Below are 115,343 nucleotides of genomic sequence, written 5' to 3' on the forward strand. Positions count from 1 at the left end.
ACCCAGTAAAAATATTCCCTCCTGATGTTTCAGTTCCTGTTGACATCGTTGCTACGTAATTTTTAAAAGCCTGTTGTGCTTCGGATAATGGTTGAATATCATTTCCATCCGGATCAATCACCATCACAGGATTATTAATAGCATAGTTATAAGGACTCCAGGAACTGTATTTCTCAGACATGGCATCCATTGCTCCCCATCTTCCCAGATCAGGCATCATCATTCTTGCTCCATACATCCCTGTTTCCTGAAAAAACAGGGAAGTTTACCTATTCTTGTAGCCAATTCCTGATAAGTTTGTAACACTTTTTTACTAACAACTTCTTTTCCTCCAGATTTGAAAAAATATTCACCTCAGCAGAATGATAGAATTTACAGAGTGAATTACACTATTTCTTACTTTCGCTTAAATAAAAATGTCTCATTATTATTTATAGAGTTATTTATATACCAATTTTCAAAATCTTTTAATTTTAACTGAGTGACTTTTTCGAATGTATTAATATTCTTAGTAGTTTCTTGAACAAAAATGAAAGTTTTTTTATAACTTTTACTAATATTTATTAACTCTTGAATCATTAATTTTATACTGTCGAAATCTAGTCCCATTGTTCCTATTACCAAAACATCATAATTTTCAATCTCATTAATAATAGCGTAAATTAATTTATTAAATATATCTATAATCTGTCTAGGCTTAATTAATTCTAAATTATATTTATCTATTAATTTTTTATAAACATTAACAGATAAATCCTTGTTATTTGTATAGTTTGATAGATTAATAGAATTTTCGTTAGGTAAATTAATATAAAATACTTTTTCCGAAACATCTAATTTGCTATTTGATAAATTATTATTGAAAACAACATATACGCCTGAAGTTTCTAAATTTATATTTTTGTTTAAAATTATTACTTGTTTATGCATAGTTATCTATTTTGTGGGTAACTTGTATATACGATGGTTATCTATAACAGGATTTCGTCTTATAAAGTTCCCTTTATTAATAATTTGTTCAACATATTGAAAATCACCTGTTTCAATCCCATATTTAATTGCAGCATTCATTCTGTGATTTCCATCTAGTAAAATATATTTTCCTTCATGTATGTATCCGGCTCCGCCAGTCGATTTATAAGTACCATTTGACATTTGCTCAAAATATTTACCTATAATTTCTGGATTAATACCTTTCTGAGCACTTTTAATGCCATTAGCTTCTGCTTCTGCAGATATTTCTGCAGCCAAGGAAATTTCTTCAGCTATACTTGCAGCACCAGCAGCTTTCGCAACTCTCCCATATCCTCCAAACATATTGTAGCCACCTCCCCCAAAGTCCTGCATGATTTCTATATGAGAACTATTCATTAATCTAAAAGATCGGTCTAAACTAGTTTCTCCATCATTATAAAAAGAATTATCACGGCGTGCTCTGTATTCAGCCATTGGGTTATAATTGGCCCCTTGTATTAAACCAAATAATCTGCTTCCACTCGCACTATAATCTTCAGCGATTCTTTCCACAGGACCAACTTCTAAAGTTCCTTTTTTACCATTCCCAAACAAATTTCTAAAGAAGTTCCCTATACTTCCCCAGAAGCCTGGTTTTGGATTTTCTTTAGGATTATTATCCAATCCTGTAAAGATATTCCCTCCTGATGTTCCTGTTCCTGTTGACATAGTAGCAACATACATTTTAAAAGCAAATTGTGCTGCTTCTCCAGAAGCGAACATTGCATCATTTCCATCCGGATCAATGACCATAACAGGGTTATTGATCGCATAGCTGTAAGGACTCAAAGAGCTGTATTTCTCAGACATGGCATCCATTGCTCCCCATCTTCCCAGATCAGGCATCATCATCCTTGCACCGTAATCATACATTCCCGTCTCTTGTAATTCCTTTCCGTTGTATTTGTAACTGTAGAAACTACCAAAGTTAGAAGTACCAAACGACCCTGAGATATGGTTTAAACCAAAAGGATAGTAATTGTTGGTGTCAATAATTTCAGGAGCGCCTGCGCTGTTTTTGGCAAAGGTGACCATTACTTAACTTCATTAGCAGTTTTCATAAAAGCTTCTCTTTTATTTTTCCGTCAAGTTGGTCTTATACTGATAAATATACATATTGTTTTCAAAATTAAATTAGCCTTCTAAAATGGGAACAAATTTTAAACTTTCTTTTGTCTATTGAAAGCCATCCAGATAGTCTGTAAGTTTTGTTGCTTTGTTTTCATATAAACAACAGAACCCTTTTTATAACACAAAACCAATGCTATTTTTGCACTAGTTTTGTTATTATTAGTTAACCACACGATACAATCGTGCGGCAGCGAGGGGCTATTTTTTTTTCTTTCTATTATTCTTAAATCTAAAATAATAGATTACAAGTTTATATAGAATTAACCAAAATGTCAAAAAAATTATTGCCTGCAATATAAATATTGATAAAAATGAAACATCAACCATAACCAAACCAAATAACAAAATATTAGTAGGATAAGTGAAAATTACTAATGGATACCACAAAGGACTATCATAATCAAATCCCATAAAGGAATATTGGGGGAAGCTAACTAAAACAACTAAAGTACCTAAGAGTACATACAGTAGGCTCAGCAACATTGTGCTAAATAAAATTTTATTTCTTTTCATGTGGTTTATCTTAATTTAGGAAATGTAATAGCTTGTTTAAAAACACTTTCTATAGTTTGTCTTTTGGGCTGAGAAGCTGCGTTTAAACCTCTACCAAGTGTTCGTGCCTGAAACATTAGTTTATAATTCCCTTCTTCTCTATATTTATTTTCTAGATTTCGCATACTTTCTACAAATTGATCATCAGCATTTATTGTCACTGTATTTCTAAATAAGCCTCCTGCTCCAACTGCACCAAGTTTATCATATTCTTTATCATGTATATATGCAGGAACTTCTATCTCAGTGGGAGGAATAGAATAGTCAGCCTTTCCATTATATTTTCTTGGATTTTTAGCACCTGGATAGTTATAACCGAATAAATTCTGATTCAATGTTTCCGGATTTAGTTGATCTAAGTCAATTATACCATTTTTTAAAGTGCTAAATAATTTTTTAGCAGCAGATTCACTGAGCTTAGCATCCTTGTATCTACTATTGATATATTCCAATAATGTACTGACGTTGTCACCTTTATCTTTCAATAGCTTACCATTTTTATCTTCATGCCAATCAGGAGAATTAAGTCCAGTAAATATATTCCCTTCTGATGTTCCAGTACTGAATGACATCATCGAAACAAACATTCTAAAATTAGAACCTGCATCAGCACCGTTAGCCATCATTCCTCCACCGCTTAAATTTACAACATCATTTCCATCCGGATCAATCATCATAACAAGATTGTTAATCGCGTAATTATAGGAACTCCAAGAACCGTAGTTCTCAGACATGGCATCCATTGCTCCCCATCTTCCCAGATCAGGCATCAGCATTCTTGCTCCATAATCATACATCCCAGTTTCCTGAAGCTCTTTTCCGTTATATTTATAAGAGTAGAAACTCCCAAAGTTAGAAGAACTAAAGGTACTTGAGATATGGTTTAGCCCGAAAGGATAGTAGTTGTTGGTGTCAATAATTTCAGGAGCACCTACGCTGTTTTTGGCAAAGCTTACCCTGGTATTTCCAAGGTGATCTCTGTATTGGTAAATATAGCGGTTTTATATGCAACTTTACCCCTTTCTGAACATACCTTCCAAGCATATTTTTATGAGTCTAAAAAGCAAAAATCAGAATAGGAAAATTCCTACCCTGATTTAACTATATTTGATTTATTAAAATAGTAAACCTTTTTCAGAACTAGAACTAGTCAATCTGAAAACGAACGAGACGCTCGTACTAGCGGGGACTTTGCTCAGTGTTTTTTTATTCTATAATCTTTTTATAACAATTCTCCCCATCATGGTAGCCAAAGCAAAGTACAATATTCTTATCTTTTTTCTCAAAAAAAGTAGTATAGGTCATATCAGTATCATTCACATCTTCTGGAAAGGTAATTAAATCTTTATCTAAATTTAAATAAAAATCAGAAAACTTTATTGAAGAACCCTCTAATTTATATTTCGAATTGTAATTCAACACTTTCTTCCCTTTTATATTGTAAATTACCCTGTTATAACCCCCATCCTTGCTAATCGTTAGAGTGTCATATGTATTCTTGTATGATATGGGTGAATATTTTCCATATATATCTTCATTACTAATATTTTGGCAAGAAAATAAAAAAGGTAATAAAATTAAACTTATACTTTTTTTCATATTCATTAAATTTAAGTTGTTCGATTTAAAATCTAGGTCTTGTTAATATAGATGGTGGTGTTACAGCTTGTTCAAAAACGTTCTTTAAGGTTGGGTTAATTACTTTTTTTTTGAATTTCGGAGTTTCTTTCAGTCCATATATAAGTCTGATATGTATTTCCAAAACTATTTACCTTTCCATCGGTTCTTTCAAAATTATTTACTGGTAATCTATAAAACAATGACTCCTGTGACTTAGAATCAGTCATTAAAAAAGTGTTTCATCTCCTAATTTATACCAAGATACATTTGATCTTCCCCACATCTGCTCATACCAATCAAAATTTGCTGTGATGGGGTTAGCTTGAAGATAATCCATTTTAACAACCCCAAGCTGGTGCGAGCATCTTGCTCGTACCAACAATAACAATCTTAAAATTACACCTATTTTCTATATTTTAAAACATAGATTCGTACTTAAGCTTTAAATAAAAGTAATCAACCCCTTACTATTTGTAAAGGGTTGATGCTATTTTATCAGATACGAGCGTGACGCTCGCCACCAGCAGGAGCACTCAATTGAGTGCCAATTTTTGTTATTTTACCTTTTTATAACAATTTTCTCCATAATGGCCAAAGCAGAGAAAAATGTTTTTATCTTTTTTTTTGAAAGAAGTTATATAAGTTGTATTAGTGTCTTCTACATCCTCTGGAAAAGCAATTAAATCTTTGTCTAAATTTAGATAAAATTTTGAAAGTGTTATAGATTGATTATCTATTTTATATTTTGAATCGTAATCCAATAACTTTTTCCCTTCCCTATTATAAATAACCCTATTGTACACTCCATCTCTGTAAATTGTCAGGGTATCATATGTATTTTTATATGATAAAGGCGAATATTTTCCATACATATCTTCACTACTAATATTTTGACATGAAAATAGAAGTGGTAATAAAATTAAACTTATACTTTTTTTCATATTTATCAAATTTAAAATGTTCGATTTAAAATCTAGGTCTTGTTAATATAGATGGTGGTGTTACAGCTTGTTTAAAAACGTTCTTTAAGGTTGGGTTAACTACTTTTTTTTGAACTTCGGAATTGCTTTCAGTCCACATATAAGTCTGATATGTATTTCCAAAGCTATTTACTTTTCCTTCGGTTCTTTCAAAATTATTTACTGGTAATCTATAAAATAATGACTCCTGAGATTTTGAATCTAACATTAAAAAAAGTGTTTCGCCTCCTAATTTGTACCAAGATACAGTGGATCTTCCCCACATCTGCTCATATCCATCAAAATTTGCTCTTAGAGGATTAGCCTGAAGATATGTCATCTCTATAAACCCTTTTGGATCTTCTGAGTTTAATGATGCTTGTCTTGCTAAAGAAGAATACGGAGATGATGCTTTGTCTAGAGAAGCAAAAGGTCCATCATTAGAATCATTAAAATCACTAAATAGACTGCGAGTAGGCCCACTTCCTCCAAAATATTCACTTGTTATAGTTCCCCATCCAACATCTTTTCCTCTATGAATATAACCTCTAATAATAGATTCTCCTCCTTTAATAATATTTGAAGCCCCACTTTGTCGACTAATCACTTTAGTATCTCCATTTCTTTGATGATAAAAATCTATCTTATTTCCACCTAAATTACTAATCATCTTGCCATCCTTATCATACTCATTATCCAACCCCGTAAAAATATTCTCTCCTGATGTTCCAGTTCCTGTTGACATCGTAGCAACATACATTTTAAAAGCAAATTGTGCTGCTTCTCCAGAAGCGAACATTGCATCATTTCCATCCGGATCAATGACCATAACAGGGTTATTGATCGCATAGCTGTAAGGACTCAAAGAGCTGTATTTCTCAGACATCACATCCATTACTCCCCATCTTCCCAGATCAGGCATCATCATCCTTGCTCCGTAATCATACATTCCCGTCTCTTGTAATTCCTTTCCGTTGTATTTGTAACTGTAGAAACTACCAAAGTTAGAAGTACCAAACGACCCTGAGATATGATTCAGTCCAAAAGGATAGTAATTGTTGGTGTCAATAATTTCAGGAGCGCCTGCGCTGTTTTTGGCAAAGGTGACTCTGGTATTTCCAAGGTGGTCTCTGTACTGGTAAATATAGCGGTTTTCGGTGAAACTGTAAAAACCTTCTGCGGTGGCTACAAAATCAAGTTTCCATTCCGGAATAACACCGGGATCCAGAATACCTCTATAAGCTTCTGCTTCGTAAGCATTTTCGGTTCTGCAGGTAATACAGTTTCCTCCGCCTTCAAAGTAGCTGTACTGAAAACCGTCCAGATAGTCTGTGATGCGGGTTGAGGTTGATCCTCTTGGGGGAGTAGAGGAAAACGTTTTACGAAGCTTGGTTCCGTCAGCACGGTAAAGGTAATTGATAGTACTATCGGTTGGCTTTCCAAAGCTATTCTGGTGGATCACATACTGATCAGAAAGATTCAGGTAGTTATATTGTACAGATTGAATGCTTTTGTCCAGCATATTTGTCATATTTCCGTTCACATCATAGGAAATAGGATTGTTTCCGCCTTCATATCCGGTGTCGTTCAGTGCATTTTCAATCACTTTTGTCAAACGGTTTCCGGTATATTCGTACACAAGGTCATCTACCTGAACAGATGTGGCTCCTCCGGTTGCAGGAAAAGCATTCCTCTTCAGGGTTTTAATATTTCCGTTCAGGTCATAGGTAAGATGCTCATTATAGTTATTGTTAAACGGAACAGAGGCATTGGGTTCAGAATATACGGCATCCTGAAGCCTGCCGAGTCCGTCATAAGTATAATTGTATCGTTTCAGGACATCTTCTGAGGCGTTCTTCCAGTCGATCTCTGTGATCATTCCGGCGAATTTTCCGGGGGCTACATTGGCATTCACAGGATTGATATATCTCATCTCATATCCGAACATTTTTCCGTTCAGGCTTGAAGGGTCATTGATTTTAGTCAGCCAGCCTTTGATATTATAAGTATAGTCAATACTTTGCAGTGGCTGGGCAATATTGGTTCCGCCCAGTTTTTTGTTTTTAAGCTGGGAAAGCTCATTGTACTCATTCTGCACCAGGATTTCTTCCGGATTGGTATCTACCTGATGCTTATGAACCAACAGCCTGTTTTGGGCATCGTAAGTGAACCTCTGGGTGATTACTTTTTCAGGATCTGTTGACAATCTTTTATGATAGGCCTTGCTTTGTTGGGTAACGCCTGCAAAGTCTATATCTGATTCTGTTCTGGTAGATCCGCCAAGATGATTTTGGGCATAAGACCCTATGGTCCTTCCTTTTTCGTCATAATAGGTGAAGGTTTTGGTCCAGGCATTGTCTTCTACATTTCTTATATAAGAAGCCAGTGGAAGGCTTTTTGTATTTTTAGAGGCCCCATTTTGTCCAGGCTGTTTCAGTACTGTTTTCCCCATAATAGTGGCCGGAATTTCTGCTCCCTGAGGAAGAGGCGGATAGGTGTCGTAATAATTGACACTTAAAATGGTCATACTTCCGGTAGGAAAAGCATTTTTGGTATAGTAAATATTTTCACCGTTTTGTACAATAGGAGTAGTATCCCGTTTTTCGTTATTCCCTGCATTGGATGACATATTGCTGAGGGCAGTCTGCATAGCGGTTCTGGTAGAGGTATTGGCAAAAAATCCTGTATAGACCACTCTTCCAAAAGCGTCATATTTGGAGAACATCCAGCCTTTGGCCACAAAGTTATTGTTGAGGCTTCCCAGCACGGCATCCTGAGACAGCACCAATCTGTTCTGATTATCATACACAAAATATTCCCATCCTTTTCCCGGCAGCTTTTTCTCTGCCAGGCGGTTTTTGCTGTCATACACATACTGGTAGCAAAGGTTATCTATGGCTGCCGGATCCATAGCTCCTGCTGCGGCCAATGGAGGAATGACATAGGCAAGCTGTTTATACTCATTGTATACGTAATAGGTATCGGCATTTTTTCCGGCATTGATTACTTTTCTGGAAAGGACAGTCTGACCGGAAGCATCTTTAAATTCTATGCTTTTATTGCCGTCTTCATCGGTCACCGTATTTTTTACAAGCTGGCCGGCTGCATATTCTGCCGGAGTATACTGTAATTCATTTTTATAAATTTTTTCCACCTGATTCCAATGGGTAACTACCTGAAAGTTTTTGACGTGGTCTGCAGGAATATTTAGATCATACCCAAAATCGGTAGATTTATTATTCCAGTCTTTTCCGATTGATTTTTGTTGCAAAATCCTTTGTAACGGAGAGTTTTCAATAACCTTTTCGGTATAAATTTTTTCATCCCCATAAACCAAAGGATATACTCCAAGAGGTCCTGAGTAATAACTCCCTCCTCCTGTCGAAAGTTGGGGAACAGGCAGGTATTCTTTAATCTGTCTTCCATATTCATCATATTCGATATGGGTAACGACATCCCTTTTTAATGGGGAAGCCTGAACATTTACAACCTGTTTGGGTCTTCCCAAAAGGTCAAAATACTGTACGGTGTATGTTTTTTTGGTACAGTCTTCATTCAGACAGTCTGTAGTGGATATATAGTTTTCAGATGCTGTCTGGGCCTCGGATAAGGTTACCGACAGAAAACTGAATAATAGCAATAGTTTTTTCATCTTAATTTAGAGATTAGAAATTAAAAATTCGAGAGACCTGATTTTCTACAGGCTGCTCATGGCTTACCATTAATGACCGTAGTTATACTGGTATTTCTTTAAAGGTTTTCCGCTTTCATCTTCTACTTTGTCCAGTCTTCCGGCGGTATCGTATTGATAAACAGCACGCACTCCGGTAGGAGGCGTCATAGTTTTCATCCTTGTTAAAGAATCATACACATAAGTTGTAATCTGAAAATCCACCAGATTGGCATTGGTTCTAAAGGCATCCAAAGCATTCTGAAGATCCGATTCCGAAATCACTGCGGCATCTGACTTGGCTATGATATCAGACAGATATGGTAGGATCTGCTCATAGGAAGCTCCTTCCACTTTCGCAATAGGCTGGGTCTTTTTGTAGCCCCAAACAATAGAAACAGGAATTCCGTTTTTAGGAGTATACTGCTCCGGATTTCCTTTGCTGTCATATCGGTTGAAGACCACTTCGGAAGCTAAAGTATTCTGAGAGTCATAAGAAACGGCTGAAGACGGATATTTGTTTCCGGCATTGTCGTACTTAGTTTCTGCTCTTGAGACTAATTTTCCGGGATCGGAACCATTTTTCTTAATCACAGAAGTTGTTTCTAAAGGAAAGCCTACCATATTGGCGTCTTTTAATTTCTGATTGTTCTTCTCCTGTGCATATTGATAAGTGGTCTCCTGAATGCTGCCATCAAATGCTGTAGCTCTTTCTAAATTAGGCTTTTGGTTATGGTTATTTCTGAACACTTCATTTTTAATCTCTGTAACTCCGGAATCAAAGTAACTTTTGGTGATTACTTTATTGTTCTTAATCCAGGAGGTTTTCAGATAAAAATTCCCCCAAGAACCACTTGGAGCAACTAAATATTTAGGACTGTCAAATTCTTCAAAAGTATAATCAAAAAGTTCTTCAGATAGCTTTTGGTTCGAAGCGTTATAAACTTCCCTTTTATCAATAAGTCCACTACGGGTAATATTATAATTGGGCCAAAAATCATTATCACTCTGATAAGGATAAACATCCGGAGCTTTGTAATAATACTTGGTGTACCCCATATTATTACCCTGAGATACTTTTACATTTTTATAGATAAAAGCAGGGTTAGCCATTTCAGCATTCAAAGTACCTCCTGTAACTAAGTATCCACTTGAATTTCCAGGCTGATCAAAGAAACTGTAATCGTATTCTTCAATTTTTGTAGGGGGTACATTAAAAATATTATCAGACGAAGTATTAAAATATTTAATATTTTTAATTCTTGGAAGCCCAGATCTTGGAACCAACTCAACAGCTTCAGAAGGTTCTCCGGTTATTTCTGATAATGAGATCACAGAAGGCCTATTGAATGTTAAATTATTACAATTTAAATCATTACAATATAATTCAGCATAATATTCACCCGGTCCAAAGGTTCTTGTCTGTACATACTCAAAATCAGGATTCGGATCTATAGGTACTCCCATACTATTTGAAACTTCATATGAGTTTCCAGTTTTCTTAAAAAACTGAACTGCCCATAAGCGAGAAGCTAACTTTCCAATTCCCATCGCATTAATTTCAATATTCTTGCCTTCTGTAAGGGTAAAAGCATATTTTTTCACACCATCATTGACACTTGTAAAAGATAAATCTGTCAGAAATGTCTTCGGGGCTGGTATATGGATGGTTTTCCCACTATAGGAGTGAGTGATCATATCAAAGTTATATTTTATAATCCCTCCGGTAGGCAATTTAACCGTATTCAACAGAAGATATTCATCGCCATTTTCATACTCACCATTTTCAAACACTCCTCCTGCATAATCAAAGGCATATTTTTCAATTATTTTCCCATTCTGATCAACCTGGCTGAAGGATGCCAGCGTTCTATAATACACCATATTGCTGCTGACAGAAGTGTTGGAATAATTAAATATATATTTTTTTATAAAAGCATTATTGGCTGTTTTAAGAACAATATTATTGATGGAGAATATATCATGGTTTTTATTCTCATTTTCATTTCTATCATAATTTATTTCTATAATGCCGTGGTCTTTTGCCTCTATCCTGATCAGTTTATTAGTTTCTGTATCTACAATCGGCGTACCTAGAGCATATTTTAGATCTCTTAAGTAAGTGTATTTTACCAGTTCCCGTCCGTTTTCATCAAGAATAGAAGATAGATAGAAGGCACTTTTATATCTTGCATCTGTAAATTTAACACCTTGTGTAGGGTGCGTCCACACATGTACATTCATTAAGCTAATATCATAATCCTTAAAAACATATTGTATTCCAGATTCACTTGTTATGGTAAGAGAATCCAGAACAAGAGTAGCCTGATTAGCAGACCGATGTTCTTTAACTATAGAATTATAAGGACTGAGTTTTATCAATTCAAAAGTATTGGCCTCTATGTTTCTGATGAATCGAAATTTTCCTGATTCCGCCGGAATATTAAAATTATAAATATCATTAAAGCTATTCTTTCTATAACTGTGAAAATTGACATCATCAAATAATTCATCAAAGTCCTTCAGAATCTCTCTTGAAATAACTCCCCCTCCTAAAAATGACCAGCCTTTACCTACATCACCTACAGGGTTTCTACTGGAAGTATTGCCTGCATGATAATTAAGCCCTAAGCTGATATTCACCGATTTATTTCCCGTTTCAAGATTGATTAACGGATAAGAAATATCCGGAATTCCAGTTTGTACAGAAACAGGAATGGTACTGTAAGTTGACAATCCTGCAGCAGATGGGGTTGGTCTTACAATCCCCATATTCTTACTTTCTTCCTGACCACTATATAAGGTGTATCCGAATATAAAGATCAGTAATAAAAATATATTCTTCATAATTCTTAGTTTATTTTTTAATCAGCTTTGCATTCGCTGTTTTATTAGTATCCGTTTTTATCGTCACCAGATAAGCGCCCTGAACAAGAGCCTGCGTGTTAATCTTGGTTACTTTATTCTTTGTTTTCAAGCTCTGAAGCTGTCTTCCGCTCATATCATACAGCATAATATCAGCCTCTTTAAAATCAAAACCGATTTCTACATAAGCATAATCAGATACCGGATTCGGATAGATCTTGATGTCAAATTTCTCCATTAACTGATCAACCTGTTTGTCTCCCAGCTTCACAATCTTCCAGTTTTCTTTGCCCAGTTCTGTGGCACTGGTTCCTGCCAGAATAATAGAGCCGTCTCTGTTCAGTTTCAGATCTGAAAGTCTCTCTTCTTTCTGTCTGGATTCTCCGGTTACATATTTTCTCCACTGTTCATTTCCATTTTGGTCTAAATATAGTATCCAAAAAGTCTCGTCATTTTCTTCTATTCTTCCTTCAGACTGAGTATATCCCCCTATAAGCAATCCTTTAGTTAGGTCCTGGTTCCTGGCTCTTGAATCTTGACTCTGAATGACACTCATTCCCATTAAGAGATCACGGTTCCCAAAATTGTAAGATTTCTGTGACTGTTCTTCTCCTCTCTCGTTTAAGAAAATCAACCATAAATCCGTACCCTCTTCAATGCCTACCGTTTTATTGCCGGATATTTCTGATCTGGATTCACCTCCGATAATGTATCCTGTGGAAGTTAAAGCAAGCGTTCTGATGTGATCATCACCTTTGCCACCAAAGTTTTTTTCCCACTCAATTTTTCCGTTTTTATCTATTTTAAGGACGGTATAATCTCCTTCACCGAAATTGTCACTTTGTTTTTGTACAATAGTCAGGTGTCGGGTGTCGGATGTATTTTGGGCATCTTTTATGGGAGATGTCTTACCTTGTACCGCTGAACTTCTGGAATAAATTCCGAGTAAGGCTCCGCCATCTTTTGTTGGAATCATTTTTTCAACTTCATCAAGTCCTTTTCCGCCCCAGATTAATTGGGACAGTTCTTTTCCGTCTTTGTCCAGCCTGATGATCAGGACATCTTTAGAACCGTAGCCTTTGGAAGAATTCTGAACATTTCCGGCCACAAAAAATCCTAAATCTGTGGTTTGAATAACCGCTCTGGCTTCTTCGTCAGCGGCAGTACCTAATGTTTTCTGCCAAATCTCGTCTCCAAATTCATTGATTCTGATCAGCCAAATGTCTGAATTCCCTTTAGAATCTTCTTTTTTGTCAAGACCTTTTCCTGAATGCGAAGTCCCTGTGACAACGAATCCTCCTTCCTGCGTAGCAACTGTTGCAGACAGATAATCATGATTGGTTCCGGAGAAATATTTCTCCCACACCTCTTCTCCATTCTGATTTAATTTGACTAATCTAAAATCGTAACCGTTATTGTATTTGCTGCCTGAAGCCTGAAGCTTATTGCTTTGAATAGAACTTCCGCTGATCAGATACTGACCATCAATGGTAGTAGTCACCTGACTCAGAAAGTCCTGTGTTGAAGATTTCAGATCCTTCTGCCATAAAATTTCCTGGGCTGATCCCAGAATGGTACATAAGGTAAATGCACCAAGGTAGATTTTTTTCATATGTATTTGATTTTTTTCAAATATAGTAGTAAACATTTCAAATAACAGGGATATAATGTGCATTTAATTATACAATATTGTACACATTGTATAAATTCCTATCCCTTGCGGAAATCCCGGAAAATTATTCAACGTCGAAAAGTTTTAATGATAACATCGATCTAAGTATAAGACCGCAGTATATCCTGCACAGATATTCTAAAAAGTATTTTCATTCCCGTGTTATTTTCAAGTTGGTATTAGTTTATTATTTTTACAAATTTAACCATTTTTAACATATATTAAAATAGGTAAACAAAGTTTATTATGCCCTATTAATCTACTGTTATGCACATTTTTGCATTATTCTGAAGCAAATGTAGGCCAGTAAAGCGACAGAACGTGACGTATAATAGTAAAAAATTATTAGAAAGGAGGTGAATAAAATCGATAGATAGCTCTTTAAAATGACTCCAATTGATAAGATGACCATATCTGTCCGATATCTTTCTACTGCAAGAGCCGACACTGTATTTATAAAACAGTACACCCATCAACATCCGTATATGAAGCAAAATAAAGGCTGTCGAAACAATGGGACACATCTATCTATTTTATAAATTATGAACCTTTTATCAGATGAAAAACTTCTCTTTTAATTACCAATTGTTTAAAATTCAATACAGTCAAAAAGACGAAACAACTACAAATACAGGATTATATCAAATAAAACACAATATTATTATCTAATTTTCAATTAATTAAATAAATCTATATATAATATTTAATCATTTCAACCTTCACTCTTGCCACGCTTTGTTTTTATTGATAAGTTTACCTTATGATGAGAAAAAACTATTACCAAAAACTGGCTTTTATGGTCATGATATTGACTATTCTTTTAGCCTATCAGAAATATACGAGTAAGGACAAGGAATCTTTTCCTGCTGTAAAGTTTATTGCAGGGCCTTCTTTAACTGCTAAAGTCTCAGACTTTGACCCTAATGGCTTAGATCAGGAAAAGTGGCAGAAGCTTGGTTTCTCGGAAAAGCAAGCTTCTACTATACTGAAGTATAAAGATATGATCGGAGGAAAATTTATTTCCAAAGAACAGCTAAAGAAATGTTTCGCTATTTCTGAAGAGAAATTCGGTGATCTGGAAGCCTTTATATTACTTCCCGAAACCACTGAAAAAAGCAATTCAAAGAAGTATAATTTTATTGAAAAGAGAAGTATTACCATTACAAATTCATTCAATCCTGACCATCTTTCTGCTCATGACTGGGCAAAAATGGGTTTCACTGAAAGACAGAGTGAGGCCATTCTGAAATACAAAAAGTATCTGGGTGGAAGTTTTACCAGCAAAGAGAAGTTTAAAGAATGTTTTATAATTTCTTCAGAAAATTACCATAAGCTTGAGCCTTATTTGCTATTACCGAACAAAACACCTGAAAATTTCAACAGTTTTAAAACAAATAATGTGGACAAAACAAAAATCAGGTACTATTCTTTTGATCCTAATCAATTGGATATTGACGGCTGGAAAGCACTGGGATTTTCAGAAAAGCAGGCTATGACTATTGTTAACTACCGCGATCGGAATTTGCGGGGAAGTTTTAGAAGCCCTGAAGAACTGCAAAAGTGCTTTGTCATTTCGTCTGAAAAATTTCAGGAACTAAAGCCTTACATAAAATTCACCTCTGTTCCTGTAAAAAAGGAGGAAATTCAACAGGAGAAAACCGATTTTTCAAAAATTGATCTTAATACCATTACTTTTAAACAGCTCCTGGAGTTCGGGCTGGACGAGAGAAGTGCGGGTTCTATGATCGGTTTTCGGAAAAAGCTGGGAGGTTTCGTCAATAAACAGCAGATTTCAGACACTTACAATATTGATAAGGAATTAGTTCAGAAACTTATTTCCATAGCGCCTCTGGACGCCTCCGGGGTCTCCAAATACACATTGACAGATGCCCCTGAAGAATGGCTGAAAAATCATCCTTATTTTAAATATTCAGCAGACAAAATTATCTTCTACCGGATCAGCTATCCCGATGACAGAAAAATATGGAAGCTTTTAAAACTGAAACCGGAATATGAGGCGAGGATGAGATTATATTTAAAATAAAAAGATTCTAAAACATCTATCTAAATATTACAAAACAGCCCCAAAATAGCATTTGAGGCTGTTTAAAATTCTGACTAGCAGTTTTAATAAAAAAATTGATCAGAAATAGTATCTTAAATTTTAATGATGCATATAACTGCTAGGGCCATTAGTTCCTTCAATGGATTCCGGCAGCATTCCATATCGAGCGCGCAGATCAACTGTGCCTAAATTTTTCCCTGTCCGAATCTCAATTACATTAATAGTCCCGGAGTTTAAGTTAGGAATATCCAGCAAGTTATTTTGTACGGCAACCACTTCTTTTCCTGATTTGGTGGTGAAGAAAGCCATATGGTGAGCTCCCCTGTCTGCCTTAAAGGTTTTTAAAAGTTTTAGCTGGGGAAGATTGCTTATATCAAAAACAAGTACTCTTCCCGGATCTGCAAAGCTTACATATAATTTGTTGGTATTATCAATATACATTTCGAGTGCCCAGCCCAGCCCTTGTGTACTTCCGTCAAATATTTTGCTAAAAGCATCGTATTTTTTGGTGGCAGCATTGTATGGAGCGATCCAGATATCTCCCCCCAGCATCGTTGTAGCAAGTGCATATTGAGGAAATTTTCCACGCAGCAATAAAACTTCAACAGGGCTTGACAGATCCGTATCCGAGTCTGCTACCTGGTAGGTTTCTTTTAATTCGTAGGTATTCAGATCCAATAATGTACAGGTATTCCCCATTCCGGTAGTAAGATCCGGGTGAATGGTAGAGGTTACCATCATGAGTCCTTTTTCTTCATTTACAGAAATACCGTGGGGATACATTATAAATTTGTTTGGGTTAGTTTGAATAGGTGCTTTAATTGTTTTGATAAGTTGATTATTAGCAGCATTAAAAACACCGATACTACCATCTTTTGGCCCTCCTGCCCCTCCCATAAAGGTCATAAAATACCTTCCGTCATTGGTAAAAAAGATATTTTCGCCAACTGTATTCTCTCCTGTATCAATGGGGGTTGCACTTACTAATTTTGGAGGTTCATTTTGATTTTTTTCTACCTTTATCTGATAAAGATAGCTGCCTCCCAAAGCAGTTGTGAATAATCTTTTTGCATCGTTATCGTAATAAATATGATGCGGTAATACTCCAATGCCCAATTCGAGTTTGCTGCTAATATTTCCGAAGTTTGCAGATTCAGGATCGAGCTCTATGACAGCTATTCCATCTGGTGATCCTTTCAGGCTTCTATAGTCAATATAAAAAGAAGATTCGCTTGGGTGATCGGAATCGTGATTATCATCCTGATGCTGGCAATTATTAAGTACAATTAAAATAAGGGGGAACAATAGAACTGATCTAAATTTAAATTTCATGATTTTTGGGTTTTAATGGTTATTATAAATATAATATATTTTTTATACACAAGAAAACATATTATGTATATAAACCATTACTCCTTAAATAATTAAAAAATAAAATAGAAATATTACAATTATCCTTCATCCTTTTTTCAGTAAAGGAAGGAGCATAACGGTATAAAATTTTCCAAACAGGGTAAGAAAGCTCATAAATAAAAGAAGATAGAGCCCCTAAGGTTTTGTCTGACATTGTATTCAGGAAAACAATGCTGCGTTTCCCAAAGCTAGATCAGGAATTGATTATGGAATTAAAACAACAAAGGAGCTAAGCAAAAATAAATTTTCCTGCCTGCTCCATTATTAATTATTCGTATTCTTAGTTGATTGTCTTGCTGGAATCTGCCAGCAGAGCGTTCAGAACATTAAATTCTTCTTCTGTCAGGTCTCTCCACTTCCCTACAGGAAGGTCCAGTTTGATATTCATGATACGAATTCTCTTCAGCTTTTTCACATCATACCCAAGATATTCGCACATTCTTCTGATCTGTCTGTTGAGTCCTTGTGTAAGCACAATTCTGAAGGTCATATCATCAATCTTCTCAACCTCACATTTTTTGGTCACCGTATCCAAAATAGGGACTCCATTTCTCATTTTCTCCAGAAATCTTGGATTGATGGGTTTGTCTACCCTTACCAGATATTCTTTCTCATGATTATTTCTCGCTCTCAGAATTTTATTAACGATATCACCATCACTTGTTAAAAGGATCAGCCCTTCACTCGGTTTATCCAATCGTCCGATTGGAAAAATTCTTTTTGGATGGTTAATGTAGTCTACTATATTATTTTTTTCACGTTTTGTATCTGTAGTACAAACAATTCCTACGGGCTTATTGAAAGCTATATAAACAGGTTTTTCCTGTGGTTCTCTTACAGGTTTTCCATCTACTTCTACCACATCTTCATCAGAAACTTTAGTTCCCAGCTCAGGAATCTTTCCGTTAATTGTTATTCTGCCTTCCTCCAACAGTTTATCGGCTGCTCTTCTAGAACAGTAGCCTACTTCTGATAAATATTTATTGATACGTGTCTTTTCCATTAGTCTTTTCCGTAACCGGTATAATTTTTATTACTGAATATGGTAATTCCATAACTCAGTCCTATAAAGAAGCCATCGGCTCCATTTTTCAATTGGTGTGATTCAAAAACAATTCCTCCTTCCTGGCTCAGTCTTTTTGAATAAGAAACCTGCATTCCTATTCTACCGCCCCAAAACTCAGTGTCTGAAATTACAGAACGGTTAAGCTGTTTTCCATAATTAAGATCGATGTAGAACGGGCGCTCTCCCGGAGAAAATATAATTTTTGGCTGAATAACCCAGTATATAAGATGATCGTTATCCTGTATAAAGCTATATTTGAATCCGGTTCCCAATGCAAAGTTAGGAAGAAAATTATATCCACCTATCGCAGTAGCTCCATAAGTGAAATTTCCCAATACTGATTTTGGTTCTATATATTGAGAATTGGCACTTTCAGATCTCTTATTAATATTAAAACCTATGTTGAGAGAAGGATTAAAGTAAAAATCCATTTTGCTCTTTTTATCATCTTCATTTTGTGAGAAAACTGCAATAAAAGCGAATACCATAAAAAACAAAGATAATTTTATTTTCATAAGCCTTCGAATCTGAAATCGTTATTTAGAAACTCCTCTGTAGCATTTTCAATAGCATAATCTCCGATTTTTGTACGCCTCAATTGTGTCAGGTAAGCACCTACGCCCAATTCCTGCCCAATATCATGAGCCAGACTTCGGATGTAGGTTCCTTTTGAACAGCCTACAGTAAAACTTACCAGAGGGAAGTCTATTTTAATATCTTTGATATAGTGAATTGTTGTTTTTCTGGACTTCATTTCCACCTCTTCCCCTGCTCTTGCAAGATTGTATGCTCTTTCTCCATCCACTTTTATAGCAGAATAAATGGGTGGCTTCTGTTCAATTTCTCCAACAAATTTTTCCAGAACTTCTCTTACCTTTTCTTCCGAAATATGGGAAATATCCTGATGAAGGATTTCCGGTTTTTCAGTATCGTAGGATTCTGTCTGTACTCCTATTTTGATCTCGGTCCAGTACTCTTTGGGAGCATCCTGGATTTCAGAAATTTTCTTGGTGAATTTTCCGCAGCAAACGATCAAAAGCCCTGTAGCTCTTGGATCAAGGGTTCCTGCGTGTCCGATTTTAAATTTTTTAGGAAGATCAAACTCCCTTTTAAGTTTATATTTCATTTTATTGACAGCCTGAAAGGAAGTCCAGTCCAAAGGCTTATCCAATAAAAAAATGTATCCTGATTTCAGTTCTTCAGCGGTCATGGGTAGGTATAATGAATATTCTTTTATTTAAAGAAATAAAAATAGATCAATAAAGCAACTCCTACAAAAATACGGTACCATCCCCAGGGCTTGAAACCATACTTGTTAAGTACTCCGATGAATGCTTTGATCGCAATAAGTGCTACAATAAACGCTACAACGTTTCCTACTACAAAGATCATAATATGATCCTGTGAAGCCATAATCATTTCGTATCCCTTCTGTGGATTTGCCGTTTCTTTTCCCCATGTTTTAACAAACACAGAGTATACCGTTACAGCCAGCATAGTAGGCACAGCAAGGAAGAAAGAGAATTCTGCAGCTGCTTTTCTTGTAAGCCCCTGTGTCATCCCTCCAATGATAGATGCCGCACTACGGCTAGTTCCCGGCATCATTGCAAGGCACTGCCAAAATCCAATAGTGACTGCCTTTTTTATGGTAATTCCTTTTTCGTCATCAATTACAGGATTTTTAAACCATTTATCGGCAAACAGCAAAACAACCCCTCCCAATACCAATACTGAAGAAATAGCAATCTGATTTCCAAGAATGGCCTCAATTTTATCATCAAATAAATATCCTAAAATCAATGCAGGAACTACTGCAAAAGCCAGTTTAAAGTAAAACTGAATATTATTTAAATCAAAAAACTTTTTCCAATAAGCCACTACAACTGATAAGATAGCACCAAACTGAATAGAAACCTGAAACATTTTTAAAAATTCAGTTTCTTCCAGCCCCATAAGGTTTGCAGTGAATCCCATGTGTGCGGTAGAGGAAATTGGAAGGTATTCTGTAAGCCCCTCTATAATGGCAATAATAATTGCTTTGATTAAATCCATATTCTTTAAAAAAATTAAAAGATTAAGAGATCCTGAAGTCCAGCAGATCTACCACACTTCATTATCTCTTAATCTCTAAATGTAAAATTTATTTATTTTCTTTTTAAAATAGCATATACTTCTATTGCAAAACCGATTACAACAAAAAGAGGTGCTATTCTGATCCTTCTGATAGAGAAGATGTCATCATTCCATGAGTTGGGATCCAGTTTACCATCTACCGTATTGGCATCCGGGCCCATCATCAGGAGAAAACCAACCACAATAAATGCTAATCCGATCAGCATCCATTTGAAATTCTGCTGTCCGAAATAGAACGTGTTTTCCTGTGGTACTTCTGCTTCATTTCCAAAATTTGAAGCGGAAAATTTATTTGTTTTTTTGCTCATTGTTAAGAGTAATATAAATCGTCAACGTTTGATTTTAAGAATCTCCATGTTGCAATAATGGTACTTAGAACGGTGATAAAAATCCCTATTCCAATCACCAGCAGCATCAGCCAGAAATACTGCTGATTATCCTGTGCGAATGCCTGCCCGATCTGGTTGGTGAAGTAATACCACACCCCAAATAAAGCCAAAAGACCTATGAATGCTCCGATAGCACCTAAAACAACAGCTTCAATGATGAAGGGCTTAAGAATAAATCTTCTTTTAGCTCCCACCAGCTGCATGGTTTTAATAATAAATCTCTTTGAAAATATTTTAAGACGAATAGAGTTATTGATCAACACAACCGCCAATACTAAAAACAGTAGGGAAAATCCGAGAATCCATTTTAATATTCTGCTTAGGTTATTATAAACATCTACCATCAAAGTACTGTCATTCTTAACATCCATAATACCGGGAACAGATTTGATGACTTTTATTGCCTCATCAATCTTTGCAGGATCTACATATTCCGGCTTTAAAGCAATTTCAATGGATGAAGGGAAGATATTCTCTTCAAACAAGGCATCACTATCAATCCCCATACTTTTTTTGGCTTCCTTAGCAGCCATAGCTCTTGAAATATAGGTTGCTTTTTTTACAGGAGCTAACATCTGTACTTTTTTAAAAGTTTCGTCCTCTAGTTTTGCAATTTTGATAGAGTCTTTAGCGTCATAGTTATCGTCAAAGTAGGCGTTCACCACCAATTGTTCTTTGATATAGTCGGAATACTTTTGGGCATTAATTAAAATAAGCCCCATTAATCCCAACAAAAATAGCACTAAAGCAATACTTATTACTACTGTAATATTGCTGGATCGAAGCCTTTTCTTATTAAATTCATCTACAGATTTAGCCATTAATATTAAAATTTTTGGCTAAAATAGAAAAAAACTTCCGAAATTTGGGACGAAAATGAGAAAATCATTGTTAATAAAATCATAAAAAACTTTGAGTGTAAAAGCAAAAAAACATCTTGGTCAGCACTTCCTGACAGATGAAAATATCGCAAGAAAAATCGTAGAAGGTCTTAGTTTTGAGAACTATAATAATATTATGGAAGTAGGCCCCGGAATGGGAGTCCTTACCAAATATCTTCTTGAAAAAGATCAGAACATCTATCTTGCAGAGATCGATACGGAATCTATTGAATACTTGAAAAACAACTATTCTACGGTTACAGAAAATACTTTTGTAGGAGATTTTCTGAAACAGGATTTTAATTTTATCAAAGATGAGCAGATCGCGATCATAGGAAACTTTCCTTATAATATTTCGTCACAGATATTATTCAAGATTATAGATTACTATGAGCTGGTTCCTGAAATGGTGGGAATGTTCCAGAAAGAAGTTGCTGAAAGAACAGCTGCCGTTCCGAGAACTAAGGATTACGGTATCTTATCTGTCCTGATACAGGCGTATTATGATGTATCCTATATGTTTACAGTTCATGAGAACGTCTTTAATCCGCCTCCAAAAGTAAAATCGGGGGTTATCAGAATTACAAGAAATCCGAAGGAAGGATTGGCCGGCAATGAGGTTCTGTTTAAACAGATTGTAAAAGCAGGGTTCAACCAAAGAAGGAAGAAACTTTCGAATGCTTTGAAAGTATTAAATATTCCTGAAGCTTTAAAAGGTCATGAGTTTTTAGACAAAAGAGCGGAAGAGCTGAGTGTAATGGATTTTATACATTTTGCTGATCTTTGGAAAAATAACCAATAAGTAATTTATAAACACAAAACTCTCTATAGGAGTATTTTTGTTTGTAATAAAGAAAAATAGACTGTCTGTTATATGGCAGTCTATTTTTGTACATTATTAATGCATTGGCTTAAAACAAAACCGGCTGTCTCAAAAAAAGAAACAGCCGGTTTATTATTATACATTATCAATTTTAATTTCTGTTCTTCAACATAATCCATCCTGACCAGTTCATCTGGGCTTTTGATCTTGGGTATTCAAAATTAAATTTATACCAATATGTTGCTGTAGGTAATCTCTTGCCTCCTACTGTTCCGTCCCAAATTGGAGTTTCTTTTGAGAATCTGAACATCTCTACTCCATATCTGTCATAGATAGAGCCTGTAAAGTTTTTAAAATCTCCAAGCGCTTTAAGGTCCAGCACATCATTTACTCCGTCATCATTTGGAGTAATAATATTATTGATCTGAAGGGTAAAGAAGTCAAGACTTCCCACACAATGAGTTCCTACTCTTCTTACTAAAGCAGTATAGTTTGTATTATCCAAAAGATTGGTAAATACGTTCGAGGCCTGCCATGAAATTCCGTTATCAATTGAATATTCCAAAGTACTTGGCAAATTATTCATCGGAGGGTTTTCTACAGTAAAAGTTACTGTTTTCTTTATACTTTCATAGTTCAATGCAGTAAAAAATGGAGTAGCTGCTCCCATTACTTTAGCCTCAAAGATTTTTTTACAAATCCCGTTATCTATTTCTACTGAGTAAATTCCCCATTGGTCTACCTCTATTTTTTGTGTAGTTGCGCCCGTGCTCCAAAGGTATTTATAGCCGGTTCCTGCCCCTGCATCAAGAGTTACTTTATCTCCCACGCACATCTCAACATCTTTTAAAGGTGAAGTGATTTCAGGAGTGACTTCTATTCTGATCGTTGCCGGGTTCAAAGATTTGCATCCTTTTGCTCCAATTGCATATACTGTAAATACAGTAGTCTGATAGAGCGTAACCGTCTGCATATTGCCCGTTCCCATGAAATTGCTCCACAGATAGGTGTCTCCACCGTCCGCTGTCAGGGTAACAGATTCTCCCGGACATATTTTTATTCTGGAAGATTTCACAGTAGCCGTTGGCGTTGTTTCCTTCAGCAGCTTCAGTTCAACCATTTTGCTGCAGAAACCTCCATTTGAAACCACAACATATAGAATCTGTCCATCGTTACCATTATAGTTTAATGGAGTCTGGATATAATTATTGTTCTGTGCAATAGCATCAGCCTGATCGACATAGAATTTAAAGATAGCTCCCGGAGTTGGGCTTATAGAAGATGTTATTGTACTTAAGTCAAAAGTGGTAATATCAGGTGTAGTACACAATAACAATGTGGCATCCTGTGCCTGTGGCGTTGTTCCCCCATGAATCTGTATGGAAGCTTTACCCGGACATGGATTTCCAGGAACACTTACTTCAATAGTATAGGTTCCCGGCTGTAATGCTGTAATTGTATTCGTTGTAGCATTAGGTACCGGAGCTCCGTTATAAAACCATTGGTAAACTAAATTCGGATCATTCACTGAAGCTGTGATCACCTGAGGTACATTGTCACATACATTGATATCTGTGGGTAATTTAGCTCCTGCAGGATCTAAAAGATCTACTCCAATATTGAAAGATCCTCCTTCCAAGAATACTGCTGAATCATAACTATGGTCACTATAATCTGCGATAACCATTTTAAAGTGGTATTGCTGTCCTGCCACTACCGTTGCAGTAGCGGTAAGCGGAACTGTTCTTCCGTTAAAATTTGTTTCAACATTGGCTGTATTATATCCTCCAAAATACTGTTCATTCACAGCACCACAAGATGATCCTATCGCCGGGTGAATATTGGTAATACTTACCGGTCCTGCTCCATTGGGAAGCACCGCCATATTTATATAGGGTCCACCCGAAGTAGGTCTAAGTAATATCGCAAAAGCATCTGCAAAGGTACAAGGGAATGATCCTGTGTATTCTTCGGATGCAATTAAATAATTAAATTTAATCTGAGAAGTAGTAGGAACGAAATCAAATTCCAAAAGTACGGCATCATTCAATCTGTTTTCTACAACACCGATTACCTGTGCTAAGTCAGGATCAGATCCTCCCCCGTTGACATCTCCCAAAGTACCGCTTTCAAAGGCATTACCTGCTCTTCTGGCAAATCCTGTAGAAAGTATAAGCCCATCTTTAAAGGGGAAATTGGTGGCTGCTTTATTAAAGTACCCCCATGCTCTGTCTGCTTCCGTAGGAGCATGATTAGGCGTAATTTTCACATTAGTCACATTCGGGGTCAGACAGGTATTGGTTCCAGAGGAGATCAATACGTCTTTTACCATCTTTTCTATACTGTAAGTGGTTTCCACATATGCGGGAGCATTCACGTCAATAAAAGCACCTGCTCTTCGCGACAGTACAGAAGCTTTTTCCTTTACAGGTTTTCTGGATGGCAGGGGTTGGTTTTGTGAAAATAGAAAAGTAGAGAACACGGTAAATAATAAACAAAGCGGTAGATATCTTGTCATAATATTTTTGTTTCAACAAATTTAATTTTTTTTTAAATATACCACACACATATTCATTATTTTTATAATAAAAAAACAAAAATACAAAACTCTTGCGACAAATCCCCATTACCCGGCACTAACCCCAACAAAATACAGATGACACAATATACTCTAAAACGTTCAACATTTGATAAAAAAAGAGAATATTTAGTAATAACTCATATTTTTCAATACAGCCATTTTTAAGTTGAAAATATCACAAAATTGAAATATCTAAACGTAAAAAATAAATAAAATCTCAATTTATAAAAAAAAGAACTCAACATCCTATCTTCTAATTTCTGATCACTCATAAAAGTATAATACTGGTAAAAACAAAAAAAATCTTTCAGGTGATGAAAGATTTTTTTTTGGTTTATTGTTCATTATTTAATTTCTATTTTTCAAAAGGATCCAGCCTGAACGCTGTTCCATTTTTTTACTGGCCGGATTCTCCCACTGTACTCTATACCAATAAGTACCTGTAGGCAGGTTTAAGCCTTTTAAAGATCCTCTCCATATGGCATCACCTTTTGAAGCCTTAAACACTTCTGCACCGTATCTGTCAAAAATGGAAGCTGCAAAATCTTTATATCCGCTGATTCCCGTAAAGTCTATGGTGTCATTTACCCCATCCATATTCGGAGTAATCGCATTACTGATGACAAATGTAAAATAGTCCAATGTGGTTCCACACTTCGCTCCTTTCACCCTTACCATCAGGCTGTACATTGTATTATTTAAAAGACCATAAAATATATTAGACGGCTGCCAGGTCAAACCTCCATCTATTGAATATTCTAAAATACCACCTGTAGGATTACTTGCTGTAACGGTAAGAACATGATTATCATAAACAACATTCGTAAATTGCGGCAGGTCCGGATTGATCAGCTGGGCTGAGAAAACTTTTGAACAAACCCCATTACTGATGGTCACAGAATACGTTCCCGGCAGGTTGGTGGTAATTGTCTGAGTAGTTGCTCCTGTATTCCATAAGTAAGTATAATTAGGTCCAGCTCCGGCATCCAGAGTTCCATTATCTCCGGAACAAACATAAACGTCTTTTATAGTAGAAACAATTGCGGGAACTACTTCAATGGTAATTGTAGCTGGATCCAGAGAACTACATCCGTTTCCTCCCAACGCGTATACAGAATAAGTTGTATTTACTGTAGGGCTCACAAGCTGAGTATTTCCATTTCCGGTAAGACCAATCCAATTGTACGTAATTCCTCCCGAAGCGGTAAGAGTTACTGATTCTCCTGCGCAGATTTTTGATTTCGAAGCTGCAATTCCGGCTACAGGCGGACCTACCTGAACGGTAACTGTTGCAGGCGTTGCCGATATACATCCATTAGCACCTACTGCATACACTGTGTATACTGTTGTATTCGTAGGTGAAACTACCTGGGTATTTCCATTTCCTGTAAGACCACCACCCCAATTATAAGTAGCTCCTCCCGAAGCAGTAAGAGTAACAGACTCCCCTACACATATACGAGGCTGTGATGATACCAATGCAGCAATTGGCGCTACTTTATCTTCCTGTACTGTTACTGTTGAAGTATAGGTACAGCTTAAGTTACCTGGTTGAGATATATTGGTTACCGTCAGTGTATAAGTTCCCCCGGCACTTACTACAGGGGTAAGCATATTAGCTCCAGAAATGATATTTCCTCCGGTAGTGGTCCACAAAATGGTAGAACCGGTTGGTATTACAGATGCAGAAGCATTGATTGTCACCTGAGGTGTTGTACAGGTAACCGTTTGCGGAGCTGCTACTGTGAGTGTAGTTTCAGCAGTTCTCAACAATTGTAAGGAAACCACATAGCTACAGCCTCCGTTGCTTACCAATACATATATCGTCTGATTTCCCGGTGGCGAATATGCTGTAGGATTGGCAATAGAGTTACCATTGGCAGCATTGGCATCTGCCTGATTAATATAATAAGTAAATGTTACTCCCGCAGCAGAAGTGATCTGAGTCTGTGCCTCTGTAAGATTATAAGCCAATCCCGGCTGATAACATTTATGTAATATTGCATTTTGTGCTGTAAAAGGCTCCGATACCTCGATCGTTATTGTACCGGGATTCTGAGACACGCATCCGTTAGCTCCTACAGCAGTTACGGTATAAGTAGTGGTGACAGTAGGTGATACAGTCTGTGTATTTCCAGTTCCCGGAAGCGCTGTCCAGGTATAGGTAACACCCCCTGAGGCAGTAAGTATCACCGAATCTCCTTTACATATCTTGATTTTGCTTGCTGTAAGCCCTGTAACCGGTGGAGCACTATCTCCTGTAACGATTACATTTCCCGCAGTGGTACAGCTAATGTTTCCTGGCTGATAGGTTTGGGTTATTGTTAAAGTATATGTTCCCGGCGCATTGATAACAGGATTTAAGGTAGTTCCTCCAGAAACAATATTCCCTCCTGCTGTAGTCCAGTTGAATGCAGCGCCTGCCGGATAAACCGAGGCCGAAGCATTCAGGGTGATCTGAGAATTAGCACAGGTTAACGCCACCGGGGGTACAATAGAAGCTGTCATCTGCGGTGCTTTTACAAGCTGCAGCTCTGCTACTTTTGAACAAAAACCGTTTCTGACTCTTACATATACTGTCTGGCCTCCCGCACTTGAATAGGCTGTAGGATTAGGAATTGTATTTGCATTTCCTGCCGTAGCATCTGCTAGTGTTGTATAATAAGAAAACACGGCACCTCCAGTAGTACTTATTGAGGTCTGTGCCAGTGGTAAATTAAAAATTGTATTTCCTGCTGTATAGCAAGCCGTCAGGGTCGCATTCTGTACAGTTGGCGATGTTCCACCAACTACTGTAACAGTAGCTTCTCCGGGACAGCTGTTTCCCGGAATATATACCTTAACTGTATAAACTCCCGGCTGTGTAGCGGTGTAGCTGGCATTGGTAGCTCCAGGAATAGGGTTAGTGCCTAAAAACCACTGATAAGTCACATTAGGTGCCTGAACAGAAGCAGTGAAAGTCTGCGGGGTATTATCACACATATTCACAGATGTAGGCAGCTGTACTCCGGAAGGGTCCAGAATCTTTACTCCAATATCAAATGATCCCGCTTCTAAGAATACTGCTGAGTCAAAATTGGGATCCTGATAATCAGCCAGTACAATCTTAAAATGATAGGTTTCTCCCGGGATAACAGCAGCCTTTGCTGTTAAAGGAATGGTACGCCCATTGAAATTGGTTTCAATCTGAGCGGTATTTGTTCCTCCATAATAGGCCTCATTCTTGGGTCCGCAGTTGTTGTAGGCAGGGTGAATATTGGTAACACTCACCGGGCCTGCCCCTCCGGGAAGCACCGCTAAATTGGTATAAGTAGGATCAGTTGATTTTTTTAATAATAAAGCAAATCCATCTGTGATCGTACATGGAAAGTTTTGCTGGTATTCTTTAGAGGCAAATAAATATCGAAACGTAACTTCTGTAGAAGCTGCAACAAAATCAAATTCTATAGAGGTAGCATTGGTCAGGTTAGAGTTAGCAATTCCCAACGCATTAGCCAGGTCTGTATCTCCTCCTGTGCCCAGGTCATCACTTAAAGCACTCTGGAAAACATTTCCTGCTTTGTTGGCATATCCGGTGGAAAGTATGATCCCTTTACTGAAAGGGAAATTGGTATTTGACTTATTAAAATATCCCCAGCTTCTGTTTTGATTACTGGCTGCCAGATTAGGAGACACCGTCACATTACTTACATTGGATGTAGCACAGCCTCCTCCTGATATAAGAACATCCTTTATCAGCTGAGTAATAGGATAACTGGATTCAGGATAGCTGAGTGCATTGACGTCTATAAAAGCTCCTGCTCTCAGAGAGGCAGCACCAGGCCTTTTAGCAACCTCTACTCTTTCTCTGTTCTGGGCAAAGAAAAAATTACTAATAAGAGCAAAAAATAACACTAAAAATAAACTTCCTATCCTCCTATTTAACATTTTATATTATTTTAAACAAAAATAGTATTTTTTTTGATTAAAATTCAACTTAACAGAATTTACATTATTACTAACGCAAATTTATTTATCGTAGAATATCAACTCTATTTATTCCTAAACAATAAAAAAAGACTGACAAAAATGCCAGTCTTTCAATTATAGTTTAAAATCACTCTATATTTTTAAGCAATATCCAGCCTGTTTTCACAGTAAGTTGTTTGCTGGCGGGATCTTCAAAGGTTACCTGATACCAATATGATGAGGTAGGAAGCTTTTTCCCCTGGAAATATCCATCCCAATAAGGCCTGATCTTCTCAGCTTTAAATACTTCTTTCCCATATCGGTCATAAACATTTCCGCTGAAATCTTTGTAATCTACAATCCCCCTGAAATCAATGATATCATTAATATTATCTCCATTTGGTGTAATTACATTTTTCATCACGAAGGTAAAGTATTCAAGGAAGCCTACACAACTTGTATATTTCACTCTTACTCTAATGGTAATGATCTTATTTTTAGGAACATTATTAAACACATTTGAAGACTGCCAGGTAACTCCATTATCCACAGAATATTCTAGTATCCCATTACTTGGATTACTAGCTGTAAGGATCATGGTTCCTTTATCATTATAATCAACTTTTGTCACTTCAGGGATAACAGCCTGAATGACCTGCGTTTTAAAGGCTTGTGAACAGACTCCGTTGCTTATTGTCACTGTATATTCTCCAGGTGTAGCTGCTGTAACAGTCTGTGTAGTTTCTCCTGTATTCCAGATATAAGTATAGTTCGGACCTGATCCTGCATCCAGAATGATCTTATCACCCAGACAGATATGGCCCCCTTTCAATGTAGAGACTATAGCCGGTACAACTTCAATTGTAATACGAACCGGTTGCAATGATTTACATCCCTGCGCTCCGATAGCATATACAGTATACGTTGTTGTTTTCGTTGGGCTTACTGTTCTTATCCCTCCGGTACTGGAGGTATCATTCCACTGATACGTTACTCCGCCCGAAGCGGTCAGTAGCGTTGATTCCCCAACACAAATTTTCAGTTTTGCGGCTGTAAGCTGCGCAACAGGGGTCTCTTCTTTTCTTAAAGTCAATGTTGCTATTTTACTACAAAATGCACCATTCGAAACAAGGACATACAGTATCTGACCGTCTGTTCCGTTATAAGTTGTAAGGTTGGTAATATTACTGTTATTTTGAGCCTGAGCATCCGCCTGGTTAGCATAAAAACGGAATACCGCTCCCTGGGTTGTACTGATCAGAGGTTTCGCGTCTTCTAAATTGAATGTACCCAGCGTAGGTGTGGTACAAAGCTTTAGTACAGCATCCTGTACAGTAGGACTTGTTCCTCCTACTACGGTAATAGTAGCCTCACTCGGGCACTGATTTCCCGGAACCATTACTTTTACCACATATACCCCCGGCTGATTGGCAATATAAACTGCACTTGTAGCTCCCGGAATCGCAACGCCGTCTTTATACCACTGGAAGGTCATTCCCGGAATCGGGGCCACCTGCGCTTTCAGCTGCTTGGGAGTATTGTCACACATATTGATACTACCAGGCAGGACAACGCCGCCTTCATCTACAATTTTAATTCCTACATCAAAAGATCCACCTTCTAAAAAAACAGCTGAGTCATGGGTTCTGTCTGTTGCATCTGCCAATACCATTTTGAAGTGATAGGTCTGTCCCGGAATTACATCGGCAACAGCCGTTAAAGGAATTGTTCTTCCAAAGTAATTAATTAGCACATGTGGATTACTCAAACCACCAAAAAAGGCAGCATTGATTGGTCCGCAAGAAAACCCATTTCCGGCGGGTACAATATTAGTAGCACTTACAGGCCCTGCTCCTCCGGGCAATATAGCAAGATTAGTATAAGTAGGGTCCCCTACTTTTTTCAGCAAAAGTGCAAACGCATCAGAATAACCACTGCATGGAAAGTTCGAGGTATATTCATCCGAAGCAAATATATAATTAAATTTTACCTGAGTAGAATTGGGAATGAAATCAAATTCCAGCGCTACGGCATCCAAAAGACCGGTTTGAGGATTGGTTGCGGCAACAAGGTCAGGATCACTTCCTGTTCCTACATTTCCCCCTACATCGGCTACATAGGTATTTCCCGCTTCAGAAGCATAACCTGTTGTGAGCACAATACCGTCATTAAAGGGAAAATTGGTGGTTCCTTTATTAAAATACCCCCAAAATCTATTAGCATTATCCACATCATGATTTGGGCTAACGGTAACATTCGTGACATTGGCTGTACTACAGCTGGTACCTCCGTTGATCAGAATATTTTTCACCAGCTGCTCCGCAGTGAAAGTAGAGGGTGCATAGGGAGGCACGTTAACATCTATAAAAGCTCCAGCTCTAAGACTGGCAGCAGAAGGTTTTATCCTTTGCGGTTTTCTGCCGGGCTTTGTTTGAGAAAATACAGATGCAGAAACCAATAAAAAGGAAAAAAGGAAAAAATAGTTTTTTATTCTATAATTAAACATTTTATTTTCATTTCTTCAAATGTAGCAATTTTATTCCTAATATTTCAATTAGCTGCCAGTTTTCCCCTTATTCAATATATATATTTACAATAAATGTATTTTATTTTTACACTTTTCATAAATTACCAGATAAAATTTTAGCATAAAAAAACAGATCTAAAAAATGATCTGCTTTTTCTGTTTTATTAAAATAATATATCTTTTTGAAATTCAATTTCTAGTTCTCATCTTTCTTCAACTGTTCAATTTCAGTCTTAAGCTGAATAATAATATCTTTCAAAGCTTTTATCTCGTTTTTATTTGAGCTTACATTACTTTTCAATATTACATTCTTAGCTCTTTCATTGTGATCTTCTTCCTCCTCTTCTTCGTTGATCTCTTCAATATCCTCGCTGATTTCTTCAATATCTTCCTGAATATCTTCAATATCTTCATTGATCTCCTCTATATCTTCGCTGATCTCTTCAATATCTTCACTGATTTCCTCAATATCCTCCTGAATATCTTCAATATCCTCCTGGATATCGTCAATTTTCTCGTGGCTTTTGTTCACAGACATCTGAATAAAGATCGCCAGATAAATAGCTTCCAGAGAAAGCACCGTGGTCAGAATCAGAAGCATTTTATCAAACTCCACAAGCTTCACCATAGGAAGCAGAAATGAAGTAAGAAAAAGAACTGTATGTACTATCAGAGACTGAATAGAACCAATCCATGAAGTAATACTATCAGCTATCTTTTCAAGAACTTCTGTTTTTTCGTTATATTTTTTCATCTTAATTCTATTTTTACAACAGTTCTTTGGTAACTCCTAATCCAAACAATGCAAAATCATATTTTGCAGGATCATTTTCATCGAATTTCCGAATGGCAGTATCCAGCTCTTCCACGGTTTTCCAGTCATTCTGTGTTCTTGAAACCAGTTCCAGTTTTCTGGAAATATTCCCTGTATGAACATCTAATGGAATAGACAGATATTTCTGATCTATATTTTGCCAGATTCCAAAATCCACTCCCCGCTTATCTTTACGAACCATCCACCTCAAAAACATAATAATTCTTTTGGCAGAAGAGTTTTTGTAGGGCGAACTGATATGTTTATGACTTCTGTGTTTTTCAGTTTCAAGAAAGCTGCTTCTGAATCTTTCTATTGCATGCAGAAAGTTAGCCTCCGATCCTTTTATTTCAAACAGGCTTTCCAGACTTTCATTCTCTTTGTAAATCCTGTTAAACTGCCTGATAAAATACGAAAAATCCTGCCCGTTAAAGGTCCTGTGAATACTTTTATCCCGAATATCATCTAAATCTTTTTCTGAGTAATGCAACACAAAATCATAGGGAGAATTGCCCATAATATCAAGCATTTTCTCTGCAGATTTGATAATTGACTTTCTGTTTCCCCAGGAAATAGTTGCTGCCAGAAAACCCGCAATTTCAATATCCTGTTTTAACGAAAAACGATGTGGAATCTGTATAGGGTCATTTTCAATAAAATCGGGAGCATTGTACTGGTCAGCCTTTTCGTCCAGAAAACTTCTTAACTCTTCAAATTTCAGCATATTTATTTAAATCTTTACACTTTCCAATGCTTTGGGTAAAAATGAGTTTGGAAAGATATTTCTCGCTTCATCTGTAAATACGGTAAGGTCTGCATATCTGTTGGAAAAATGCCCTAAAATAAGCTTTCCGACCTGTGCTTTCTGTGCAATGGTTGCAGCCTCTAATGCTGTAGTATGCCCGGTATAATCAGCCATCTCCTTAAGATCATGCAAAAAAGTAGATTCATGATAAAGAACCGTTGCATTTTTAATAATCGGGATTACGCTTTCAAGATAACGGGTATCACTGCAGAAAGCATAAGACACTGACGGAGCCGGAGGTAAAGTTAACACTTCATTTTTAAGAACATACCCATCACTTAGTACAAAATCTTTGCCTGCTTTTATATTGTGATAATCGCAGCTTTCAATTTCGTCATATTTAGCAATTTCCTTCATATTAAGATGTCTGTCTTTCGGCTTTTCTTTAAAAAGATAGCCGTTACAGTAAATTCTATGATCCAAAGGGATAGTATACACCTCTACTCTGTTATCTTCATAAACTTTCTCAGAATAGTCCTTATCCAGTTCATGATAAACTACTTCGAAGCCACGATGGGTTTCTGTAATCTGAAAAATAGTTTCCAGCATTTTCTTGATTCCTTTGGGACCATAAACATGCAAAGGGGTATCTCTCCCCAAAAGACGGAAAGAAGCTATAAGCCCCGGGAGACCAAAACAATGGTCACCATGAAGGTGAGAGATAAAAATATGATTGATTTTTGAAAATCTCGCTTTTGCTTTTCTCAGCTGTACCTGTGTACCTTCTCCGCAATCGATCAGAAAAAGTCTTTCTTCCATTTCCAGCAGCTGTGCTGTGGGTGATGTATTGATGGTCGGGATAGCTGAATTAAAGCCTAGTATCGTTAAATAAGTACTCAAATCAATAGTTTATTGTAACAAATGTACGACAGAAAATCTAAATGGGTATTTTACCTTTATTAATAAATTTAATCTGTCACTTTTAAAAAATCCATAAATAAGTCTAATGCCTGTTTGCGGTGGCTAATCTTATTTTTATCTTCAGGATTCATTTCTGCAAAGGTTTTCCCATATCCCTCAGGAACAAAAATAGGATCATAACCAAATCCTTTAAATCCTTTATTTTCGGCCAGTAGATTCCCATACACCCTTCCTTCAAAATATTGTGCTCCATTTTGATCATAGTAGCATAGAACAGTTATGAAATAGGCTTTCCTATTTTCTATTTCCTTCATTTCTTCCAGCACTTTTTCAATATTTTTAGCAAAATCATGGTCACCTGCATAACGGGCTGAGAAAATCCCAGGTCTTCCGTCAAGGGATTCCACTACCAAACCACTGTCATCCCCCAAACTTGGTATTCCGGTCTTTTCAAAACAATATTTTGCCTTGATTAAAGCATTGGCACGAAAAGAGTCTCCATCTTCTACAATCTCTTCATGGATATTGTAATCGGTAAGACTTTTCACCACACAATCATTTCCCAGGATCTGTTGAATTTCTTCTTTTTTATGTTCGTTGTGTGTAGCGACTAATAATTCCATTTCTATATTTATTTTCAATTTTACTTTTCAATTCCGGCTGTTTATAATTCGGCATAATGCACTTTATACTTTTTCATAAAAAGATAATAAAATACTGAAAACAGTACGAGCCCTACAGCCAATATCAGCCACTCTGAAACCTTAAATGCTTCTGCGAAGCTTTCATTTTTACTATTATAAAGAACCAATAATGAAAGGGTCAAATTATTAAACCCATGCAGCAACATCGGCATCAGCAGTGATTTTGTTTTATAATATACCAATCCCAGAACACATCCAAGCATTACAGCACTGATAAACTGCCAGGGATTTCCGTGTACCACTCCAAAAATAATGGATGCGTAGAGAATTGCTTTCCAGGGTTCTGTCCCTTTATTGATCAATCCTTTCTGAATAATTCCCCTAAAAATAATTTCTTCAAAAATCGGCGCCATGATTACCGTCATGATGATCATGATTACAGGGTCATCAGTCAGCTGGCTCATCAGCCGGGTGAAATATTCATAAAAGTCTCCAAAAAACGGTCCTGTAGTAGGAATCTGAGCCGTCACGAATTCAGAAATGAACATCATACCGGCCATCATAGGAAAAATAAGGAGATAAGTATAAAAGTTCACGGACGAGAAGTTGAAATTAAGCTTCATATTCGTGGTACGCCTTACAATGAAAAAATCAAAAAAGGCAATTGCCGTAAGGAATCCTACAGAGTTGGCCACCATAAGAAACCAGTCTTTAAGCTCTATATTTTCTTTGAAAGCCACTTTCCAAAAAATACTGAATAAAGAAACAGCCATTGTTCCTACAAACAATCCAACTACCAATGTAACAGCGCCCAGCCATGTAAAAGTAAACTTCGGATACCTGCTATTTTCCATTCTATTTCTCTGTAAAAATTTAGTGAAACAAAGATAATTTTTTTGAATACCACAGGCAACTAAAAAAGAAAATACTTATTTTCGCTCTAATCGCATAAAACCACAAAATGAATACCTGTTTACGACTTTCAATTTTGGAATTTAAAATAAATAGATTTATAATTTCCGTTTTATCATTTTATCCGGCTGTAAATAAAATAACAACAATAGCATTTACCTAAAGATCATGCGAATGGGGAAAAAATTCCAAATAATAGAATCTGAGGTTAACTGGCCCATAGCTTATCTTGCCCTGTGCGCAGCATGGCTGGTTACTGTTATAATAGCGGCTTTGATTCTGCTGCTTTTCTGTGAGCTTTTCAACCAGGGTTTCAATGATTACTATTCTTATCATCTGGACCGGTTTTTTATTATTCTTATAACAGAAATCGTATGCATTATCATTTCTATATTTTTGATTCCGTATATGATTAACATCAAAGAAAAAGAATTTCAGAAAGTGGTCATCAATGAAAAAGGAGTTTATGTTTACAATTACAGTAATGAGATCATTACCAATACTTTATATACAGAACTCTTCAGGTCTGACGATTCTTTTCTTCCCGATGTAAGAAGTGTAACCAACACTCAGCCTTCCTTCACGAAATCTATAAAGATTTTTAAGAAAAATGAAAGCGGACAGATACAGGAAACCGGGATTGGTTTCAATTATGGTATTTACATTTTAAAAAATAAATATGACCTGTACAGACACTTTTTAATTGGTGTTCAAAATTTCAGGCCGGATCTGAAAATAGAACAGCAAACACTTGAAGAATACAATCTGTCTGCAAAAGCACGTCCTGTTCAAAAATCGGCAGAATTTGAATTTTTTATAACGATTATTTTACTTGCCCTTATCTTTTGCTTATTGTATTCCATTGTGCTTGTTATTAATTTTCTGGTATAGAGATCAGATTTCAGATACCACATCTTTCATTATCAGAATCCGGGCAGTCTGCCTGCTCTACAGACTTGCAATCCTACTCCAAGGCCCTTAAACGTATCCATTCTTCTACTCTGAAACTATTAAATACTATTACAGCAAAACCTTCAAACTACCCTCCCGGCATCATACAATCATTTATTTATCAAATTATTTGAAACCCTCATAAAAAATCACGATTTTTGCAACTTCAAAATACGATATGTCAGACTTAATCAAAGAAATACAAAGAAGAAAGACCTTCGGGATCATTTCCCACCCGGATGCCGGAAAAACAACGCTTACTGAAAAGCTTCTTCTTTTCGGGGGTGCAATCCAGGAAGCGGGTGCAGTAAAATCCAACAAAATAAAAAAAGGAGCTACTTCCGACTTTATGGAAATTGAAAGACAGAGAGGAATCTCTGTGGCAACTTCCGTATTGGCTTTTGAATATAGAGATCATAAAATCAATATCCTGGATACTCCCGGGCACAAGGACTTTGCTGAAGATACCTACAGAACATTAACTGCTGTAGATTCTGTAATCGTTGTAATTGACGTTGCAAAAGGGGTTGAAGAGCAGACTGAAAAACTGGTTAAGGTATGCAGAATGAGAAACATTCCTATGCTGGTTTTCATCAATAAGCTTGACCGTGAAGGTAAAGACGCTTTTGATCTGTTGGATGAAGTAGAGCAAAAATTAGGATTAAGAGTGGTTCCGCTGTCACTTCCGATTGGTATGGGAAGTGATTTCCAGGGAATTTACAATATATGGGAAAACAATATCAAGTTATTCCTTGAAGAGAAAAAACAAAAAGTAGGTGAATCAATCACTTTTGAAGATATTAACGACCCTTCCATTGATGAGGCAATTGGTCAGAAAGCTGCTCAGGCATTGAGAGAAGAGCTTGAACTGATACAATCCGTATATCCTGAATTCAGCCGCGAAGATTATATGAAAGGTGATCTTCAGCCTGTATTCTTCGGTTCGGCTTTAAATAATTTCGGAGTGCGTGAACTATTGGATGCATTTATTGATATTGCACCTATGCCACAACCTAAAGAAAGTGATATCCGTATCGTAAAACCTGAAGAAAGTACTTTCACAGGATTCGTTTTTAAGATCCACGCTAATATGGATCCTAAGCACAGAGATAGACTTGCTTTTGTAAAGATTGTTTCCGGAACTTTCAAGAGAAACGAAAATTATTTACTGGTAAGAGAAGGTAAAAAGATGAAATTTTCCTCTCCTAATGCATTCTTTGCTGATAAAAAAGAGGTTGTAGAAGAAAGTTTCCCGGGGGATATCGTAGGTCTTCATGATACGGGAAGTTTCAGAATCGGTGATACTCTTACCGGTGGTGAAAAGCTAAGCTTCAAAGGAGTTCCAAGTTTCTCTCCTGAACATTTCCGTTATATTAACAATAGCGATCCGCTAAAAGCTAAGCAGCTGGCAAAAGGTATCGATCAGTTGATGGATGAAGGGGTTGCACAGTTGTTTACACTGGAAATGAACGGCAGAAAGATCATCGGAACGGTAGGTGCACTTCAGTATGAGGTTATCCAATACCGTCTGGAGCATGAATATGGAGCTAAGTGTACTTACGAACCACTTTCCATGCATAAGGCCTGCTGGGTAGAAGCTGATGAGAAATCTGATGAGTTTAAGGAATTTTCAAGACTGAAACAGAGATTTCTTGCCAGAGATAAATATAACCAACTGGTATTTTTAGCAGACTCTTCGTTTACCATTCATATGACGCAGGAAAAATTTCCAAATGTGAAACTGCACTTCATCAGTGAATTCAAAGATCACTAAATAAAAAAGCATTATTGCTGAAAAGATATCAATCCGTAGAAATTTTCTGCGGATTTTTTATTCCAAATATCTTCTACGTTCAATTGAAGTATTTTTTCTCTGTTTTAAAATCTTCTTATATTTGGTTTTCCCTCTCCATAAACTACTAACCATAGCTTCATCATGAAAAAAATAATTTTTATCCTTCTGGCTGTATTGATTTATCAAAACTCTTTTTCCCAAAAATTCCTTTCTAAAATTGATTCACTGAAAACAGAGACGGAAGCTGAAAATCTGATCAATACAATACTCAACGGAAATAAATCATTTAAAATAAAAAAAATAGCTGATTTTAATGAAAAACGTGGACAAAATGATTTTTGCAAAAGAATAGCAGATTCCCTGCACATTGGACAGGCATTTTATAAGGCTGACTTTGATAATAATGGTTATACGGATTTAATGGGGATTGGGGATTATTATGATTTCAGCATTTTTATTGTAATGAATTATGGGAAAAACTCATTAAAACTGAATAGGCTTACGCGAAGGTCTTTTCAAAACTGCACTTTTCCAAAGATCAAAAATGATTCGATCATCCAATATTACTATATGTCGGAATTGGATTGGGATAATGAAGAGAAACCAAGGTTGCAGAAAAAGGATCTGATATTTAAATATGGAGATTTTATAGAATACAGCTCAAATCCCGCTGCTTATGATATTGAAAAAATTGAATATCAGACAGGCGCATGTTTCGGAACCTGTCCACAGTTTTACATTTCAGTTGATAAAAGCAGGAATGGATCACTTAAAGCAGAATATTATAATATTGACAAATCTAAAAATAACAAAGAGATCGTTGGTAATTTTAAAACTTTGGTTACAAAAAATAACTATGATGAAATAATCAACCTCTTAAATTATATTGATTTTCCAGACTTAAAAAATCAATACTCCGTTGGTTGGACTGATGATCAGTCGTCAACATTGAAAATAACTTATAATAATGGAAAAGTAAAAGAAATAAAAGACTATGGATTGATTGGGACTTATGGTCTGGACAGAATTTATAGTCTCTTGTTTGATTTAAGGTTCAATCAAAACTGGAAATAAACAATATGATGCCTTCCATATTTAAAAATCTCTTTATTCAAAGAGATTTTTTTTGCGCTATCAGCAGTGCTCTTTACAATATCAAGCCGCAGAATTCAGCTTTTATTTTAATTTATTCAATAAGGAAAATTGTAAAATCCCTTTATTTATATTTTACAAAAATCTATTAATCAAGTAATTAATAGTTTACACAAGTAAAACAATTCCTTTACAATCTTTACAAGAACTTCCCTTCTAATTTTACTTCATCAAAAAAATTAATGTTATGAAAAAGTTCATATTACTGGTTGCTTTATCAAGCACTTTCATCATGTGTAAAAAGGGAGAAACTAAAATTCATGAAGCTATCCAGACAGCAGACAGCACTGCTGCTACTGCCACACAGGCTATTGATAATGCCGGCAAAACAGTTGAACAGGTAATGGATTCGGCTACTATTAAAATAAAGGATTTTGACAATGCAAAAAATGACATCCAGCAGAAAATAGAAAACACTTCAAAAATTGTAGATTCTCTGTCCGATAAAATTGCTTCCGTAAAACTGGAAACTAAAATTGAGAAAAAAGATTCCGCATCAAAAAAGGCTGAAAAAATTGTTGTGAATTTACCTGCCCCCAAAATCATCAAAGAAACGAAGATTATATATAAGGACCGACCGAAAAACGACAGCTATGAACTGAATATGCCGAAAGACAAAATGGTAAAATCAGGATATCTTACCATAAAGGCAGATAATACTGAAACGGTAAAGGAAATCATCAGAGAAGAAGCCATCAAAAATAATGGCTATATCAAAAGCGAAAACCTTTCTTATATAGAATCTGACAATCATCGCAGTGACAATCAAAAAATATACAGCCTGGATATCAAAGTTCCTATCCAGTATTTCGATGGCTTAATGGATGCTTTAAACAATAATATCGGAGATATTGAGACCAAAGACATTCAGGTTTCAGGGCATCATTATACTGATAATACGATTTGCAGTATCAATATTAATATTGCAGATAAAACAGATTCTGACAAAGAACCTAAAACTTTTGGTGGAAAATCATTGGCTGCTATTGGATCAGGCTGGGATGTTATTACTTCGATCTTCATTTTCATTATTCCATTATGGCCTTTAGTACTAATAGGAGGTATAATCTATTATTTTTACAAAAAAAGAAATAAAAATATCACACACAAAGACACCAAATAGGTTGAAACATTAATGTACTCGGTAAATATTTTAATATTTTTTTAATAACAAATAGAATTACAGATAAATTCTTATTTCTAAATTTATCATAGTATTAATCTTCAAAATATCCAACTCATGAGTAAAGATCTTCCCAATTTCAAATATGAGTTAGAAAAAAAGGAGCCAAGACTAGGTCCCGGCGGAATTACAAGAGGGGTTTCTGTAAAGGAATTTAAAGCTTCTGAAAATCTGGCTGGCGTTAGTATGCATCTGGAACCGGGAGCCATCCGCGAGCTTCACTGGCATGCCAATGCTGCAGAATGGGGTTATGTTTTGGAAGGACAGATGCGTACTACTGTTATCGACCCTCAGGGGAATGTATTTATTGATATTTTTAACCCGGGAGATGTATGGTATTTCCCAAGAGGTTATGGGCATGTACTGCAGTGTATCAGCAGTAAAAGCTGCCATTTTATTTTAATTTTTGACAATGGTGATTTTTCTGAAGACCATACCTTTAGTATTACAGATTTTATCTCCAGTATTCCGGTGGAAATTGCCGCTCAGAACTTAGGACTGACGGAAGAGGAAGTTAAGCAGCTCCATCAGGGAGAAGCTTATTTTGCAAAATGTGAACTTCCTGATATTCGTTCCGGACTGGCGTCACCAAGAAATGAAATTTCATTAGTGTCAAAGCACCGCTATCCATTGGGAGCTCAGCAACCTATCGTAGTTCCCGGTGGAGGTTTGCAGAGAGTAGTTACTCAGAAAGAATTTGAGATAGCAAAAACCATTACCGGAAGTATTTTCGAAATAGAACCGGGAGGATTAAGAGAATTACACTGGCATCCTAATGCTGATGAATGGCAATATTATATTCAGGGAAAAGCTGAAATGGGTGTTTTCCTTGCGGAAGGACAGTTTGTAAAAGACGAATTTAATAAAGGAGATGTAGGTTATGTCCCAATGGGTGCAGGACATTACATTAAAAATACAGGAAGCGAAAAGCTTATTGTACTGCTTGGGTTTAATAATGGCTTGTATGAGGCAATTGATCTCAGCAGTTGGATTAGTGGAAATCCGAAAGATATTTTAAAAGGGAATTTTGGAGTGGGCAATGAAATTGCAGACCGTTTCCCAACCTCTGGTAAGCTTATTATCAGGTAAATGAAGCTCTATATGAAAATGAGGTTCAAAAAAAATTAACCCGGAAATTTTTATTTCATATATTAATATTTTGTGATTTGGTGAAAATAAGGCTCTCAATTTGAGAGCCTTATTTATTTTATTTCATATTCACAATCTTGTCTACGACAAACTTTGTATTTCCTCTCCACGGCAGTGCACCATTATATTCTTTGTAATGAAGATCAAAGGTTTTTCCACTGTTTGTTTCCAGTTGTTTGAAAACTTCAGGATCAGCTACAGAAAACTCAAACTCATAGCTTGTGATAGTTCCTGTTCTTCCTTTCCCGAATCCTTCCTGAATCAGTTTACCTTCATAGGTTTTGAAGACATAGCCCTTTTTCATGGCGTAATTCAGGTATCCGGACTTCACTCCTTCTCCAAAAACGAAGAAGAACTTATACCATACAAATACTCCTAATAAAAGCAGTACGACACCGAGAGTGATCCACAAAGATTTTTTCATAGGTAATGTGTTTATATTTTTTTATTTTGCGATGCTTCTTGAGATCACTATTTTCTGAATTTCAGAAGTTCCTTCGTAGATCTGAGTGATTTTTGCATCTCTCATTAATCTTTCTACGTGGTATTCTTTTACATATCCATATCCACCGTGGATCTGTACAGCCTCAATAGTAGTATCCATTGCTACCTGAGAAGCGTATAGTTTTGCCATAGCCCCGCTTTCAGAAATATCTTTTCCTGCATCTTTTTCGCATGCTGCTTTAAAGCAAAGCATTCTTGCGGCAGTAATCTGAGTAGCCATATCAGCTAATTTGAAAGCAATTGCCTGGTGGTTGATAATTTCAGTTTTGAAAGCCTTTCTTGTTTTAGCATATTTCAACGCCAGTTCGTAAGCTCCGGAAGCGATTCCTAAAGCCTGAGAAGCAATCCCAATTCTTCCACCATTCAATACAGCCATAGCAAAATTGAAACCAAATCCGTCTTCACCAATTCTGTTTTCTTTAGGAACTTTTACATTATTAAAGATCAGAGAGTGAGTATCACTTCCTCTGATTCCCAATTTGTCTTCTTTTGTTCCCACTTCAAAACCTTCCCATCCTCTTTCTACGATGAAAGCATTGATCCCTTTGTGTTTTTTTTCAGGATCTGTCTGAGCGATTACGATATAATAAGAAGCTGTTCCACCATTGGTGATCCAGTTTTTAATACCATTTAAAAGGTAGTAATCTCCTTTATCTTCTGCGGTTGTTTTCTGAGAGGTTGCATCAGAACCTGCTTCCGGCTCAGATAATGCAAATGCTCCAATCACCTGTCCGCTAGCCAGTGGAGTAAGATATTTTACTTTTTGTTCTTCAGATGCAAACTTTTCAAGACCGGCACAAACCAATGAATTGTTTACAGACATTACAACTGCTGCAGAGGCATCTATTTTTGCAATTTCTTCCATTGCCAATACGTAAGAAACGCTGTCCATGCCTGCACCTCCGTATTTTGGATCAACCATCATTCCCAAAAGACCCATCTCTCCCATCTTCTTCACCTGTTCTGCGGGGAATTTCTGGTCACGGTCTCTTTCAATAACTTCCGGTAATAGTTCGGTTTGGGCAAAGTCTCTTGCTGCCTGCTGAATCATCAGCTGTTCTTCTGATAAATTAAAGTCCATAAAAAAAATAATTAGATAGCCGTAAATTTACACTTTTTAAGCAAATATGAAAAAAGAAATTAAAAGCATGAAAAAGGCTGAAAGAAAGGAAGCAGGCGGAGGTTTGGAGATCGGAATACAAATTACGGAATAAGAGGTTATGAGGGCTAAATGAAGGATAAAAAGTTACTCAAAAAAAGAAAAAAGTAAGAGGTTATAAATTGAAATATTCCACTCATCGTCACCTTTCATAAATCTCATTTCCATACTTACGGCCCCCTTTTTGATGAAATATACTATGGTTAGCATTTAACTAATTTCTAATTATGACAATCAGACGTCAACAATTAAAAAAAATGCTTATATTTAAATTTCTTTATAAATTACTTAAAAAATCATGACGATCAAAAGATTATTCGATATACCACACTATGCTTTAGAAAAATATCCTAAAACAGATATGTTTGTTACCAAATATCATGGTGAGTGGGAAAAAACTTCTACACAGGAGTTTATCAATGAAGGAAATAAGATATCCAGAGGATTGCTGAAACTCGGTATAAAACCGGGTGATAAGATCGCTTTAATCACCACCAATTCCCGTACGGAATGGGCTATTATGGATTTTGGAATTTCACAGATCGGAGTGGTTTCAGTACCGGTTTATCCCAGTATTTCGCCGGAAGATTATGAATTTATTTTCAATAATGCTGAAATTCAATACTGTTTTGTCTCTGACAAAGAATTGCTGAATAAAGTAATGAAAGTAAAGCATAATATTCCCAGTCTGCAGGGAATTTTTACTTTCGACAATATAAGCGGGGCAGCTAACTGGAAAGAGATTCTGGATCTGGGTAAAGATGAATCTACACAAATTGAAGTAGATGATCTTTCTAATGCCATCAATACTGAAGATCTTGCAACAATTATATACACCTCCGGAACCACCGGAAGGCCAAAAGGGGTAATGCTTACGCACAACAATATTGTTTCTAACGTATTGGGAGCTATCCCCAGAATTCCAAAGAAGAAAAGCCTGGACTATAAGGAAACAAGAGCGCTAAGCTTCCTTCCTATCTGCCATATTTTTGAAAGAATGCTGTTCTACCTTTATCAATACAACGGTTTTTCTCTCTATTTTGCAGAAAGTATCGAAAAGATGGGCGAAAACGTAAAAGAAGTGAAGCCTCACTATATGACGGTAGTTCCAAGGCTGGTAGAAAAAGTATATGATAAAATTTACAATACAGGTTCTTCTGCTGGAGGATTAAAATCTAAAATTTTCTTCTGGGCGTTAAATTTAATCAGCAAAAAGAAAGAAATATCAAAACCATCCGGACTTCAGGAAATCATTGCAGACAAATTGGTTTTTTCTAAATGGAGAGAAGGTTTAGGCGGAGAAATTGTAACGCTGGTTTCAGGGTCTGCAGCACTGTCTACAAGGCTTAATTTAATGTTTCAGAATGCAGGTATTCCAATTCTGGAAGGTTATGGATTAACAGAAACTTCACCCGTAATTTCTGTAAACAGTTTTGATAAAATGAAAGTAGGAACTGTGGGAGTTCCATTAGATAATCTAAAAGTAAAAATTCAGGAAGATGGTGAAATTACTGTAAAGGGACCCTCAGTATTCAAAGGTTATTTCCAAAATGAAGAGATGACCAAAGAGGCTTTTACGGAGGATGGATTTTTCAAGACCGGAGATATCGGAAATATTGATAATGACGGATTTTTACAGATCACTGACCGTAAGAAAGAAATGTTCAAAACCTCAGGGGGAAAATACATTGCTCCTCAAACGATTGAAAATTTAGCAAAAGCTTCAAAATTCATTGAACAGATTATGGTAGTAGGTGATGGTGAAAAAATGCCATGTGCCCTGGTACAGCCTGATTTTGAATTTGCGAAAAGCTGGGCGATGAGAAACAATCTCAATATTGGTTCAACGCCGGAAGAGATTGCTAAAAGTCCCGAACTGAAACAAAGAATTGAAAAAGAAATTGACGGAATGAATGAACATCTCGGAAATTGGGAAAAGATCAAGAAAATAGAGCTTACTCCCGAAGTATGGAGCATCGAAAGCGGGCTTCTTACTCCAACCCTGAAGCTTAAAAGAAAGGCTGTAAAAGAGAAATTTATCGCCCTGTACAATAAGATGTATGATCATCACGAATAGAAATTATCAACCGCTTCTCCTGAAGCGGTTTTTTTATCTTTAAAAACAGGGTAAAACCTATTTCTATCGAATTATTTTTCAATGTAGTTTTTTAAACAATCTGCCAAAAATTTCATCGCCCTAAAAATAATGTTATATCCACTGCACATAAAAAAAGCTGTTTCATTTTTGAAACAGCTTTTGTATGATGGATAATCAGTGCTTAGAATTTAATAACTGATTTCATTCTTTCGTTTTCTTCCATTACCAACTCGTCATCAACAAGGATCTTCCCAGAGTGCTCATCAATAATGATTTTCTTTCTCTGAGCAATTTCCATTTGCTTTTGTGGTGGAATAGTGAAGAAAGATCCTTTTGGAGCTCCTCTTTCTAATCCTACTACGGCAAGACCGTTGATAGAGTTTGTTCTGATTCTGTTGTAAGAAGCAAGTAATCTCTCGTCAATTTTACCTGCATATTCTTTAGACTGCTCAATCAGGTATTCTTCTTCTTTCTGAGTTTCAGAGATCAAACCATCCAATTCTTCTTTCTTGAATTTCAAGTGGTTTTTCAAATCGTTGATCTTTTCAGTCAGTTCGTCTAAAGTTTCGTTTTTGTGAGCAATTTTAACTCCGAATTCTTTAATTCTTTTTTCAGCAAGTTGAATTTCCAGATCCTGGAATTCCATTTCTTTCCCTAATGCTTCAAACTCTTTATTGTTTCTTACATTATCCTGCTGAGATTTGTATTTCTCAATTAAAGCTTTAGCATGGTTAATAACTTCATGCTTCGTTTTGATCTGATCGTCCTGATCTTTGATGTCTGCATGAAATTTTTCAGCTCTTTTTTCAAGACCTTCAATCTCAATTTCAAGATCTTCAACTTCAATTGGCAATTCTCCTCTAGTATTTCGGATTTCATCCAATCTTGAATCAATGATCTGTAAATCGTATAAAGCTCTTAATTTTTCTTCAACTGAAATATCGTTGGTTTTTGCCATATTTAAATGAAATAATTTACTGGGTTTGTTTTTTCAATAGATTTTGAAATTGCAAATGTACTAAATTTTTGTGATAAAATTTCAAATAATTGTTGACTTACAAATTGTTCTGATTCATAATGACCTATATCACAGATCAGCATTTTAGACTCTGCCAAAAAATAATCGTGATATTTAAGATCCCCTGTAAGATAGGCATCACATTTCCTGGAAACTGCTGAACGGATTCCACTTGCTCCGGACCCTCCCAGAACCCCTACTCTTTTAATTTTTTTATCATTAAAAGCGGAATGTTTGATCACTTCTAATCCAAATTTTTCTTTTACAAGTCCAAGGAAATCTTTTTCATCCATTTCTTCTTCAAACTCCCCATACATTCCCAATCCTGCAAAATGGTTTTTGTTATCCAGACTGTAAATCTGATGTGCCACTTCTTCGTACGGATGTGCAGCCTTCATAGCTCCTACAATCTGGCCCTGTTTAAAACCTTCAAAAATTACAGAAATCATGTCTTCATCAGCATTTTCACGGATATTCTGCTGTCCCGAGAAAGGGTTGGAACCTTCTGCAGGCGTAAATGTACCATTTCCATTGACCGTGAAGCTGCATTCATTGTAAAATCCTATATTTCCGGCTCCCGCAGAAAACAGGGCTTCTTTTACTTTTTCTGAATACTCTTTTGGAACGAAAACCGTCAGCTGTTTAAGATTGTTTTCTTTAGGCTGAAGAATTTTCATGTTTTTCAGTCCCAATTGACTGCATATACCATGATTCACTCCAAAGAAATCATTATCAAAAGCGGTATGGATAGCATAAATCGCAATTTTATTTTCAATAGCTCTTAAGACAGCCCTTTCTACATAGTTTTTCCCTGTTAAAGATTTTAATCCTGAAAAAATAATAGGATGAAAGCATACAATCAGATTGCAGTTTCTCTCAATGGCTTCATCTACTACATTTTCCAAAGCATCATGACAAACCAGAATCCCGGATACATTACGGTCAGGTACCCCACACAGCAATCCTACGTTATCAAATCCTTCTGCCTGCTGTAAAGGAATGAGCTTATCTATTTCTGCAATTACTTTTCTTATTGTCATTTTATTCTGTATGTTTGCTACGAAAATAACGATAATTTGTTAATTTAAAAAGACATTAAAAATGGAAAGAGAGCATAATCTTATTCCTGAAGATTCCCTATGGAAAAGATTCCTTTACCGCATAATCTACCGCTCTGATACCAGGCTCGGAAAGCTGTTTGATATTACGCTACTGTCTTTGATTCTTATAAGTACAGCCATTATTATGATGGAAAGTGTACCGCTGCTTGACAAAAAGTTTCATTATACATTTCTCATATTTGAATGGATTATTTCTATGTTTTTCACGGTAGAATATTCTATGAGAATTGCAGTTATCAAGAATAGGCGAAGCTATATTTTCAGTTTTATGGGCATTATAGACTTTCTTGCTCTGGCCCCATTTTATCTTAGCTTATTCTTCCCGATCACCAAATACTTCCTGATTTTCAGGATGCTGAGAATGCTGAGAATATTCAGGATTTTCAACTTACTAGACTTTATGAATGATGGTTACCTCATCGTAAGGGCCTTGAAAAACAGCTCAAGGAAAATATATATCTTCCTCCTGTTCCTGATTATTTTCTCAGTGATTGTAGGCTCTCTTATGTTTATGGTAGAAGGAGGCAGACAGGGGTTTGAGACAATACCGCAATCTATTTACTGGGCAGTTGTAACTGTAACTACTGTAGGATACGGAGATGTATCTCCTGTTACCCCTCTTGGAAAGTTTTTTGCGGTTGTTCTGATGCTGGCCGGTTATTCTATTATTGCGGTTCCTACAGGAATTGTCACTGCCGAAATGAGGAATAAAAGACAAAACCTGGAAAAGGTATGCGACCGTTGTGGAAATGAGGATATTGACGATGATGCAAGATATTGCAAACAGTGTGGCAAGAAATTAGCTTAATATTTGATATAAAAGTAATTTTTTACCAAATACCACAAAATCATGGAACCAACAAAGAAAAACCGACCGAATGCCTTAGTAGTCATTCTTTTTGCACTCATCGCGCTAATGATCATCATCTATTTTATACTGGCGATGTTCTTCCCTACAGTATTCGATCATATGAATACAGGAGATATACAGCCTGTACCTAATAAGTAATTGACATGGAGGATGGATGAGAAATGATAGCTGAAGTAAAAAAAGATGAGTATTATTTTACTCATCTTTTTCTTTTAGCCCGAAATACCCACCCTTTATTCATTTTTTATCAAAAAAGCGGAACCACCGGATCCGCTTTGTTTGTTTTATAAATTATCAATTATTTCCTAATGACTTTGACAGTCTGCTTGGAACCGTCTTTCATTTCTAATGTTACTAAATACACTCCTTGCTTCAGCTCATTTAAATGAATAGTGGAATCCGGATTTGCAATAGTTTTCAATATTCTTCCCGAAGCATCATTTACCAGAATATTCTTGACATTTTTGATATCAGAGATATTTAATACGTCTGTAAATGGATTTGGGTATACTCTGATCTCATTTTTCTTTTGAGAAACCTCCGATACTGCCAGATTTGTATAATTGATACTGATATCGTCAAGATACAGATCATCCTGATTAGCATCTGAATAAGCATTAAATCCGAAATAATAAACTCCGGAAGCGGGAACAGTAAATGTGATTGTTTCCGTATGTGCTGTATCATCACTAATTGATGGGTAATCTGCCAGCTGGTTAACCATTGCCGCGGCAGTATTTGAGGTACCGTAAGCTACTTTTAATTTTTCAACGTAAGTGGTTGAATTATTTCCGTATTTATAACTAATGGTATATTGGACTCCGGCTGTCAAGTCCAGTCCCTGAGTAAAGAACCATGTGTTTCCAGGGTCAGAAAAACTATATGAATATTTTAATACGTTGGTCGTAAATGTCTGGCTTCCAGAAGGAGCTGATGAGGTCTCCCAGTCATTACCTGATCCCATATTGACATTTAAAGTACAACCGGGAAGTTCCGGAGGAGTAACATTTTCAAAATCAAGCACATATGGAAGGGGTGCACTTGAGCATAAAGTAGTAAAGGTTGCATAGTCACTCCATACACTTTTATCAGCAGCGCTACATGCAGATCTCACCCATACATAGTAAGGAGTAAAAGAAGATAATCCCGGTATATTATAGGTAGTCGCCATAACTCCTGTAAAATTAGGAGAAGTATTTGCTGTGGGAGCATTATTGGTTGTACTGTAATAAATATCATAACCATTTGCCGGCACGGGGTTGACAGCTGTCCAGGAAACTGTAGCTCCTGCCGCGGTTACGTTAGAAACAGTTAATACATTAGGTTCACTGCAAGCAGGTGTTACGTCCACTTTGATATCGTCAACATATAATTTATTCATATCAGGATCAGAATACGCCTGAAATCCAAAGTAATAGACTCCTGTAGCTGCCGGGGTAAAATCCACAAAGTTACCGGTAGCGGTACTGTTAATGACATCAGGATGGTCTGCCAGAGTATTCGTCATTGCAGCACTTGTCGCTGAATTTCCATAGGCTACTTTTAATTTTTCAGTATACACCGTTCCTTCTGCATTGGCATATTTGTATTTAATTCTATAGCTAACTCCCCCGGTAAGGTTAATTCCATTAGTAAAAAACCAGGTGTTTGCACTTTCTGAAGAATTATAGGAATAGCGAAGGACATTTCCTGCAAATCCCTGAGCATCCAGATCATATGTTGTCCATGTATTTCCAAGACCATCATTCACTACTGCGGTACAAATCGGCATATCCGGCACGGATACGTTTTCAAAATCAAGTGTATAAGGCACATTTACGGAAACACAGGCTGTAACCAATGTTGCCATTTGAGACCATGCACTTTTATCTGTAGTGCTGCAAACCGATCGCACCCAGACATGATAGGATGTAGCAGGACTAAGTGCAGATAAATCAGCACTTACCGTATTACTGGATCCAGAAGCCACAGTAGCAGCGGTAGGAGTGGAAGCAGAAGTTGAATAATAATATTCGTAGCCATTACCAGGAGTGGAAGTGGAAGCTGTCCAGACAAGATGAGCAGAGTTTGAAGTAATAGCGGATACCACAAGAGCAGTTGGAGCAAGGCAGTTTGGAGGCGCTCCAATAGCTACTGTGTAGTCATGCGCTTCTCCATAACCAGACACGTTACAGGGAATTGGCTGACTGGAGTATCGGTCTGCCACTCTCATTCTGTAAGTACCCGGTGTAACAGTAGCAGGAATAACAATCATTCCCGAAGTGATATTCTCTCCACCTACTGATGCACTGCTTGCCGAAGCTACAAGTTCTGGCGCGCTATCATCAAACGTTCCGTCGTTATTAAAATCGATCCAGATTCGTACATTCTGACTACCATAGTCATGCTTAACAGAAAAATCATAGCTTAATCCTGCATTCATATTAATGGTCATAGAAGTATAATCTCCATATGATCCTGGAGAGCATCCCGTATTAGGATGATCAAATCCGGCAGCAGGAATTGCAAAAGAATCAATTACATCTCCTCCACTACACCCAAAATTAAATTCGGGTACACAATAGGTTTGTGCAGAGGCTAAAAAGCCCATGGTTAAAAAACCAGCGAGTAAAACACTTTTCATACATTTTATATTTATATTAATAATTAAAATTAAGTAAAAATAAGAGACAAAAACATATAAAAAATTAAATTTAACTCAAATAAATACATAGATAATTAAATTCACAAAAAAGGCTGTCTTATTACAAGACAGCCTTTTTTTTATGAATTTTTAAGAAATTATTTCTTAATTGCTTTCACGGTCTGTTTAGATCCGTCTTTCATATTAAGTACCACCAGATACATTCCTTCTTTCAGGTATCTCAACTCAAGTACGGAAGAAGGATGATCAATAGTTCTCACTAATCTTCCCGCAACATCAATAACTGAAACGGATTGTACCTTAGAAATATCCGAAATAGAAAGCGTATCAGTAAACGGATTAGGATACACTTTAATGCTGTTGATTTTTGCTACTACTTCAGAAGTCCCCAAATTAGGATTTTGCTTTACTTCAACATTATCCAAAAGAACATCATCATAGTAATATCCATTATTGCTTACATTTTTATCTACAGTAAATCTTACCTGGACAGTAGCTCCTATATAAGATGCTGCTAAAGGAATACCAACAGTTCTCCATTGGTTTAGGTTTGAGTTATCACTAAAGACAGATACCCACCCATTTCCGTCATTCACTTCTACGGTCAGTTTGTTGTTATCATATGTTGAAACACCCACTGTAGTTCCTGCTAAAGTAGAATGATTTTTAAACCAGTCAAAAGAAACATAAGGTGATGTCAATCCTGTTAAGTTAATAGGTGGGGTCACCAATTGTACAGTATTAGCACCAGCTCCTGTGTATGGTGTACTTGCATCTACCCATGCATAGGTACCTGCTGCTTTTCCATTATTGGCAGCGCTGGCACCATAATCTGCAGATCCCGAGAATTTCCAGAAAAGAGTAGCATCTGTTGTAGTAGCCATAGGATTCACATTATTCCAGCAGTTTGGCGCAATACCAGCGTCAAAGTTTTGAACAAACGGTGCCATAGCAGTACCGCATAATGTATTGAAAGAAGCATATCCTATCCACGGACTCTTATCTCCTGTACTACAAACCGATCTTACCCATACATAATATAGACTGCTTGAAGCAAGTCCTGATAGTTGAACTGAGGTTGCATTACTGGTTCCGCTAGCAGCTGTAGCAGCAACAGGAGTTGTGCTGTTTGTTGAATAATAGTATTCATATCCACCCGCCGGCAACGAAGCAGGAGCAGTCCAGGATAAAGTAGCTGAAGAAACGGTAGGATTTGCTACTACAGGAGAAGATGGTTCCTGACATGTAGGTACAGCCTCTACAATAAAGTCGTCAATATGGAAATCAATATCCGGAGAGGTAGAACTTGTAGTCGCTACAAAAGCAATCTTAACAGTTCCAGAATACCCGACAAGGTCTACTGTTTCTGTCTGACCCGTATTGGAATAAGTTCCTGCTCCTGTATATGTTTTTAAAGTGTTTGCATTACTCCATGTAGTCCCCCCATCAGTAGAAATTATAATTCTAACCTGGTGAGTACCTAATGTAGTTTGAGAAACAGTAGCTAAATAACTCGTAACTGCCATTTTGTATCTTATTCTATACATACCTGGTGTAGCTCCTAGGTTTATTCCCTGGGAAACTAACCAATCTCCTGTATTATTTCCATATAAATTCAGTCTTACTGCGGAATTGGATCCTGCATTTGCAAAACCTGCTTCAGCGGTCCATTTGCTGGATCCATATGTTAAAGTAGATGAAGCTGTAACATCTCCTTTAGCCACAGACCAACATGATGGAGTGAATGCTGTAAATCCTTGGGAAACAGTTGGAGCATTTTCAGCAGAACAAACAGTTGTAAAGTTACGCTCAGTACAAGAAGCAGAATTACTTGTTGAAGTATAAGCATTAACAGTATAAAAATATTTTGTGCTGTTATTAAGTGGAGCCGCAAGTGTATATGTTAATACATTACCCAAGTCAGTATTATTCATCACATCAGTTCCTCCTGCTGTAGTACCGATAGACAACTTGTACCCTGTTGCGTCGGTAACGGCACTCCATGTAATAGTTGGCGTTACAGAAACCCCTGCTGCTGCTGAAGAAGGAGCACTTACTGTTGGACATCCAATATTTTTAGTGGTAAATGATGATCCATTACATGCGGTTGCTGTTCCGTAGTTATTTGTAGGTGATACAGTTGCATAATAAGTAACACCGTATAATAACGGAGTTGCAGTAGGTATCGTATAGGTAAGAACATTTCCTACATCTACCCCGTTCATAACGTTTGTTCCCCCAGGTGTAGTTCCAATGCTTAGTTTGTAAGAAGTTGCCCCGGCTGTTGCATTCCATTTAATATTTGGAGTGATAGATAGTCCTGTTGCTGCATTTGCAGGAGTTGTAACTACGGCACAATCCGGAATTGTAACTGTGGTAATTTTAACATTATCCACATAAATATCATCACTTCCGTTATCACCTTTAGCTAAAAACCTTACGACTGCATTTGGACTTGATGATCCTAAATCTACAAAGTTGGTAATCCATGATGCGGCAACACCAAACGTAGAGCCTACATCTGTAAAGGTGTTTCCACCGTCTGTAGAAAGCTGAATTTTCAAAACATCTGTACCTGAAGGGTTGATGTAATCAAAACTTAAGAATCTATTCCCTGTACCTGAAGATAAATTGACATACAAGTCCATATATCCTGAAGCATTCTGACAGTTATACGAGTGGAATCTAGCCGCGGGTGCTACTGCCGAAGAAGAAGCCGTTGAAGATCCTCCGGTACCGCCCCATCCTGATGCAGAAGTAAATCCTGTGGTTGTAATATCACTCTGCCTCCATGAATTATCCCCTCTTGCCGGCCAGGTTCTCCAGTAATTGGCATTAGGTAAATCTAAAGTAGAGTTCCCGTCTGCCCAGGTACTGAAATTTTCTGTAAAAGGCAGAGTAGCATAGGTCTGAGGTGCAGTCTGCCATGTTCCCGGTGTATAAGTAAAAGTCAGTCCCGAAACAGGAACTGTTGTTCCGTTTGTAGTTCCTAAAGTTGGATTGGAAGATATTGTAGTTCCCGGAGTAAGGGCAGTCCAGTTAGTTCCTGTTAAATTATTGGTATCAGAACTTTCCGAACCTCTTATCCCTACCTGCCCAGAAAGGGTGGCGCTTCCTGAAACACAGTTTCCGTAAACAATAGCAATTGTTTTAGCAGTAAGGTCTAATTGTATCTGGAAATTAATCAGCTGAGCGGCCGATGCAGTATTCCCCTGAACATCTGTATATTGAACAATAAACTTTGAACCTACCGTTTCATATGCAATTTCAGAGGTGGTAGTACTGGCATGTCTTAAATTGACAGCAAACCCTGCAAAAGCCCCGTCATAAGTAGTTGGTGAAACATCCGTGGATAATCCGGTATACGTAGTATTGGCCGCTGGAACCCCCAATGTAATAAAACCATTATTACTAATATAGACAGAGCTATATTTTTGGTTATTATACGTAAAAGGAGTCGGCAAAGGGATTGCTCCGGACACCAGATCGGTTCCCATAGTTGCTCCGGATTGCCATATGGTTCTATTGGTAGACAATGGCGTATAGGTACCTGATGACTGCGTGAGTGCATACCCGTTATTCGTATTGGGGCCGGCAGCCTGTGGCGGCCCAACCTGTGCTGACACGCAATAATAAAAAGCGGTAAGGCACGTTAGTAGAATTTTCTTCATAAATTAGTAATAATAAAAGTTAGGGAGGTAAATGTATAAATATTAATTCAAATATTAAAAAATATCATAAATTATTAAATAAAAACATTTAAATAAGCAAATATTCAGAAATAAAATCAAACGTTTATTTAAATTTAATAATTATTTCATAATTCAATGATAAAAACGTAATGTATTCAATTTAAATACATTATAATAAAATCTTCAAAAATACAATCGTTTAATATTTTACTATTGAATATGAAAATATATGTAATATTTTCAACAGTATGTAAACGAAAAAAGTGGCAGAAGCCACTTTTAAATTGTTATATTTTTATCTAATTACCTAATTCAGGTAGAATTCATATTTATTCAGCAATTGAATTTCCTTAATAAGATCTCCATTGAGATCCACAGAATGTTTCATAGACTGAACTTCAATATGAGAATCATCTTCAATATTTTTAATAAAGAATTTCAACTTTTGATTCCCTTTATTCCGATCAAGAACCTTCCTGAAAAAATCAAGATCTTCCGGCCTTACGTCCATTACATCCATTACTAAAGAGATACTTTTTGCAAACCTTTCAAACGCTTCCTGAAGTTCTATTACATCCACTACATTCACAAAAACCCGTCCGTCTTTCACCTGCGCAAATTTTATTTTAAAAATAACAAATCTCTGCACTTCCAGCTTTTCCTTCAGCCTCATATAATCCCTGTCACCCAATCTGAATGAATAGGAACCTGAATAATCTTCCAGTGTAACAAAAGCTACTTTTTCGCCACTTCTGAAACCATCCTGAACTCTATATTCCGTGATCAGACCAGCTACAGTATATTCTTTACCGCCACCGCCATTTTCTCTTTCTTTTTGAAGTGTTTTCCAGTCTTTCTTTTTCTCCTCGAATAACTCTTCCTGCTTATTGGCAAAAGCCTGTTCTTTATAAGCATCCACCTCATCCAGATTTAAAAACAAGAAATTTCCTTTCGGTTCGGCTTTCTTCGTTATCTCCTCTATAACTTCCTCTTCTCCTGCCACCACATCATCAGATACAATCTCTATAAGATCTACCGCTTCATCCTGCGTGTCTTGTTCCAAAACGGGAGCTTCATCCGCTGTTTCTTTCCCTTCTTGATCTTTTTCCAATACTGATTTCTTGGAGAGCTGCCCCTGCATAAACCGGAAATGATATTTAAATTCATCCAGTGGATGCGCAGAAAGATAGAATCCAATGATTTCTTTTTCTTTATTAAGTTTATGCATATTCGGCCATTCCGGACAAGGAGCCAGTTTTGGCTGCTCTATCTGGACTTCATCAGCGAAATCAGCGAACAAAGAATGCTCCATCTCATTTTTGCTTTCCTGAAAACTCTGCCCATATCTGATCAATCTTTCCAAATTGGTCTTTCCTGCAAGATCAATATCAAAATACTGACCTCTGTGATAAGAATGCAGCTCATCAAAAGCTCCGGCCAGCACTAAACTCTCCGCCACTCTTTTGTTCATCTGTGAAGGAAGTATTCTTTCAAAGAAATCGTAAATATTTTTAAATCTTCCGTTTGTTCTTTCTCTTGTTATAGCCTCACTAGGGCCCTCACCTATTCCTTTGATGGCTCCCAAACCGAAACGGATCTGGCCTTTTTCGTTTACAGAGAATTTATATTGAGATTCATTGACATCCGGACCTAATACATCAACTCCTATACTTTTACAATCCTCCATGAACATGGTAATTGAATCTGTATTGTTAATGTTATTACTCATTACACTCGCCATATATTCTGCCGGATAATTCGCTTTCAAATAGGCAGTATGATAAGCGATTAAAGCATAACAGGTTGAGTGGGATTTGTTAAATGCATACTCTGCGAAGGCTTTCCAGTCATTCCATATTTTTTCTAACCTTTCTTCATTAAGGTTATTCTTTCTTCCTCCTTCAATAAATTTAGGGTACATTTTATTCAGAACATCAATCTGCTTTTTACCCATCGCTTTTCTCAGTGTATCTGCTTCACCTTTAGTAAAATTGGCCAGCTTCTGAGATAAGAGCATTACCTGCTCCTGGTAAACGGTAATTCCGTAAGTTTCTTTCAGATATTCTTCGGTTTCAGGTAAATCATAAACAATCTCTTCTACTCCGTGCTTCCTGTTAATAAAGTTTGGAATATATTTAATCGGACCCGGTCGATAAAGGGCATTCATCGCAATAAGATCGGCAAAAACCGTCGGTTTAAGCTCTCTCATGTACTTTTGCATCCCTGGACTTTCGTACTGGAAAATACCTACTGTTCTTCCTTCTTTAAACAACTGATAGGTTTTAGTATCATCAAGAGGGATCAGGTCAGGATCGATATCAACACCATGCCTTGCCTTTACCAATTTTAAGGCATCTTTTATAATGGTTAAAGTTCTCAGCCCTAAAAAGTCCATTTTTAAAAGACCAGCACTTTCCGCTACCGAGTTATCAAACTGTGATACCAGGATATCTGCATCTTTAGCAGCAATAGTCACCGGAACAAGATTACTTACATCTTCAGGAGTAATAATAACACCACAAGCGTGAATTCCTGTATTTCTGATACAGCCTTCCATCTTTTTTGCACTGGCTAAAACGTCATGGCGCGCATCTTCCGGACTATCAAGAACATACCTCATCTCATCGACAAGCATTTGCTCCTCCGGCTTTAATTTATCATATTTTGCTAAAGCTTTCGCAATATTCATTCCCGGACTTGGAGGAATTAGTTTAGCAATATTATTGGTATCAGGAATTGGGAGATCCAGCACCCTCCCTGCATCTTTAATCGCAGATTTACCACCCAGCACAGAGTAAGTGATGATCTGTGCCACCTGATTTTTACCATATTTTTCAACTACCCATTTGATAATTCTATCTCTTCCTTCATCATCAAAGTCAATATCAATATCGGGCATGGAAACCCTTTCCGGATTTAGAAATCTCTCGAAAAGGAGATCATATTTAATGGGATCCACATTGGTAATTCCAATCGTGTAAGCTACCGCAGAACCCGCTGCAGAACCACGACCAGGGCCGACCCACACTCCCATATTACGGGCTTCATTACAGAAATCCTGTACGATTAAGAAATAACCGGGATACCCCGTATTAGCGATTACATCCAATTCGAAATCAAGACGCTCTTTAATTTCATCAGTAATTCCCGTATCAGCGTACCTTTTCCTTGCCCCTTCATAAGTTAAGTGAGTAAGATAGGCCATTTCACCTCGTTTCCCGCCGTCAACCTCATCTTCAGGATGAATAAATTCCTCAGGAATATCAAATTTTGGAAGAAGTACGTCTCTTTTTAAGGTATAAGGTTTAAATTTTGCAGTAAATTCATCATATGCTTCAAAAGCATCGGGATAAGCTAAAAAGCTTTCCTTTATCTCGTCAGAATTTTTAATATAATATTCTCCTGTTGCAAGACCTCTTCTCTTACCAAATCCCTTACCTACAGGTGTTGTAAGCTTTTCACCATCCTTTATACAACTTACAATATCCTGAATATTAGAATCATCTTTATTCGTGTAATATGTTTCGTTCTGCGCTAAAATTTTAACGTTATATTTATCTGCGAAATGCAGTAAAACATCATTCAGGTGCTCCTCCTCAGGAAGTTTATGATTTTGAAGCTGAACATAAAAATCATCCTCAAAAGTGTCTTTCCACCATTTGAAAAGCTCTTCCCCTTTTTGCTCCCCCGTATTCAGGATTGCATCAGGAATATCTCCATTAATCCCCGAAGTCAAAGCAATCAGTCCTTCTTTATACTCAGCAATCAGTTCACGGCTAATTCTCGGAACTCCAAAATAGAATCCTTTTAAAAAACCTATACTTGAAAGTTTTGCTAAATTCTTATATCCATTAAAATCTTTTGCTAAAAGAACAACCTGGGTTCTTCTATCAGGATCATCTTTAGTAAATTGTTTCTGTTCGTAACGGTTCGAAATATAAAATTCACAGCCTACCACAGGAATCAAAGGCTTCAAAATCGGCTCAGTTTCATTGAATTCTGTTCCGTTTTCTTCTGCTTCCTGTTTTTTTACTAAATATTCTTTATGTTTTTTGGCCCGGTCACCATTAGCTCCTTCAACCGCAGAAACAAACTTGAAAGCTCCCATCATATTTCCCAAATCTACCATTCCGACAGCGGGAAAATTATCATCTGAAGCTCTTTTTATCAAGTCTGAAATACTGGAAGTAGCCATTAACGTTGAAAAAACGCTATGATTGTTAAAATTGAAATATTGGCCTAGATCAATCTCATCAATACTTCCGAAATCATTCTGCTTTTTCTTGTTGTTGAAATCGGCTACCTGTCTTCGGATAACAATCCCAAAGGGCTTTATCGGATCAGGGTAAAGCGTTTTAAAATAAGCAAGCTGGTCTTCAGAAACTTTTAAAACCTCAGCAGGAATCACCCCTATTCTCATCATTTCAAAGAAAACCTGAGCAGTGGCATTTACATCGGCAGCAGCATTATGGGCTTCATCAAATTTATTTCCATACAGTTTTTCATAAAGCTCTTCAAGTTTCGGGGGCTTAAATCTACCACCTCGTCCTCCTCCAAGCTGACAGAAATTTGTTCCCAAAATCATGGTGTCGGCTTTGGGTTTTTCCTGCAAATTGTCTTTTATATTCTTCCTGTAAAATTCTGCTCCTACAATATTATAATCAAACTCTACATTATGCCCGGAAACCACTCTTATACGGTCCAGTACTTTAGCAAATTCTTCTAGAATCTCCTGCAGATCACGTCCTTCTTCATTGGCAATTTTTGTTGTAATCCCGTGAATCCTCGCTGCGTTGAAGGGAATATCATACCCTTCAGGTTTTATAATATAATCCTGATTTTCAATTAGATTACCATTATCATCGTGTACCTGCCATGCAATCTGAACCATTCTTGGCCAGTTGTCTGAGTCTGAAAGCGGTGCATTGAAATTTTTAGGTAAACCGGTTGTTTCTGTGTCAAAAATTAAATACATATAAGTTTCTAACTTTTTTATAAAAAAGAGAATGTAAAGTTACTTCATTTTTTCTAAATAATCCTTTAAATGCAGAAGATAAACGATGAACATTATTGAAATAAAGGATTGAAATTATCAATAAAAAACTTAAATAGGTATGACTGCTTCAGCCACTTGCTCATTCCATTCAATTATTACAATTACCTGTAATTAATTATCAGAGTGCTCGGAAGGAATTAATTTCCCAAAAAATCAAGCCCGAAAAGGCCCTTTTTTCCCAAATACAATTGAGGAATAATCACTAAATCAGCGTATTTATTACAAAATACTAACGGTTGTTAGTATTTTGTTTTTTTAATGTATATTTGCTTCCTATGGAAAATACACTTCACGAGAAAGTTTCTCAGGATATTTTACTTAAAGCGTACAATCATATGATGCTGGCAAAAGCAATGGCCGACATTTATGAAGAAAACCGAAATGTATGTAAATACGTTCATAGCACATCAAGAGGCCACGAAGCTATTCAGCTTGCTACTGCTTATCAGCTTAAGAAGGAAGACTGGGTTTCTCCTTACTACAGAGATGAAAGCATCCTTTTAGGAATTGGCTTTGAACCTTATCAGCTGATGCTTCAATTATTGGCGAAAGCTGATGATCCTTTTTCCGGAGGAAGATCTTATTATTCTCATCCTTCCAGCAGAGATGAAAATAAGCCAAAGATTATTCACCAGAGTTCTGCTACCGGAATGCAGACTATCCCTACAACAGGAGTGGCACAGGGAATAAAATACATCCAGGATTTTGAGCTTCAGAATTTTGAAAATAACCCCGTTGTCATTTGCAGTCTTGGAGACAATTCGGTTACCGAAGGGGAAGTAAGCGAAGCGCTACAGTTTGCAGCGCTGCACCAGTTACCTATTATTTTCCTTGTACAGGATAACGAGTGGGGAATTTCCGTGACCAAAGAAGAAGCAAGAACCTGTGATGCGTACGATTTTGTGGCAGGATTTACAGGGCTAAGCAGAATGAGAGTGGATGGAACTGACTTCGTAGAAAGTTTCGAAGCCATGAAAAAGGCGGTAGATTTTGTAAGAACAGAAAGAAGGCCTTTGGTTGTTTGTGCAAAAACAGTACTTATTGGCCATCATACTTCAGGTGTAAGAAGAGAATTCTATAGAGACGAAGAAGATTTAACTAAACATAGAGCTAAAGATCCGGGAGAAATCCTAAGAAAACACTTACTGGAAACAGGTACAGATGAGGATCTTTTAAAACAAATTACGAAAAAAGCGCGCCTCGAAGCAGAAGAAGCTTTTGAAAAAGCTAAAAATGCTGAAGATCCTAAACCGGAAACAGTAATGCAGCACGTTTTTGCTCCTACCCCGATCACTGAAGAGGCAGGAACACGTGAACCTACCGGCGGTGAAAAAATCGTTATGGTAGATGCTGCCATACATGCCATTCAGGAATTGATGTGGAAACATCCTGAAGCTCTTCTGTACGGCCAGGATGTAGGTGAGAGAATTGGCGGTGTTTTCCGTGAAACGGTTACACTGGGAAAAAAATTTGGAAGCAAGAGAGTTTTCAATACTGCCATTCAGGAAGCGTATATCATTGGTTCTACGGCCGGAATGAGTGCTGTAGGATTAAAACCAATTGTTGAAGTTCAGTTTGCAGATTATATTTATCCGGGAATCAACCAGCTTATCACAGAGATTTCAAAATCAAATTATTTAAGCGGTGGAAAATTTCCTGTGAGCAACATTATCCGTGTTCCAATCGGAGCTTATGGAGGCGGTGGTCCTTATCATAGTGGTAGTGTTGAAAGCATTTTAGCCAATATTAAGGGAATTAAAATAGCATACCCAAGTAATGCAGCGGATTTTAAAGGATTGCTGAAAGCAGCTTATTATGATCCCAATCCGGTAGTTATGCTGGAGCATAAAGGATTATACTGGAGTAAAGTTCCCGGCACTGAAGATGCCAAAACCATAGAACCGGCAGAAGACTACGTACTTCCTTTTGGAAAAGGTAAGATCATCATAGAAGCTGATAAGAATGAGACTGAAAAAGGAAGAACGCTATTGATCGTTACTTACGGAATGGGTGTTTACTGGGCTAAAGAAGCCGCTAAAAACTTTAATGGAAGAGTTGAAGTGATTGATTTAAGAACCTTAATCCCTCTTGATGAAGAACTTGTTTTTGAAAGAGTGAAAGCACATGGAAAATGTATCGTTCTTACGGAAGAGCAACTTAATAATTCTTTCGCAGAAGCTTTTGCACACCGTATTTCCAAAAACTGTTTCAAATATCTGGATGCTCCGGTAGAAACAATGGGATCACTAGATGTCCCGGCAGTTCCTATCAACCTAGTACTGGAAAAAGAAATGCTTCCTAACGCAGAGAAGCTTTCCAGTAAGATCGAAGAAATGCTGAAATATTAAATTTCTATAAATTGAAACCTCTAAAAATTTTTAGAGGTTTTTTTATGCTTTTTTTTCACTACTTTTATTTAACAATTATTAATCTCAACCTTAGTCCATTATAAGTACAGAAAACCTAAATAGCCAATTCCTGACAGCCAATAGAAAGAAAACCTGATCACAGTTTGGTATTTGTTTTGTCTGTACACGCAAAAACACATTCATTTTTATGATCACAACCAAATACGTCAATTATAAACAGGTTCTCAACCTGTCTGGTTTACATCTTATCTTAATATCCATCTGGTGTACATTGATTGCGGTTCTTTTTTACTTCTTCAACTGGCACTGGATGTCAATTCCATGGGTTCCTGTGGCCCTGATTGGTACTGCCGAGGCATTCCTTGTAGGTTTTAAAAACAACCAGGCGTATGACAGACTTTGGGAAGCCAGAAAAATCTGGGGCGGAATCGTCAACTCCAGCCGTTCTTTTGCTTCAATGATATATGCTTTTGATACCCAAAATGAAGAAATTGGCATTTTTGATCTGGAAGACCGTAAGAAAAGAATTGTCAATCGTCATATTGCATGGCTGTACACTTTCCGTGAGCAGCTTCTTATCCCTGCGGAGTGGGAACATATAAGCACTGAAAACAGTAAATTCGGAAACATCAATCTCAGAAGAAACAGGCTGATCAAGGCAGGGTTCCCCGATTATGGAAGGGCTCCTATCTTTCTGCACAAATATCTTTCTGAGGACGAATACGACCTTAAAGGTCATTATAAAAACTTTGCTACGTATCTGATCTCCCAGCAGGCAAAAGACATTAATGAACTGAAAAACATGAATGCGATCACAGATTTCAATCAGACTCAGCTTCAAAACAGTCTTAATGAATTCTACAACTTTCAGGGACAGGCCGAGAGAATTAAGAAATTCCCTTCACCAAGACAGTTTGCCAGCACCGCATTTGTCTTTAATATTCTCTTCATTATGCTCCTTCCTCTCGGATTAGTAAATGAGTTTGCCAAACTGGGCGACTGGGGAATCTGGACCTCCATTCCTTTCTGTATCATCATTGGATGGATCTATATTATCATGGAACTGGTAGGAGATTATTCCGAAAATCCTTTTGGCGGTCTTATGTTTGATGTTCCGATGCTTTCGATATGCAGAGCCATTGAAATTGACCTTCTTCAAATGGGTGGAGAAACAGATCTTCCGGATCCTATTTCTTCTAAAAACGGAGTATTGGTATAATATTAAGCGACTCAGGAAAAATGTAAAAATATTGCTGAGATTTATTTAAAAATTTCATTGTTTTTCATAATTTAGAGGAATAGAAAAACTTCAGGTGTGTTAGCTGAAAACAAACTAATGTTTTGTTTTCAGCTGACTTCTCTGGTTTTTATCAGCTAATAATTATTCCTCCCTTTTTAAACAATGAAATCCAAGCAATTACTGCAGGTCCTTACTATTTCAGCGATGGCCATCTTCTGTCCTAAACTGAAATCACAGGCTGCCTTCAACAGAGAATTACCAAAAGAATTTTCTGAGAAATTCACCAAAGAAATCAATGACAGTATTCCCTCGCTGGGATCGTTCATCGTTTCACAAAACGACATGATTTTATATGAACAATATTTTCATGGAGCGAACAAAGAAACAGTCTTTAGTGTAAAATCAGTTACCAAAAGTATCGTATCCGTTCTGGCAGGAATTGCAAAAGACAAAAATTTACTTCCCAATCTCAATACTCCGGTTTTAAAAATTCTTCCGGAGTATAATATTTCAAGAAGCAGATTCAAGAATATTTCCAATATCGAAGGAAAAGTTCTTCATGATTCTATCCGAAATACGCTAACACTCAAAAATCTGATGACGATGCAGGGTGGCTTTGACTGGGTTGAAAATTCAAAAATATCAATGGATATGTCATTTTCCTATGATCCTGTAAGATTCGTTCTGGAACTCCCTTTCGAAGAATACCCGGGTACGGTATTTAATTATAACAGTGGTGAAACTCACGTTTTCGGAGCTGCTTTGTCAAGAATCATAAAAACCAATCTGAAGCAGTTTGCCACTGAAAATCTCTTCAGACCTTTGAAAATAAATACCATCAGATGGGACACTGATTCAATGGATAGAAATATTGCAGGCTCAGAACTCTTTATGAAAACTAATGATATGCTGAAATTCGGCTCCATGATTCTAAATAACGGAAAATCGGGCGGAAAACAGATTGTATCACAAAAATGGATTCAGGAATCTACCTCGGAACATGTAAAACTCGATTCCTGGGATGTGATGCCTGACGCCAATGGCTATGGTTATTACTGGTGGCGACGAAAAACCAATGGGCATCAGGCTTTTGTTGCAACAGGATATGGAGGACAGTTAATATGTGTTATTCCTGATTTAAAAATGGTAATTGTAACAACCTGCTTCTTAAACGATAAAAATAAAGGAAGAGCAGATATTAAAAGACTTCATTATTTCATCGATAAAATTACCAAAGTAAACTATCAATAAAAATCATAGTGAAAATAGCAGACGTTTTCATCAATGAAAATTCAATCTCAAAATAATATATTGTACAGAATCTGAACCTTTAGGACTTCTTTTAATTTTATAAAACAATTGCCGTTGTATTTTTCACCTCGGAAATCATAAATGAACTGTGCGTACTCGCAATATGCTGAAGGGTTGTCAGCTTCGTCAGCATAAAGTGACGGTAATCTTCCATGTCTTTCACCCCTATTTTCAGGATGTAATCATAATCTCCACTTACATGGAAGCATTCGGTAACTTCCTGGAGATTCATTACCTCTTTTTCAAACTGAAGTACAAATTCTTTTTTGTGCTGTGTGAGCTTCACGTGGCACAGCACAATAAAATCTTTTTTAATCTTCTGCCTGTTTAGTAAAGCTACATACTTTGAAATAACGCCTGCATTTTCAAGTTTTTTTACCCGCTCATAAATTGCCGTCACTGATAATCCAAGCTTACCGGACAGCTCTTTGGTAGTTTGTTTACAGTCTTCCTGCAAAAACAACAGCAGTTTTTTATCAATTTCATCAAGTTCCATAGATAATTTTTTGGTAACATTTTAATATTCCCGAAGATAGCAATTATATTTTCTAAATAAATACATTTTTCCAGTTTTATATACTACAAATTCAATTTTCCATTGTAATAATTAGGAAAATAGCGCAAATTGGCCCTATAAAATAAAAACAATACTTATGGAAAACTTTAACGCAGCCAATGAGATCCAGGATCTTCAGTATTTTGGGGAATTCGGAGGAGTAAACCCTTCTATTTCTGACAGTTCTACCTATACTTTTCTTTCCGCAAAGACGATGTTTGATACTTTCGAAGGCAACGCCGAAGGATGTTATCTGTACTCCAGACATTCATCACCAATGAACCTTTATCTGGGACAGGCTCTTGCAAAAATGGAAAATACAGAATCCGCCAATGTGACGGCATCCGGAATGGGCGCTATTACTTCTGTTTTGATGCAGGTGTGCAAAAGTGGAGACCATATTATTTCAAGCCGCACTATCTATGGAGGTACGTATGCTTTTCTTAAAAACTTCATGCCTCAGTTTAATGTAGCAACCACTTTTGTTGATATCAATAATTTTGATTCTATCGAAAATGCCATCACTTCTACCACTAAAGTTATTTACTGTGAAAGTGTAAGCAACCCGCTTCTTGAAGTGGCGGATCTTAGAAAACTTTCTGAAATCTGTAAGAAGCATAATTTGAAACTGATTGTTGACAATACCTTTTCCCCTCTTTCCATTTCTCCTCAGCTATTTGGAGCAGATGTCGTTATTCATAGTTTAACGAAATTCATCAATGGCAGCAGTGATACCGTGGGTGGTGTATATTGCGGAACCCAGGCATTTATCGATGATACTAAAAATGTAAACTCCGGGGCATGTATGCTTCTTGGTCCTACGATGGACAGCTTAAGATCATCAAGTATTTTAAAAAACTTAAGAACATTACATATCAGAATAAAGCAGCACAGCCACAATGCAATGTACCTTGCTGAAAGATTCGAAAAAGATGGTTTAAAAGTATCTTATCCGGGATTGCCTTCTCATAAAAATCATGAATTAATGGCAAGTATGATTGACCAGGAGTACGGATACGGAGGATTACTGACTCTGGATGCCGGAACGACGGAAAAAGCCAACGAGCTGATGGAAATGATGCAGGCAGAAAATCTGGGTTACCTGGCGGTAAGCTTAGGGTTTTACAAAACTTTGTTCTCTTGCTCAGGAAAATCTACCTCTTCTGAAATTCCGGAAGAAGAACGTGCTTCCATAGGGATCTCTGACGGACTGATCAGATTTTCTATCGGCTTAGATCACGACATCAAAAGAACCTATCATAAGATGAAAGAATGCATGCTGAAAGTAGGCGTTCTTAACCATGAAAACATTTCTATATCCTAAATTTATTGTGAAGGCTGCCCCAAACGAGCAGCCTTTTTTATATTTCTTGCTGAAATACCAATTTTTTATTTTTAATAGCTGATCTTTTAAATTCATTCAATAGCAATTTAGCCTATTGATGAATAGAAAAAATTCTTCCGATTGGCTTTAGCCAAAACTTAGAGATATTCCTGCCCTTTATTTTTTATAATAATGAGTAGGAAACGCTTCTTCAGGCTTCATTCTGAAAACATTCAAAAGAAGCCATGACTTTAAAAAACCATAACCATACGAAAACATCTGAATATAAGTGGAAATTACGGCCATCCCTGCAATACTTATATTTTTAGTTAATAATAAAGCATGGAAAAGCACCAAAAAGGTGTACAAACCATAGAAAGCAAGGATTATCCCTCTTCCTGTAATAAAATACTCCAAAAACCCCATGATATAGCCTAACATAAATAAAGTAGGAAATGCAAAAGAGATCTTTACATAATTAGGATGCCGCTGGTTAAGAATTGGTCTGGCACAGCCAAACTGAAAGACCTGCTTAGAGAATTTTCCAAAATCCACCCTGCGCTTATGATATACTGCAATATTATCAAAAAAAGCTGTTGTAAATCCGTTTTCCCAAAGGGTCATAGATAAATCCGGGTCCTCGCCTATTCTCATTTCTGAAAATCCGCCTACTTTCTCAAAAACAGCTTTCTTCACCCCCATATTAAAACTTCTGGGCTGAAATTTTGAAACAGCTTTCTTGCTTCCTCTGATTCCTCCGGTTGTAAAAACAGAAGTCATGGAATAGGAAATTGCTTTCTGCATCAGGTTAAATCCTTTGTGTGCCTTATCAGCTCCTCCGAATGCATCACAAGGAATTGTCAGAATATCATTTTTAATATGTTCAATATAATCTTTCTCAACGATCACGTCACTGTCTACAAAAACCAGCCATTCGTTGGCTGCTCTTGCTGCCCCGTAATTTCTCGAAAGTCCAGGTCCTGAATTATCTTTTTTGAAATATTTAATATCCAGACTTTCCTCAAAATTCTTTATCGTAGGCTTGAGATCAACCAGAGAACCATCATCCACAATAATGATTTCAAATTCTCTATCAGTCTGTTGGGTCAAAGAGGTCAGCAACTCGAAAAGTTCATCTTTTCGGTTGTAAATAGCAACAACAATGGAAATAGTAGGCTTCAAATTAAAAATTTTTCAAAATTACTTATTCGAGCATGAAACCACAAACAGTTTAACAGCTTATTCTGAGAAATTAACTAAACAGAGGATCCGCCTACTCTGCCAAACCTTTAAAACAGATGAAATTCTAAGCCAACTTATTTGACATTTTAAACACAATCATCATGGGTAATACCTCATAATTTTGCTGTAGAAATTCAAACAAAAAAAATGAAACATACTATCAATCCGTTGCAACAGCCTCTAAACTCAGGCTTCAACGCATACTCTACAGCTCAGGAAGTCATAAAAGGAACCGACCTTACCGGGAAAACAGTCATTATCACAGGAGGCTACGCAGGAATTGGCCTGGAGACCACAAAAACACTTATTTCTGCAGGAGCACATGTCATTATTCCTGCAAGAGATATTGAAAAAGCAGAAAAAAATCTTTCCGGAATTGAAAATATTGAGCTCGAAAAAATGGACCTGATGGATTCCGCATCCATCGATAGCTTTGCTGAAAAATTCATGGCCTCCGGTAAAAAACTAGATATTCTCATTAATAATGCAGGTATCATGTGGGTTCCCCTGCGCAGGGACAGCAGAGGTTTTGAGTCTCAGCTTGCTACGAATTACTTAGGACAGTTTCAGCTTACAGCAAAACTGTGGCCAGCTCTTAAAAAAGCAAACGGGGCAAGAGTTATCAATGTTTCTTCCTATGGCCACCAGATTGCTCCCTTTGATTTTGAAGATCCCAATTTTGAAAAAAGAGAGTATGAAAGCCTTTCAGGATACGGGCAATCTAAAACAGCCTGTAATCTTTTTTCTGTAGAACTTGATGAAAGAGGAAAAAAATTCAATGTCAGAGCTTACTCTCTTCATCCTGGTTCCGTATATGGTACTGACTTGGGAAGAGAAGAGCCTATTGAGCTTTTTAAACAACTGGGAACTCATGATAGAGAAGGAAATATCAAACCGGAAGTTGAAGCAAAATTAAAAACAATTCAGCAAGGTGCTGCCACTACAGTATGGTGCTCAGTAAGTCCTCAACTTGAAAATGTGGGAGGAGTCTACTGTGAAAATTGTGATATCGCTGAGATTGATAAAGGACAGATTGAGCACAGATTTGATGAACCTGCCACCATACGCGGTGTACAGCCCTATTCTATTGATAAGAATAACGCACAAGAGTTATGGAAATTAACAGAAAATATGCTGGGTGTTCAGTTTGACACGAAATAATGTCTTTTTTAAATACATTTGTACTGAAAAACAGCTGACAATGGATTTCCAGATTCAATATCTCACACCGGACATCAAGCTTTCAAGCTTTGATGACAGATTATTCAAAACAGAAGCAGTCTTTGAATATCATATGCTGGTTTGGTTCATATCAGGAGAAACTAAAATTATTCAGGCCGATAAAACCTATCTGTTTAAAGCAGGAGATATTTTCCTGATCCCCAGAAACCACCTTTCAACCATTATCAATTATCCGAAAGACGGACTTCCTCATAAAGCAGTGGTCATGCATCTAACCACAGAACGGCTGAAACAGTTTTATGGTTCTATTGATTACCGGCATAAAAATGGGCATCGTGAATCCTGTATTTACAGCTTCAGCAGCCACCCCCTTTTGAGAAGCTGCCTGGCTTCACTTATTCCTTATTTTGAGATAGAAGGTGCCTTTCCTGAAAACATTGCGCATTTAAAAATCACTGAAGCCATAAGTATTTTAAGAGAAACAAACCCTCATATAGATGGTATTCTTACTGATTTTGATGAACCTGGAAAAGTTGATCTGATCAACTTTATGGAAAAGAATTACATGTTCAATATGCCTTTGGAACGGTTTGGGTATCTTACAGGAAGAAGCTTATCTACCTTTAACCGGGATTTTAGGAAAATTTATCAGATAACGCCACAACGCTGGCTGACCCGGAAACGTTTGGAACTGGCGTATTATCATTTATCAGAAAAGAATAAAAAACCATCTGATGTCTTTCTGGAAGTCGGTTTTGAAGATCTTTCTCATTTTTCACACGCTTTTAAAAAACAGTATGGTTTTGCTCCTTCACTGACCAGATAAAAATAAAGGCGGCTGTATCAGATACGATACAGCCGCCTTTTTATTATTTTAGTTTAAAAATAAACCCGATTTAAATAGATGTACTTAACGTTGTGTAGAGTTTCCCGATGATATTATCTTTCAAAAAGCTATTAAAAAAAATACTGCCATCACAAGAAATCCTGCACTTAGTTTTTCTTTAAACAATCTGAATCTGTAGATTCCATATTTTGTAGTTTTTCACCACTACTTCAACTTGTTTTGTCTCGACTGGAACGTGATGATCCGGAGCCAGCACCAAACAGCCCGAATACATCAAGAATTGGATCGAAAATTTCAAAAAAAAATCCAACTCATCTATTTAAGATTTTAAATCCCCGGGATACTAGTCTTTATTACCTTCCAGTTTATGTACTTTCTTCGTTCCTTCATACATTTCGTACTGTAAAAATCTTGTTTCAAGCTTTCCGTTGAAAAGTTTGATCTTTCTTGAAGGGCGTAATCCAATCTTCTTCACAGCTTCCAGATCAGAAGAAATCAGCCATGCCAGTGTATTCGGGTAATGTGTTTTGAAAGTATCTCCAATTTTTTTGTAAAAATCATCATCATTGATGGAAATTCTCTCGTCGTATGGAGGATTGAATACCATTAATAATGGGAAAAGTTCTTTTTTAGACTCAAAGAAATCCTGCCTTTTGATCTCGATCACATCTTCCATTTCTGCAGCCTCCACATTTGTTCTTGCTGCATTAAGCATTTTTGAATCAATATCGTATCCTACAATTTTCCCATCAAACTGTCTGACTCTGTTTATTCTGAATTCTTTAATTTTTGCGAATAAGTCCGCGTCATAATTTTTCCAGTTCTGGAACCCAAATCTCTTTCTGAAAATCTGAGCAGGAAGATCCATAGCGATCATTGCCGCTTCAATCAATAATGTTCCTGAGCCGCACATAGGATCAAGGAAATTTCCTTTTCCGTCCCAACCTGCCAGCTGAAGCATTCCACTTGCAAGAACTTCATTAATAGGAGCCTCACCCTGTTCTTTTCTATATCCTCTTTTAAATAAAGCATCTCCAGAAGAATCCATAGAAATCATGACAAGCTCTCTATCGATATGAAGGTGGAATTTAATATCCGGATCTCTGGTTTCTACATTCGGACGTCTTTTGAATTTTTCCTGGAAATAATCCACAATGGCATCTTTCATCTTCAAAGTTACAAACTGTGAATGCTTGAAAGTTTCAGAGTTTACCGTTGCGTCAATAGAGAAAGACTGTTCCACATCCATAAAATTCTCCCACTCAAATTTGAATAGTCTGTCATAAAACTGATGCTGGTTAAAAGCTTTGAACTCATGGATAGGCACCAAAATTTTCAATGCCGTTCTCGCAGAATAATTAATTTTATAAAGAAAACCAAGATCTCCTTCACAATTTACCGCTCTGTTTTTAATTTCGACGTTTTTTCCGCCCAATTTTTTGATTTCTTCAGCAAGAATTGGCTCCAATCCGAAGAATGTCTTTATCTGTATTTTGATATTTTCTGTATCCATAATGATGTTTTAAAAGTTTTAAAGTTTTAATAATTAAAAGATTAGCCCTCCAACTTATTGATCAATTGAATTTTTCAATCTTTTAATGTTGTAAAATACTTTGCTTTTAACCGCACAAATTTAGTTATTTTTGCATTATGGAATGGTTTGAATCTTGGTTTGATACCCCTTATTATCATTTGCTCTATAGTAACAGAGACTACACTGAAGCCGAAAACTTCATTACAAAGCTTACTGCGGACCTTCAGCTTCCGCCTCAGTCCAAAATCATAGATCTTGCCTGTGGAAAGGGAAGACACTCTGTTTTTCTCAATAAACTAGGGTACGATGTCCTAGGATTGGATCTTTCAAGACAAAGTATTGAGTCTGATAAACAATATGAAAATCAAACACTGATTTTTGAAGTTCATGACATGAGAAACCCCATTGACGCAGATCCAATGGATGCTGTTTTCAATTTGTTTACAAGCTTCGGATACTTTGATAACGAGAATGACGACAAAAAAGTCTTCCAGTCGGTTTATAATGCATTAAAGCCAGGAGGATATTTTGTATTGGATTATCTGAATGAAGCTTATGTGAGAAATACTTTAGTTCCCGAAACCACCGTTAACAGGGGTGATATTGATTTTAAAATTCTGAAAAAAATCGAAGGCAGGCATATTATTAAAGATATCCGCTTCGAAACAGATGGAAAGCCTTTTCATTTCTTTGAAAAAGTAAAACTTCATCCATTGGAGGCAATTCATGCATATGCTTCAGAATGTGGTTTTGAAAGAATAAAAATCTGGGGAGACTATCAGCTTAACGAATTTAATAAGGAAAGCTCTCCGCGTTGCATCAATTTATTTAAGAAAAAATAATGATAACAGTACTTTTACTGATTTTAAGTGTTATAGCCGGAGTATTTCTGGGAAAGCACTTTGGTAAAAAAGAAAAACTGGCCAAAAACCTGTTGATATTAAGTGCCGGTTTTTTGATTACAATCTGCCTTAATGAAGTTTTTCCGCAAGTTTACACTTCTACAGAAGGCAGCAGTCTTGGAATATTCGTCATCGCAGGAGTTCTTCTTCAGATGATTCTTGAAGCCCTTACCAAAGGTTTTGAACATGGACATTTCCATCATCATAACGAGCACAACATCCTTCCCGTTGCTCTAATGGTGGGCCTTTTTATTCATGCATTTATAGAAGGTATTCCTCTTGCCAATGAGCAGCACCAACTGTCCCCGTATCTTTTAGGAATTTTATTTCATAATCTTCCTATTTCATTTATTCTGGGAGCATTTTTGTTCAACGGAAAAAAGGATTCAAAAAGTACATCTTATCCTTCTCTTCTGATTGTTGCTTTATTTGCATTGGCTTCCCCAATGGGAATGCTATTGGGAAACTATTTCAATCCCAATCTTCAGCCTTATTTTCTGGCTATCGTAGGTGGAATTTTTCTTCATATTTCATCTGTGATCATTTTTGAAAGTAATAAAAATCATAATATTGACTGGGTAAAAATCGGACTGGTGGTACTGGGTGTTTCCCTTGCATTGGTAATGCATCTTTTCCATCAGCATCCTGAAGCTCACGTTCACTAAAAATAGAAAAGCTCCGAAAAATTTCGGAGCTTTTAATTTATATCAGTGATAAAAACTGAAATTTAGAACTTCCATCCTACAGTAAGGAAGAAATTATTTCTGGTGCTTTTTACATCACTTACTGCATAAGAATCACTTTGAGCGATATTTTTTGCTGAATAGTAAGAGGTATCAAAATTATCTCCCATATACCCTCTCATAAAAGGATTGCTGTACTTGGAAGTAATGTTCTGATAAGAAGCATCAACATAGAATGATTTGAAATCATATCCTATCCCCAATGAAGCAGTATTTCTATCGCTCAGCATCAGATTACTGTATGACTGATCGCCTGCAACACCGGCATCATTAAATCTGCTGATTGTAAGGGCATCAAACGGACTTGACTGGTAAGCATATCCGCCTCTTAATCTGAATTGTTTTACTCTATATTCAGCTCCGACTCTTACCTCTGAAAGGTTCTTATAATTGTCTTTAAAGAAATCATTCAGTTCTCTTTCTGCAGAACCGTACACTTTATAATCAGGCTTTGTAAGTCCTAATGTATAGTCTACGTTCAACGAGAAGTTTTTACTTGCTACAAATGCAGCACTTACCGTTGCTTTAAGCGGAGAAGTGAACTTTCTGTTTTCAGCTCCTATATCATCTCCGTAATTAGGATCATTATAGAAGTTATAATTTCTGTCTATACTCCAGAATGTAGGAGTTTCAAGAGACGCTCCAAGTCTGAAATTAGGACTAAGCTTTCCAATAACCCCTACTGAAGCTGAAAAACCTGAAGATCTTTCAGAGTAAGGAGTATCTTGCTTACTGAACAATTCTACAGAATTATTCATAAGGTTTCTGTATCCCAGAGTATCATACTGATCTATTGTTGCATTGAAAAAGTTCAATCCTGCACCAATATAAAGATTATGATTGTAATTTGCACCTACCCCAAAACTCATCTTAGACAAGTTCCCATATCTTTCATAGGAGTGCCCAGCCATTGAAGCGCCTTTTGTAGGGTCAGCAATATCAAAATCATAAATTATATTACTGTTACCCGGTGACTGAATTACGTTATCAAGGGACTGATTGGAAAAATTAATACCAATATTAATAAACTTCCATCCTGTCTCACTCATCAACGGAAAAGCAATAATCCCACCTGCATTTCCAAGATCTCCTCTTGTCTTGCTATAATTTAATGTAGAACCAGCCATAGAACTGCTGTTCTTATTCCCTGCAATAGATAAAGTTCCCGAAACCTCGCCAGAAATAGCAACTCCCAACCCCGCAGGGTTTGTCAGTAAAGAGTTGGCATCTCCTCCTAATGCTCCATTAGATCCAGCCATCGCATTGAACTTGGCAGTTCCTATCATAGGAGTACTTGAGTAAGCTTCCACAGTATTTCTTATTACAGAAACATCCTGAGCCTGCGCAAAAAATGCAGCAGAAATACTCATTAATACTAAAGATTTTTTTAACATTATTTTTTAATAGTTTATTCGTTTGAAAATTATCTAAAGCCGCCTCTTCCGCCGCCAGATCTCATTCCGCCGCCTCCGCCGCCAGAGCCGCCTCTGAAGCCGCCGCCACCGGAATTAAAACCTCCGCTGGATCTGAAACCTCCGGAATCATTGGATCTGAAGCCTCCATTATTATTATATCTTGGCTGAGATTGCTGATAGTCAGGTCTTGACTGAGGAACTGAATTACGGAATCCGCCATTATTAGGCTGTGTACCTCTGAAACCTCCGGAATTACTATTTCTGAATCCTCCGGTGTTACCCTGCTGTCTGAATCCTCCGTTTGAGTTACCATCTCTGAAACCTCCACTATTTGTGTTTCTGAATCCTCCGTTATTATTGTTATTTCTGAATCCTGAATTAGCCGTATTGGTTCTGTACACCGCATTGTTTATACCGGTATTCTGGAATCCTCCTCCACTAATTCCACTTCTTCTGTATATAGGTCTGTTGTAGTAACCATTACCCCAGTAGCCTCCTCCGTACCCCCAATAAGGGTTTCCGTAGTAACCACCCCAGAACGGATCATAATATCCGCCCCAGTAAGGACTTCCCCATCCAATAGAGCCGCCCCAGCCCCATCCAAATGATCCGCCCCAACCCCAGGACATATTAGCACCCCAGCCCCAGCCTCGGTTCCAGCCCCAATAGGGACTATATCCTCCATACCATCCATATGGAGATCCCCATGAGTTGTCATAGTAGTTGGTTTGGGAACCTGAATACAGTCCCCAATCAGAATCTGTGGCATTGGACCCCCAGTTCGTATTGGTTCCACTCCATTCGCTATATCTGTTTTGCTGTTCTCTGGAATTCGCTTCTGCATTTTGAATTACATTGGAATCCTGATAATAGTCATAATATTCACCTACTCTGTTACCGCTATCATTAATGATAACTCCTTCAGGTAGCGTATCCTTGTTAGGGTCGTAATACACCCCATCTGTCTCGCTATACCCTCCCATCTGAGCACCACAAGACACAAGCAATAATCCGCCTGCTACTGCCAGAATCCCTTTGGATCTTAGCAGATCAAGCAAATTTTTATGTATATTTCTTTTCATGATAACGTAAAAATTTTTAATTTAAATTATATTTGCAATCTGTACCAAAAATGTACCAAAATACTGGTAAAAAAATCTATCAAAAATAGATTTTTATTTTTAGATAACAATAATGTACAAAAGTTAAAAAAATTTTAAAAAATAATGGCAAAATTAACCTCAAGAAGCGAAGATTACAGCAAATGGTATAATGAGCTTGTTGTAAAAGCTGACTTAGCTGAAAATTCAGGTGTGCGCGGGTGTATGGTAATCAAACCATATGGCTATGCAATCTGGGAGAAAATGCGTGATGAAATGGATAAAAGATTCAAAGAAACAGGTCACGTTAACGCATACTTCCCGCTTTTTGTGCCCAAAAGCTTATTTGAGGCAGAGGAAAAAAATGCGGAAGGTTTTGCAAAAGAATGTGCTGTAGTTACCCATTACAGGTTAAAAACAGATCCAAACAATCCTCACAAACTTATTGTTGACCCGGATGCAAAATTAGAAGAAGAGCTTATTGTACGCCCTACTTCAGAAGCCATTATCTGGAATACTTATAGAAACTGGATTCAGTCATACAGAGATTTACCTATACTAATTAACCAATGGGCTAATGTTGTACGCTGGGAAATGAGAACCCGTTTATTCCTTAGAACAGCAGAATTCTTATGGCAGGAAGGGCATACAGCTCATGCTACAAAAGATGAAGCTGTTGAAGAGGCAGAAAAAATGAATGACGTGTATGCTGATTTTGCAGAAAAATTCATGGCGATGCCTGTTATTAAGGGTCTAAAAACGCCGTCTGAAAGATTTGCAGGTGCCGACGAGACATATTGTATCGAGGCATTGATGCAGGATGGAAAAGCTCTTCAGGCAGGAACTTCTCACTTCCTTGGTCAGAACTTTGCAAAAGCATTTGATGTTAAATTCACGAACAAAGAAGGGAAAATTGAACATGCTTGGGCTACCTCATGGGGAACATCAACCCGTTTAATGGGAGCTTTGATTATGACTCACTCTGATGATTTCGGTTTGGTACTGCCTCCAACCCTTGCACCTATCCAGGTAGTGATTGTCCCTATCTTTAAAGGAGAAGAACAATTAGAACAAATCAGTGAAGTTGCATTAGATATTCAGGCTAAGCTAAAAGCAAAAGGAATTTCTGTGAAATTTGATAACGATACTCAGAACAAACCGGGCTGGAAATTTGCTGAATACGAATTGAAAGGTGTTCCTGTAAGAATTGCAATGGGACCAAGAGATTTGGAGAACAAATCTGTTGAGATCGCAAGAAGAGATAACCTTACCAAAGAAGTACGTTCTATTGAAGGATTGGATTCTTATGTTGAAGAATTATTAAAAACCATTCAGGAGGAGCTTTATACTAAAGCTTTCAACTTCAGAAAAGAAAACATTACAAAAGTGGACTCTTATGAAGAATTTAAGAAAGTTTTAGAAGAAAAAGGAGGTTTCATCTATGCACATTGGGATGGTACTGCCGAAGAAGAAGAGCAGATAAAGGACGAAACTAAAGCAACAATCAGATGTATTCCTCTGGATGATGATGTAGAGGAAGGCATTTCACTGATCTCAGGAAAACCTTCTAAGAGACGTGTATTATTCGCAAAAGCCTATTAATAATTTTCAACGATTTAAAAAAAAATCGTTGTTTTTTAAAGAAAAATTCAAAAAAAGGTGACATTTGGACAGATTTTTGTTTAAATTTATATCAACATTAATCAAAAAAATTTATTATTATGTCTTTAAATGTCATTGATTTAATTAAAGGACAATTAGGTCCCGCTTTGGTTTCACAGGCTGCATCACAGTTTGGAGAAAGCGAATCCGGTATTTCTAAAGCAATAGGTGGCTTATTACCTGCAGTAGTAGGTGGATTGGCCAATAACGCAGACAACCCTGGTGTTGTGGATGCTATTACAAAGGCCTCTTCGAGTGGAATTTTAGGTAATTTACTAGGTAATTCATCCAGTAATCCTATAGTTTCCAATTTATTATCTTCTATTTTTGGAGATAAGATAGGAGGGTTAGTAAATTCCATTGCCAGTTTTTCAGGAATCAGCAATACTTCTGCAGGTTCATTGTTAAACCTGGTTACCGGGGCTACAGCAGGCACTGTTGGAAAATATGCGGCAGACAATAATTTGGGTGCTTCGGGTATTTCCAGCTTACTGCATGATCAGAAAGGCATGATCTCTTCTTTATTGCCGGCAGGCCTATCTTTGGCATCCTTTGGATTAGGAGCTGAAAATTGGTTCGGGCAGGCTAAAGAAACAGTTTCTTCAGTAACCTCCACGGCGAAAGATAACCTTGCAGAAGGAGTAGCTACAGCCAGAGAACACGCTTCAGAAGGAGCCAGAGAAATAAGAGAACAGTTTGAAAATAATAACAATAATCAAGGCGGAGGCTCCATCTGGAAATGGTTGCTTCCGCTTTTATTATTACTGGCAGCGGCATATTTCTTATGGAAACAATGCGAGAAAAAGCAGACTACCACCACTACTACAGCTATGTCTGACTCTGCATCTGCCGTTTCACATACAGATACCGCCAGTATGGGGACTACAGCCCCAGCTCCTGCTACCGTTAAAACGGATGAAAATATAGACCTTAACGGGGTAATGCTGAAAGGCTATAAAGGAGGAATGGAAGATCAGATGATTGCATTCCTGAAATCCGGAGCCTACAAAAATGCAGCTGATGATTCAGCATTGAAAGATAAGTGGTACGATTTTGACCATGTAAATTTCAAAATGGGAAGTGCTGCCGAGCTGGAAGCTGGTTCACAAGGACAGCTGGATAATTTAGTAGCGATTCTTAAAGCTTTCCCTGAAGCTAAGATCAAAATCGGTGGCTATACTGACAAAACAGGAAATGAAGCTTCTAATGTAAAACTATCAAAAGCCAGAGCTGAATATATCAAAGCTGCTTTAGCAAAAGCAGGAGTAGGAGCTCAGGTACTGGAAGCAGAAGGGTACGGAAGTAAATTTGCTAAAGTAGATGCAAAAGCATCTGATGCAGAAAGAGCTGCTGACAGAAAAATGTCTGTAAGATTTGCAAAATAATCTTTAGAATCAATAAAAATTAAGTCCCGGAAATTGATTTCCGGGATTTTTTCTTTCTATGATTTTTGTGTTTACATTTATTTAATTAAATTTGTTAGTCATTTCTAACATTTATGAGTTTCAATTTAAAAAGCGCTTGGCGAAAAGATAAAACATCTCACTCGTTATCAGAAGTATATTCTTCTATAAAAGTTCCTAGAAAAGCAGGTTTTTGGAGGAAATATCTCGCATTTGCAGGTCCGGGACTTATGATTGCTGTAGGATATATGGATCCGGGAAACTGGGCTACGGATATTGCCGGAGGAGCTCAATTTGGATATACCTTACTTTCTGTAATTCTTATTTCAAATATTTTTGCAATGGTTCTACAGCATTTATCTGTAAAACTGGGAGTTGTTGCAGAACGAGATTTAGCACAGGCCTGCAGGGATCATTTCAGCCCTACGACCAATTTTATTCTCTGGGTATTTTGTGAAATAGCCATTGCCGCCTGTGATCTGGCCGAGGTCATTGGCTCTGCCATTGCTCTAAACTTATTATTCCATATACCGCTTACGTGGGGTATTGTCATTACCACCGTTGATGTTCTCATCATCCTTTTACTTCAGGCAAAAGGTTTCCGATGGATTGAAAGTATTGTAGGCGGGCTTATTTTCATCATTTTAGCCTGCTTCGTTTATGAAATAGTCATTTCTCAACCTGCGTTCAATGAGATATTGGGAGGTTTGGTTCCTCAAAAGGAAATCATTACCAATCCGGCCATGTTATATATTGCCATAGGGATTTTAGGAGCAACCGTTATGCCGCACAACCTTTATCTTCATAGCAGTATTGTACAGACAAGAGATTATCCCCGTGATACGGAAGGAAAGAAAGAGGCGATCAAGTTTGCAACGCTGGACAGTACGGTTTCACTGATGCTGGCTTTCTTCATCAACGCCGCGATCCTTATTCTTGCTGCTGCAACCTTTCATACAACAGGTAACGAACATGTTGCAGATATTCATGATGCCTACAAAATGCTCACTCCTATTTTGGGAGCTTCAATGGCAAGTATTGCCTTTGCTATTGCCTTATTGGCTTCCGGACAGAATTCAACACTTACAGGTACTCTCGCAGGACAGATCGTCATGGAAGGTTTTCTTAATATCAGAATGAAACCATGGTTAAGAAGATTGATCACAAGGCTTATAGCAGTGATTCCTGCGTTAATTGTTGCTATTCTGTATGGTGAGCAGGGAACAACTCAGCTATTGGTCTTAAGCCAGGTCATATTGTCTATGCAGCTAAGCTTTGCAGTCGTTCCACTGGTCATGTTTACCAATGATAAAGCCAAAATGGGTGAATTCGTGAACAGGCCTTTTATGAAAATATGTGTCTGGGGTATTTCCATTATCATTATTGTTTTAAACCTCTATCTTTTGTATCAGACGTTTACAGGAGAATAAAAGTATGAGAAATTAATAATGAGTAATTGATAATTGATAGTTAATAATTAAAAGCGAATGTGAATTATAGTCAATAAATAGTAATTGGGGGATTCATTATTTCAATTCTTAATTTTCAATAATTCTCTTTCAAAGCCCTTTTTCAGGTGCTGTCTTTTTCTGCCTAAATGTCCAGATTTCTGATTTGGCAGGTTCTTTGTGAAACATTTCTGTAAATAAATATTGAATTATGGAAAATCAGGATATTAACGAAGAAAGCATCAATAATCAACAGGAAAACAATGTTCAGAACGAAGCAGCGTCTCAGGACAATGTGACAGCTACCCCTTCTCCAGAGGAACTTTTGGCAGAAGAAAAAGACCGTTACATCAGATTGTATGCTGAGTTCGAAAACTATAAAAAAAGAACGACTAAGGAGAAGATGGAATTCTTCCAGTACGCTAATCAGGAAATGATGGTTTCTATGTTAGGAGTTTTAGATGATTTTGAAAGAGCATTAAAAGAAATCGCTAAAAACGGAAATCCGGCTGACCTTCAGGGGGTAGAGCTTATCTATCAGAAATTCAAAAATAAACTTACTGAAAAAGGTTTAAAAACAATGGAAGTTAGATCCGGAGACACTTTCAACGTGGATTTCCATGAGGCTATTACTCAAATTCCTGCTCCATCGGAAGATTTAAAAGGAAAAATCGTAGATGTTATCGAAACAGGTTACACTTTAAATGATAAAGTAATCCGTTTTGCAAAAGTAGTAACAGGAAACTAATATTATAAATGATAAATGATGAGTGATAAATGATGATCAGCTATACTTTTATTACTAAATTTTTAAATATCTTTTATCATTTATCCCATCAATTATAGAATAGAAAGTCATGTCAAAAAGAGATTATTACGAGGTTCTTGAGATCAGCAAATCTGCCTCAGCCGACGAAATAAAAAAAGCATACCGTAAGATGGCCATCAAATTTCACCCGGATAAAAACCCAGGTGATAAAGAGGCTGAAGAAAAGTTTAAAGAAGCAGCAGAGGCCTATGAGGTATTAAGCGACGATCAGAAACGTGCCAGATACGACCAGTTCGGCCATGCCGGAATGAGTGGAAACGGAGGTTACGGAGGTGGAGGCTTCGGAGGCGGTATGAACATGGAAGATATTTTCAGCCAGTTTGGAGATATTTTCGGTGGTGGTTTCGGAGGATTCGGCGGCGGCGGCGGCCGTCAGCAGGTAAAAGGTTCTAATTTAAGAATCAGAATCAAGCTGAACCTTGAGGAAATGGTCAACGGAACTCATAAAACAATCAAAGTAAAAAAAATGAAGATGGCAGAAGGTGCCACTTCAAAAACGTGTCCTACATGTAACGGTTCCGGTGTTCAGCTTAAAGTAATGAACACTATGTTTGGTCAAATGCAAACCCAAACTACCTGCTCTACTTGCCAGGGAATCGGAAAGGTAGCTGATAAAATTCCGGCTGGAGCTAATGCTCAGGGCCTTATAAAAGAGGAAGAAGAAATCACAATCAATATTCCTGCAGGAGCCAGAGACGGTATCCAGCTTAATGTAAGAGGAAAGGGGAACGACGCTCCTTTTGGAGGAATTCCGGGTGACTTATTGGTGATTATAGAAGAGGACGTAGATCAGACAATTAAGAGAGAAGGTGATAATCTTCATCAGGAATTATATGTTTCATTTGCAGAAGCTGCTTTAGGAACTAAAAAAGAAATCCCTACCGTAGGTGGAAAAGTAAAAATTACAGTTGATCCGGGAACACAATCCGGAAAAATCCTAAGACTTGCCGGAAAAGGACTTCCAAGCATAGACAGCTATGGAAAAGGAGATATGTTTATTCACATCAATGTATGGACCCCTCAAAAGCTTACTAAAGAACAGAAAGACTTCTTTGAAAAGCAGATGTCCAGCGGAGAAATGGTTGCAGAACCATCCGGAAAGGAAAAAACTTTTTTTGATAAAGTAAAAGATTTATTCAATTAATATACAAAGGGTTCTTACGGGAATCCTTTTTTTATTTGTATTAACGGGCTTTAATTTAGCATCTAAATAAATCAAAGCCATGAAATTTATCTCAGTCTGCTTCTTACTTTTTTTAATAACAATTATTTCCTGTACAGATGGAAAACGAAATTTAATGATTAAAGAAACTAAAGCTGAAACTAAAAAATATAGTTTAGCTAATGATGAATTTCGTGAGAAGGTACTTCCTCAAATAAAACATGATAATGATTAAAAGAAGCTTCATTCTCTTTTAAAAGTTCTGGATCAAAAACAGCTAAGCTTCTGTAATTTTGTGAAAAGGGAATTTGAGATGGATGATTCATGCTATACTGTTGTATTGAAAGAGTATCCCTTCCCTGAAATGCAAAATGAGTTTATTAAAATGCATGATGAAATATACGACGTAGCAGAGAAAAAATACTTAAGCAGAATTGGGCTCACTTATGAAGATGCAAATTATCTTACAACAGTATATTCCTTTGATCAAAACGTAAAATATTTCTGTGGTAAATATTAGTCATATAAAAATCCTGCACTCTCACGAATGCAGGATTTTCGGTTATTTAAATCTAATTCTATTTTATTTTTTTGCAGCCAGCGAATACACTGCTTTACCAATGGTAAATACAGCTACAGCTGCCAAACCTCCGACAAGCCCGAAGGTAAGTTGTTTGAGCATCTCCGGCCACGTTGGAAACATCTCATGCAGATAATGAATATTATGATCAAAAATACCGCCTGAAACAAGAATCAAGGCAATAGTTCCTACAATTCCTAAAAGTTTGATGATTACCGGCAATGCCTTTACCAATAAATGACCAAGTTTTGAAAAGAATCCTTTATCGTGGCTCTTTTTAATCAATGAAAAACCAGCATCGTCCATTCTTACAATAAGAGCAACGATTCCGTAAACCCCTACAGTTGCTAAAAATGAAACAAACGTCACAGTAAGAATCTGTGTAATGAGCGGATGCTCCTGTTGAATAACAGTTCCCAAAGCGATAATAACAATTTCAATAGAAAGAATAAAATCTGTTCTGATGGCTGAATTTATTTTTGCTTTTTCAGCGGCTTCTGAGTTTTCTTCTACTTTCTCTTCTACAGCTGCCTCTTCTTTTTTGGAGCGGTGAAATAAGTATTCTATAATTTTTTCTACTCCTTCAAAAGCAAGATATAAACCTCCCAGAATAAGAATAATCTCAATAGCCGGTTTATACAGCCAGTTGAGAAGAAAAGCTATAGGAAGAATAATAAGTTTATTGATAAATGAGCCTTTTGTAATCGCCCATAAAACAGGAAGCTCCCTTGAAGAAACAAATCCTGTGGCTTTTTCGGCATTTACAGCCAGATCATCGCCCAAAATACCTGCTGTTTTTTGTGTAGCTATTTTACTCGTAACCGCTACATCATCCATCAATGCTGCAATATCATCTAAAATCGCAAAAAAGCCTGATGCCATATTTTAATGTTTTTTTAATCTTTGTTAAGTTCAGCAAAAATAAATATTTAATTCTGTTTTTTAATAGTTTGTACCATAATAATTTTACTTCCCTAAAATCAAAGAATTTGTTATTTTCACTACATTTGATCTATGAAAAAGCTCATTCTCAGGTATCATTTTTTCATTATGGGATCTATATCCTTCCTTTTGCAGTCATGCAATACGAAATTCCGGGTTTGGGTAGGTCCCGGAGGCCAGCAGAAAATCTATAACTTAAAATACGGAGAGCATAAAAAGCAGAGAATGGATGTTTTTCTTCCCAAAGACTATCCCGAGGATTCTCCGGTTGTTCTTATCGTGCATGGTGGGGCGTGGACTCTGGGAAATAAAGAACATATGATTCAGATTCAGAAAATGCTCTTTGATAATAAGATTCCCAGCATTAATATGAATTACCGTCTGGTTTCTGCCCGCAAGGAAATCACGTACAAAAAGCAGCTTGAGGATATCGGTTTGGTGATTGATAAATTCAATTCTTTGGCTGAGAAAGCTGAGCTTCACCCCAACAACTATATTATTCTGGGAGAAAGTGCCGGTGGACATCTTGCTCTGCTCTATGGCTACCAGCATCCGGAGCAGATCAAAAAGATCATTTCTCTAAGTGCCCCTACAGATTTTTACAGTCCTGAATATCTTGATTCTTTTTACTCAAGATATACTTCCCCCACAGTCCAAAAAGTAGTAGGAAGCAAATTTGACCGGAAAAACATATCTGAAGCCTTTAAAGAAGCAAGCCCTACTGCCAATATTACGAATGTTCCCACGCTGTTATTTCAGGGAACCAATGATATTCTGGTGAACCAGCATCAGGGTTTAGCAATGGACTCAGCACTTACCCGTCTGAATGTTCCCCACAAGCTTATCTTTATGAAGAGAACCGGGCATGCTCCAAGATTTTTCAGTAAAAGAAAAAGAGACAGTATTATTTATCCCAACATTCTGGATTGGATAAAAAAATAAAACCTGTTCAAACATACTCCTGGTCTTTAGCCACTAAAGAGCATTTTTTATTATTACTCTCAATTAGAACAAAAAAGGCTGTCTCACTATTGAAACAGCCTCTATATTTTTGGTGTAATTACTTTTTATTCCAGGTCTTTATCTTCGTATTTAGAGAAATCCTCTTTTTTTCCGAAAACAAATTTGAAGATTACCGGAAGCGTTGTTACCAACACAATCACAATAATGATGTACTCCAGTTTTTCTTTCAGATTGATTCCAAACTGCTCCATGAATAATTTATCAAGGTAATGTCCTGCAAAGATCAAAATAAATGACCATAAAACAGCTCCGATAACATTATCTCTTAAAAACTCTTTCTTATCCATTTTTACAATTCCTGCAACAATTGGAGTAAAGGTTCTTACAACGGGTAAGAATCTTGCCATAATGATGGCTAAAGCCCCATGTTTTTCAAAGAAATCATGAGCCTGATAAAGGTATTTTTTCTTGAAAAGCATTGAATCTGGTCTTTTATACAAAGCTGGTCCTGCTTTTCTTCCAAAATAATACCCTACTTCATTTCCGATAATAGCAGCAAGCGCTACACCTGATGCAAGGATAGTGGTATCCAGAAAATCACTTCCTGTAGAACCAAAAGTCTCTTTGATGATTTCAACGGCATAAATTCCTGAAACAAACAGGAGTGAGTCTCCGGGAAGAAAGAAACCTACAAAAAGGCCCGTTTCAGCAAAGACAATAAATAATATAAGCCAAAACCCTCCCATTTTAATATAAAACTCAGGGTTTAATAAATCCTTCCAACTATTGAAATCTTCCATATATATCGATGAACAACAAAAATAAGTCTAAAATACCTGAAACAAAAATTAATTATAAGATTTTAACTAAAAATCCTATGATATTTTATAGATCCAGGTCATCATCCGAAACTGCCGTCCCATCGGCCATCAGGAAAGCTTTCAGGAAAGGGGTAATATTCCCGTTCATTACAGCATCCACATCTGATGTTTCATGACCTGAGCGTACATCTTTTACCAATTTGTATGGATGCATTACGTAGTTTCTGATCTGACTTCCCCACTCGATTTTCATTTTGTTGGCTTCAATTTCAGTTCTGGCCTTCATACGCTCTTCCAATTCCATTTCATATAGTCTTGAACGAAGGAGCTGCATTGCTTTTTCTTTATTCTGAAGCTGAGAACGTGATTCTGAATTTTCAATGATAATTCCTGTTGGCGCGTGTCGAAGACGTACAGCAGTTTCCACCTTATTTACGTTCTGACCTCCGGCTCCGGAAGATCTCATGGTTTCAAATGATATATCGGCAGGGTTGATATTAATTTCAATAGTATCATCTACCAATGGGTATACGTATACGGACACAAAACTGGTATGTCGTTTTGCATTACTGTCAAAAGGGGAAATTCTTACCAAACGATGTACACCATTCTCTCCTTTCAGATAACCAAAGGCATATTCACCTTCAATTTCAAGGGTAACTGTTTTTACTCCGGCTACATCACCTTCCTGAAAGTTAAGCTCACGGATCTTATAGCCCTGCTTTTCTGACCACATTGTATACATTCTCATCAGCATGGAGGCCCAATCACAGCTCTCTGTACCACCAGCTCCGGCAGTAATCTGAAGAACAGCAGAAAGCTCATCTCCTTCATTGGAAAGCATATTCTTGAATTCAAGATCTTCAATTTTTTCTAATAACTGGGGGAAGGTTTCATCCAGTTCTTTTTCAGAATCCGGATCTTCTTTAGCAAAGTCAGCCAACACCTGCAGATCTTCAAACTGTGTCTGAATCTCATCGTATCCTTCTACCCATTTTTTCTTGGAACGAAGCTGTTTTAGGAAAGCTTCAGCAATTTTAGGGTTATCCCAAAACTCAGGAGCTGCCGTTTTTTCATCATCATTGGCTATTTCAATCTTCTTTTTTTCAATCTGAAGATATCTGTGTAAATCTTCAATTCTGGATTGAACATCTTTTATCTGGTCGTTGTTGATCACGAATTTTTCTTTTTACAAAAATAAGGATTTCTTTTAGAGTGGAAAGCAGAAAATAGAAAGCGGAAAATTGAAAGTTAAAAGCTGAGTAATAAAATTCAAAAAAACAATTTCTCTAAACTTAACCTCATCATTTTCAATTTTTAACTGTCAATTTTTTATTTTTAATTATCAACTCTTCCCTTCTTCTTTCGCATCATTATGATGAAAACCAATTTCTCTTGTTGGTTCTTCTACAGCTTTATAAGTATCCAGTTCGTTTTTCAGGGCCTGTATTCTAAGGCGGAATTCATCAAAATTATTAATAATAACATCCGCCAAGAACCTGGCCACCTGATCAAGGTATTCTTCAGTAAGTTTTCCTCCGGCATCTCTTAAAGCAGCATTCAGAAGGTTCTGATCTATTTTAAGCTTTTCATTTTTTGTTCTCTGGTAAAGATTTTTAATCCGTTTTTTCAGACTTTGGGTGAAGTCGATCAGCATGGTATTGCTGAAGGCTTTCATTTTAGAAGCGATGTCATGCCAGAAAGGAACTTTGTCAGCTTTATTGTTCTTTAGTATTTTATAAAGCAGAGAATCTTCTTCAAGGCCTTTTGTCATGGCATATAAAATAATTTCTGAACGCTCTCCGGCATTGGGAGGAAATATAGGAATCAGCACATCAAATCTCCCCGGAGCCAAAATTTCTTCATCAATTTCCGAAACGGAATTGGCAGAACCTACCATGAGTACTCCCTCTTTTTCAAATTTCCCGATATAATGAAGAATAAGCTCCTGAGCTTCGAGATTACATGACGTAATATCGTTATCAGATCTTCTCTGCATCATAATTTCATCAAAATCATCAAGGAAAAGCAGTACTTTGTTTTCCTTCATCATGGTTAACAGGAAATCACTGAAATTAATCTCATTACCATCAACCCAAGATGTTCCCAGATAATGTTTTTTGACTTCTTTAAACTGATATCCGATAATCTCGGCAATTTTGTTTGCCCAAAAAATTTTCCCGCTTCCCGGTGGACCATAAAGGATAATTCCCGCAGGCTTATTGATTCCCCAATCTTTAATCTGCTGAGGATTCAGAAAAGGTTCCAGTAGGGTGGAGGTATAAAAGAACAAGTCTCTGTATCCTATAAAATCTCTCTTTTGCAAACTGGTCTGATGGCCAAAATAGTCATAGACAAATTTATAGTTTCCGCCCAGTTTGTTATCGATCCCATAGCTCGAAATCGAAGACTTAAAGAAGCCATTATCAAAAATATTGAGGTTGTTATCTTTAATTGCTTTTTCAACTTTATCTTTAGGCTGATTAATGACTTCAGCAATCTGCTCCAGTGTTTTATTTTTGTCCAGGTCCTTTTCATACAGTCTCAAAAAATCTACATTTTCACGGGCAAATTTTTCAAAATCCTCTTTTACATCAAAGTTTGTACTCATACAGTCTACCAATTCAAGATCAAAATCTTGTATAAACTGTTTAATGGCTTCTGCAGAAACTTTCAATTCTTCTGCCAGTTCAATTAACTTCATAACTGTTGATTAATTCAATCAAATTTAATGTATTTATCATTAAATGTAAATTGATTTATGATAATTATTGTAACATTTTCTAATTTACATAGACTACTACTATGTAAAACAAATTACATGGAAAAAATTTTATCAGTAAAGAATCTGACAAAAAAATTCAAAAGAGTGGTTGTCAATAATATTTCTTTTGACGTAGAAAAAGGGAATGTCTACGGACTTCTGGGTCCCAATGGCAGCGGAAAATCCACAACCTTCGGGATGCTTCTTTCCACGATCAATCCTACCAGTGGAGATTGGTTTTGGTTTGGCAAAAAAGGAACAGATCCTGAAACGTTAAAAAGAATCGGAGCAATTATTGAACAGCCCAACTTCTATCCTTATTTAAGTGCTGAAACCAACCTTAAAATCGTTGCTGAAATTAAAAGTGTTTCTTATTCCAGGATTGAAGAAGTGCTGAAAGTCGTTAATCTGTATGAAAGAAGAAAAGATACCTTCAAAACTTATTCTCTGGGGATGAAACAGCGACTTGCTATTGCTTCTGCCCTGTTGAACAATCCTGAAGTCTTAATTTTAGATGAACCTACAAACGGGCTGGATCCTGAAGGAATTATCCAGATCCGTGACATCATCAACAATATTGCTAAACAAGGGATTACGATTATCATTGCAAGCCACCTTCTTGATGAAATTGAGAAAATATGCAGCCATGTTATTGTATTAAAAGAAGGAAACTCCATTTATTGTGGAAGAGTGGACGAAATGACCGCGAATAATGGATATTTTGAATTAAAAGCAGATAACAATGCATTGCTTTTAAGCACCTTGAATGAACTTCAATGGTTTACATCCATCAACCAGACAGGAGATCTGATAAAAGCCCAGATACGTGATGATGCATCGATTTCAGCTTCAGCCTTGAATCAAAAACTAGCAGAAAAAGGGATTTTTCTATCTCATTTAACAAAGAAAAAAATGTCTCTTGAATCTCAATTCCTTGAACTTGTAAAAAACACCAATTAATCATGATAAAACTATTAAAATTAGAATACTATAAAAACCTGAATTACAAACCATTCAAGGTTTTCACAATACTCTATTTTGCCATTCTTATTGCATTGCTTTTTATTGGGCTGGTGGATTTTGATCTTTTTGGAGGAACCATTAATTTAAAAGAACAGGGGATTTATAATTTTCCTGAAATATGGAATTTCACCACATGGATTGTTGCTTTATTGAAAATTTTCTTAGGGTTGATCATTGTTTTTTCAATTTCACAGGAATTCAGCAACCGGATGTTTAAGCAGAATACCATTGACGGATTGAGCAGAAAAGAATTCATCACTTCAAAATTGTTGACAATCGGGATTTTCACCATTGTTTCTACCCTCATTGTATTTGCTCTTACAATGTTTCTAGGATACAAATATTCGAACACCAAAGAATCTGCAAAGGTTTTTGGAGAGATTTTCTTTATTGGAAATTACTTTGTAAAGCTGTTTACGTTCTTCTGTTTCTTAATGTTCCTTTCTATTTTACTCAGAAAATCTGTTTTTGTATTTCTTGCTCTTTTCGTTTTCTGGATTGGTGAGGGAATATTGACAGCCGTTGAAGTATACACAAAAGTAAGTGGAATGCAGGGTCCGCAAAGAAATGAGATACTGCAAAACGATTTTTTTGTGACCCATCTTCTGCCTTTAGAAAGTATGTCAAGCCTTATTCCTAATCCTATGATGAGATTAAATATGGTAAAAATGATGGGTGTAAAATATGAATTCCACTACCCTACAGAAAGTTTAATTGCCTGTTTGGTATGGTGTGCTGTTTTTATCTTCGGATCTTACTGGATTTTGAGAAAACGTGATTGGTAAGCTATTCTCAAATAATAAAGATAATTCTTAAAAAGTGGTTCATTTCGGATCACTTTTTTGGCTTAATATTTTCATTCAGTTGAAGTAAAAACACTAACCGTGAAAAAAATATACTACGTTCCGGGACTGATCAGCGCTGTTCTTATTCCTATTTTATTCTGGTATTATGGAAATCAGAAGTTTGAACAAATTAATATCTCTGTTATAGATATCGGACTTCCGATAAAGTTAGACAAGAATAAGAAAAATTATGATTATACCTTTGAATCAATAAGAAACTGGAATTACAAGAAAATAAAAGTAGCTCCGGGTAGGGCTGATCAGGACTCAAAGTCATACGTTTCTGAACTAAAAAACCTTCAGAAAAGAAACGTAAAGGAATCTGGCATTGAGTTTATCTTAGGACAGCATAATACATATGGTGATTTTGTATCTATTTTGAATGATCTGCATATAGCCCGACAGGAGGAATATGCCATTGATATGGATAAAACAGGGAACATATTTGCTGTTTACAGCTATAAGGATCCTAATGCTGAACAACCCGAATATGAATGCTTACTTTGTAATGATACAATAGATTTGACAGCATCAAGTGTTGACACTTTTGAATCGCCTATTTATGGAAAAATCTTCAATGCTTTCACTTCTTTTCCAACAGAGGCGTGTTATATTATTTTCGGATTTCTGATATTTCTGAATATCTCCATGCTAAGCATTAAAGAAAGATTTCAAATGTGATATTTTACCTGTCCAAAATAAAAGGCTGCCAAATGGCAGCCTTCCTTTCAAATTACTTTTTATCTAACAACGGAAGATATTTTCCGTATCCTTTGTTCTCCATCTCTGCTTTTGGAATAAATTTCAGGGAAGCACTGTTGATACAGTAACGAAGACCTCCTTTATCTGCAGGACCATCCGTAAAGACATGGCCTAAATGGGCATCTCCGGTTTTACTTCTTACCTCTACTCTATCCATTCCATGCGTACGGTCCAGTTTTTCGTCAATCAAACTTTTCGTAATCGGTTTTGAAAAGCTTGGCCACCCGCAACCGGATTCGAACTTATCTGTGGAAACAAATAAAGGTTCACCCGTTGTGATATCTACATAGATTCCTTCACGGGTTTCATTCCAGTATTCATTTTGAAAAGCTCTTTCCGTACCGTTTTCCTGAGTAACGTTATATTGTTCCGCCGTCAGTTTCTCTTTTAGAACCTTCTTATCCTGTTTATGATAAGCCGGCTTAGGAAGTGGATTAGCCTTTTTGGCCATTTCAAAAAGTCCCGGTTCAATATGGCAATACCCTCCCGGATTTTTATCCAGATAATCCTGATGATAATCTTCTGCTCTATAGAAATTTTTCAATGGAATAGTTTCGACCACCACTGGTTTACTATAGCTTTTTGCTAACTTCTGAACTTCATCTTTCACAACGCTTTCAGCTGTTTTATCGGTATAATAAATTCCTGTTCTGTATTGATTTCCTCTGTCATTTCCCTGCTGATCTTTGCTGGTAGGATCGATAGTTTTAAAATACAGATCAATCAGCAGTTTCAAATCAACCTGTTCAGGATCATATTTCACTTTTACTGTTTCTGCAAAGCCTGTCGTATGGCTTACCACTTCTTCATAAGTTGGGTTTTGAGTATTTCCGTTGGCATATCCTACCTCTGTTCCTACTACTCCGCGAATCTGTTGAAAGAAATGCTCTGTTCCCCAAAAACATCCACCTGCAAAATAAATTTCTTTAACGTTTTTATTATCCATAATTTCCTCTTTTTCCTTTTTCACTTCAACTTGCCCTGGCTTGTTTTGCTTGAAAAGCCCCGACCCTGCAGCAAAGGCTGCTATACCCAGAATGATTCCGAGTACAATTAATATATTTTTCATATTTAGCTTTTTATTCATTATTTATTATCTTGAACAATCATTAATCCAAATCCTAAAAGCATCAGATCTTTTAAGATAAAAAAGTCCGTTACAGGAACTCCATCTACTACCTTCCATATTCCCGGGGTGGTAAACAGATAGCTTAGTGTCACCAGAAAAGTAACTATCATTCCTATTCCTGCATACTTCTTTAGTACAGCAAATTTCGCACTAAATATCAGTAATAAGGCAATGATAATTTCTATCGTTCCGATAAGGTTTGACACTGTCTGACCACTGAGTACTTTATATACGAAAAACGTGAGAAAATGGTTTTCTACCAGAGGTTTTATAGATGCTGCCTCAGTAGGTGTAAATTTGAAAATCCCTATCCAGAGTAATATAAGAGCTGCTCCGAAAAGCGAGATATAATATCCTGACCTGGATAGTAATTGATTTTTGCTGAACGCGTTTGTTGATCCGACCATATTTTAAAGATTTTGAATGAATACTTTGTTGTTTTCAAAAGTATAGTCGGGGCAATTTCAAAATCCTGACAAAATTTTCTTAAAAATTTAATTTATCAATCATTTTATTTTTAAAATCCTGAATTTCAGACTCATTTATTTCAGTTTTCTTTTCAGAAAATGTCTTTTCAAAAATCTTATCCAGTACTTTCAATTTTTCATTGTACATCTTGCACCATTTGCAGATCATCAGGTGCAGGCTCAGCATCCGGTTTTCTTTGGCAGAAATGGATTGGGCATTACGTTTTTCCATCAGCAGAGTTGCCTCACTGCAGGGTAAAAATAATATATGTAGAATCTTTTTTATCATTTCACTTATCATCTTGAAAACCAGTTGAACTCCAGGCATTCTCTCAGCTGCATCCGGCTTCTTTGAAGAATCTTCCAAAGGTTAGTCGTTGAAACATTCAATTCCTGACTTACTTCCGGTGCTTTTTTTTCTTCGATGTAATACATTTTTAACAGGATTTTCCATCTGGCAGGCAATTCTTCAATACATTCTTCCAATGTTTTGTTAAAATCATGATTGTCCAAAAGTTCAGTTTCTGTTCCTGATACATTCCAGTCCTTCAGAACATCATTACTCTTCCATGATCCTGTTTCATCAAAAAAATGATCGAGTCTGATGTTGGTTTCAGATTTATATTTTTTCCTGTAAAAATCAGCAACTTTTCTGTTGAGAATAGCCATCAGCCATGTTAAAGGCTGGCTTTTTCCTTCAAAAGAATCATAGGCAGAATAGGCAGCAAGAAAAACGTCCTGAACAACATCCTGTGCATCATCTTTATTAGAAAGTACATACAGTGCTTTCTTTAAAAGTGGTCCTGAATATAGCTCTATCCAGCTTTTCAGCGTCTCATTTTTCATCATCGGGCGACTGATTTTATCTTATTCAGATCATAACGAAGATAATAAGTTAAATGGAGATGAACAAAAAACATTCGGGGTACTAATGGTTTTTAACATTATAGCAGATTTTGCTATTGGAATAGGCAAAGGCATAAAAAATTTCAGATAATAAGAATGTTTTTAAAGCGTAAAGAAATGATTCAAAAAACTTTGCGTCATTATGTTTTTTTAAAAAACAATGCGAATATATTCATTGCTAGAAAAACTATTATAGGTAATATTTGGCGAATCAACCTTGAAAATGTCAAATATTAGACATTAAATCACCTAAAAATCTTAAATTTGCATCTTATCAAAATTTGATATTAAAAAAAGCAAAAGCAATACTATGACATCACAAGAGATACGTCAAAAATTTTTAGATTATTTTAAAAGTAAGGAGCACCTTATCGTTCCTTCAGCTCCTATTGTGCTGAAAGATGATCCTACCCTTATGTTTTCCAACTCAGGAATGACGCAGTTCAAGGATTTTTTCCTGGGCTACAAAACTCCTACCGCCCCTAGAATTGCCGATACACAAAAGTGTCTCAGGGTTTCAGGGAAGCATAATGATTTGGATGATGTGGGTAGAGATACTTACCACCACACTATGTTTGAAATGCTAGGAAACTGGTCTTTCGGGGATTACTTCAAAAAAGAGGCTATTGCTTTTGCCTGGGAATTACTTACTGAAGTATACGGAATTCCAAAAGACAATTTATATGTAACGATTTTTGAAGGTGATGCTTCTGAAAACCTGGACAGAGACCAGGATGCTTACGATTTCTGGAAATCTCATATTTCTGAGGACAGAATCATCAACGGAAATAAGAAAGATAACTTCTGGGAAATGGGTGAAAGCGGACCATGCGGGCCGTGTTCAGAAATCCATATTGACTTGAGAACGCCAGAAGAAAAAGCTAAAGTTTCAGGGCTTGAACTGGTTAATAATGACCATCCTCAAGTGGTGGAAGTATGGAATCTGGTTTTCATGGAATTCAACAGAAAAGCAGATAAATCATTAGAAAAACTTCCTGCTCAGCACGTGGACACAGGAATGGGCTTTGAGCGTCTTTGCATGGCACTTCAAGGAAAATCATCCAACTATGACACGGATGTTTTCACTCCATTGATTGCTAAGGTGGAAGAACTTTCCGGTAAGAAATACACAGGAATCTTAGAAGATGAAAAGGATATTGCTATCCGTGTAGTGGTAGACCACATCAGAGCGGTTTCTTTTGCTATTGCAGACGGGCAGCTTCCTTCAAGCGGAGGTGCAGGTTATGTGATCAGAAGAATTTTAAGAAGAGGAATTTCCTATGCTTACAGATTCTTAGGAATGCAGGAACCTTTCCTTTATAAATTAGTTGCTGTTCTTCAGGAACAAATGGGTGAATTCTTCCCGGAACTGAAAAAACAGGGAACTTTGGTGACTGAGGTAATTAAAAGTGAAGAAGAATCTTTCCTTAAAACTATTGAAACGGGTCTGATCAGAGTTGAAAAATTAATTCAGCAGACTATTGCAGATAATCAGAAAGTCTTACCCACTCCTGAAGTATTCGAGTTGTATGATACTTATGGTTTCCCGGATGATTTGACAAGAATTATTGCAGAAGAAAAAGGGTTAACGATTGATGAGGAAGGATTTAAAGCTGAAAGAGAAAAGCAAAGAAAGCGTTCTCAGCAAGATTCTGCTCAGAAAGTCTATGACTGGGTAAATCTTGAAGATAAACCTGAAACATTTGTAGGATACGACCAGACAGAATCTGAAACGTATATTACAAGATACAGAAAGGTAGAAAACAAAGACGGCGAATTTTATCAGGTGGTATTAAGCAGCTCTCCGTTCTACCCTGAAGGAGGTGGACAGGTTGGAGATCACGGAGTATTGGAAAATGCTTCTGAAAGCGTTGAAGTACTGGAGACTAAGAAAGAAAACGGATTGATTATTTCATTAATCAGCGGTCTTCCAAAAAATCCGGAAGCGGTTTTCAATGCTAAAGTAAATGCTGCAGAAAGAAAGAACTCTCAGGCCAACCACTCTGTAACTCACCTTCTGCATGAAGCACTAAGGGATGTTTTAGGAACTCACGTAGAACAGAAAGGTTCTTATGTAGGTCCTGATTATCTTCGTTTCGACTTCTCTCACTTTAATAAAATGACGGAGGAGGAACTGGCTTTAATTGAAGAAAAAGTAAATCATAAGATCAAAGAAAGTATTGCTTTACAGGAATTCAGAAATATTCCTATCCAGGAAGCTCTGGATAAAGGAGCGATGGCTTTATTTGGTGAAAAATACGGTGACAGTGTGAGAATGATCCAGTTCGGAAGTTCAAAAGAACTTTGCGGGGGAACTCACGTAAAAAACACCAGCGAAATCGGTCATTTCAAAATTACTTCCGAAAGTTCTGCTGCTGCAGGAATCAGAAGAATTGAAGCGATTTCAGGTGATCAATCTGAAGAGTATTTCAAAAACCTTGAGAAGCAGATTTCTGAACTTTCTCAATTGCTGAAATCTAAAGATGTTGTAAGATCTATAGAAAAACTGATTGATGAGAATGCTTCATTAAGATCAGAAGTGGATGCTCTTAAAAAAGAAAAAGCTAAAGGAGAAATCGGAGAATGGAAGAATGCTTATGAGCAGAAAGGCAATAAGCAGCTTCTGGTAAAGAAAACTTCTCTGGATGCAGGTTCTGTAAAAGATATCGTATTCCAGTTAAAAAGAGAAATCCCTGCTTCAGTAACCATAATCCTATCTGATGCGGACGGAAAACCTATGATTACTGTAGGTGTTTCTGATGATCTTGCAAAGGATTATCAGGCTGGAGCTATCGTAAAAGATCTTGCAAAAGAAATCCAAGGCGGAGGCGGAGGAAATCCCGGCTTTGCAACGGCAGGGGGTAAAAACCTTGATGGATTGGAAAATGCTTATCAAAAAGCTTTAGTACTTTAAGAATAGAAAAAATTCTTTTAAAATATTGAAAACTCCTGAATATAATCTATTTGGGAGTTTTTTTATTCAAAATCTGCTCTAAATACAGAAAGACTATCTAGATATTCTTCAAGGCTATATTAACTTTAATGCATCATTACAATCTCACATTAGAAGATTAGATTAAATCAATGTTATACTCTGTTAAAAACTTTTCCAACACAATAAATATTATTAATTTTGAACTAGTTTTTTTACATGAAAAGGGGTTTACTGTTATTATTTTTTCTGATCTGTTTTTTGGGGTTTTCACAATCAAAAATAAAAGTTGTGGATGACACCAGTCAAAAACCTGTATCTAATGCCAAAATTTCCTGTGACAACAAGGTTATCGGCTATACCAATGAACAGGGTATTTTGGAATTTAAAACAGGGTGCAAAACCATAGAGATTGACGCTGACTCTTATCAGAAAGAAACCGTTGCACCGGAAAGCAGCATGGAAGTAGCGCTCGTCAAAAAAACTTCAATAACAACCGCTATTGAAGCAATAGTCATTGAGGATAAAAGTGACCCCAGAGCTTTGGAAATTTTAAAAAAAGTAAACAAACTATTCAATGATAATTCTCCAAAAAGTTTAGGTTCCTATGCCTATAAATCTTATGAAAAAATTTCCCTGGATATTGATGAGGACAGCATCTCTCAGTTTCAGGAGTATTTCAATGACTTAAATCTTTTTAAGAAAAAAAGAGAAAAAGACTCTCTTAATAATATTACCGCAAGAAGGATATTTTCAAAGAGTAAACTTTTCCTTTGGGAAAGAGCGCAGGAGTTTCTGTACTCCAGAAAGTATGGTGAAAAGATTAATATTCTGGATAACAGGATCTCAGGTCTGAGACAGCCTATTTATGAGATGATTGCCCTTCAGCAAAGTAACAGAGATGTAGTTCCTGAACAGGTAAAACCGGAAAACAGAGGACTTTACAGATTTTTTCTGTCTGATACTATTGAGCTGGACGGAAGAAAAAACTTCGTAATCCGCTTCCGCGAAGTGAATTATAAGAATCCTGACAGAAAAAGAAAATACAATGGAGCCATCTATGTAGATACGGAAACCTACGGAATCAAAAAAATAGAAAACTTCAGCAAAAATAAGAACGACGGGATTATTACCAGCACCTGGGTATTCTACAATAACAAATGGTTCCTTGCTCACGAAAAAGCAAAGCTTAAGATGGGTAAAATGGCCATGGGCGATAAAGACCGGCTCAACAAAAAAGATAAAAACAGCTTTGGCACCTATGCCTTTCTGACATCTAAATATTTTGATTTTGAATCCCCTATTGAAGAAAAGGCTAAAGACTTTAAAGGGTATACCTTCTCAGTAAAAAGTATTGACGGGCATTCTCTGGATAAATACAGAACTGATCCTCTTACCAGCAGAGAGCAAAATACCTATAAAACAATAGACAGTTTAGGAAAAAAGTATAATATAGACAGTAAGGCCCAGATCTTATCCGGATTACTGAACGGGCAGATCAGAGTACGCTCTGTAGACTTTGCTGTAGATGAAATTGTGAATTACAACTCTTATGAAGGGTTCAGACTAGGATTAAAGGCAAAAATCAATGAAAATTTCAATCCCTATTTTTCTCCGGATTATTATTTTGCCTATGGTGTGAAAGATAGAAGATGGAAGTATGGAATGGGGCTGGATGTGAAAACAACCTTGGAAAAAAATTCAATCTTCAGATTTGAATTGTATGATGATGTAACGGCTTCGGGAGAATTCAACAGAAAGCTGTGGAATTTTAAAATGAGAATGATGAATTTCGGTAATAACCTGAACAATGACCGGTATTTCCACTTCAAAGGGGCCTCATTATCTTATATGAATGATGTAACGAATGGTCTGACCTTAGCCTTTGCAGCAAGAAGAAATATTGAAGAGGCTGAGTTCGACTACCAGTTCAGAGACCGAGGTACTTCCTATAAAAATTTTAACACATTATTTACGTTAAAATATTCTCCGAATTCCACCAATATTATGACTCCACAGGGAAAATCTCTGATCGATCAGAAATATCCTGAGCTTTATTTTAATTATGAGCAGAGTTATAAAATGCTTGTCGGAGATTTTAATTATTCCCGTTTTGATGTCCTTTTTGTTCATAATTTCAAAACGCCAATCGGAACTACCGGTTTCAGGTTATATGGAGGGGCTGTTTTAGGCCAGGCTCCAATCTGGAAAAACTTTACCATGAACGGACTTGCTTCTCCTGGCAAAGACTTTAATTTTAACCTTACCTCTTATCTTGGTTTTGCAACGCTGGAGGGCGGTAAATATTATAATGACAAATTTATAGCCTATTATTTCACTCACAAACTTCCCTTATATTTTAAAAGCTTTGGACACAATGTTTCAAGTTTTGATTTTGTATTCAGGGGAACTATCGGAGATATGAAGCACCCGGAATATCATCAGTTTAAATTCAGAAAACTTGATCATCTGTATCAGGAAGTAGGTTTGGAATGGAACAATTTCCTGTCCAGCTATTTTAATCTGGGATTATTCTACAGAGTAGGCTATTATGCAACTCCTAATTTCAAGCAGAACTTTGCCATTCAGTTTAAGCTGAAGTTTTTGGAATTTTAATGTTCGGGTGAAGACAAATCTTTAGTTTTAAAATAGCATTCAACGACAATATATATATTAAAAAGAATATGCAGAAAATCGAAATCAAAGCAGAACAGTTTTTTGAATTATTAAGATTAAAAGACACTCCGATGTGGGAAATTTTCTCACAGATGATCGATGGAAATGAAAAGGAAATCATCTTTTTAGATCATGAAGATAAGATCCTTTTTAATTATGTTTTACCTTCCAACCCGGAAAAACTGGAAGAAGACAGAAAGGAATTTTCAAAACAGTTTTCAGAGAAATTGGCTAACTTCAATTAAAATTTTCAATGAATAAAAATTATGTTTTTTCTCTGCTGAGCCTTTTCTTATTTACGCTCGGAAATGCTCAAAATTATAAAAAACCATTGGTTTCCGCGATCAAAGAGTCTGACCTTCGTACAGATATGTACCAACTAGCAGCAGATTCTTTCTGGGGCCGTGAAGCAGGAACGCTGGACGAGCTGAAGGTATCCATGTGGCTTGCTGATAAAGCTAAGGAAGCGGGAATGAAACCTGCCGGAGATAACGGAACGTTTTTCCAGTTTTTTGATATGTACAGACATCAGATCATACCTCAAAGCAGTCTGAAAATTGGTGATCAGAATCTGAAATTATGGAAAGACTTCCTTGTTGCGGAACCTGTAAATGCTTCTATAGATTCGGAAATTATCTATGCCGGAACTACTGAACCTGAAGATCTTTCTAAGTTGAATATCAAAGGAAAAGTTCTTGCTGTAAATGCTTCTGATAAAAACATTTCGAAGGACATGACTCTTTTTGTAAGAAGATATCCGGGATTTGTAAGAACAAAATATTATAATAAAGCTTCTGAGCTGGGTGCCAAAGCAATCATCTTCATTACGGATGATATTTCTGAAAAAAGCTGGGTAGAAATACTTCCTCAAATGACAAGAGGCAGCTATGGCGTGGAAGGTTTACGAGAAAAGATCACTAATAATCTTCCTGTACTTTGGATCAAAAGAGAAAATGCAGGCTGGGTAAAAAACAATCCTAAAGTTTCTTTGAACCTGATTACAGAAAGCTACAAATACCCTTCTGTGAACATTATCGGAAAAATAGAGGGTACAGATCCTGTTCTTAAAAAGGAATATGTTTTATTAAGCGGACACCAGGATCATGACGGGATAAGACATCCTGTAAAGAATGATACCATCTATAACGGTGCTGATGATAATGCCAGCACGTGTGTCGCAATGCTCGCTATGGCAAGAGCTTATAAAAAACAGCCTGGAAAAAGAAGTATTTTATTTGTTTTTCATGGTGCTGAAGAAAGAGGTTTACTGGGTTCCAGATGGCACGCAGCACATCCTGTTGTTCCGAAAGAAAATATTGTAGCTGTTTTGAATGGGGATATGATCGGTAGAAATGATAATAATGAAGCGGCTTTACTGGGAGGAAATACTCCACACAAAAACTCTGAAGAGCTTGTGAAAATGGCTGAAGATGCCAATAATGAAAGTACAAAATTTAAATATCTGAAAGACTGGGACTCTCCCAGCCATGCGGAATATTTCTACTTCAGAAGTGATCATCTTCCTTATGCTAAAATCGGGATTCCTTCTATATTCTTCACCAGCGTATTGCATGACCAATACCATACACCACAGGATGAATCTGAAAACATCAATTACAAAAAGCTTTATAAAATGACAGAATGGATGTACAGAACATCCTGGAAAGCAGCTAATGAAACTGAGCGTCCGAAAATCATTCCGAATTTTACACTTGAAAGATAAATAATAAAAAAGCTTCACAAATTGTGAAGCTTTTTTCATCTTAAAATGCCTGAATTAAATTTAAATAAGTAAATTCATTAAAGACGGATCATTGTTGAGATAATTGACAAAAAAATCATACTTTTTCATTTTATCAATCAACGGAGTAAAGTCCAGGTTTTGTTTCAATGCAATACCTACGACTGCTATTCCTTTTTCTTTTGAATTCTTTTGGGTATATTCAAAATAGGTAATATCATCATCAGGCCCCAGAACATCCATTACAAAGGTTTTCAAAGCACCGGGACGCTGCGGAAATCTCACCAGGAAATAATGTTTCAGGCCGGCATGCAACAGGGCCTTTTCTTTAATCTCCTCCATCCGGGTAATATCATTATTGCTTCCGCTTATGATACATACTACATTTTTTCCTTTTATTTCCTCTTTATATTTTTCCAAAGCAGCTATTGATAAAGCACCAGCAGGTTCTACGACTATCGCATCTTTATTATATAATGAAAGAATGGTTTCACATACGAGCCCTTCATCTACAGTTACTATATCTGAAAGTACATTTTTGCAAAGCTCAAAAGTTATCTCCCCCACCTGCTGTACTGCCGCACCGTCTACAAATCTGCTTATTTTGTCAAGAAGTACAGGTTTCCCTTTCTCCATTGCCTTTTTCATACTTGCAGCAGCTGAAGGTTCTACGCCTATAATTTTAGTTTGTGGTGACAAAATCTGAAATACTGAGCAGATTCCCGCAGCCAGCCCGCCTCCGCCAATAGGAACGAAAATATAATCTACAGGTTCTTTTGTCTGTTCCAGAATTTCTATTCCTACTGTGGCCTGCCCTTCAATAATGGCAAGATCATCAAACGGATGAATGAATACGCTGTTTTTTTCACTGCAAAATCGCATCGCTGCATCTTTTGCTTCATCAAAAGTATCTCCGTAAAGAACAATGTTAATATAATCTCCACCAAACATTTTTACCTGCTCCAGTTTTTGCCCGGGAGTAGGCAGAGGCATGAAAATAGTTCCTTTCACTTTCATTGTGCTGCATGCAAAAGCTACTCCCTGAGCATGATTTCCCGCACTGGCACAAACGACTCCTTTCGCAAGACTTTCAGAAGATATTGAAGCCATCTTATTATAAGCACCTCTTATTTTGTAGGATCTTACCTGCTGGAGATCTTCTCTTTTAAAATTTATTTTCGCTTCATAAATGAAGGAAAGGTTATTGTTGGCAGCTAAAGGGGTTTTTACAACTACATTTCTAAGTCTTTCCTCTGCTTTACAGACATTCTCCAACATAGAGGAATATGTTTCTATTTTCATCTTTTTAAGGTGGATTAATTATTTTCGGGTCTGAGACTTCGTACGGTCTTTCCTGCTTTCCACATTTCGCTGTCTCTCAATTCAGTCAATTCTACTTCCAGCTTTTCTCTGTAATCCGGTTTGCTGTTACTGTCTATGGAACGCTGGGCTTCGTTCCCTTTTGCTACATTATCATACAACTCTTCAAATAAAGGAGAGGTAACATCTCGGAAGCGTTTCCACCAGTCCAGTGCTCCTCTTTGGGCTGTTGTACTGCAGTTGGCGTACATCCAATCCATTCCGTTTTCAGCAACTAATGGCATAAGGGACTGCGTAAGCTCTTCAACGGTTTCGTTAAAAGCTTCAGAAGGGCTGTGTCCGTTTTTTCTCAATACATCATATTGTGCAGCAAATATTCCCTGTACTGCCCCCATGAGAGTTCCACGTTCTCCGGCAAGGTCACTGTATACTTCTTTTTTAAAATCGGTTTCAAATAAATAGCCGCTGCCTATTGCAATTCCAAGTGCGCTTACTCTATCTCTTGCTTTTCCTGTAGCATCCTGATAGACTGCAAAACTGCTGTTCAGTCCTCTGTTCTGAAGAAACATTCTTCTCAATGAAGTTCCTGATCCTTTGGGAGCTACTAAAAACACATCCACGTCTGCAGGGGGAACAATTCCTGTACGCTCATTAAATGTAATCCCAAAACCATGGGAGAAATACAATGCTTTTCCGGGGGTAAGATGCTGTTTCACTTTAGGCCAATATTCAATCTGGGCTGCATCACTTAAAAGATAGCAAATGACTGTTCCTTTTTCCAGTGCTTCTTCAATTTCAAATAGTGTTTCACCGGGAACAAAACCGTCTGCCACTGCCTTATCCCAGGATTTAGAGTTCTTCCTCTGTCCTACAATTACATTAATCCCGTTATCTTTCTGATTAAGAGCCTGCCCCGGCCCCTGAACTCCATATCCGATAACGGCTACTACCTCATTTTTTAATACTTCCTGAGCTTTTTCCAATGGGAACTCTGCTCTTGTTACTACGTTTTCTTCAACTCCTCCAAAATTCAATTTTGCCATTTTCTTATTTTTATTTATTATGTATTTTATTTATTGTATTCTTAGCTGGCACATTCTATTGCCGTGAAATGTGGATTTTTATGATAATGAACTTCCAATACATCCACCTGTTTTTCCATCTGTCTGGTAATCTTCTGAACTGATTCTTCTGTTTCTCTTATCACAATTACAAACTTTTTGACCTGCTCTGTGTCAGACGGTCCCACATTAAAGTTCACCATGGAGATTCTCCTTCTTGAAAAAATAGCATTGATCCTGCTGATCAACCCCAGGTAATCTTCTGTATATGCCGTGATGGTATATTCTTTATTTTCTGTTCTCATCTTTTTCTTTTTTTAATCTATTTATTAACCAGTACAATTTCTGAAACACTTTTCCCCTGTGGGATCATCGGAAATATATTATGTTCTTTTCCTGTCATCACCTCCAGAAGGAAAGCTCCCTTATGAGCAAGCATTTTCTGAAGGGCATTTTCCAGGTCTTTTCTCTGGGAAACCTTATTTCCTTCAATGCTGTATCCTTTTGCCACCTGTACAAAATCCGGACTCTGAATATCTACAGACGAATATCTTTCTTCATGAAAGAGTTCCTGCCACTGTCTTACCATTCCCAGATAGCAGTTATTAAGAATTAAGATTTTAACATCGGGGCGGTACTGCATGATAGTTCCCAACTCCTGAATATTCATCTGCGCTCCCCCATCTCCCATAATAGCAATGACGGGACGGTTCTTTTCTCCATATGCCGCACCTATTGCTGCGGGAAGACAGAATCCCATTGTACCCAATCCTCCACTTGTAATATTGGTTCTGGAATGTTTAAAGCGAGAATATCTGCAGGCAGACATCTGGTGCTGTCCTACATCTGTAACAATCACCGCTTCGCCTGCGGTCATCTCATTGAGGCAACGGATTACCTCTCCCATCGTAATCTCTCCTTCTAAGGGATATAATTCTTTACTGATCAGGCTGGTATCTTCAATTTCAAAACAGTATTTGAACTTCTGATGCCATTCGGAATGCTTTCTTTCTCTGATCAAAGCCGTAAGAAGCGGCAGGGTTTGCCTGCAGTTTCCCAATACCGGTACATCTGCTTTTACATTTTTATCAATTTCTGCTTTGTCAATATCCAGATGAATGATCTTTGCCTGTTTTGCATACTGGTCCAATCTTCCTGTAACCCTGTCATCAAAGCGCATTCCTACTGCAATAAGGACATCACATTCATTGGTAAGCACATTGGGACCATAATTTCCGTGCATCCCTACCATCCCTACCGACTGTGGATGATCAGTGGGAATAGCACTCATTCCTAAAACCGTCCATGCCACTGGAATTCCTGACTTTTCTGCAAACTGCAAAAATTCTTTTTCTGCTTTCCCCAGCATAATTCCCTGCCCGGCAATAACAAAGGGCTTTTCTGCATGATTAATGAGGTTTGCTGCTTTTTCTATACTTTCTGTGCAGGGAGCAGGATCGGGTTTATAGCTTCTTATTGACTGGCATGGAGAATATCCTTTGTATAGGATATGCTGCAACTGGGCATTTTTAGTTACATCAACCAGTACTGGACCCGGACGCCCTGATTTTGCGATATAGAAAGCCTTAGCCAGTACTTCAGGAAGTTCATTAGCGTCTGTCACCTGATAATTCCATTTGGTAACAGGGCTCGTCACATTCATCACATCAATTTCCTGAAAAGCATCTGTTCCTAAAAGATGCTCAAAAACCTGACCTGTAACACATACCAAAGGAGTATTATCCAATAAAGCATCTGCTAATCCTGTGACAAGATTTGTGGCTCCGGGCCCGCTGGTAGCCAATACCACTCCTACTTCTCCTGATACTCTTGCCAATCCCTGCGCTGCATGTACAGCTGCCTGCTCATGGCGCACCAGAATATGCTCCAGTTTTCCATGATAGTCATAAAGTGCATCGTAAATGGGAATAATGGCACCTCCCGGATATCCAAAAACTGTTTTTACGCCTTCCTGCAAAAATGCTTCCAGTATGATCCTGCTTCCGCTCATTTCTGTGTTGGCAGATTTATTTAAATTCTCCATGATATTGTGATTATGAGATTTCATCCGTTACACAGCCTTCAGCAGCTGATGATACAGTTAATGCATATTTGTAAAGCAGTCCTTTCTTTACTTTAAGGGAAGGTTTTTGCCATCCCTGTTTTCTTCTTTCAATTTCTTCTTCTGAAACTTTGAGCTGTATCGTATTGTTGACTGCATCTATTTCGATCAGATCGTTATTTTCTACAAAGGCAATCAGGCCTCCTTCGTAGGCTTCCGGTGTAATGTGTCCCACTACAAAACCATGTGTCCCTCCGCTGAATCTGCCATCTGTAATCAAAGCAACACTGCTTCCCAGCCCTGCACCAATCAAAGCGCTGGTTGGTTTTAGCATTTCCGGCATTCCGGGGGCTCCTTTGGGGCCTTCATTTCTGATGACAATAACGTCTCCATGCTGCACTGTTCCATCCTGAATTCCTCTGATGAGGTTTTTCTCACCGTCAAATACCCTGGCTTTTCCTACAAAGCGTTCCCCTTCTTTTCCTGTGATCTTGGCCACACTTCCCTTTTCAGCGAGGTTACCATAGAGTATTCTTAAATGCCCGGTTTCTTTTACAGGTTTTGAAAGAGGTCTTATGATCTTCTGTTTATTAAAATCCAGATCCGGAATGTTTTCAAGATTTTCAGCTAATGTTTTTCCGGTAACGGTCAAACAATCACCATGTAACAGTCCTTCTTTTAAAAGGTATTTCATGACCGCCGGTACACCTCCGTGTTCATAAAGATCCTGCATAAGATATTTCCCACTTGGTTTCAGGTCGGCTAAAACAGGCGTACAGTCGCTCATTTTTTGAAAATCATCCTGATCCAATGGTACTCCCACACTTTTTGCCATCGCTATAAAATGTAACACCGCATTGGTACTGCCTCCAAGAATAACAATCATACGAAGTGCATTTTCAAAAGCTTTGCGGGTCATGATATCAGATGGTTTGATATCTTTTTCCAACAATGTTTTCAGGTATTTCCCGACCTCCCGGCATTCTTCGTGTTTTTCTTTGCTTAAAGCCGGATTGGAAGATGAATAAGGAAGACTCATTCCCAATGCTTCTATTGCTGAAGCCATTGTATTGGCTGTGTACATTCCGCCACAGGCTCCGGCACCGGGACATGAGTTTTTAATAACTCCATTAAAGTCTTCTTCGGAAATTTCTCCTGCTATTTTTTTTCCTAAGGCTTCAAAAGCAGAAACGATATTCAGTTGTTCTCCTTTATAGCATCCGGGAGCTATAGTTCCGCCATACACCATAATAGAAGGTCTGTTCAGTCTTCCCATAGCCATAATGGTTCCCGGCATATTTTTATCACAACCTGGCAGCGCAATCAATCCGTCATAATACTGTGCTCCGCAGATGGCTTCAATACTGTCGGCAATTACATCGCGGCTTACGAGTGAATAACGCATTCCGTCTGTTCCATTGCTCATTCCGTCACTCACTCCAATGGTATTGAATATTAACCCTGCCAATCCATGTTCCCATGTTCCCTTTTTTACCATTTTCGCAAGATCATTAAGGTGCATATTACAGGTGTTCCCGTCATAGCCCATACTGGCAATACCGATCTGAGCCTTATGCATATCTTCTTCTGTAAAACCTATTCCGTAAAGCATGGCTTTGGCGGCGGGCTGTTCACTATTCTGAGTGAATGTTTTTGAATATTTATTTAACATATTATGCTGCTATTTCTTTTTTATTTCTTTAAAATCCGGCTCTTTTTATCTTATCTTTTTATTCCCTCGAAGGCTGAACATCTTGTCTGCTGGATCTGAATCACTTCAATGATATGCATTCCCAGTTTATCAGATCTTTTGGCAATCTCATCCCTTCTCTGTATTCAGTTTCCCATTCCTCCCTATGGAACCAAAAATTTTAACTTTTACGAAATTCATAAATGAAGTTTTTACTTAATTTTGGTCCAAAGCTACAGTTTGCAATATCTTTTCATTTTCAAATCTTCTGAAAACTACAATACTCAATCATTTGAAAAACGAACCTATCAATCTGATAATTAAATATTTATATTTTAAAAATTTACAATGACAGAACTCTTACCAGTTTTGAATAAGCCTGCTGTACTTTGTTACTTACTGTATCTTCCCAGTTTCTGGTAAAGGGAATATCATCCAGTGAGTCTAATGCAACAATTTCGGCAGCTGTTCCACAGAAAAACCCCGCATCAGCTCCCTGCATTTCTTCGGATGTAAAGAACTTTTCCTGAACAGGAATATCTAATTCATCACAGATTTCAAAGACCGTCTGTCTCGTAATCCCGGGAAGAATACTTCCTTTTGCAGGTGTAAAGAGTACTCCGTCTTTTTCGTAGAATACATTGGCTCCGGAGCTTTCAGCTACATACCCGTTTTCATCCAATACAAGAGCCTCATCATAGCCTTTATCTTTTGCATCCTGACAGGCCAGAATAGAGTTTACGTAATGTCCTCCCACTTTAGCTTCTATCTTAAAAGCCTTAGGATTGGGCCGCTGAAACTCTGAAGTCATGATTTTCATCTTATCAGCCAGATATCCGTTACTCCATTCCCAGGCTAAGAGGGAGAGGTAAGATTTTTTTCCTTTTGAAAGGGACATATTCGGGGAACAAGTTACTAACGGGCGGATGTAAGCGTCTGTGAAACCGTTGCGGTCTAACAGTTCATAAGTAAGCTCAGTAAGCTGTTCTACGGAATAATTGAACGGAATATGCATCAGCTCTGCTGATCTTTTAAGTCTTTCATAGTGTTCTTCTGCTTTAAATATTCTGGTTCCGTGTTCTGTAGAATAGGATTTAATACCTTCAAAAACAGAATATCCATAGTGAAGTGATTGTCCGTAGAGATCTGTTCCTGCCTCACTGGCTTTCATGAAATTTCCGTCAAAATAGATGACAGTGTTGTCGTTGTAGTACATATTATGGGGTTAAAATTTAACAATAAGGAATAAAAAAAGCCCTCTCACAGTGTGAGAGGGCTCAATATAGGTATGATCATACACTATCCTTCTCACAGACGCAAGGGAATAATAATGACGATAATAATTACGTTTAGTAACTGATACATATTCTGTACAAATAAAAAATTAAAAACAAAAAAAGCCGTTTCAAATATGAAACGGCTTGTATATAATTTAAATTAAAAATCTATTTTAAAATGCCGTTTCCCTACTGTTATCAATGACAACAGCAATAATAGAAATGACAATACTATTTTTCTGATTCGTAAAATTCATGTTACAAATGTATAAACTTTTTAAATACTCACAATTTTTTTTAACACTTTTTATTTTTTTCGCAAAATTCTATCAGAGTTTTCTTTGCTTCTGCTACATCGTGAACCCTCAGAATTTTGGCTCCCTGCTCCAGTACTTTCAGGTGAAGTTTCTGGGTTTCATCGTTGATATCCAGAGGGGATTTTCCGAGAGGTTTATAGATAAAAGATTTTCTAGAAATTCCTATCAGTAAAGGAAGTCTTCCAAATCCAAGATATTCAACTTCGTTAATCATTTTCATCTGATCTTCCACTGTTTTTCCAAAGCCAAAACCGGGATCAAGAATGATATCATTCGCTCCTTTTTTCAGCAGTATATTAACCTTTTCAGAGAAATATCGATTGACCTCAAGGGTGATGTCTTCAAACCGGATTTTATGATGCATGGTTTCGTAAGAAGGGTTGATATGCATAAGAATATAAGGCAGCTTTGTTTCTGCCACTGTATCAAACATTTTATCATCATACTGACCGCCAGAAATATCATTAATGATATCAATTCCCTCGTTAAATCCAAACTTTACGGTCTCAGCATAAAATGTATCAAGAGAAACCAATACGTCCGGAAATTCTTTTTTAATCTGAGAAATCATATTTCCAATCCTGCCGACCTCTTCTCCACTGCTCAGAAATTCTGCATTGGGACGTGTAGACTGGGGGCCAATATCGATAATTTCGGCACCGTCTTTCAATAATTTTTCCGCTTGTTTCAATGCTGAGCTTTCATTATTGAACTTCCCCCCATCAGAAAAAGAATCGGGTGTAAGGTTGAGGATTCCCATAATCTTTGGAGTATCAAGCTGTACTAAACGGCCGTTGCAATTGAGAGAGTGAATTTGGGAGTTGGAAGACATAAATTGATAATTGATAATTGATAATTGATAATTGATAATTGATAATTGATAATTGATAATTGATAATTGATAGTACAAAATTAAGAATTTGCGCTGTGTATTGGTGTATTTATGTGTCATGTATTTAAAATAGATTATTGAGGAAACTGGGCAAAGAGATATGAGATAAGAACTGCGTAAACAGTAATTCACAATTTTAAAATCTGGGAAGCTAACCCCGCATCTCAGAACTTATCGGTCATTACCTCTACAACCATAATCCTTTTAAAGTCTCTGGTTTCAGCTTAAAAATTTAAAACCGAATTCGTATATTTGGAAGATTAAGAAAGTTTATGCTAAAAACGTCAGTACAATTCGAGAAAGTTATCAGTGAGTGTCGTGATCTTTTCGGTAAAAAGTTACAGGATTACGGTGCAGCCTGGAGGGTTTTAAGACCAAGTTCCATTACGGATCAGATTTACATTAAAGTCAATAGAATCCGTACGCTTCAGATGACCGATAAAAAGATGGTAGATGAGAGTGAGGAAGATGAATTTATCGCAATTGTCAACTATTCTATCATTGGGCTTATCCAGCTTGAAAAGGGGCTTTCCAATGATTTTAATGAAAATAAAGAAGAAATATTAAGTCTTTATGACAAGTATGCCCATGAAGCTAAGGCTTTAATGGAAAGAAAAAATCATGACTACGGTGAAGCATGGAGAGATATGAGAATTTCTTCGATCACTGATCTTATTTATCAAAAAGTATTAAGAACGAAGCAGATTGAAGACAATCAGGGGCAAACTATTGTTTCCGAAGGTCTTGATGCCAATTATTTTGACATGCTGAACTATGCTGTTTTCTGTCTGATTAAGTTCTCTGAAAAAGATAATCAATTCCAACCCAAAACTATTTAACATGATCAAAGGTTTATTACGCTTTATTATTGCTGTTATTTTTATCCTTTCCGGCTTTGTAAAAGCTGTGGATCTGGTAGGATTTTCTTTCAAAATGGAAGAATATTTCGCACCTCCTGTTTTCAATATGCCGTTTTTTGAAAAATTTGCACTGCTGTTTTCAATTATAGTGGTTGTACTGGAGCTTTTCCTGGGATTTATGCTTCTGCTGAAAATAAAGCTTAAATTTACCTTATCATTAATGATAGCCCTTTGTGTGTTCTTTGGGTTCCTTACCTTCTATTCTGCTTACTTCAATGTGGTAACAGACTGTGGATGCTTTGGTGATGCTATAAAGTTTACGCCTTGGCAGAGTTTCATTAAGGACGTTGTTCTTTTGGTGGGACTTATTATTTTGTTTGTTCTGTATAAAAAAGAATTTGTGGTAAGAGATGAGTATGGAGCTACCAGAAAAGAGTCTTCGAATAAGTTCAAATATTATATTTTAGGAGCTTTTTCATTGGTTATGATCTACATTATGGCTCAGGGAATTATGCATGAACCGCTTATTGATTTCCGTGATTATAAAATAGGGACGGATATTAAAGGAGAAAAAGAAAAAATAAACAAAAATCCTTCTGAATACAAGACTTTTTATTCTTTAAAAAATCAGAAAACAGGAGAAGTTGTGAAAGTAAACCAGGACGACTATATTAAGGAAACAAAATACTGGAAAGAAGGGACTCCATGGAAGATTGAAGAGGGGAAAAATGAATCTGTCCTGATCAAGGAAGGATATAAATCTGAGATCGTAAAATTCAAAATTGAAGATGCTTCAGGGATGGAGATTACAGAGGAGATCATCAATGCTCCAAAAGCAGTTTTGGTATTCTCATATCATCCAAAAGAGGTGTCTGCTGATCTTCTGAAAAAAGTGGAAGCTAAAGTTAATGCTCAGAAAGGAGCTCTTATCTATGGTATTTCTACTGATCCGAATACTTTTAAAACAATTAAAAATGCAATGATGGATGGCACTGCCATCAAAACCATTGCAAGAAGCAATCCATTTGTACTCATCCTTGAAAAAGGGAAAATTATAGACAAACAGCCTGCAAAAGACTACGTTGAATAATTATAAATGAAAATTAATAATTGATAATTGAGGAAAGATCAAAGCAGGTACAGGATACTCAACTATCAACTTTAAACACTAATCTTAAACATAAAACAGCTCATGCAAAAATCAAATAAATCTATCGCCGGCTACCACTTACTAATGATTCTTTCTTCTGTAGACGGAGAGTTTGCTCCTGAAGAAGGAATGCTTGTACAGCAATATCTGGCGGATGAATTTCCATTCCGAATGAACCTTGATAATGAACTTGAAACACTTGCTCTCTTACAACCTGAAGAATGGAAAGACCACTTTGAATTTCATGGGAGATGCTTCCACGATGATTCTACAGAAAACGAGCGTATAAAATTTGCAAAGTTTGCCAAATCATTAATCAAAGCTGACCATAAAGTGACGGATGAGGAACATACATTTTATGTTCTGCTGAAAAACTTGTGGGGATTATCATAAATATCAATCTAACGTAAAAAAACCATGAAGAAATTATTTGTTTTATCTCTGTTGGCTATAACAGCAGGGCTAACAGCTCAAAAGAAAGAATATGATCCCAAAATAATGGGATGCTATAAAGGATCAGAAGTCAACCAGCAGGTTGAAGGGATTTCAAAATACTGGGTATCATGCAGACTGGAGAAAGGTAAAAGCATATTAATGTTTGTTGCCATTAATGAAGACGGCTCTGTATCTCAGCAAACTGAAAATGGCAGCTGGTGGACCAAAGACGGTAAATATTATGAACTTCACAATGTAGATAAGGTTACAGATATTTATAACTATGAAGTATTGAATAATGGTGACGTTAAGTTTCACTCTATTGAACTGATGGGTAGCAAAGACAATACCTATATTTTTACTGATACGAAAATAAAAGAAGATTAAATAAAAATAATTATGAGAAGAAAGATAGTTGCAGGTAACTGGAAAATGAACAAGAATGTAATTGATGCTCAACAATTGATGATCCAATTACTAAGTTATAAAAACAACAATGCAACAAACTGTGAGGTTTGGATTGCTCCACCATCTTTATATTTAATGATGGCTAAAGACATCTTTGAAAAGGATGAAATCGGAGTATTTTCTCAGGATATGAGCGAGCATGAAAGTGGTGCTTATACGGGTGAAATTTCTGCTGATATGCTTGAATCTATCGATGCAACCGGATCATTGATCGGTCACTCTGAAAGAAGACAATACCACGGAGAAACTGATTCCCACTGCAACAAAAAAATCAAATTAGCATTGGATAAAGGCCTTACTCCTATCTACTGTAACGGAGAAACTCTTGATCAGAGAAAAGCGGGGCAGCATCTTGAAGTAGTAAAAAACCAAACTGAAGTTGCTCTTTTCACCCTTTCTGCTGATGAAATCAAAAAGGTAGTAATCGCTTACGAACCTGTATGGGCTATCGGAACAGGAGAAACTGCAACTCCTGCACAGGCTCAGGAAATCCATGCTCACATCAGAAATATTATTGCTTCCAAATATGGACAGGAAGTTGCTGATGAGGTTTCTATCCTTTATGGTGGTTCTGTAAAGCCGGACAATGCAAAGGAAATTTTCTCTCAACCTGATATTGACGGTGGTCTTATCGGAGGAGCAGCTTTAAAATTAGAAGATTTCTCTAAGATTATTGAGGGATTTAATTAATATTGAGAGGCTATGTTTTGGCTAAAGCCAATGGCATTATTTCTTTTATGTATTAAACGGGCTAAAGCCCGTTCCTATTGAAAGATTAAATACCTTAGAATCATACAAATAAAAACGGCGGAATCTTCGATTCCGCCGTTTTCTTTAAAAAAATCTAATTATTGAATATCGACTACATACATTGTTCCTTTGTCCACCTTTCCTGTTTTAGGCAGAATTTTCGCTTTGGGATTTCCATTTCCATCATCCACTACTCCGAAATCATCATCATTAAAAACAGCCAGCTTATTGTTTCCTAAATAAACAATTCCTTCAAATTTATCATGCTCATACCCCAGTTTGGTAACCAGATTTACAGCTAATGATTTGGAAACAGCTTTTATTCCTGCGTTAGTTATTTCATCCCATGAACATTGCTCCAGGGCTTTACCATTCACTTTCATTCCGTCTACAGCTGAAATATCAGCTCCGTTGACATCACTAGCGTTTGCTAAATTAATTCTATACACTTTTTTAATCCCTCCCTGAGATCCAAAATTACCGTCTCTTTCGATGACTAAAAACTCTGTATTGCTCAATGCTGTGATATCACAAACTGAGTCGGAAGCTCCACCATCCTGTTTATATAAAAACTGTTTGGTCTGTCCTGTGGCAATATCAAAAGTCACAATCCTCGTTAAAGTTGTATTGGTTGCCAGCGTTTTACTTGGCACAAACATCATAGACTGTATAGTACCTACCAAAGTTTTACCATCGGGAGTGATGCATAGTCCTTCCATCCCTCTGTTTGCTCTTCTTTTGGCTAAAACGGCAGGTAATTTCCTTGTTCCGGTGTTCACTCCGATCGGGCTTATCCTTTCCAGCTCTACTCCATCAGCACTATAATGTACAATATGAGGGCCATATTCGTCTGACACCCAGAATGTACCATCTACTGCAGCTACAATACTTTCACTATCCAATCCGTATTTATCTGTTCCTAAAACATTTCCGGAGGCATCGTAAGCCACTTCACCCGTACTGCCCATTCCTACAGGGTTCGGCAGTCCTGTAATAAGCTGTCCGGATGGATTTTTAAGCTTAATATATTTGATTACCTCTACGTTACCTTCGGCATTAATTTTAAAATGCATAATGGTAGGTGTAAAGCCAGGTGTCAGAAATTTTTTACCAATAAGGTAGTCCGTATTCGGGCCACGGTCTGTAATGACGTAAAACTCGCCTTTTCTGGTGGGGTGAGCAGCAGCTCCGGAGCCAAATCCTCCGTTGATGACGTCTACTCCACTGATTGTAGCTAATTTAGAAAAAGGAAATTCCTGAGGAAGCTTGGAATAATTAATATCCTGATTGTTTACAGAATCATCATCCTTACATGATGCCAGCGCTGTAAGCATCAAAGCAGATAATAGTAATTTTTTCATATTCTATTGTATGGCTGCGAAAGTATAAATTGATTATAAACTGATCTTGAATCTAATGATAATTGTAGTTTAACAATAGATCCTTCAAAATGAATTCAGTATAAACAATAAAAATTTTGATTTTAATTCTAAAAATCCAACGAACTCATATAATGGATTGTTAATTTAATAAAAACAAGCTTTTAGAAAACTTATTTACCATGAAAAAACCTGTTAAAGCAAAGATAATTCACAAAACACAGCCTAAATATTTATATGATATATTTGCGGACTTTTAGGGTTGAACACTGTTCATTAATAGGGAATCAGGTGAGAATAAATATTCGAATCCTGAGCTGTACCCGCAACTGTAAACTATTCAACTTATAGCACATAATGCCACTGGATAAGAAGTCCGGGAAGGCGGCTAATAAGATGTAAGCCAGGAGACCTGCCTTAAAGTATCATCTTCAGACAAGAAATTATTTTTCTGCTGAAGGTAAGTTTCGGGAATAAAACTTTAATTTAATTATATCATGAGAAAAATCTATTTTTTTTTCTTACTGCTTATCATGCAGTCCATGTCGGCCCAATTTACAGAAAGTGACATTAAATTCTGGATAGGAACCGGTTCCAAAAAAGCTTATTTCATTGCTGATTTTAATGATAACAATACTCCTACGTCTTATGCATGGGGATATCGTTTTGATTCTAATGACTTAACAATGGAAGACCTTATCAATGCTATTGCTAATGTAGAGCCTAAGATAGAGGTTGAAATTCCTTCCGGGTTTCTTTACAGTTTAAACTACAATCATCATACACCAAGTCTTGATGATTATTGGTCTACCTGGTCAGGATTAACCTCAGAAAATTTATCATTCAATAACGGAGTAAATAATGACCTTTTGATTGACGGAAAATGGTATGGAATCTCCTATGGTTTTGATCCGCCTTCCAAGCCTTCCGCTCCTGTCCCTGCCTACAGTTCAAAGTGGTACAGTTCTTCTCAGATTACCAACTGGATAGGAACCGGAAGTAATAAAAGTCTGGTAGTAATTGACTTTGGGACAGATAGCACAAACGGAAATGCTGACTCTTTTGTATTCGGAATTCAATATAACGGAACAATAACTGCGGAGCAGGCTTTACAGTTAATTCAG

General features: G+C 37.0%; 90 protein-coding genes and 1 riboswitch (1 of these 91 running past the window's edge). Of the genes, 38 read left to right on the forward strand and 52 right to left on the reverse strand.

The features are described from left to right. From AC27VX_RS07820 to AC27VX_RS07860, 9 genes are all read right to left on the reverse strand, one after another. Positions 1–238 (reverse strand): RHS repeat-associated core domain-containing protein (locus AC27VX_RS07820; protein ID WP_488694895.1); only part of this gene is annotated, 238 nt, incomplete at its 3' end. Positions 239–396: 158 nt separating this feature from the next. Then, positions 397–930 (reverse strand): hypothetical protein, encoded by a 534-nt coding sequence (locus AC27VX_RS07825; protein WP_236857564.1) that lies wholly within the window; start codon positions 928–930, stop codon positions 397–399. Between the two features lie 6 nt (positions 931–936). Continuing rightward, on the reverse strand, positions 937–2,049 hold the full coding sequence (locus AC27VX_RS07830; protein WP_488694897.1) for an RHS repeat-associated core domain-containing protein: 1,113 nt from the start codon (positions 2,047–2,049) through the stop codon (positions 937–939). Between the two features lie 614 nt (positions 2,050–2,663). Then, on the reverse strand, positions 2,664–3,689 hold the full coding sequence (locus tag AC27VX_RS07835) for an RHS repeat domain-containing protein (RefSeq protein WP_488695217.1): 1,026 nt from the start codon (positions 3,687–3,689) through the stop codon (positions 2,664–2,666). Positions 3,690–3,903: 214 nt separating this feature from the next. Then, positions 3,904–4,296, reverse strand: coding sequence for a hypothetical protein (locus AC27VX_RS07840; protein WP_236857558.1), 393 nt, complete (start codon positions 4,294–4,296; stop codon positions 3,904–3,906). Positions 4,297–4,871: 575 nt separating this feature from the next. Further along, a complete protein-coding gene (locus AC27VX_RS07845; RefSeq protein ID WP_236857557.1) occupies positions 4,872–5,258 on the reverse strand; it encodes a hypothetical protein in 387 nt (128 codons plus the stop codon). Between the two features lie 25 nt (positions 5,259–5,283). Further along, a complete protein-coding gene (locus AC27VX_RS07850; protein ID WP_488694900.1) occupies positions 5,284–8,928 on the reverse strand; it encodes a DUF6443 domain-containing protein in 3,645 nt (1,214 codons plus the stop codon). A 69-nt stretch (positions 8,929–8,997) separates the two neighbouring features. Further along, positions 8,998–11,793 carry a hypothetical protein gene (locus AC27VX_RS07855; RefSeq protein ID WP_488694902.1) on the reverse strand — a complete coding sequence of 932 codons (2,796 nt, stop codon included), beginning with the start codon at positions 11,791–11,793 and terminating at the stop codon, positions 8,998–9,000. Between the two features lie 10 nt (positions 11,794–11,803). Next, positions 11,804–13,423 (reverse strand): T9SS type A sorting domain-containing protein, encoded by a 1,620-nt coding sequence (locus AC27VX_RS07860; RefSeq protein ID WP_488694904.1) that lies wholly within the window; start codon positions 13,421–13,423, stop codon positions 11,804–11,806. Positions 13,424–14,243: 820 nt separating this feature from the next. On the opposite strand from AC27VX_RS07860, the gene AC27VX_RS07865 reads away from it, so the two are divergent. Further along, on the forward strand, positions 14,244–15,527 hold the full coding sequence (locus tag AC27VX_RS07865) for a helix-hairpin-helix domain-containing protein (protein WP_488694906.1): 1,284 nt from the start codon (positions 14,244–14,246) through the stop codon (positions 15,525–15,527). Positions 15,528–15,647: 120 nt separating this feature from the next. On the opposite strand, the gene AC27VX_RS07870 is transcribed toward AC27VX_RS07865, so the two are convergent. The 7 genes from AC27VX_RS07870 to AC27VX_RS07900 form a co-directional block, all read right to left on the reverse strand. After that, the gene (locus tag AC27VX_RS07870; RefSeq protein ID WP_236858120.1) at positions 15,648–16,880 is read right to left on the reverse strand and encodes a YncE family protein; all 1,233 of its coding nucleotides are present in this window, start codon (positions 16,878–16,880) and stop codon (positions 15,648–15,650) included. A 361-nt stretch (positions 16,881–17,241) separates the two neighbouring features. Continuing rightward, positions 17,242–17,964, reverse strand: coding sequence for a 23S rRNA pseudouridine(2604) synthase RluF (gene rluF / locus AC27VX_RS07875; protein ID WP_236858119.1), 723 nt, complete (start codon positions 17,962–17,964; stop codon positions 17,242–17,244). Then, positions 17,964–18,515 (reverse strand): hypothetical protein, encoded by a 552-nt coding sequence (locus AC27VX_RS07880; protein WP_488694909.1) that lies wholly within the window; start codon positions 18,513–18,515, stop codon positions 17,964–17,966. The genes rluF and AC27VX_RS07880 overlap by 1 nt, the downstream gene beginning before the upstream one ends. A gap of 23 nt (positions 18,516–18,538) precedes the next feature. Beyond that, entirely contained in the window at positions 18,539–19,237 is a 699-nt protein-coding gene (gene truB, locus AC27VX_RS07885; protein ID WP_236858117.1) for a tRNA pseudouridine(55) synthase TruB, read from the reverse strand. Positions 19,238–19,260: 23 nt separating this feature from the next. Continuing rightward, positions 19,261–20,079, reverse strand: a complete 819-nt coding sequence (locus tag AC27VX_RS07890; protein WP_236858116.1) for an undecaprenyl-diphosphate phosphatase — start codon at positions 20,077–20,079, stop codon at positions 19,261–19,263. 92 nt (positions 20,080–20,171) lie between these two features. Continuing rightward, positions 20,172–20,468 (reverse strand): DUF3098 domain-containing protein, encoded by a 297-nt coding sequence (locus AC27VX_RS07895; RefSeq protein ID WP_236858115.1) that lies wholly within the window; start codon positions 20,466–20,468, stop codon positions 20,172–20,174. 2 nt (positions 20,469–20,470) lie between these two features. Then, complete coding sequence (locus AC27VX_RS07900; protein ID WP_236858114.1) at positions 20,471–21,370, reverse strand: cell division protein FtsX; 900 nt, start codon at positions 21,368–21,370, stop codon at positions 20,471–20,473. A gap of 91 nt (positions 21,371–21,461) precedes the next feature. Here AC27VX_RS07900 and rsmA point away from each other — a divergent pair, with 91 nt between their 5' ends. Next, positions 21,462–22,232 carry a 16S rRNA (adenine(1518)-N(6)/adenine(1519)-N(6))-dimethyltransferase RsmA gene (gene rsmA, locus AC27VX_RS07905; protein ID WP_488694912.1) on the forward strand — a complete coding sequence of 257 codons (771 nt, stop codon included), beginning with the start codon at positions 21,462–21,464 and terminating at the stop codon, positions 22,230–22,232. 172 nt (positions 22,233–22,404) lie between these two features. On the opposite strand, the gene AC27VX_RS07910 is transcribed toward rsmA, so the two are convergent. From AC27VX_RS07910 to AC27VX_RS07945, 8 genes are all read right to left on the reverse strand, one after another. After that, positions 22,405–24,771: a choice-of-anchor L domain-containing protein gene (locus tag AC27VX_RS07910; RefSeq protein ID WP_488694914.1), complete on the reverse strand. Its 2,367-nt coding sequence runs from the start codon at positions 24,769–24,771 to the stop codon at positions 22,405–22,407. A 411-nt stretch (positions 24,772–25,182) separates the two neighbouring features. Next, positions 25,183–28,761, reverse strand: a complete 3,579-nt coding sequence (locus AC27VX_RS07915; protein ID WP_488694916.1) for a choice-of-anchor L domain-containing protein — start codon at positions 28,759–28,761, stop codon at positions 25,183–25,185. A gap of 169 nt (positions 28,762–28,930) precedes the next feature. After that, positions 28,931–31,288: a choice-of-anchor L domain-containing protein gene (locus AC27VX_RS07920; RefSeq protein WP_488694918.1), complete on the reverse strand. Its 2,358-nt coding sequence runs from the start codon at positions 31,286–31,288 to the stop codon at positions 28,931–28,933. A 217-nt stretch (positions 31,289–31,505) separates the two neighbouring features. Further along, positions 31,506–32,063: a DUF1003 domain-containing protein gene (locus AC27VX_RS07925; RefSeq protein ID WP_236858109.1), complete on the reverse strand. Its 558-nt coding sequence runs from the start codon at positions 32,061–32,063 to the stop codon at positions 31,506–31,508. Between the two features lie 13 nt (positions 32,064–32,076). Next, on the reverse strand, positions 32,077–32,847 hold the full coding sequence (locus AC27VX_RS07930) for a TIGR02757 family protein (protein ID WP_410681031.1): 771 nt from the start codon (positions 32,845–32,847) through the stop codon (positions 32,077–32,079). Positions 32,848–32,853: 6 nt separating this feature from the next. After that, on the reverse strand, positions 32,854–33,768 hold the full coding sequence (locus AC27VX_RS07935) for a ribonuclease Z (RefSeq protein ID WP_236858108.1): 915 nt from the start codon (positions 33,766–33,768) through the stop codon (positions 32,854–32,856). Positions 33,769–33,836: 68 nt separating this feature from the next. Next, positions 33,837–34,412, reverse strand: coding sequence for an RdgB/HAM1 family non-canonical purine NTP pyrophosphatase (rdgB, locus tag AC27VX_RS07940; protein ID WP_410681028.1), 576 nt, complete (start codon positions 34,410–34,412; stop codon positions 33,837–33,839). 41 nt (positions 34,413–34,453) lie between these two features. Then, positions 34,454–35,287, reverse strand: a complete 834-nt coding sequence (locus AC27VX_RS07945; protein WP_488694921.1) for a CPBP family intramembrane glutamic endopeptidase — start codon at positions 35,285–35,287, stop codon at positions 34,454–34,456. Between the two features lie 232 nt (positions 35,288–35,519). Here AC27VX_RS07945 and AC27VX_RS07950 point away from each other — a divergent pair, with 232 nt between their 5' ends. The 5 genes from AC27VX_RS07950 to AC27VX_RS07970 all read left to right on the forward strand — a co-directional run bounded on the left by AC27VX_RS07950 (position 35,520) and on the right by AC27VX_RS07970 (position 41,515). Beyond that, complete coding sequence (locus AC27VX_RS07950) at positions 35,520–36,236, forward strand: hypothetical protein (protein WP_488694923.1); 717 nt, start codon at positions 35,520–35,522, stop codon at positions 36,234–36,236. 238 nt (positions 36,237–36,474) lie between these two features. After that, the gene (locus AC27VX_RS07955; RefSeq protein WP_236858105.1) at positions 36,475–38,070 is read left to right on the forward strand and encodes a peptide chain release factor 3; all 1,596 of its coding nucleotides are present in this window, start codon (positions 36,475–36,477) and stop codon (positions 38,068–38,070) included. 162 nt (positions 38,071–38,232) lie between these two features. Beyond that, entirely contained in the window at positions 38,233–39,165 is a 933-nt protein-coding gene (locus tag AC27VX_RS07960; protein WP_236858104.1) for a DUF6438 domain-containing protein, read from the forward strand. Between the two features lie 265 nt (positions 39,166–39,430). Beyond that, a complete protein-coding gene (locus tag AC27VX_RS07965) occupies positions 39,431–40,366 on the forward strand; it encodes a DUF4349 domain-containing protein (RefSeq protein WP_488694925.1) in 936 nt (311 codons plus the stop codon). Between the two features lie 117 nt (positions 40,367–40,483). Then, a complete protein-coding gene (locus AC27VX_RS07970; protein ID WP_300689190.1) occupies positions 40,484–41,515 on the forward strand; it encodes a cupin domain-containing protein in 1,032 nt (343 codons plus the stop codon). Positions 41,516–41,633: 118 nt separating this feature from the next. Here the strand turns inward: AC27VX_RS07970 and AC27VX_RS07975 are convergent, their stop codons facing one another. After that, positions 41,634–41,999: a hypothetical protein gene (locus AC27VX_RS07975; protein WP_236858101.1), complete on the reverse strand. Its 366-nt coding sequence runs from the start codon at positions 41,997–41,999 to the stop codon at positions 41,634–41,636. Between the two features lie 21 nt (positions 42,000–42,020). After that, complete coding sequence (locus AC27VX_RS07980) at positions 42,021–43,160, reverse strand: acyl-CoA dehydrogenase (RefSeq protein ID WP_236858100.1); 1,140 nt, start codon at positions 43,158–43,160, stop codon at positions 42,021–42,023. A 376-nt stretch (positions 43,161–43,536) separates the two neighbouring features. Between AC27VX_RS07980 and AC27VX_RS07985 the strand changes: the two genes are divergently transcribed. Next, positions 43,537–45,315, forward strand: a complete 1,779-nt coding sequence (locus AC27VX_RS07985; RefSeq protein ID WP_236858099.1) for an AMP-dependent synthetase/ligase — start codon at positions 43,537–43,539, stop codon at positions 45,313–45,315. 202 nt (positions 45,316–45,517) lie between these two features. Here the strand turns inward: AC27VX_RS07985 and AC27VX_RS07990 are convergent, their stop codons facing one another. Further along, a complete protein-coding gene (locus AC27VX_RS07990; RefSeq protein ID WP_236858098.1) occupies positions 45,518–46,294 on the reverse strand; it encodes a zinc ribbon domain-containing protein in 777 nt (258 codons plus the stop codon). A 2-nt stretch (positions 46,295–46,296) separates the two neighbouring features. Next, the gene (locus AC27VX_RS07995) at positions 46,297–47,394 is read right to left on the reverse strand and encodes a Nif3-like dinuclear metal center hexameric protein (protein ID WP_488694929.1); all 1,098 of its coding nucleotides are present in this window, start codon (positions 47,392–47,394) and stop codon (positions 46,297–46,299) included. Between the two features lie 61 nt (positions 47,395–47,455). On the opposite strand from AC27VX_RS07995, the gene AC27VX_RS08000 reads away from it, so the two are divergent. Next, positions 47,456–48,283, forward strand: coding sequence for an ion transporter (locus AC27VX_RS08000; protein ID WP_236858096.1), 828 nt, complete (start codon positions 47,456–47,458; stop codon positions 48,281–48,283). A gap of 42 nt (positions 48,284–48,325) precedes the next feature. Next, entirely contained in the window at positions 48,326–48,484 is a 159-nt protein-coding gene (locus tag AC27VX_RS08005) for a hypothetical protein (protein WP_236858095.1), read from the forward strand. A gap of 160 nt (positions 48,485–48,644) precedes the next feature. Here AC27VX_RS08005 and AC27VX_RS08010 read toward each other — a convergent pair whose 3' ends face one another. From AC27VX_RS08010 to dnaE, 3 genes are all read right to left on the reverse strand, one after another. Next, positions 48,645–50,969, reverse strand: coding sequence for a GEVED domain-containing protein (locus tag AC27VX_RS08010; protein ID WP_488694931.1), 2,325 nt, complete (start codon positions 50,967–50,969; stop codon positions 48,645–48,647). Between the two features lie 158 nt (positions 50,970–51,127). Continuing rightward, entirely contained in the window at positions 51,128–54,661 is a 3,534-nt protein-coding gene (locus AC27VX_RS08015) for a T9SS type A sorting domain-containing protein (RefSeq protein ID WP_488694933.1), read from the reverse strand. A 328-nt stretch (positions 54,662–54,989) separates the two neighbouring features. After that, complete coding sequence (gene dnaE / locus AC27VX_RS08020; RefSeq protein ID WP_488694935.1) at positions 54,990–59,657, reverse strand: DNA polymerase III subunit alpha; 4,668 nt, start codon at positions 59,655–59,657, stop codon at positions 54,990–54,992. A 356-nt stretch (positions 59,658–60,013) separates the two neighbouring features. Between dnaE and AC27VX_RS08025 the strand changes: the two genes are divergently transcribed. The 3 genes from AC27VX_RS08025 to AC27VX_RS08035 all read left to right on the forward strand — a co-directional run bounded on the left by AC27VX_RS08025 (position 60,014) and on the right by AC27VX_RS08035 (position 64,598). Further along, positions 60,014–62,086, forward strand: coding sequence for an alpha-ketoacid dehydrogenase subunit alpha/beta (locus AC27VX_RS08025; protein ID WP_236858091.1), 2,073 nt, complete (start codon positions 60,014–60,016; stop codon positions 62,084–62,086). Between the two features lie 208 nt (positions 62,087–62,294). Further along, positions 62,295–63,326, forward strand: coding sequence for a bestrophin family protein (locus AC27VX_RS08030; protein ID WP_488694937.1), 1,032 nt, complete (start codon positions 62,295–62,297; stop codon positions 63,324–63,326). Positions 63,327–63,509: 183 nt separating this feature from the next. After that, positions 63,510–64,598 (forward strand): serine hydrolase domain-containing protein, encoded by a 1,089-nt coding sequence (locus AC27VX_RS08035; protein WP_236858089.1) that lies wholly within the window; start codon positions 63,510–63,512, stop codon positions 64,596–64,598. Positions 64,599–64,695: 97 nt separating this feature from the next. On the opposite strand, the gene AC27VX_RS08040 is transcribed toward AC27VX_RS08035, so the two are convergent. Continuing rightward, entirely contained in the window at positions 64,696–65,154 is a 459-nt protein-coding gene (locus tag AC27VX_RS08040) for an Lrp/AsnC family transcriptional regulator (protein WP_236858088.1), read from the reverse strand. Between the two features lie 157 nt (positions 65,155–65,311). On the opposite strand from AC27VX_RS08040, the gene AC27VX_RS08045 reads away from it, so the two are divergent. Beyond that, on the forward strand, positions 65,312–66,538 hold the full coding sequence (locus tag AC27VX_RS08045) for an aminotransferase class I/II-fold pyridoxal phosphate-dependent enzyme (RefSeq protein ID WP_236858087.1): 1,227 nt from the start codon (positions 65,312–65,314) through the stop codon (positions 66,536–66,538). Between the two features lie 177 nt (positions 66,539–66,715). Here the strand turns inward: AC27VX_RS08045 and AC27VX_RS08050 are convergent, their stop codons facing one another. Beyond that, positions 66,716–67,720 (reverse strand): glycosyltransferase family 2 protein, encoded by a 1,005-nt coding sequence (locus AC27VX_RS08050; protein ID WP_300688219.1) that lies wholly within the window; start codon positions 67,718–67,720, stop codon positions 66,716–66,718. Positions 67,721–67,927: 207 nt separating this feature from the next. Between AC27VX_RS08050 and AC27VX_RS08055 the strand changes: the two genes are divergently transcribed. Beyond that, complete coding sequence (locus AC27VX_RS08055) at positions 67,928–68,941, forward strand: SDR family NAD(P)-dependent oxidoreductase (RefSeq protein WP_488694941.1); 1,014 nt, start codon at positions 67,928–67,930, stop codon at positions 68,939–68,941. 40 nt (positions 68,942–68,981) lie between these two features. Then, entirely contained in the window at positions 68,982–69,788 is an 807-nt protein-coding gene (locus AC27VX_RS08060; protein ID WP_488694943.1) for a helix-turn-helix domain-containing protein, read from the forward strand. A 364-nt stretch (positions 69,789–70,152) separates the two neighbouring features. On the opposite strand, the gene AC27VX_RS08065 is transcribed toward AC27VX_RS08060, so the two are convergent. Continuing rightward, positions 70,153–71,322 carry a THUMP domain-containing class I SAM-dependent RNA methyltransferase gene (locus tag AC27VX_RS08065; protein WP_236858079.1) on the reverse strand — a complete coding sequence of 390 codons (1,170 nt, stop codon included), beginning with the start codon at positions 71,320–71,322 and terminating at the stop codon, positions 70,153–70,155. 137 nt (positions 71,323–71,459) lie between these two features. Between AC27VX_RS08065 and AC27VX_RS08070 the strand changes: the two genes are divergently transcribed. After that, positions 71,460–72,185: a class I SAM-dependent DNA methyltransferase gene (locus AC27VX_RS08070; RefSeq protein ID WP_236858074.1), complete on the forward strand. Its 726-nt coding sequence runs from the start codon at positions 71,460–71,462 to the stop codon at positions 72,183–72,185. 2 nt (positions 72,186–72,187) lie between these two features. Next, on the forward strand, positions 72,188–72,910 hold the full coding sequence (locus AC27VX_RS08075; protein WP_236859474.1) for a ZIP family metal transporter: 723 nt from the start codon (positions 72,188–72,190) through the stop codon (positions 72,908–72,910). A gap of 62 nt (positions 72,911–72,972) precedes the next feature. On the opposite strand, the gene AC27VX_RS08080 is transcribed toward AC27VX_RS08075, so the two are convergent. After that, positions 72,973–74,358 carry an OmpP1/FadL family transporter gene (locus tag AC27VX_RS08080; protein WP_236858073.1) on the reverse strand — a complete coding sequence of 462 codons (1,386 nt, stop codon included), beginning with the start codon at positions 74,356–74,358 and terminating at the stop codon, positions 72,973–72,975. A gap of 53 nt (positions 74,359–74,411) precedes the next feature. Beyond that, positions 74,412–75,485: a prolyl-tRNA synthetase gene (locus AC27VX_RS08085; protein WP_317207789.1), complete on the reverse strand. Its 1,074-nt coding sequence runs from the start codon at positions 75,483–75,485 to the stop codon at positions 74,412–74,414. A gap of 144 nt (positions 75,486–75,629) precedes the next feature. On the opposite strand from AC27VX_RS08085, the gene proS reads away from it, so the two are divergent. From proS to AC27VX_RS08115, 6 genes are all read left to right on the forward strand, one after another. Next, positions 75,630–77,105 carry a proline--tRNA ligase gene (gene proS, locus AC27VX_RS08090; protein ID WP_236858071.1) on the forward strand — a complete coding sequence of 492 codons (1,476 nt, stop codon included), beginning with the start codon at positions 75,630–75,632 and terminating at the stop codon, positions 77,103–77,105. Positions 77,106–77,224: 119 nt separating this feature from the next. Next, positions 77,225–78,550: a DUF937 domain-containing protein gene (locus tag AC27VX_RS08095; RefSeq protein ID WP_488694947.1), complete on the forward strand. Its 1,326-nt coding sequence runs from the start codon at positions 77,225–77,227 to the stop codon at positions 78,548–78,550. A gap of 113 nt (positions 78,551–78,663) precedes the next feature. Next, positions 78,664–79,998, forward strand: a complete 1,335-nt coding sequence (locus AC27VX_RS08100; RefSeq protein ID WP_488694949.1) for an Nramp family divalent metal transporter — start codon at positions 78,664–78,666, stop codon at positions 79,996–79,998. A gap of 229 nt (positions 79,999–80,227) precedes the next feature. Then, the gene (locus AC27VX_RS08105) at positions 80,228–80,764 is read left to right on the forward strand and encodes a nucleotide exchange factor GrpE (RefSeq protein WP_410681015.1); all 537 of its coding nucleotides are present in this window, start codon (positions 80,228–80,230) and stop codon (positions 80,762–80,764) included. 109 nt (positions 80,765–80,873) lie between these two features. Continuing rightward, a complete protein-coding gene (dnaJ, locus tag AC27VX_RS08110; protein WP_488694951.1) occupies positions 80,874–81,989 on the forward strand; it encodes a molecular chaperone DnaJ in 1,116 nt (371 codons plus the stop codon). Positions 81,990–82,302: 313 nt separating this feature from the next. Then, positions 82,303–82,527 carry a hypothetical protein gene (locus AC27VX_RS08115; protein WP_488694953.1) on the forward strand — a complete coding sequence of 75 codons (225 nt, stop codon included), beginning with the start codon at positions 82,303–82,305 and terminating at the stop codon, positions 82,525–82,527. A 63-nt stretch (positions 82,528–82,590) separates the two neighbouring features. On the opposite strand, the gene AC27VX_RS08120 is transcribed toward AC27VX_RS08115, so the two are convergent. Beyond that, positions 82,591–83,469 carry a DUF808 domain-containing protein gene (locus AC27VX_RS08120; protein WP_236858066.1) on the reverse strand — a complete coding sequence of 293 codons (879 nt, stop codon included), beginning with the start codon at positions 83,467–83,469 and terminating at the stop codon, positions 82,591–82,593. Between the two features lie 132 nt (positions 83,470–83,601). Here AC27VX_RS08120 and AC27VX_RS08125 point away from each other — a divergent pair, with 132 nt between their 5' ends. Further along, entirely contained in the window at positions 83,602–84,471 is an 870-nt protein-coding gene (locus AC27VX_RS08125; RefSeq protein ID WP_488694955.1) for an alpha/beta hydrolase, read from the forward strand. Between the two features lie 125 nt (positions 84,472–84,596). On the opposite strand, the gene AC27VX_RS08130 is transcribed toward AC27VX_RS08125, so the two are convergent. From AC27VX_RS08130 to AC27VX_RS08140, 3 genes are all read right to left on the reverse strand, one after another. Further along, entirely contained in the window at positions 84,597–85,292 is a 696-nt protein-coding gene (locus AC27VX_RS08130) for a DedA family protein (RefSeq protein WP_152291316.1), read from the reverse strand. 85 nt (positions 85,293–85,377) lie between these two features. Then, on the reverse strand, positions 85,378–86,490 hold the full coding sequence (prfB, locus tag AC27VX_RS08135; protein ID WP_236858064.1) for a peptide chain release factor 2: 1,113 nt from the start codon (positions 86,488–86,490) through the stop codon (positions 85,378–85,380). A 168-nt stretch (positions 86,491–86,658) separates the two neighbouring features. Further along, positions 86,659–88,017 carry an AAA family ATPase gene (locus AC27VX_RS08140; RefSeq protein ID WP_236858063.1) on the reverse strand — a complete coding sequence of 453 codons (1,359 nt, stop codon included), beginning with the start codon at positions 88,015–88,017 and terminating at the stop codon, positions 86,659–86,661. A gap of 117 nt (positions 88,018–88,134) precedes the next feature. Between AC27VX_RS08140 and AC27VX_RS08145 the strand changes: the two genes are divergently transcribed. The 3 genes from AC27VX_RS08145 (at position 88,135) to AC27VX_RS08155 (ending at position 90,626) form a co-directional block, all read left to right on the forward strand. Beyond that, on the forward strand, positions 88,135–89,037 hold the full coding sequence (locus tag AC27VX_RS08145; RefSeq protein WP_236858062.1) for an ABC transporter ATP-binding protein: 903 nt from the start codon (positions 88,135–88,137) through the stop codon (positions 89,035–89,037). 2 nt (positions 89,038–89,039) lie between these two features. Next, on the forward strand, positions 89,040–89,885 hold the full coding sequence (locus AC27VX_RS08150; protein WP_236858061.1) for an ABC transporter permease: 846 nt from the start codon (positions 89,040–89,042) through the stop codon (positions 89,883–89,885). Between the two features lie 99 nt (positions 89,886–89,984). Next, positions 89,985–90,626: a hypothetical protein gene (locus AC27VX_RS08155; protein ID WP_488694959.1), complete on the forward strand. Its 642-nt coding sequence runs from the start codon at positions 89,985–89,987 to the stop codon at positions 90,624–90,626. Between the two features lie 52 nt (positions 90,627–90,678). On the opposite strand, the gene msrB is transcribed toward AC27VX_RS08155, so the two are convergent. The 4 genes from msrB to AC27VX_RS08175 all read right to left on the reverse strand — a co-directional run bounded on the left by msrB (position 90,679) and on the right by AC27VX_RS08175 (position 93,152). Next, a complete protein-coding gene (msrB, locus tag AC27VX_RS08160) occupies positions 90,679–91,776 on the reverse strand; it encodes a peptide-methionine (R)-S-oxide reductase MsrB (RefSeq protein WP_236858059.1) in 1,098 nt (365 codons plus the stop codon). A 17-nt stretch (positions 91,777–91,793) separates the two neighbouring features. Beyond that, positions 91,794–92,243, reverse strand: a complete 450-nt coding sequence (locus AC27VX_RS08165) for a DUF417 family protein (RefSeq protein ID WP_236858058.1) — start codon at positions 92,241–92,243, stop codon at positions 91,794–91,796. Positions 92,244–92,322: 79 nt separating this feature from the next. Beyond that, complete coding sequence (locus tag AC27VX_RS08170) at positions 92,323–92,592, reverse strand: hypothetical protein (protein WP_488694962.1); 270 nt, start codon at positions 92,590–92,592, stop codon at positions 92,323–92,325. Between the two features lie 8 nt (positions 92,593–92,600). Beyond that, positions 92,601–93,152 carry a sigma-70 family RNA polymerase sigma factor gene (locus AC27VX_RS08175; protein ID WP_488694964.1) on the reverse strand — a complete coding sequence of 184 codons (552 nt, stop codon included), beginning with the start codon at positions 93,150–93,152 and terminating at the stop codon, positions 92,601–92,603. Between the two features lie 367 nt (positions 93,153–93,519). Between AC27VX_RS08175 and alaS the strand changes: the two genes are divergently transcribed. From alaS to AC27VX_RS08195, 4 genes are all read left to right on the forward strand, one after another. Then, a complete protein-coding gene (alaS, locus tag AC27VX_RS08180) occupies positions 93,520–96,123 on the forward strand; it encodes an alanine--tRNA ligase (protein ID WP_488694966.1) in 2,604 nt (867 codons plus the stop codon). Positions 96,124–96,432: 309 nt separating this feature from the next. Then, on the forward strand, positions 96,433–98,757 hold the full coding sequence (locus tag AC27VX_RS08185) for a hypothetical protein (RefSeq protein WP_488694968.1): 2,325 nt from the start codon (positions 96,433–96,435) through the stop codon (positions 98,755–98,757). Positions 98,758–98,825: 68 nt separating this feature from the next. Beyond that, positions 98,826–99,062 (forward strand): hypothetical protein, encoded by a 237-nt coding sequence (locus AC27VX_RS08190; protein ID WP_236858053.1) that lies wholly within the window; start codon positions 98,826–98,828, stop codon positions 99,060–99,062. Positions 99,063–99,070: 8 nt separating this feature from the next. Next, positions 99,071–100,540: a M20/M25/M40 family metallo-hydrolase gene (locus tag AC27VX_RS08195; RefSeq protein WP_236858052.1), complete on the forward strand. Its 1,470-nt coding sequence runs from the start codon at positions 99,071–99,073 to the stop codon at positions 100,538–100,540. Between the two features lie 60 nt (positions 100,541–100,600). Here the strand turns inward: AC27VX_RS08195 and ilvA are convergent, their stop codons facing one another. From ilvA to folP, 7 genes are all read right to left on the reverse strand, one after another. Continuing rightward, positions 100,601–101,860, reverse strand: coding sequence for a threonine ammonia-lyase IlvA (gene ilvA, locus AC27VX_RS08200; protein WP_488694970.1), 1,260 nt, complete (start codon positions 101,858–101,860; stop codon positions 100,601–100,603). A gap of 14 nt (positions 101,861–101,874) precedes the next feature. After that, positions 101,875–102,921, reverse strand: a complete 1,047-nt coding sequence (gene ilvC, locus AC27VX_RS08205) for a ketol-acid reductoisomerase (protein ID WP_236858050.1) — start codon at positions 102,919–102,921, stop codon at positions 101,875–101,877. Positions 102,922–102,962: 41 nt separating this feature from the next. Continuing rightward, the gene (locus AC27VX_RS08210) at positions 102,963–103,244 is read right to left on the reverse strand and encodes an ACT domain-containing protein (RefSeq protein ID WP_236858049.1); all 282 of its coding nucleotides are present in this window, start codon (positions 103,242–103,244) and stop codon (positions 102,963–102,965) included. Between the two features lie 17 nt (positions 103,245–103,261). Then, positions 103,262–104,983, reverse strand: coding sequence for a biosynthetic-type acetolactate synthase large subunit (ilvB, locus tag AC27VX_RS08215; protein WP_488694973.1), 1,722 nt, complete (start codon positions 104,981–104,983; stop codon positions 103,262–103,264). A gap of 10 nt (positions 104,984–104,993) precedes the next feature. Then, complete coding sequence (gene ilvD, locus AC27VX_RS08220; protein WP_488694975.1) at positions 104,994–106,673, reverse strand: dihydroxy-acid dehydratase; 1,680 nt, start codon at positions 106,671–106,673, stop codon at positions 104,994–104,996. A 361-nt stretch (positions 106,674–107,034) separates the two neighbouring features. Then, positions 107,035–107,907 carry a branched-chain-amino-acid transaminase gene (ilvE, locus tag AC27VX_RS08225; protein WP_488694977.1) on the reverse strand — a complete coding sequence of 291 codons (873 nt, stop codon included), beginning with the start codon at positions 107,905–107,907 and terminating at the stop codon, positions 107,035–107,037. Positions 107,908–108,265: 358 nt separating this feature from the next. Beyond that, positions 108,266–109,117 carry a dihydropteroate synthase gene (gene folP, locus AC27VX_RS08230; RefSeq protein ID WP_488695220.1) on the reverse strand — a complete coding sequence of 284 codons (852 nt, stop codon included), beginning with the start codon at positions 109,115–109,117 and terminating at the stop codon, positions 108,266–108,268. Between the two features lie 332 nt (positions 109,118–109,449). Here folP and AC27VX_RS08235 point away from each other — a divergent pair, with 332 nt between their 5' ends. The 5 genes from AC27VX_RS08235 to tpiA all read left to right on the forward strand — a co-directional run bounded on the left by AC27VX_RS08235 (position 109,450) and on the right by tpiA (position 112,780). Further along, positions 109,450–110,016 (forward strand): DUF1599 domain-containing protein, encoded by a 567-nt coding sequence (locus AC27VX_RS08235; RefSeq protein WP_236858044.1) that lies wholly within the window; start codon positions 109,450–109,452, stop codon positions 110,014–110,016. A gap of 1 nt (position 110,017) precedes the next feature. Beyond that, on the forward strand, positions 110,018–111,127 hold the full coding sequence (locus AC27VX_RS08240) for a BT_3928 family protein (protein WP_488694979.1): 1,110 nt from the start codon (positions 110,018–110,020) through the stop codon (positions 111,125–111,127). A gap of 102 nt (positions 111,128–111,229) precedes the next feature. Beyond that, a complete protein-coding gene (locus tag AC27VX_RS08245) occupies positions 111,230–111,580 on the forward strand; it encodes a tellurite resistance TerB family protein (protein WP_236858042.1) in 351 nt (116 codons plus the stop codon). Positions 111,581–111,604: 24 nt separating this feature from the next. Then, positions 111,605–112,009 (forward strand): hypothetical protein, encoded by a 405-nt coding sequence (locus AC27VX_RS08250; protein WP_488694982.1) that lies wholly within the window; start codon positions 111,605–111,607, stop codon positions 112,007–112,009. Between the two features lie 12 nt (positions 112,010–112,021). Beyond that, on the forward strand, positions 112,022–112,780 hold the full coding sequence (gene tpiA / locus AC27VX_RS08255; RefSeq protein WP_488694984.1) for a triose-phosphate isomerase: 759 nt from the start codon (positions 112,022–112,024) through the stop codon (positions 112,778–112,780). Positions 112,781–112,938: 158 nt separating this feature from the next. Here tpiA and AC27VX_RS08260 read toward each other — a convergent pair whose 3' ends face one another. Beyond that, complete coding sequence (locus AC27VX_RS08260; RefSeq protein WP_488694986.1) at positions 112,939–114,201, reverse strand: esterase-like activity of phytase family protein; 1,263 nt, start codon at positions 114,199–114,201, stop codon at positions 112,939–112,941. Between the two features lie 260 nt (positions 114,202–114,461). Beyond that, a riboswitch (cobalamin riboswitch) is annotated at positions 114,462–114,653 on the forward strand. 63 nt (positions 114,654–114,716) lie between these two features. Here AC27VX_RS08260 and AC27VX_RS08265 point away from each other — a divergent pair. Continuing rightward, positions 114,717–115,343: the 5' portion of a T9SS type A sorting domain-containing protein gene (locus AC27VX_RS08265; protein WP_488694988.1), read on the forward strand. It continues 477 nt past the right edge of the window; the window shows 627 of its 1,104 coding nt (coding positions 1–627); the start codon lies at positions 114,717–114,719; the stop codon falls past the right edge of the window.

Source organism: Chryseobacterium sp. 14P4.3.2, assembly GCF_057799275.1.

Bases quoted from the DNA above. Each gene is read 5' to 3' on its own strand.
- AC27VX_RS07825 (WP_236857564.1), bottom strand. From the start codon at position 930: ATGCATAAACAAGTAATAATTTTAAACAAAAATATAAATTTAGAAACT.
- AC27VX_RS07830 (WP_488694897.1), bottom strand. From the start codon at position 2,049: ATGGTCACCTTTGCCAAAAACAGCGCAGGCGCTCCTGAAATTATTGAC.
- AC27VX_RS07840 (WP_236857558.1), bottom strand. From the start codon at position 4,296: ATGAAAAAAAGTATAAGTTTAATTTTATTACCTTTTTTATTTTCTTGC.
- AC27VX_RS07845 (WP_236857557.1), bottom strand. From the start codon at position 5,258: ATGAAAAAAAGTATAAGTTTAATTTTATTACCACTTCTATTTTCATGT.
- AC27VX_RS07850 (WP_488694900.1), bottom strand. From the start codon at position 8,928: ATGAAAAAACTATTGCTATTATTCAGTTTTCTGTCGGTAACCTTATCC.
- AC27VX_RS07855 (WP_488694902.1), bottom strand. From the start codon at position 11,793: ATGAAGAATATATTTTTATTACTGATCTTTATATTCGGATACACCTTA.
- AC27VX_RS07860 (WP_488694904.1), bottom strand. From the start codon at position 13,423: ATGAAAAAAATCTACCTTGGTGCATTTACCTTATGTACCATTCTGGGA.
- AC27VX_RS07865 (WP_488694906.1), top strand. From the start codon at position 14,244: ATGATGAGAAAAAACTATTACCAAAAACTGGCTTTTATGGTCATGATA.
- AC27VX_RS07870 (WP_236858120.1), bottom strand. From the start codon at position 16,880: ATGAAATTTAAATTTAGATCAGTTCTATTGTTCCCCCTTATTTTAATT.
- rluF (WP_236858119.1), bottom strand. From the start codon at position 17,964: ATGGAAAAGACACGTATCAATAAATATTTATCAGAAGTAGGCTACTGT.
- AC27VX_RS07880 (WP_488694909.1), bottom strand. From the start codon at position 18,515: ATGGTATTCGCTTTTATTGCAGTTTTCTCACAAAATGAAGATGATAAA.
- truB (WP_236858117.1), bottom strand. From the start codon at position 19,237: ATGACCGCTGAAGAACTGAAATCAGGATACATTTTTTTATTGGATAAG.
- AC27VX_RS07890 (WP_236858116.1), bottom strand. From the start codon at position 20,079: ATGGATTTAATCAAAGCAATTATTATTGCCATTATAGAGGGGCTTACA.
- AC27VX_RS07895 (WP_236858115.1), bottom strand. From the start codon at position 20,468: ATGAGCAAAAAAACAAATAAATTTTCCGCTTCAAATTTTGGAAATGAA.
- AC27VX_RS07900 (WP_236858114.1), bottom strand. From the start codon at position 21,370: ATGGCTAAATCTGTAGATGAATTTAATAAGAAAAGGCTTCGATCCAGC.
- AC27VX_RS07910 (WP_488694914.1), bottom strand. From the start codon at position 24,771: ATGACAAGATATCTACCGCTTTGTTTATTATTTACCGTGTTCTCTACT.
- AC27VX_RS07915 (WP_488694916.1), bottom strand. From the start codon at position 28,761: ATGTTAAATAGGAGGATAGGAAGTTTATTTTTAGTGTTATTTTTTGCT.
- AC27VX_RS07920 (WP_488694918.1), bottom strand. From the start codon at position 31,288: ATGTTTAATTATAGAATAAAAAACTATTTTTTCCTTTTTTCCTTTTTA.
- AC27VX_RS07925 (WP_236858109.1), bottom strand. From the start codon at position 32,063: ATGAAAAAATATAACGAAAAAACAGAAGTTCTTGAAAAGATAGCTGAT.
- AC27VX_RS07930 (WP_410681031.1), bottom strand. From the start codon at position 32,847: ATGCTGAAATTTGAAGAGTTAAGAAGTTTTCTGGACGAAAAGGCTGAC.
- rdgB (WP_410681028.1), bottom strand. From the start codon at position 34,412: ATGGAATTATTAGTCGCTACACACAACGAACATAAAAAAGAAGAAATT.
- AC27VX_RS07945 (WP_488694921.1), bottom strand. From the start codon at position 35,287: ATGGAAAATAGCAGGTATCCGAAGTTTACTTTTACATGGCTGGGCGCT.
- AC27VX_RS07950 (WP_488694923.1), top strand. From the start codon at position 35,520: ATGGGGAAAAAATTCCAAATAATAGAATCTGAGGTTAACTGGCCCATA.
- AC27VX_RS07955 (WP_236858105.1), top strand. From the start codon at position 36,475: ATGTCAGACTTAATCAAAGAAATACAAAGAAGAAAGACCTTCGGGATC.
- AC27VX_RS07960 (WP_236858104.1), top strand. From the start codon at position 38,233: ATGAAAAAAATAATTTTTATCCTTCTGGCTGTATTGATTTATCAAAAC.
- AC27VX_RS07965 (WP_488694925.1), top strand. From the start codon at position 39,431: ATGAAAAAGTTCATATTACTGGTTGCTTTATCAAGCACTTTCATCATG.
- AC27VX_RS07970 (WP_300689190.1), top strand. From the start codon at position 40,484: ATGAGTAAAGATCTTCCCAATTTCAAATATGAGTTAGAAAAAAAGGAG.
- AC27VX_RS07975 (WP_236858101.1), bottom strand. From the start codon at position 41,999: ATGAAAAAATCTTTGTGGATCACTCTCGGTGTCGTACTGCTTTTATTA.
- AC27VX_RS07980 (WP_236858100.1), bottom strand. From the start codon at position 43,160: ATGGACTTTAATTTATCAGAAGAACAGCTGATGATTCAGCAGGCAGCA.
- AC27VX_RS07985 (WP_236858099.1), top strand. From the start codon at position 43,537: ATGACGATCAAAAGATTATTCGATATACCACACTATGCTTTAGAAAAA.
- AC27VX_RS07990 (WP_236858098.1), bottom strand. From the start codon at position 46,294: ATGGCAAAAACCAACGATATTTCAGTTGAAGAAAAATTAAGAGCTTTA.
- AC27VX_RS07995 (WP_488694929.1), bottom strand. From the start codon at position 47,394: ATGACAATAAGAAAAGTAATTGCAGAAATAGATAAGCTCATTCCTTTA.
- AC27VX_RS08000 (WP_236858096.1), top strand. From the start codon at position 47,456: ATGGAAAGAGAGCATAATCTTATTCCTGAAGATTCCCTATGGAAAAGA.
- AC27VX_RS08005 (WP_236858095.1), top strand. From the start codon at position 48,326: ATGGAACCAACAAAGAAAAACCGACCGAATGCCTTAGTAGTCATTCTT.
- AC27VX_RS08010 (WP_488694931.1), bottom strand. From the start codon at position 50,969: ATGAAAAGTGTTTTACTCGCTGGTTTTTTAACCATGGGCTTTTTAGCC.
- AC27VX_RS08015 (WP_488694933.1), bottom strand. From the start codon at position 54,661: ATGAAGAAAATTCTACTAACGTGCCTTACCGCTTTTTATTATTGCGTG.
- dnaE (WP_488694935.1), bottom strand. From the start codon at position 59,657: ATGTATTTAATTTTTGACACAGAAACAACCGGTTTACCTAAAAATTTC.
- AC27VX_RS08025 (WP_236858091.1), top strand. From the start codon at position 60,014: ATGGAAAATACACTTCACGAGAAAGTTTCTCAGGATATTTTACTTAAA.
- AC27VX_RS08030 (WP_488694937.1), top strand. From the start codon at position 62,295: ATGATCACAACCAAATACGTCAATTATAAACAGGTTCTCAACCTGTCT.
- AC27VX_RS08035 (WP_236858089.1), top strand. From the start codon at position 63,510: ATGAAATCCAAGCAATTACTGCAGGTCCTTACTATTTCAGCGATGGCC.
- AC27VX_RS08040 (WP_236858088.1), bottom strand. From the start codon at position 65,154: ATGGAACTTGATGAAATTGATAAAAAACTGCTGTTGTTTTTGCAGGAA.
- AC27VX_RS08045 (WP_236858087.1), top strand. From the start codon at position 65,312: ATGGAAAACTTTAACGCAGCCAATGAGATCCAGGATCTTCAGTATTTT.
- AC27VX_RS08055 (WP_488694941.1), top strand. From the start codon at position 67,928: ATGAAACATACTATCAATCCGTTGCAACAGCCTCTAAACTCAGGCTTC.
- AC27VX_RS08060 (WP_488694943.1), top strand. From the start codon at position 68,982: ATGGATTTCCAGATTCAATATCTCACACCGGACATCAAGCTTTCAAGC.
- AC27VX_RS08065 (WP_236858079.1), bottom strand. From the start codon at position 71,322: ATGGATACAGAAAATATCAAAATACAGATAAAGACATTCTTCGGATTG.
- AC27VX_RS08070 (WP_236858074.1), top strand. From the start codon at position 71,460: ATGGAATGGTTTGAATCTTGGTTTGATACCCCTTATTATCATTTGCTC.
- AC27VX_RS08080 (WP_236858073.1), bottom strand. From the start codon at position 74,358: ATGAGTATTTCTGCTGCATTTTTTGCGCAGGCTCAGGATGTTTCTGTA.
- AC27VX_RS08085 (WP_317207789.1), bottom strand. From the start codon at position 75,485: ATGAAAAGAAATATACATAAAAATTTGCTTGATCTGCTAAGATCCAAA.
- proS (WP_236858071.1), top strand. From the start codon at position 75,630: ATGGCAAAATTAACCTCAAGAAGCGAAGATTACAGCAAATGGTATAAT.
- AC27VX_RS08095 (WP_488694947.1), top strand. From the start codon at position 77,225: ATGTCTTTAAATGTCATTGATTTAATTAAAGGACAATTAGGTCCCGCT.
- AC27VX_RS08100 (WP_488694949.1), top strand. From the start codon at position 78,664: ATGAGTTTCAATTTAAAAAGCGCTTGGCGAAAAGATAAAACATCTCAC.
- AC27VX_RS08105 (WP_410681015.1), top strand. From the start codon at position 80,228: ATGGAAAATCAGGATATTAACGAAGAAAGCATCAATAATCAACAGGAA.
- dnaJ (WP_488694951.1), top strand. From the start codon at position 80,874: ATGTCAAAAAGAGATTATTACGAGGTTCTTGAGATCAGCAAATCTGCC.
- AC27VX_RS08120 (WP_236858066.1), bottom strand. From the start codon at position 83,469: ATGGCATCAGGCTTTTTTGCGATTTTAGATGATATTGCAGCATTGATG.
- AC27VX_RS08125 (WP_488694955.1), top strand. From the start codon at position 83,602: ATGAAAAAGCTCATTCTCAGGTATCATTTTTTCATTATGGGATCTATA.
- AC27VX_RS08130 (WP_152291316.1), bottom strand. From the start codon at position 85,292: ATGGAAGATTTCAATAGTTGGAAGGATTTATTAAACCCTGAGTTTTAT.
- AC27VX_RS08140 (WP_236858063.1), bottom strand. From the start codon at position 88,017: ATGAAGTTAATTGAACTGGCAGAAGAATTGAAAGTTTCTGCAGAAGCC.
- AC27VX_RS08145 (WP_236858062.1), top strand. From the start codon at position 88,135: ATGGAAAAAATTTTATCAGTAAAGAATCTGACAAAAAAATTCAAAAGA.
- AC27VX_RS08150 (WP_236858061.1), top strand. From the start codon at position 89,040: ATGATAAAACTATTAAAATTAGAATACTATAAAAACCTGAATTACAAA.
- msrB (WP_236858059.1), bottom strand. From the start codon at position 91,776: ATGAAAAATATATTAATTGTACTCGGAATCATTCTGGGTATAGCAGCC.
- AC27VX_RS08165 (WP_236858058.1), bottom strand. From the start codon at position 92,243: ATGGTCGGATCAACAAACGCGTTCAGCAAAAATCAATTACTATCCAGG.
- AC27VX_RS08170 (WP_488694962.1), bottom strand. From the start codon at position 92,592: ATGATAAAAAAGATTCTACATATATTATTTTTACCCTGCAGTGAGGCA.
- AC27VX_RS08175 (WP_488694964.1), bottom strand. From the start codon at position 93,152: ATGATGAAAAATGAGACGCTGAAAAGCTGGATAGAGCTATATTCAGGA.
- alaS (WP_488694966.1), top strand. From the start codon at position 93,520: ATGACATCACAAGAGATACGTCAAAAATTTTTAGATTATTTTAAAAGT.
- AC27VX_RS08190 (WP_236858053.1), top strand. From the start codon at position 98,826: ATGCAGAAAATCGAAATCAAAGCAGAACAGTTTTTTGAATTATTAAGA.
- AC27VX_RS08195 (WP_236858052.1), top strand. From the start codon at position 99,071: ATGAATAAAAATTATGTTTTTTCTCTGCTGAGCCTTTTCTTATTTACG.
- ilvA (WP_488694970.1), bottom strand. From the start codon at position 101,860: ATGAAAATAGAAACATATTCCTCTATGTTGGAGAATGTCTGTAAAGCA.
- ilvC (WP_236858050.1), bottom strand. From the start codon at position 102,921: ATGGCAAAATTGAATTTTGGAGGAGTTGAAGAAAACGTAGTAACAAGA.
- AC27VX_RS08210 (WP_236858049.1), bottom strand. From the start codon at position 103,244: ATGAGAACAGAAAATAAAGAATATACCATCACGGCATATACAGAAGAT.
- ilvB (WP_488694973.1), bottom strand. From the start codon at position 104,983: ATGGAGAATTTAAATAAATCTGCCAACACAGAAATGAGCGGAAGCAGG.
- ilvD (WP_488694975.1), bottom strand. From the start codon at position 106,673: ATGTTAAATAAATATTCAAAAACATTCACTCAGAATAGTGAACAGCCC.
- ilvE (WP_488694977.1), bottom strand. From the start codon at position 107,907: ATGTACTACAACGACAACACTGTCATCTATTTTGACGGAAATTTCATG.
- folP (WP_488695220.1), bottom strand. From the start codon at position 109,117: ATGTCTTCCAACTCCCAAATTCACTCTCTCAATTGCAACGGCCGTTTA.
- AC27VX_RS08235 (WP_236858044.1), top strand. From the start codon at position 109,450: ATGCTAAAAACGTCAGTACAATTCGAGAAAGTTATCAGTGAGTGTCGT.
- AC27VX_RS08240 (WP_488694979.1), top strand. From the start codon at position 110,018: ATGATCAAAGGTTTATTACGCTTTATTATTGCTGTTATTTTTATCCTT.
- AC27VX_RS08245 (WP_236858042.1), top strand. From the start codon at position 111,230: ATGCAAAAATCAAATAAATCTATCGCCGGCTACCACTTACTAATGATT.
- AC27VX_RS08250 (WP_488694982.1), top strand. From the start codon at position 111,605: ATGAAGAAATTATTTGTTTTATCTCTGTTGGCTATAACAGCAGGGCTA.
- tpiA (WP_488694984.1), top strand. From the start codon at position 112,022: ATGAGAAGAAAGATAGTTGCAGGTAACTGGAAAATGAACAAGAATGTA.
- AC27VX_RS08260 (WP_488694986.1), bottom strand. From the start codon at position 114,201: ATGAAAAAATTACTATTATCTGCTTTGATGCTTACAGCGCTGGCATCA.